Below are 115343 nucleotides of genomic sequence, written 5' to 3'. Positions count from 1 at the left end.
CTTACAGCAAAACCATCAAAATTTATAACAACCATGCTTATTGGTAATAATATAGCATTGGTTATTTATGGGTTTTTTATGGGCGATTTATTGGTGAATTGGTTTCAATCTATGTTGCCTATTTCAAATGAATTTTTAAATTATCTGCTAACAGATTTAAGCCTGTTGTCGCAAACCATTATCTCAACATTATTAATTTTAATTACTGCGGAGTTTTTACCCAAAGTGTTTTTTCAAATATATTCCAACACCTTAATTAAAGCCCTAGCAATTCCTGCATATTTGTTTTATATGCTCTTTACGTTTGTTTCAGACTTTATAATCTGGATTTCAGATTTTGTCCTTAAACATTTGTTTAAAACCGATGGTGATCAAATTCAATTAGCATTTACTAAAGTTGAACTTGGTAATTACATAAGTGAGCAAATGGAATCTGTTGAAGAACATGATAATGTAGATAGTGAAATACAAATTTTTCAAAATGCTTTAGAGTTTTCTGAAGTAAAAGCACGTGAAGTTATGGTGCCACGCACTGAAATTATTGCAGTTGAAATTAATGACTCAATAAAATCTCTTAATGCACTTTTTACAGAAACTGGTAGAACAAAAATTCTAGTTTATAAAGATACTATCGACGATATTTTAGGGTATGTCCATTCATTTGATTTGTTTAAAAAAACAAAAACAATTAAAGAGATGATGCTTCCTGTGGAGTTTATACCAGAAACAGTACTTATAAAAGATGTACTTAGTGTACTTACTAAAAAGCGAAAAAGTATTGCAGTAATATTAGATGAATACGGAGGTACTTCTGGTATTATGACAGTAGAAGATATTGTTGAAGAACTTTTTGGCGAAATTGAAGACGAACACGATTCCATAGATTTAATTGAAGATAAACTTGACGATGGTACTTATAAGTTTTCAGCAAGATTAGAAGTAGATTACATCAATGAAGCATACAAAATGAACCTTCCAGAAGGAGAGAATTATGAAACACTTGGAGGGTTGATTGTGCATCATACCGAAGAGATTCCAAGCCAAAATGATGTTGTAAAAATTGACACCTTTCAATTTACAATTTTAGAAGTCTCAACAACTAAAATTGATATGGTAGAACTTAAAGTGTTAGAAGAAGATTAAAATAACTATTTCTACTTTTATTATTGAATAGAAAATGGTATTTTCGCGCACGATATTTTTGTCAGTTTATTAAAAATTGACACCAACTTAACAAGCAATCCCAAAAACGGATTTATTAAAAATTTAATTTACAAATGGCAGTTTTAAATAAGATAAGACAACGTTCACTATTCTTAATATTAATAATCGCATTAGCATTATTCTCTTTTGTATTAGCAGATTTGTTTAAAAACAGTGATGCATTAACAGCGAAATCGCAAAATATTGTTGCTACAATAAACGGTAAGGACATTACTCGTGAAGACTTTTTGCAAAAAGTTGAAGTAGCACAAAGACAGATGGGACCAACAGCAACTAATACTCAAGTTATGAACAGAGTTTGGGAGGAAGAAGTTAGACAAGCTGTTATGGAAACTCAATATGAAGAATTGGGAATTTCTGTAGAAAAAGATCAAATGAGAGATTTGTTAAAAACATCGTTAGCAACAAGTCCAGAGTTTTTAAATGAAGCTGGAATATTTGATGAAAACAAATTAAATGAATACATAGCTAATTTAAAAGAAACATCACCAGCAGGTTATGAAAGTTGGATTAACTATGAAAAACAGGTAGCAGGAAATGCGCTTCAACAAAACTATTTTAATTTAGTTAAAGCTGGTTTAACAGGAACACTTGCAGAAGGTGAATTAGAACATAAATTAGAAGGTAATAAAGTTGATATTAAATATGTACAAGTTGCTTATTCAACTATTCCAGATAGTACAGTAACCGTTTCTAAATCTGATATTTCAACTTATATTAAAGAAAACAAAAAACAATTTGAAGTTGATGCTTCTAGAGATATTCGTTTTGTTCAGTTTAATGAAGTTGCATCTATTGAAGATGAAAACAATATTAAAGCAGAATTAAACACTTACATTAAAGGTAGAGTTGTTGATGAAACTGGAAGAAAAGATACAATAGCAGCTTTTTCAACAGTAAAAAATAATGAAGATTATATCAATTTAACAGCAGCATCAGATTTAAAATTTGATGAGCGTTTTGTATTTAAATCAGCTTTACCAGTTGCAATAGCAGATAGTATTTTTAATTTAAATGAAGGTGAAGTATACGGGCCATATAAAGATAATGGCTTTTTTAAAGTATCTAAGCTAATTGCTGTAAAACAAATTCCAGATTCAGCAAAAGTAAGACACATTTTAATTCCTTTTAGAGGAGCTCAAAGTGCTGCTCCAGAAGTTACACAAACTGAAGCTGAAGCTAAAAATACTGCTGATAGTTTATTAGCTGTAATTAAATCTAATCGTTCTAAATTTCCAGAATTAGTAACTGAGTTTTCTTCAGATCAAGGAAGTGTTGCTAAAGAAGGACGTTACGATTGGCACCCATACAACACTATGGTACCTGAGTTTAATGATTTTGAATTTAATGGTAAAGTAGGAGATTTAGATGTAGTTAAAACAATTTTCGGTTTTCATATTATAGAAATTGAAGGACAGAAAGAAAAAAGTAAAGCAGTACAAGTTGGTACTATAGCAAGAACAATAGAGCCATCTGAAGCTACAGCTGACAAAGTATTTAGAGACGCGTCAAATTTCGAAATAAATACAGGTAAAGGTGATTTTGATGCTTTAGCAAAAGAAAGTAATTATGTAGTTCGACCTGTAAACGGTATTAAAGTTTTAGACGAAACTATTCCTGGTGTTGGAAACCAAAGACCAATTGTGCGTTGGGCTTTTGAAAATGAAGTTGAAGTGGGTGATATTAAACGTTTTAATGTTCCTGGAGGTTATGTTATAGCTCAATTAGTAGCTAAGCACAAAGAAGGATTAATGTCTGTAGATGATGCTACTGCTAAAGTTTTACCAATTATTAGAAAGGAAAAGAAAGCAAAATTAATTAGAGATAGAGTTTCTGTTAGTACTTTAGAAGATTTAGCTGCTGCAGAGAAAACTACTGTAAAAACAGCAACAGGAATCAATATGAAATCACCAACAATATCTGGAGCAGGAAGAGAGCCATTAGTTGTAGGTTCTGCATTTGGATTAAATGAAGGCGAAACTTCAAAATTAATTGATGGAGCAAACGGTGTATACATGATTCAGGTAACTAAAGTTACTCCTGCATTAGCGTTAGATAACTACCAAGCTGCTGCTAATAGAGTAGAACAACAAAAAGCAAGTGTAGTTAATTCTAAGTTATACAATGCTTTAAAAGAATCTGCAAATATTGAAGATAATAGAGCTAAAACACAAGTGCAATAGTTATTAGTCTCTAAAAAAATAAATTTAAAAAAAGCCTCGTTAATCGAGGCTTTTTTTATAGCTTTTAGTTATTAATTTATAAAAACTGTTGATAACTTAACCGTAAGTTTTCTACCAAAAATCCTACTTTTGTTATGATTAAAAAGATTAAATATTATGTCTGATACAATAGAAAAAGTAAAATGTTTAATAATAGGTTCTGGACCTGCTGGTTACACAGCAGCAATATATGCTGCAAGAGCAAATATGAAACCAGTTTTATACCAAGGCACACAACCTGGAGGGCAATTAACAACAACAAATGAAGTTGAAAATTTTCCAGGTTATCCAGATGGTATCACGGGGCCAGAAATGATGATGGAATTGCAAAAACAAGCAGAGCGTTTCGAGACAGATGTACGTAATGGTTGGATAACTAAAGTTGATTTTTCAGGAGATATACATAAAGTTTGGGTTAACGATGTAAAAGAAATTCACTGTGATACAGTAATTATTTCTACAGGAGCATCAGCAAAATATTTAGGGTTAGATTCTGAACAAAAATATTTAAAATTAGGCGGAGGCGTTTCGGCTTGTGCTGTATGTGATGGCTTCTTTTATAGAAATCAAGAAGTTGTTATTGTTGGTGCTGGAGACTCAGCATGTGAAGAAGCACATTATCTATCTAAACTTTGTAAAAAAGTGACTATGCTAGTAAGACGTGATGAGTTTAGAGCATCAAAAATTATGGCAGCCAGAGTAAAAAATACAGAGAATATTGAAATTTTGTTTAATACAGAAACCGATGAAGTTTTAGGAGATGGACAAGTTGTTACTGGAGTTCGAGTTTTTAATAATAAAACTAGTGAGAAACATGAAATTCCTGCAACAGGATTTTTCGTAGCTATTGGTCATAAACCTAATACAGATATATTTAAAGGCTTTTTAGAATTAGATGAAACAGGATACATTATAAATGTACTAGGAAGCTCTAAAACGAACATAGAAGGCGTTTTTGTTTCAGGAGATGCTGCAGACCATGTTTACAGACAGGCTGTAACAGCGGCAGGAACAGGTTGTATGGCAGCTTTAGATGCAGAACGCTATTTAGCAGCTAAAGATTCAACTTTTGAAGTTTCTACATCTAATTATAATTAGTAGAAAAGTTATTATAATAAAAAAACCGAAGTGAAAGCTTCGGTTTTTTTATTTATACAGCTATTGGTATTATTAACTGTTTTTTAAATTCATTTGGAGTTACACCATATTTCTCCTTAAAGATTTTTGAAAAATAACTTCTACTTGTAAAACCAATGGTATAAACAATTTGCGATATATTTAAGTCTGTAGATGTTATTAAATTTCTTGAAGCTTCTAAACGTATATGTCTAATATATTCGGTTACTGTTCTAGTGTATAAAAATTTAAAGCCATCCTGTAGTTTGGCTTGAGATAAACCAGATTCTGCAGAAAGAGTTTCTAATGAATAATCTTTAGCAGGGTTTTTAATTATAGCTTGACTAAGTTGTCTAATTTTTATTAATTCACTTTTAATAAGCGATGTTGGCAGAGGAACACCTTGTTGTAATTTGTTATGTTGTTGAATGTGCATGGATAAAATTTCATAAACTTTAGCTTCAATTTTTAATATCCTTAACATGCCTTTGGTTTTTAAATTCCAAAGCTTTTTAACGTGGTCAGCCATTTTTAAATTTAAAACACCATAATGAACAAACCTGTTTTCATGGTCTGTATCAACAAAAATTTCATAAAGTTTTTTGTTTAAGGTAGATACATTAGTTGTTCGCTTCTTTAAAAAGTGTTTTCTAATAATTTGAATAACATTAATTTCCAATTTCACATCTTTTGGAAAATGTATATAATTAACACCAATCGATTTATTAGTAAATATTAAAGATTGAAACTGTTCTACTAATTCTTCTTGGTTATGTACACCAAATCGATGTTTGAAATTACCATTAAAAGCATAAATAAATCGGATAGGATTAAATTCAGAAGCATGAATTTTCAACCTCACTTCATCACTAAATGTTATTTTATAATCTAAAAGATTAACACCCCAATCAAACGGTATAAAACGAATACTTCCTTTAGCTATTTCGTTATCTACTACCAACATACATTCACTCCATTTTTCTTCAATAGTACCTCCAATATGTTTTTGAATTTCTTCAAGAATTTCTTTAGTATTATCAGCAGAGATTTCAATTTCTATCATATTAATATAGAATTATTAGTTAGGGTTAAAAATTTGTCTATAATTTATATACGTGCAATTAATGGCTATTAGATATTATTACAAGTATTTAATACAATAAAACTTCCTTATGGTTTAATAAAAAATTAAAGGTAATATAATTTCAATTTAAAAACCAATAGAGTTAATCTTTCTATTGAATGAACAACTTATGTTTTATGTATTTGTCTAATTTTGAGAATAAAACTTAGAAAAATGAACATATTTGAAGCAATTAGAAAAGATCATGACACACAAAGGAGTTTGCTTGAAAAATTGATTAGCACTTCTGGTGATACTAAAAAGCGAGATCAAATTTTTAAAGATATAAAGAATGAGTTGGAAGTACATGCTAATGCAGAGGAGCGTCATTTTTACAAACCGTTAATTAGTAATGATATGATGCAAGACAAAGCTAGACATGGTATTGCAGAACATCATGAAATTGATGAGTTAATTGAAAAACTAGAAGAAACAGATTATGATTCTTCAGCTTGGTTAAAAATTGCTAAAGATTTAAAAGAAAAAGTAGAGCACCACTTAGATGATGAAGAACATACTTTTTTTCAATTAGCAGGAAAAGTCTTTTCAGAAACTAAAAAGAAAAGCTTAGCTAAAGATTATACTGATTATATGAAAACTAATATTTAGTTCTTTTGAAATGAGTTAAAGTTAAACCATCTAAGTAAACAAAAGAGTAATATAAATATTGTTTTTATAGTATTTAAAAAGATGTAAAACCAGTAGACATCTTAAAATAAATTACTGCTAAAATATAAACATTAAAGATTATGAGTAATTACACAAAAGAAATTGGAAAGAAATTAAACGATTTATTAGAGAAAACTTATGATGCAGAAAGAGGTTTTAAAAAGGCAGCAGATAATGTTGATAATACTGCATTAAAATCTTATTTCAAACAAAAGGCACAAGAACGTTATGATTTTGGACATGAATTAAAGACAGAACTAATATCATACAATCAAGAAGTTGATAAAGGTGGAAGTATTATAGGCGATGCCCATAGAACTTGGATGGATATTAAGGCGATGTTTTCTTCAGAAAATGAGGAATCCATGTTAGAAGAAGCTATTAGAGGAGAAAAATCTGCTATTAATGAATATTCTGAGGTCATTAATGAAACGACTTTGCCTGTAAGCACCAAATCAATTTTAGAAAATCAAAAAAATAAAATTGAGAACGGTTTGTCAAGAATTAAAACACTTGAAGATTTAAGTTAAAATAACCTTATATAATTAAAAAAAGGATGCTATATGCATCTTTTTTTTTGTTGCTTTAAATGCAATTGGATACAGTTAAAAATAAGTTTGATAGAGTTAATTCTATACACATATATATATTAAATTTGTATTGGTTGGTTAGTGAAAAGACCTTGGCATAATTCTTAAAATGTCAGGGTCTTTTTTTTGTATGTACTTTATTGTAAATCAATTTATTAAAAGAGTTAATATCCGTTTTATTAGAGTTAATAAACCATTCCAAAAAGCATGATATTTGTAATAAGAAATTTGATAGCCAAATTTCAATTAACTATTAAAAACCATAAATTATGTTACGTTGGACAATCACATTTATAATAATAGCAATAATAGCCGCAGTCTTAGGATTTGGTGGTATTGCAGGAGCATCAGCTGGAATAGCTAAAATCTTCTTTTTTATTTTTATAGTACTTTTTGTACTATCATTATTAAAAGGTGTAGTTAAAAAGTAAAATTAATTAATAATTTAAAAACTAAAATCATGAAAAAATTAGCAATTGCAATAATATTTTTATTTACTGTTACGACAGTATTTACAGGATGTAGAGATAAAAAAAACAATGATGTTGAAGATGTAATTGACGATGTTGGAGACGCTGTTGATGATGTCGCAGATGACGTTGAAGATGCGGTAGATTAATAAAAAAAAATATAGTATAAAGAAAAAAAGCTTCATTTAATGAAGCTTTTTTTTATGATAAATTCTAAAATTATAATTTTTAATTTTCTTAAAAAGTGTTTTCTTTGGAAACCAAAAATAACTCGGGATGTGGCGCAGTCCGGTTAGCGTACACGGCTGGGGGCCGTGTGGTCGCAGGTTCAAATCCTGTCATCCCGACGAACCCTGTTTTTATAAAATCAAAATATTGTTAATTGTATGATTTTCAGTATTTTAATTTTTTTTTGGTTTCAAATGAAATCAATTAAAATCAACTAAAAGGTGTACTATTCGGTGAGTCAATTCTAATCGGAATTGTCGTAAATTTAAAGAGCTTTTAAGAGCAATTTGACTTTTGTTTTACAATTGAAATTGTTTAACTTAAAACTCGTAAAATGCAGACAAACAGTACCTTTGCAATCATTTTCTTCACAAGAAAACCTAAAGGTTTATCTAATGAATTATCAATTTATGCACGTGTAACAGTTAATGGAAAGCGTTCAGAAATTAGTTTAAAACGAAGAGTTCTGGTGAACGATTGGGATAATAATAAAGATAGATGTAGGGGAAATACAACAAAAATAAGATTTTTAAATGCTTATTTGGATGAAGTGTATAATCAATTGCTTGATTGCCACAAACAATTATTTGAAGAGGGCAAAATGGTATCTGCTAATGTAATTAAAAGACGATATTTAGGCGAGGATGATAATCATAAAACATTAAAAGAACTTATAAAGTATCATAATACTAATATGATCAGTGTATTAAAGTTTGGTACCATGAAAAATTATTATACTACAGAAAAATATTTATATAGGTTTTTGAACCAAATTTTAAAAGTAGATGACATCTATCTAAAACAGTTAAATTATCGCTTTATCTGCGATTTTGAACAATACCTTCGAAAGTATAAAAACACTAAAAAGGAACTCTCTTTAACTAACAATGGCGTTATGAAACATTTAGAGCGGTTTAAGAAAATGATTAACCTAGCCTTTAGGTTAGAATGGATTCCTAAAAATCCTTTTATTCAGTTCCAATTGAAGTTTAATAAATTTGATAGACAATATCTTTCTGAAAGGGAACTTGGACTTATCGAGAATATCCATTATAATAACGAACGTTTATAAAGGGTTAAAGATTGTTTTATATTCTCATGTTATACAGGTCTATCTTATATTGATGTAAAAGGGCTCACCTCGAATCAAATAATAAGGGGTATAGACGGTAACCATTGGATATTCACTAAACGGGAAAAAACGAATGAGATGGTTAAAATACCCATCTTACCTAAAGCTCTTGAGATTATAAATAAGTATAATACTCCTTGTAAAAGATAAAAAACAAAATATTGTTACCCCTTTATTCAAACCAGAAAGTAAATTTGTATTTAAAGGAAATAGCAAAAGATTGTAGTATTAATAAAAACATTTCTTTTCATGTCGCAAGACATACGTTTGCTACAACTGTTATGTTATCCAATGTAGTTCCTTTTGAAACGGTTTCAAAACTACTTGGTCATACTAAATTAACCACTACTCAAATATACCCTAGGGTAGTAGAAACGAAAATAAGTGAAGATGTTCAAAACCTGTTAATGCGATTTGAAAGAAAAGCTCAAATGCGAATGGAAATTACAGAGAGCTAAAAAATCGTTTTTAAAACTATGGATTTAGAGGCTGGGTATTTTTAAGTATTAGCGTATCAGTTCTAATTTGAGCGCGGAGAATCCATAGTTTTGAAAATGAACCAAACTCGCCTAAACGAGTGCGGTAGGTCAAATATCAACCTTTTTTAATTCGTTTTTTATTGAGTTGAATTCTTGAATGGATAGTTTTAAAGAATAATAATTTGAACCAAAAGTATTCTTGACTAGCTTAGTGCTATTGAGAAGACTATCAACTTTATACTTAAGTTTAGTCAATTTTTGATTATTTTTATAATAGGCTTTACGATAATAACTCAGTTCTTCATTATCATTTATCAGTGCAGGTTCAATAAGTACTTTTTTTTCTTTGAGTAATGGTTTTTTTTCTTTCATTCCATCAAATAGAGAATCCAACATTTTCTTTGTTGGTTTTAATTGTGTCTCTTCAACATTTCTGAATATAGCAATTACGGCATCTATGCGTTTATTAATTCTATTGGATACAGAAGTCATATTTTCGTTTAAAACATCATAAGGAGATAGATCATTATCTTCAAAAAAAGCAATCATAAAGTCCAAATTTTCAGAGTAGCTAGGACTTATTTTTTTTGAATATTTCTTAAATTTACCAATAGTTTTCTTCTTTAATCGAATGGTATTAAAATCATCCATAATTTATGAGATTGTTACAATGAAACGTTGGTTTTACTGAGGTAAAAGTTAAATTTACTACAAAAAAATAAAATAGCAATAATTAAAAGTGTTTTAATTAACTGAAATACAATAAGATATGAATTAGTAACATCGCGAAGCGTGTTACCCTCTTGCTATACCCCCTCTTAGTTTAGCGAACACGATTATTAGAAAGATTTTTATTATGGAAGTATTACTAATTAACAGCTTCAAATCGGGGGGAACATATCTTAATAATGAACTATGAGAATACTCTTGGAGAATGTATATGATTATTATTCACTTTGCAATCTTAGTTTTGTATTCTTAGATAAAACTTTAGATGGATGAAAAAATTAAATTTTAATTTTTGATTAATTTTAAGGTTTTAACCATTATATCAGTTTTTAATTTCATAAGGTATAAACCAGAAGGTAATTTTCTTAAATCAATCTTATTAAAGTCTTTTTTTAGCTCTCCTACACGCTGACCGTTTAAATTATAAATATCTATACTTTCTAATTTGGAAACATCACCTTTAATATATACAACCTCATTTGTAGGATTTGGATATATTGAAATACCTGTTAATAGTTTAAAGTCAACGTTTGATAATACGGCTCCGCTACTATTTAATATAGCATCTAAAAACTGAGAATTTACATTTTGAGGATCCACTGTACTTGTACAATCTAAAGTTGTTGAAGCAGTATCAAAAGGACCACAAGCTGTGTAAAACTGATCTCGGCTATTTGTAACCAAATCTTCATCACTTTCAAAAGTTAACATTGGATCTTGATTTACATCTATATATTTAAATTTTACACGCATCATTTTCTTAGGAGTTGAGGAAACTTCTTCAGACATAGCACCTGATGATACACCTTGCGAAAAAGCCCAAGACACTCTGGAACCTGTATTATCATTAATCGTACTAATATTATAAAAGTCTGTAACGCCCGATTTTTCACCTAGAAAATACCCATTACTAAAATCTGCGTTGATTTCAATTCCAGAATTAGCAAATACATTTGCGCCAAAGGCTGCCGTATTATAATTTAAGTATAATTGCCCTGAACCTAATTTGAAATCTGAAAGACCATCAACAGTTTGTATCATTATATCAGCTTCATAATAATTATCACTTCCATCGTTCGTGTTTTGCGCATTTGCAAAAGTTATTTGAATGTTTTGGGAGTAAGATATTAAATTAAATAAAAATATATTCAGAGTAATTAAAGATTTTAAACTAAGGATATAATTTTGTTTCATGGCTTAGGTTTTTTTAGAGTTGATCAGTAAGTAATTATTTATTTCGTTTTGCGTTTAATTTTTTACTCATAAATTGTACCCCTTTGCCTATGTTAGGGCTTAAAAAATTATTAATATCAGAATTTTGAACCTCTCCGTTCATATCCATATCAGCATTAGAGTACCCACTTAGTCCTCTTAATGGTTCTACAGCATTTTTATCGATATTTTGTATTTGACCGTCACCGTTAAAATCGCCTGCAAATAAAACAAAATCACCATAACCAGTTTCTTTTATTGCATTTGCTCCTCCAAGGACTAATGAGTTGTCAAGCCTTAAATCTATTGTAATTGTTGTGCCGCAACTTAAACTTACTGGGTTAGCCATAATAACCCCTAAGTGATTTCTATGGCTAACCATAATGTAATAATCGCCATCTGGAACATCTAGTAAAATAGGGCTTTCTCCATCAACATCTACCACATCTCCATTTCGTTTTAGTAAAGCTGAACGCTGCAATGGAATATTAGTGTCATTATTGGCATCCCTTATTTCTAGCCATACCCAATCAACTTGGTTACTACCATAATAATATGTTTCTAACCCATCACTATAAGGACTTGAAGTTTGGATTAAATCATTTTTATAAAGTACATTATTCATCCAACCTGTAAACTCGTTATAGGCACCTTCCAATAACAAGGAAAGTTTTAACACAGGTTTATTCGTTACGGTTATGGTTCCTCCAGAATCAGTCCATGAATTAGCGTCTTCTTCCCCGAACATTGAATAATAATACGTGTAAGAACCTGGCGGGTATTCTGTAAAAAAGCCTGGTGCTCCACTATTAATTAGTCCAAAATCACCAATAGGCGCCACGTTACTATCACCTAAAGCATTTTGTAATTGAGAGAACAAAGCCACTTCTCCTTCGCAAATACTTATTATATTATTTTCTCCACCATCCCAAAAGCCACCTATAATTATGGCGTAATTAGTTATTTTTATGATACTCCCGCAATCATCTTCTTCCAATACTTCAAAAATATTAGCTTCTTTGAAATTCCCTGCTCCTGTATTAGGGAAATCAACATTACCATTATTATCTATATCTTTATTACTTGACCTTATTCTTCTTCTCCTTTTTTTAGAAACTATTTTATTTAAGCTGTTATCAGATTCAAAGTCATCAATTAAAACCCATACATTTTGTATTCCATTAGCGGCTTCAAAAGTCTTATAAGCTATTTCTGGTTCACTATTACCATATCTAAAAACACTTATTGTTTCTGAACAACTACTGGTTGCGGGCTGAGTATAAGTGTAATCTCCATAGCCTTCAAAACTACTTGGTGACCAAACGCCATTTTGAGTTATATTTAACCCATTATTTTCAACAACATGTTTATTAAACGCCCATTGTTGAAACTCCTCATCCGTATTAAATGTTAATTCACTGCAACCTGAAGCATAATCATAGTATTGTGAATAAAGTACTATTCTTTCAATATTTAACTCAACTGTAGCTTCATCAAAACTCGAATTAAACTCCGAGAAAACGGTATATTTAAATTTATAATTACCAGATTGTAAGTCACCAATATTAAAATATTTTTCACCAGAATCATCATTATCAAGTTCTAAACCGTCTAAACTTGACCAAATGCCACCAAAAGTTTCAGATATTAAAAGTGATTGTAAATAACTAGCTGATACATTTTGTGATTTTTCACAAAACGTATCAATATTATCATTGCCAGCAAAAGTTTTTTCTGTTAGTATTTTAACTGAATCAAATGCAAAGCCATCACTTTGAATTGTTCCATTAGAACTGAATACTACCCTGAACATTACATTAGGCACACCCAACAAATTACTCAAAGAAAAATAGCTTGTTTTCCAACCACCAGAAAAAGTATTTTCGCTTATGCCAGACCAACCCTTTTCTTGCCCACCCGGAAGGCTCGCTATATTTGTATTATCATAAGTATTAACACTAGTTATTTCATCAAGATTTTGCCAAGAGATTCCTGAGTCAATTGTGGATTGAACAACAGCACCATCAATATCCAATTCGCAATTATACCAATTATCAAAATGGAAATATAGATTGTCTGAACTATTAAATTTTGAAAAATCAAAAATGGGACTTTGTACCCATCCATTTTCATTGGGATTATAATCTCCTGAATTATTTGTGCTCCAAGCCAAACTTCCTGAGGCAGCACTAGTTAAATTATTAGAATTAGGACTATCTAATCCCCAACTAGAATTAGACACGTTAACTACTGACCAACCTGCTGCACCTTCCTCAAAATCTTCTGCGTAAGGAAATTGCTGTATTTTAAATTCACAACTATTAGAATAGCTGGCGGTATTATCTTTTAACCAACTAGAAGCGGTATTTGAATATGCTACATCATCAACTTGTATACAGGTTAAATTAGGGTTACCATTTAATTCAACAGAAGTTAACATATTATTAAAACCATTTTTAAGGTTAACTTCAGTTAATTCACCATTATCGCTATTTAAACGAGTAAGTTTGGAGTTGTTAGAGAGGTCTAAAAATTTAATTTGAGATTCATACGTGTTTAACGATTCTAACTCTGTTAAATGAGTAGTATATAGAAAATCTATTGGGTTTATAGCCAAACTTAAATATCTTATCTTGGTATTTTTCTCCAAATTAACATTAGTTATGGCATTATCGGCTAAAGATAAATCTGTTAGGCTTAGGCATTCTGAAACATCTAAAGATGTAAAAAAGTCTCCTCTTGTAACAACAGATAGGTTTGTTAAATAATTTGATGAAAGCCCATTAATTGAAGATAGGAATGGTGTATTTATGATTGTTACATCTTGTAAAAATTTGTTTTCACTAAATTCAATAGAATAATTTGTAGTACTCTGGTTATTAATTAGGGTAAAGTTTATGAGTGACCTAAAATCTTGAATACCTTCAAAATTACTAATATCATAACTGTTAATATTAAGGGTAGTTTCATCTATAATATCATAAGTTAGCACTTGACCGTTAATAATACCATCTGTATCAATATTAGTGTCTAGTAAATATTGCTCAAAATTTAGGTCAGTTATTAATGTAATAGATGTAGTATCTTCATAAACCTCAAAGAGATCAAAACTAGCACCAAATGCATTATTATATATAAAATCAGACCCAAAAAAGAATCTAAAAACAGCGTTGTTTTGACCACCTAACTCTTTAATATTTTTGTTAAATGATACCCACCCTGAAGTGAAACCCCACCCAGCGGAACCAAGAGCTTCTATATATTCGTCATTAAACCAATTCTCGTCACTGTAAGACCCAACATTTTGCCATGTTATACCAGAATCAATAGAATACTGTATTACAACGCCATCAAATGGTTCAAAGGCAATTTGATCAAATTCGATATTGCAGTATAACTGAAATACTAAACTTGGATTTATTAAGTTTGAGAAATCGAATATAGGGCTTTGTACCCAACTTTGCTCGTTATAAGTAATACCATAATTTCCATCTAAATTAGTAGCCCAGGCATTATCTCCAGAGCCAGCACCAATAGAAGGCATACCAAGTTCCCATGTAGGATTGAACCCTTGAACAGTCCATCCACCATCTCCATTTTCAAAATCTTCAGCATAAGGATAAGTTGTTATTTGTGCATTTACGCCAAAAATCACAAAAAAAAGGAATACAATATTAGTTAAAATAAAGGTGTTTTTACGAGCCATAATATTATGTTTAACACCATGCGTAAGTAGGACAATTGTAAATTTTGTGGTTAAATTTGCTATTAAATAAAACTAAATATAACCTATTGGCAATGAGAGAGATTATAAATCTATATAAGGAAGTAGATATACACAAGTTTTGTGGTTTAATTCTTTATGAAAATCGATAAAACAGCAAAAAATTCTGCTGACTGAAGTTTTCTTACTCAAACATAACAAATGCTGCCCATTTTTCAGCCTCATTACTATATTTTGTTTGCATTATACGTTGCGTAATATTGAATGCTTCTTTTACTTTTTTATTTTGAATCCAGTTTTTGTAAAATAGCTCCATGAATTCAGCAGTTTCAATATCTGGTACTTCCCATAAACTCATAACAATAATATCAACACCAGCCATTTTAAATGCACGTTGTAAACCATAAACACCTTCGCTTCCATCTATATCTCCTAAACCGGTTTCGCATGCACTGAGTAAAACTATATCTGTATTTGATAAATCCATATTAGATATTTCCATAGCAGTTAAAATACCATCGTCACCATAAATTGCCTTTTCAGTATTGTTCCAAGCGTAATTTGCACCAGCAAAAATTAGACCAGAACGCAGTAAAGGGTCATCAGCTAAACGGTATTTATTTTCTGTACTTGTTATTAAGCTTTCTTGATTCTCAGATTTTATATTTTCATAAAAAAAACCGTGTGTAGCTATATGTAATATATTTGGACTTTTTCCACTTAATTTTTTAAAATTAGTCTCACTGGCTTCAGCTCCACTCCATTTATAAACTTGACTTCCGTTATGATTTAAAATTGTTTTTAAAGTTTCTACTTCTTTCAAGGCACCATCTAATTTTGTCCAACTTTCGCCTCTATTTTTATTAGATCTAATGTTTATTGCACCTTGTTGGTTAAAATAAGGTTGCTGAATTAAATTTTCATTGTCGTCAGAAGAAATGATATAATCATAATCAATACCACCTATTAATAAAGCATTACTAAAACTAGGCTCAATTGTTTTATTTGCTAAAACACTAGTACTACTTAACTGAAATAAATCATATTTATAACAAATTGGTTTTTCTTTTTCCTTACCTAATGCAGCGAATGATATTTGATTTAATAATCCGCTTGGCGCAAAATAAATTGTATTACTATTTTCAATATATTCTTCTAATGGTTTCCAAATTAAATCATAAATAGCTTTTGTGTTTACTCTACTTTTTGCTTTTGAACCACGACTAACATATAATTGATTTGGGCTTTTTCTGGATAAAATCAATTTCAATTGTTTTTCTTCAAATAGCGGAACTATTTTTGGGTACTTCCAATCTTTTTTAAAAACATAAGCAACATATAAAATACTATCTGAAAATTTAGAACCTTTAAAATTTTGGAAGTGAGAAAACTCTATAGCAACCTCATTTTTATTCAATTTAGATTGGGGTTTTTTCCAACTTTGACCAAAACTAATAGCATCATCAAAATGAGAGCTATATAATTTTACTAATTCTGATTCCTTTAAATTTATAAGATTTTCAAGACTGTCCCGTTCTTGGTTTGGCAAGCTAATATTTCCTGATAATTCATTTTTAATTGAGCGGTATCTTATAATATCATTATTAATTTCAGGGTTGTCAAGCGAGGATAATTTGTTTAGCAAGTTTTTAGAATTACTAAGCAATAAGCCTTTAAGCATTAGTTGATTATCTAAATTAATTTCAGCTAGTCGACCAATTGGTTTGTCTAGTTGAAACATTATTGACTGTAATTCATCAAAATTTTGATTGGTAATTTTTAAAAAAGATTTTTTCTCATTTTCACTCCTGAATTTGAATACCTTATCTAGTTGAGAAATAATGACATTATTCAAAGAATCTATAACAGGAATAGTCTTATCTAACTCTCCCAATCCTAAATAAGATTCACCTAAACTTTTTAACATATTTCCATACTCGGGGTGCGTATTTCCTAATATTTGCTTTGTTTTTTCAGAATACTTTACCAGAATAGCTGTGGCCTCATTATAGCTCCCAATCTTATTGTAAGCGTTTGCTAAATTTAATTGTTTCCTGTAATAGTCTATGTTATCCGTATTTGAATTAGCTTCTGAAATTTTAATATTTTTAATCATCAAATCTATAGCTTCCTCATTTTGGTTTAGTTTTAGAAGTACTCTTGTGTAATTATTTAAATAAAAACCATACTGGTTATGATTCTCATCAAAATTATTTAAAAACACAGTTAAGGTTTCTTTAAACAAATCTTTAGCACGAGCTAAATCACCTTTCCGTTCATAGAGTTGCCCTATACAATCCATAAGTTGAGCATATTGAGGATGATTTGTTCCAAATTTGGATTTACACGACTCCAAAGCGATTTCGTAATTTTCTAAGCTTTTATCCAGTTCTCCTAACTCCCCGTAGTTGTAAGCTAAATTTTGATATCTAACAGGGTGATTGGGGTCTTCTTCTGATGTATTATTTGCTACCTCTAATGCAATTTTTAATGCATTTTCATAATCTCCCATTTTTTGATAGGCAACACCTAAATTATTGTTAGCTGAAACATAAGCACTTTTACCTTTTTCAGAAATTCTTTTAACTTCATGATATAAAGGAATCTCTTTTTCATATTCAAATTTATTGTTGTATAAATATGCTTTTGTAATTATGGCTTTTATATAAGCTTCACCCTTAGAGTCGATATTTTTTAATTGTCGTAAAACGTTATCTAGAATAATAGCCGCTTTATCATATTGTCCTATAGCTATATAAATTTCACTCAAACTTGTTAAACCTATTAAATATATTTCGCTTTCTGCTCCATATAGTTTTTCAATAATTGTGTTGTATGAAATAATAGATTCGATAGCATTTTCATAGTCTGCTAATTTTTTGTAGGAGAGAGATAGTTTTGATAATATACTGGCATATTTGCTATCATAATTACCATCAATAGTTTCAATAATTTTTAAAGCTTCCAGAAAAAAATTAATTGAATTAGCATATTCGTTTACAAGCATATAAATTTCACCTAATCTAGCTAAATCATTATAATCAATATCATTACTTAAACCATTTAATTTTAAGTTATTTAATGCTTCAACATATAGAGGTATTGCTTTTTTATAATTCCCGATACTATCATGAGTTACAGCCAAATAATAAACAGCTTCACCAAATTCTTCTTCATTATTTAAGAATATTTCTTGCGCAATACTATAAGCCTTATTGAGTTCTATTAAAGCATCTTGATTATTATTATTATCTAAAAACTCTATACCTGTTTCAAGATGATTTTCCCATATTTTGAGTTGTTTTCTCGTTTGGCCAAATGAATGGAAGGTAACCAGTAATGCTAATAAAAAAAGGACTAATTTACTGTAATTCATTTTAAATTATTCTTTTATTATTTCATAAACAAAATCAAAAGTAAACCCATCAATTTGGGGGTTTGCTTTTTTACCAGTACTACCCCTAGATGGTGTATAGGTATTACCTAAAAAATCCTCTAACGGATTTGTAGTACTTCTGGAACTTTCACCTCGAGTATCAACCGTAGTCTTAAAATTAATTGGATAGGGTGTTGCAAAACCTTTCAAAATCAATTTTTCATATGGAGGCAAGAATTCATAAACCTTATGTTTAAATGTCTCTGTTTGCCCAGGCATTAACTTACGTTCATCATCCATTAATGGGTAATCATCATTAGGCATAAAAGAAGCAATCTCTCCTTTGCTATTTATTTCAATAATGCAGAAATATAATACTCTATTGCTTTTATTAGTTACTTGGAGTACTACTTCATCCTTTTCTGCAATGACTTGGAATGTTCCATTTTGATTTACAAAAGGTCTAATTTTAATATCATTAGTAGAGTTGTTATTCAATGAATCATTTACATTAGGAATTAATTTAAATTCAAACTCATAATTATAATTTTTTAAATCTAAATTTTTTAAATATTGTCCTTGAGCAAAAGCAAATAATGTTTGATTAATTTCTTCAATAGTACTACTTCCTATGTTTTCTTCATCTTTATCAACAACTTGAAGCCCATTTGGAGAATTTAAAGTGATAGAATTACCTTTTTGCATTAATACAACATCAGCAGAATCAATATACTTGGCAACTTCACCTAACTCATTTTCATTTAAAAAATTAGAAACACCAGCCTTAATTGATTTATCTTTTACAGATTCGTCAAAAAAAACATTAACAAACATATCGCCATATGATGGTTTGTCAATAAAAACCCAATACTTTTTCTCATTAGAGTTTTCAAGTGGTTCGTCAAGTTTTATAGTACATTCATTGAATTTTGAATTTAAAATAGTACCTGAAGTAATAATATTCTCTTTGGAAGCTTTTGAAGTACCAGAAGGTGTAACAAACACCGTAGTGTTTTCGAATAATCCGTGTATTTTACCAGATTGAATTCTAATAACATCATCTCTTAATACAGATTTAACTTTGTAAAATGGCTGTTGCTTTATATAGGCGTTATTGAATATTTCAGCATTAATATTTCCTTCAATTGTTGGATTTTGATAAGGTGAAATAATATTCATTTCTGTTTCAATCTTAGCAAACAATTGATTAAATGAATAGTTACTACCCAATTTATTCATTGCTTTTGTAAAAGTATAACTTAAAGATCCTACTCCTTTATATTCATAGTTTAATTCATTTGCTGACGCACCAGAAATTAATATATAGGGTGCAGCATTAACATTTAATTTTACTTTTGAATTATCTACATTTTCAATTAAACCACTTCCTGAATCTTCAATGTTCGATGTTGATTTCCAACCATCAGGAGCAAAAACAGCTTTACTTCCTCTCGCTAAACCTCCTCTTGATGAAGAACCTGAATGACAACTATCCAATAGTAAAAGTAATTGCCCGTTTTCTTGTAACGAATTTCTAAACATTGTAATATAAGTCCCTAATTCGTCATCTCGAAAATGGTTTTCACCCTTATAATTATGATTGTATTTTACCCAAGCATCATATGGAACTAATGCTTCATCTTTGCCATCAATTTCATCTCCATTATTATCAAAAATTTGTTGACCATGCATTGAAAAATGAATTACAACTATATCATTAGGGTTAATTACTTTTAACAACTCATTTAAAGCATTTTTGATTCCAGAATAAGTAGCAGCTTCATCGGTTAATAGGCTAATATTATTTTCTTTAAATTCTTGGTCTAGTAAGGTTTGTTTTATTAATGGCACATCATTCAATGAATGAATAGTACTCCAACCAGTACTTTTTGGGTAGTTCCCTACAGCAACAATTAATGCATACTTCTCAGCATAGATTGTGCTGGAATAAAAAAAAAGAATTAAAATTAAAAATATTTGCTTCATTCTAGCTATATTAGTTTAAATCAAATAGATTAAAGGATATCCCGAAAAAATAACCAAAATCGTAAACAGTTTTGGTAAGATTATCTATTGAACTTAATGATGTTGAATCCCCAATTTCAAGTCCATTTATTAAGGCTTTAACTGGACCATAAGCAAGACCACCAGAAAGAGACAATCTACTTTTACTTCCAAAATGAGCTGATGGACCTAGTAAAAAACTTATACCATTTATATTGTTATCACCAGAAATTGGTATTGATAAACCAAAGGATCCTCCAAGGTTAAAATTTTCACCCATATATGGATAAAAATTAATCATGGTACTTAAATTGGGTGTTAAATAATTATTTGAACCCCCCCCAATAGTACCATCTTCAGAAATATAAAAATCTTTAGATTTTGAACCGAAACTATTTAAAGTTAATGCAATACCAGTATTAACTTTAAAACCTCCTTTTGAATATAATTTAATATTTCTAGTTTTAAGGGTATTATTATTACCAATACTATTTTCAGAATTATCTAAAGAATTAGCAAATACACTTTTTATAAATTTTAATTCAATATTAATTTTATCTGCTTCAATCTGATAATCATAAGTTCTAGTAAAATTTGATGCTTCTAACAGTGTAAATAAAGATTTAATTTTATTAAGATCTTCAACCGTTTGAAAAGCTGATTCATTTAATGAACTCAAAAGCTTTTGTAAATCATTAGATAGATAATTCCGTTCTTTTAACTCACCCCTTGACAGTGTTTTTTCAGAATCCATTTGCGAGTCAACCTCCTTAGTAATTTCATTTATATCCATTACCAAACTAGATTTATCTTCTAAAACAATTTTTTCAAGTTGTGTTAGATAAACATAAAAATTCTGGTTTGGATCAGGCAGTCTCGCATCTTTTTCTAATGAAGCAGTTTTTATAATATTGTCTAAAATGTAAGCCTTATTAAGATTTGGGTTTAAGAGATTAGAAACTAATGTTGTTTTTAAGGCTGATATGTTCGAGGTCTTGTCATTAAGATCTGAAAAGTTATTTGAAATTGTGATACCTCTAGATTCCGATTTACTAGAAATATTATCAGTAGGTAAGTTTGCAATATTAAGATTTAATTTTCCGTTTGAAAATGAATTTACTCTTCCCATGATTGAGCTAAAATCAAATCCTCCTTCAGAACTAAAGACTTGTTCTTCTTTTACATCCGCAATTACATCTACCGCAAAAGGATTAATATTTTTTAATTCAATTTCCACTAAACTATTTCGCTTAATTTGGGGTTTTACTAATGTGTCTGTAACCTTGTTAGCCTTATCAACCTTGTAATAGGCTATTTTTTCAGAATCATAATCATAAACTACTTTATACTTCTCTTGAGAAAAAATATTTATAGTCAATAGTAAGAATAAAAACGTAAGTGTATTTTGTATATTCATAATGTGCTTTTTTGCCAATAAACTATAACATCCTGACAAAATGGATGCCAAAATTAATCTTTGCATTTTTTTGATTTAATTAAAATTAAATTTTTATTGGGATTTTCTAACCTTTTTAAGGTATCTAGCCAAGACTTTATGCTTGTTTTTCTTTGCTAATTTTTCTGGATATTTTTTGTCATAATTTTTAGTTTTAGCACTTACACCTTTATCAACAAGAGTTTTGCTTAAATTTAAATTCCCATTAATAGCTGCATAGTGTAAAAGGTTATTACCAAAATCATCTAACTTATTCACATCACCACCATTATTAATTAAATATAGAGTCAAATTGTCTTTATCTAATAAAACGGCATGTTGCAGAGGTGTTTTATTACTATTATCTTCTAAATTAATTAATAATCTTTGTTCTAATAAATATTCCACCATTTCCAAATTATCATTTTCAATAGCATAAAAAAGTAAATTACGCCCATTATTATCAAAAACTTCTTGTTCACTATTTTCCATTATAGGTCGAAGTCCCTCTAAATTATTGGCTTTAGCCGCAACAAATTGCAAAGCTCCTCTGTTAACAGTATATTCATGATCAATAATCCAAGAATATCTCAACCAAGCTTCCAATCTATCATTTAAGCCATTTTCTATGGCATATTCTAGGTTTTCATATAAAGTCATATAAATAATCTCATAAGGTATTTCTTTGATTCGATGGATATCTGAGGGGTATGCGTTTTTTGCATTGGAAAATTGTAATGTTTGAATACAATTACAGTTCTGATCAAACATATAATCAGCAGTTGATGATCCATCTTGAAGGGATTTGGCACCTGTTCTCACAACTATACCTTCAAGAAATCCAAACTGAGCAAAAGCCGGACCTCCAGAATTACCAGGAAAAACATCAATATCGGTTTGAAAGTATTTATCTTCAGAGTTATAAAGTACAGTTGCATTATCTGCAAATTTAAGAGGTAATCCAGATGGACTTCCAATTGTGTAGATTTTAGAAGACAATCCAATTTCACCACTGGTTCTAAACCTATATGGATCTCTATCGGACTTTAATTTAAGTCTTAAAATTGAGTAGTCATCCATATCGTCTTCCATGTCATCATCTAATGAAGCAATAACCTCTGACACTTCATAGACATTCTTGGGGTCAACTACAATGTATTTTTTTCCATTATAAACTTTACTTTGAATGAAATCAAGTTCATTAGTATAATCAAATACCCAAACATAGTTCTCTGCTTGATAAATATTATCAATGCAATGACCAGCGGTAACAAGAATATCAGGTGCAATTAAAAAACCAGTACAGACTGCAATTGTAGGTTGATCTAAAAATTTAACATTTTTATCAAAATTATTGCTATTATGTGCTTTGACTAATCTGTCTCTCAAGGTTGTTCCGTAAAATAAATAGTTACCATCATCATTTATAATAAGATTACTTTTATTTATCATAGATGCGGTGGCTCTAACAAAATCTCCTATACCTTCTGCATCTGTTACATCTTTTCTGTCATCATTACCGTATACACCTCTGGAGTCATCTTTACCTGGTTCTCCAAATGGATATTCAAATGGAATATCTTTTTCTTGAGAGCTAATTATAAAGTTTGAAAATAATGACAGAATAATTAAAGTTAAATGTTTCATATTAAATAAATTAGAAGAATTAATTAATAAATTTATATTTATCAAAATATTGTAGGTAAACATAAATTTAACAAAATTCTTCATAAATTTACTTTTTTTATGCTATAATCGATTTTTAGAACAATTATTAAAAAAAATAATTAATGTTAATTTTATATAATGGATAGGAATCCTCTTAGGAAATATTTTTTTTTAGTCCCCTTAATTCTTTTTGTTTTTTCATGTGCAACACATCAAAGAGCAAATATAAAAGCAGATGAAGAATTTGTAATTGAATTAAAAAAACCTACTACAAGAGGAGGTGTTATAGAAGCAGTTATTCAAGGTTTATTTTTTGGAGCAAATTATTTAGCTGAAGAATCTGCTAAGTCATTAACTAGTTCTTATTCTCAATCAATTTCTATAAATGATTATTACAATACAGATTTAGGAGTAATTGAAAAAACTTATAAATCAATACATATTAAAAAATACTCCAAACCAATAAACAAATATGAAAAAGTTAGAGTTAATAAATTATTAACTGAAGAATTCAATAAAAGTTCCACTTCAAGAGGTGAAGAAACTGTACTTAGTATTAAAGATATTATCCGTAATGAATATGATGACTTATTAAATTTTCATGCTGTAATTGAATTTATCTCTGATTCTGAAAACCCAGGAATTACAAAGTTAAGTTTTAATGAGTTAAGAGTTTTTTTTTCGAAAACTAAAATTTATAACGATGAGGATTTAAATGCAAAAGTATCTATTCTAATAGAAGGACAGTGGAGAGATTCTAATGGTGCTCCCAATAAAAAAACTTTAATTGAACAAGAATATGATTTTAGAAATCTTAAGTATGGATACAAGAATCAAATAAAAACTCCCATTCTGTCACCTTGGTATTATGACATCCCAATTTTTTCTGATATTGAAGGATTGGAGAAATATGGAGTTCTAAATATTACTATACAACTAGAAGAATATGAAGGTAATAAAAGTAAATACATAAATAAGTTACCAAGTATTTTAAGTGATAATAAAAACACCATTATTAGTAATGGTGCCTCATTGATTAAAAAATTATAAATCTTTATTAATTTTAGATCAGCCAATACAAATTTTTAATTAAAATAATCTCTTTAATTAATCTTAGGTTTAATATTATTTGTATATTTATTATAACAAAAGCAAACAAATTTTGTTTTTTAATAGTTCTTTTTGATTTTAGTGTACAATTCGGTGAATCATACTGAATTTTTAGTATTAAAATATTGATATAAAGTTACTTATGACTTGTTAGTTAGTTCTGTCATCCCGACAAAATTATATCACTTGTTATTTAACTTTCTTTTGAAGTTTTGATGTGTCTGTAAGTTTATTTATAACAATTTTCGGGTTTTCATATAAGTATATGGCGCAAGTTCCTGAAGCATCAATGGTAATGTTTTCTAAAACTTCAAGATAAGCATCACTACCTATTGAACTAACTATGCTACAGTTATTTATTGTGAAATTTTTTGCATTAAGTTGTGTGTTGTTATCAAGTTCTAAGGTTGCATTATTACAAGTACCTTCAATATCTGCATTAGCACGTTGGTATAATGTGGCAGAAATTTGAGATGTATTAATAAGGGCTTCAATTTTACTGTAGCCACTTAAGTTTAACGTGCAATTTTCACTTGTTAAATTTAATTTTACTTTAGATTTATCATCACCATTAAAACTAAAATCATCAGATTTTATAGTTAATCCAGCTTTAGAGGAACCTCTAGTTTTTAGAGTTCCATTTTTTAAATTCATTGTGGAAAGTGATAATATTTCAGCATTACCAGAGGTTATAATATGTTTTAAGAATTCATTGTAGGTCACCTTAATATCTAGTCGTTTTTTAGATGTTATTTTAGTGGTTTTTTTAAAAGTAAGTACACTGTCTATAACTTCAAATTTTATAAACTCATGAAGGTTTTCATCAGTTTCTATTTCAACTGAAGCATTTTGACTATATATTATATCTACTTTAAAATCTTCATCAAGCGCTATAGTATGAAAGGAATCGATATCAGTTAATTGTGTTGTTACATTTCTGTTTCCTTTAACTTTCTCGGGGTTTTGAGCAATAGAAAGGCCGTTTATTAATAAACAAAAAAAGAACGCAATAAGAATTTTTTTCATTGTGAAATTTGAATTAATTATTCATACAAATATAAAGCAAAAACCATCCCAAACTTTTTAGCTAAGTTTGAAATGGTTTTAAAAAAAATTTGGTTGATTATTGGTTGGTTTATTTTTGTACGATGCTTCCTGAAGGACTATCGTTTTTATTCACTTTTTCTGGATTGCCATAATATTTTACATCTCCGCCACTGCTTGCTCTTGCAGTTAATTCTTTAGAAGTGTTTACTGTGATATCTGCACCACTAGTAGCTCTAACTTCGCTAGATTCTGCTATTAAATCTGCAGCCTTTATATCACTTCCGCTAGTTGCTTCGGCAATAAGTTTTAATGTTTTTCCAGATAAATGCATATCGCTTCCACTAGTAGAATTACAATGTAAAACAGAAGTATTTACATCTAGCTTCATATCACTTCCGCTAGTTGATTTTAAATTTAAAGTTTCAACTATAATGGTGTTTGTTGAGAAAACATCACTTCCGCTTGTAGATATTATACTTGAAATATCCTTAAAGCTTACCATTACTTTTTTTGAAGTGGCATTGCCAATATTTTCTTTAGTATGAATTTTTAAAACACCATCTTCAATTTCCGTCATAATTAGCTCATGTAAATTCTCATCAGCTTCAACAGTAATGCTTTCGTTATTACTTTGTGTTAAGTATACATCTAAACCTTCAGTAGCTTTTATTGTAGAGAATGGTTCATTAACAGTTCTTTCTTGTTTTATTACGTTTCCATTTCCTCTTACTCCAGAGTTTAGGTTTAGGTCAAAATTGCATGAAAAAAGCATTAAGCTTAATACGGTTGCTACAATAAATTTGATTAGTGTTGTCATGATTGTTCGTTTTATGATTGATTTAATTTATTGTTCAAATATCTTTTAAAACAGTGTTGATTAGTAACTTAAATATCTGAACTGTTATTTTTTTATGATGAATTGTTAGTTGTCTGATTCTATGTTAATACCATTAGAATCTATATTTACTTTAACATCTTCAGATTGTACTTTAAGTCCTTTGTTATCAATTTTTATATTGCCTTCATCAGAATTAATTTCAACACCTTCCTCGTTAATTTTTAATCCTGGGGTATTTACTTTTACTTCAAAATCTTCTTCAGGGCAATCCAAGCATTCAGCATCATCAAAAAGAATTTTCACATAATGGTTTGTATCTTCTCTTGATATAATATTACCTTCAAATTGCTTATAGTGCAGGTAGTCCTTTGTGCTATTATTGAAATAAACAATGGTGTTTTCTGGTATATATAATACAACATCAACTTCTTGATCGCTAAACTTATTTTCTAGGTTAGTAGTTAGGTAAGAATCAAGTAAAAGGATATTATCTCTTAAATTAAAATTATAGTTTATGTTTTTAGCACGTTCTCTAGCTATTTCATAACTTCTACCATCTGCACTTTTTTCAATAGAAATAGTTGCAATAGAATCTGTTGTAGATTTAACTCGAATATCAACATCAGATGAATAAATTATTTTGTTGCCATCATCATCATGTGCTAATTTAAAACCATGGTTATTTCTGTAAAAATTATTACTGAAATTATCATTACTAACCATTCTAATTGTTAGAGTGTCTGTGGCTGTAATTGGTAACTCAGTTTTTACTATATAACTTTCATCGTAAGCAAACTCACTTGCTTGTCTTATACCAACTACTATTAATGATATTAGTGATATTAACCATAAACCTAGCAAAGTGAATTTTGCAATATTTCCTATAGATTTAAGATTGTTAATCAAGATTTTTAACCCTAAATAGAATAGGAAAAAGAACGGAATACCTATGGCGAAAAAGCTTAATAATGATACTAACCATATTGGAGTATTTCCAGCATTAGCAATTTCTACCATATCCAAGCCAGGGATGTGGATAATATCTGCTACACCTAAAGAAAATAATCCAATAATTAACCCAATTAAAGCAGAAGCACCTACAATTATAAGAATAATCCCAATAAACTTTGCAAACACTTTTAAGAAAAACATAAAGATTTCTCCAACGGTGTCAAAAAAAGTCTTTGAAGATGATTTTATCTTATTACTTTGTTTTTGAAAGTCTATGTTTTTTGCTGCGTTTGAGACAGAATCGGTTACATTTTTTGCTGCAGAACCAACAGAATCGGTTACGTTTTTTGCCACATCTGAAACATTATCAAAACCGTCTTTGATTTTTTTTTCAATGTTAGTAATGTTAACAGGGTCACCTGTCATCATTATTTTTTCGGCAGTTGTTTTAGCCTCGGGAACTAAAATCCATAATAAGATATAGAGTAAAATTCCTGTTCCTGCGCCAAAAATTAAAAGTATCCAAGCTAAACGAATCCAAATAGTATCAATACCAAAGTAATGTGCTAACCCAGATGATACGCCTCCTATATAAGAGTTATCCGTATCTCTAAAAAGTTTTTTAGAGGCTGAAGAAGATGTTGATTTTTTTGAATAAGACGTTTTAGGCTCATCTTCAAAAATTTCGTCATCAACTAAGTAATCTTCTGGTTGTCCCATAATAGAAATAACCTCGTCTACTTCTTTAATACGTATAACTTGCTTGTCGTTTTGAACACGCTCGCTAAAAAGTTCTGCAATTCGTGCTTCAATATCTGCTATAATTTCAGATCGACCTTGTGAGTCTGTGAATGAACGTTTTATAGCCTCTAAATAGCGCTGTAATTTTAAGTATGCATCTTCATCTATATGAAAAAATATACCTGCTAAATTTATGTTGACTGTTTTATTCATTTTTTTGTTGTTTTTTGGCTTGTTACTATGGTTACTGCATTGTGTAATTCACTCCAGGTAGTGTTTAATTCTTTTAAAAATAACTTACCTGTTTCGGTTAAACCGTAATATTTTCGTGGTGGTCCAGAGGTTGATTCTTCCCATCTGTAATTTAAAAGTCCAGCATTTTTAAGTCGTGTAAGTAGTGGGTAAATAGTACCTTCTACCACTAGCAACTTAGCGTCTTTTAAGGTGTCTAAAATTTCTGCTACATAAGCGTCTTCGTCTTTTAAGACCGAAAGTATGCAGAATTCTAGTACGCCTTTGCGCATTTGTGCCTTTGTGTTTTCTATCTTCATAGTATCATTCGTTTAATTTTGTGAAACTGTTCATTTTTTGATTGATTTGATTGATGATTATTTGATGAAATTTATTTTAAAAAATTGATTGTTAAAGGATAATGATATATTTCGCCATCTCTGGCTTTTAAGCTTGCTATTATAATAAATATGAGTTCAAAAATAAATCCTATTACTGCTAAAACACCTAATGCACCACCAATGTAAAGTAGCGGGGAAGGTTCTCCTATATTAATATGAAAATCATGAAATCCATTAAAATCTATAAAGTCTAAACCATTAAAAATTTTAAAAATGAAAAATGGAATGGTTAACGTTCCTAAAATAATAGCGTATAGCAAAATGCTAATTTGAAAGTTTATGGCTTGTTTTCCATTGGCGTCTATAAATTCCGATTTATCTTTATTTGCTACCCATAATATGATTGGACCAATAAAATTTCCAAAAGGAATAAAAAACCTACTAAAGGTTGATAAATGAATAAAGGTTGCGATGTTTTTTTGATGATTGTCTAGCATGATTTTAAAACATATAATAGTTTCTTATACAAATATATGTCTAAAAGAAGGTACTTTGTTACGCATAGTACTAAAAATTAACATAAATTTAACATTTAGTATTGCGAAGAAATTAGATGGATTTATTGTAATTGATATTGAATAATGCCTTTCTTAAAAGTGCAGAGCATCAATTGTAATTAAATGTTTTTATTAATGTTTAACTGTTTTCTTTAACTATAATAAGTCCTCTAAAAACAACAATTAATTGGTTAAAGCATTAATTTTTATCCATAATTCATTATCAAAAGAACTTGGACCAAAAGTAGTGTCTCCAGAGTCATCACCCATTCTTACTACAACTAATTTTTTACTAGTAACAACGTAAACCTTTTGGTCACTTTTTCCTAATCCAGCAATTAAATCATCAGGTGCATCTGGAATTAATTTCCCAGAAAAATCATCTTCATATTGTGGTAACTTAAAACTATCTTTTCCATTCAACCACCATAAATAACCATATGCTTTGTTTAAATTTTGTGATGTGTTTGTCATGGCATTTAAATATTCAGTATCACTCAAAATAGTAGTATTGTCCCAAATACCATTATTTAAATTTAATAAACCAAAACGAGCCATACTTCTTGCTGTACTATAAAATAAATTAAAACAACCCAAAGGTATCCAAACACCTTGCATCCCTATTTTGTTTTTTAATTTTTCATTAAAATAATCTGTAAAAGGTATTCCAGTCGCACCTGTTATAATATCAAGATTTAATCTATAACTTGCATTATGGTAATACCAGTAAGTACTAGGTTCATTTTTATAAAGTAAATCGCTGGGTTCTGTACAAGAATTGTTTTCTACATTATAATCCATTCCAGTTGTCATTGTTAAATGATTCCAAATAGTTATGTTTTTTTCTTGTTGATCTGTCATACTAGACCAATTTGCCCCTAAATAATCTTGCGAACTATCATATATATTTAAGTAGCCTTCTTTTTGGGCAATACCCATAGTATATGCTGTTAGTGTTTTTGCAGCAGAATTCCAGGTATGATTTTCTGTAGCAGAAAAATCTTCACTATACCACTCCACAACAATTTTTCCGTTTTTTAAAATGATAAATGCCTTGGAGCCTTTTTCTTCAACTAAATTTAAGAGAGGTTGTAAAGCGGCTTCGTTCCAATTTAATTCTGTTAAAGAATAGGTTTCCCAATCATCTGACCCAATAGGAGGAAAATAAAGAGTTTCTGGTGTTGGATTTTCTTCTTCTGGTTTTTCAATAGGATCGTTACTACTAGAACAATTATAAAGTGTAAATGCTATAAATAATGCAATTAACGAAAGATGAATTTTGGGTTTCATAACGTAGGTTTTTAATTTTAAGACAGTTAAAGATATAAAAAGTTTAATTATAATTTAATTAGTATTTTTATGAGAAAATAATTTAAATGAAATCATTTCTTCTCATCCCTATATTTATTCTCTTGTTTTCTTGTAAAAACACTGAAGAAAAAACCGAAGTTAAAAAAGAATATTCAACTGATATTAGAGACGTTTCTACAAAAGATTTTAGGGAGTTTAAAGTTTTGGATTCCAAATACATATCAAAAGATTCGTTATGGCAACCTTTTAATGAAGCTTTAATGAATTTTTCTGAAGCAAGTTATAATGCATTAAAACCTTTAATATTAGAACAAGACATACTTACACTTCAAAAAAGCATCAATAATGGCGATTTATCATATGAAAAGCTAGTCAAATTCTATTTATACAGAATAAAAAAGTTCGATAGAGAGAATGAATGGTCATTAAATTCTGTTATTTCTTTAAATCCAAATATAATTGAAGAAGCAAAGCAAAAAGACAGAGAACTTTTAAACAGAAAACTTAAGCATCCTATTTTTGGAATGCCAATATTATTAAAAGATAATATTAATACTTCAGAAATGCCAACAACCGCAGGTGCTGTAGCATTAAAAAAAAACAAGACTAAAGACGCTTTTATTGTACAAAGACTAAAAGAAAATGGTGCCATTATTTTAGGAAAATCAAACCTAAGTGAGTGGGCTTATTTTTTCTGTGGCGATTGCCCAAGTGGTTACAGTGCCATTGGCGGACAAACCTTAAATCCTTATGGAAGACGTGTTATGGATACTGGCGGTTCAAGTTCTGGAAGTGGCGTAGCTGTTGCAGCAAATTTTTGTGTGGCAGCTGTTGGTAGCGAAACATCAGGTTCTATTTTGTCTCCTTCAAGTCAGAATTCTATTGTAGGATTAAAACCCACTATTGGTTTGCTAAGTAGAGGTGGAATTGTACCAATTTCTTCAACACTAGACACACCAGGACCTATGACAAAATCCGTTATTGATAACGCTATTATGCTAGATGCGATGTCGGGTTTTGATAATAAAGATCCAAAAGCAATTGACACTAAAAAAGGAAATGGTTTTTATTACAATGATATGGATTCATCTAAATATGAAGGAAAACGTTTTGGAGCATTTAAAAAATTAATGGAAGATGATACATTGTATGTTAATGCACTTAATGTATTAAAGCAACAAGGTGCTGAAATTATTGAAATAGATGAAGAAAAAATAGATTTACCGGGTTTTATTAGATTGTTAAATTTAGATATGAAAAAAGATTTACCTAAGTATTTAAAGAATTATGCAGATAAAAATGCTGAGGTTTCTTCGGTAAATGATGTTATTAATTTCAATAAAAAAGATTCATTAAACAGCATGCCTTACGGACAACGTTTGTTTGAAGGTATCGCTTCTGATTCAGCAACTAATGAAGAATTTGACAGTATAAAAATGATCTTGAAAAACAACGGAAAACAATTTTTTAATGTTCCTATTAAAGCACATAAACTTGATGGTTTTCTTTCTATAAATAATTATCATGCTGGTTTTGCTGCAGTTGCCGAATATCCTGCGCTAACTGTACCAATGGGATATACAAATAAAGGCGTACCAAAAGGACTCACTTTTATAACAGAACCACTTTGCGAAAAAGAATTACTTAAATGGGCATATATTTATGAGGAAGCTTCTGGAATGCGCAAAGCACCAATGCATTACAATTAGTTTTGTTATTAGAGTAAAATAACTGTAATCCTAAAGTATTCCGTATCTTTGCGCCCTGATTTATAGAAAGTATGCGCACAAAAACTCTTAAAAAGAACAAAATTAACGTGGTAACCCTTGGTTGTAGTAAAAATGTTTACGACAGCGAAGTGCTTATGGGTCAATTAAAAGCTAGCGGTAAAGATGTAGTACATGAAGAAGAAGGTAATATTGTTGTGATTAATACCTGCGGATTTATCAATAATGCCAAAGAAGAAAGTGTTAACACTATTCTGGAATATGTACAGAAAAAGCAAGATGGTGAAGTTGATAAGGTTTTTGTAACAGGATGTTTGAGTGAGCGTTATAAACCAGATTTAATTAAAGAAATTCCTAATGTAGATGAGTATTTTGGAACTACAGAGTTACCAGGATTATTAAAAGCTTTAGGAGCCGATTATAGACATGAGTTAATAGGAGAGCGTTTAACAACCACACCAAAAAACTATGCGTATTTAAAAATAGCCGAAGGTTGCGATAGACCATGTTCGTTTTGTGCTATTCCAATAATGCGAGGTAAACACAGAAGTACGTCTATAGAGCAAATTGTTATTGAAGCTGAAAAACTTGCAGCAAAAGGCGTTAAAGAATTGATTTTAATTGCCCAAGATTTAACATATTACGGACTTGATTTATATAAAAAACGAAACCTAGCAGAACTTCTTGAAGCTTTAGTAAAAGTTGATGGAGTAGAATGGATTCGTTTGCATTATGCATTTCCAACGGGTTTCCCTATGGATGTTTTAGATGTTATGAATCGCGAACCTAAAGTTTGTAATTATTTAGATATTCCGTTACAACATATTTCAGATGACATATTGAAAAGTATGCGTCGTGGAACTACTAAAGAAAAAACAACAAAGTTACTTAAAGAGTTTAGAGCAGAAGTGCCTAATATGACTATTAGAACAACGCTTATTGTTGGATATCCTGGTGAAACTGAAGAGAATTTTCAAGAGTTAAAACAATGGGTTAAAGATATGCGTTTTGAACGTTTAGGTTGTTTTACTTATAGCCATGAAGAAAATACTCATGCTTATAATTTAGAAGATGATGTTCCTGAAGAAGTGAAAATAGAGCGTGCTAATGAAATTATGGAAATTCAATCGCAAATTTCTTGGGAATTGAATCAACAAAAAATAGGAGAGACCTTTAAAGTAGTTATAGATAGAAAAGAGGGTAATTATTTTGTTGGACGTACAGAATTTGATTCACCAGATGTAGATAATGAAGTATTAATAGATGCAACTAAAACGTATTTAAAAACAGGTGAGTTTACTACAATTAAAATTACTGAAGCAGAAGATTTTGATCTTTATGGTGAAGTTGTGAACTAGTTTTATACTTTGGCAACTATGTCAATATATGATTTTAATGGATTCTTAAAAAACATAAATTCCGGACCATTGCGTGTTCTATATACTGCTATTCCTAATAATAAATATGTGCCTTTAGATTTATCTGAATCTAATAAGCTTTTAAATGCCATTGATGTATCGTCGTCCGAAAAGTTAGGAGCTTATGTGAATAATCATATAAAAACCAACGGAGCACAAGTTGCTTTTGGTGGTTATTTAGAAGTACGAAACATATACAAACGAAGTAATCATTTTAATAAGCAAGCACAAGAAGAACGTAATATCCATTTAGGTATCGATTTGTGGTGCACTGCAGAAACTCCAATTTATGCTCCTTTAGATGCAACTGTGCATAGTTTTAGAAATAATACCAATTATGGTGATTATGGGCCAACTATTATTTTAAAGCACCATATTTCTGGTATTGAATTTTACACACTTTATGGGCATTTAAGTTTAGCTTCCATTCAACATTTAGAAGTCGGGCAAACCTTTAAACAAGGGAATAAAATAGCTACTTTGGGGAAAGCTTCAGTAAATGGCGATTACCCTCCGCATTTACATTTTCAGGTTATAAAAGATATTCAAGATTATCAAGGCGATTACCCAGGCGTTTGTAGTAAAACAGATTTTGAGTTTTATAAAAGCAACTGCCCAAATCCTAATTTGTTATTGAAATTATAATTTTGATGATTTTTGTCAATGTGTTTTATCTAGAAAATAGTGATTTTCGTACGAAAGAAATCAGAAGAAATAAAATCAGAAACTAAGCTTAGTTCACACTAAAACATCCAATTTTATAGACTTCCATGTAAATAGTTTTTATGCTATTCTAACTTGTTTTCCATAATTTAAGAATAGTTCATTTATAATGTTTACTGCATCTAAAACTGCTTTTTCTGGGGTGTACGCAGTGTCTGAAATACCAGAAACTACTTTAGATATGTTATGATCTACGCTTCTCTTTAAATTCCAAGTTGATGATTGGGCAACAGTTAAATAAGCAGAAAAATTATGATGTCCAGATCCAGGTCTCTCACCAATGATATGAATTATGCCATGACTTTTTGGAGGTGATGACTTTTGTCCAAATAGAACTTCTCCACAAGCATAACCAGCTCGTACGCGTCCGTTCTTTATTACAATGTGTTTTTTACTCAGTGTGTATCCGTAATCTTTTAGTGAATTGATAAGTCCATCTAAAAAAGGGAATAAATGTCCTTCATCCATTAAAGCCCTGGCATTTAATCCATCAGAGATAATAATTTGAATGTCTGGCGTATTTTCATTCCATGAATTTCTTAATAATTTTACTTTTTCAACAGCATTTGGGGTTAATACTTCGCCAGATTCGGGATGGTAAACGTAGTCTTTTCTGTTTTCTGATTTTGTGATAATTGGAACAGAAGCTGGAAGACTTTGAATAAATGTAGAATTCATTTCTGTCCATAAACTCACTTTAGCATCTTCATATAAATAATGAACTTTTTTATCTAGTGAAGGCTTTAAATCCCAATAATTATTTCCATATCCTTGTGCAATTGGAACACCCCGACTTTCAATACGAGCAATACACTGCTTGCCTTCTTCATAAATTTCTTCCAAGGATCTTTTGTCTTTTTTTGTTTTTTTGAATTTGTAATAAACCCAAATTGGATCACCAAAATGCTTCGTAGGATTTCCCTTTTCATCAATTATTTCTAATTTTTTAAAGAAATCCCACATGGCATCATTCACTTTGTATTTAAACTGCTCTCTTATTTTAACATGATTGCTGAATGCAGTAGTTAAATAACTGAGCATAGGATCATTTTTGGTAGGTAAAGCCATTAAATAAGCAGGATTTGCAGGCATCACATTTTCTATGCACCAATCTAAATCTTCTAAGTTTACATCCATATGTAATGTGGAGCAAATATCTAAACCAATAGTTAATCCGTGAAGTTTACCCATAACAGTATCTTCCAAACAACAACGAACAAGTTGTTCTTTACTTCTAAACACTTCAGGTCCAATAAACCCTGCAACATCGTTAACATGTACCCACGAGTTGTTATCTCCTTTAAGTGCATCAATCTTTTGTTTTAAAACTCTTAAAAAGCCATATTTTCTAGATTCATGCATGACCATGTCAAAACCTTCAGCATGACCATTTGTTAAATCTGCTCCTTGACCAGTTTCTGCATAGAATCCAAAATGGCCATTCCGCTCAGAAGCGTATTGCAGCATTTTATCTATAGTCACATCAAAGGTTTTATTAGCATTTACGGTGCCTGCAATACTCTGAAACCAAATGCCAGTACTTCCTGGGTTTTCTTTTTCTACTTCTGCTTGAATATCTATATGCGAAAGCACACAATTGGGAATAGTTTCTTCTAAATCGAAACTTGTAATAATATCGAAAAGAGCATTTTCAATTTTAGCAACAGATTCTGGTTGACTTGAAACTGGATTTGTACCTAAAACTACATCTCCAACCGCGTAAGACCAAGCATTAAAAACTTGCCAGCTAATATCTTCTATGTTATCTGTTGGAGAATTAGGCTGTACTCTAGCTCCCATATAACCTTGACTTCCAATTTTACTATTTGGCAAAGGATTAAAAACTTTTTTACCAATTTCAATGAGTTCTTCATTAGTCATTAATTTCACCAAACAAGCAATAATATCACTACTCAGGCTTGGCATAATCTCTTTTATCTTCTCTTCAGGTTGAGATAATGTAAAGTCTTTTAGTTCTTGTAAAGTCAAGTTTTCTATAAAAGGGTTTACCTGAGTTGATTGTTGAATTAACTCTAGGATACCATCATTATATACTACATGTTTATTAAGACTTTCAATTTTAGTATTACCAAGTAATTTTCTGGCATAAGTTCTTGATTGATCATCGGCAGCTGCAATGTTTAAGGTTTTGTCTCCTTCTTTAAATTCGTTTGCAGCCCCTAATATCTGTCTATAAAGAGTCATATTAAATTCTCCTTTAACTTTTTTAATGTAACTAAAAATGTCTTCGTTGATATCGGGTTTTGGTATGACAACACCTTGTAAAGAAGTATCAAGAGTTTCTTCCTTCGAAACGAAAAAATTACAGCCATTTAAAATTAAAATAGAAGCTCCCGTTAACCCTGCCTGTTTTAAAAATTCATCTCTCGACATAATAAAATTTGAGTTTATGATTTTTTAATGAATAGTTTTCAACTTTAATGATATGACGTCGTTTTAATACTGAAACAAGTTTAGTACAGGTGACTTAATATCAGTTGTTAACGAAGTTAGTTGAATTTTTTTATAAAGTCAAGTTTCAATATCCCTTTTAATTACTTTTGGTTAAAAGTGTTTTCAAAGCTGAAAATAAAAAGACTTTCAATTCGGATGACATATTGTTTTTTGTAGAATATTTCTGGTTGATTTCAATTTCAACTCCAATATAATTTGATTCAAACTGCTTGCGTAGATAAGTAGTAAAACCATCTGCTTTTCCTAAATAAGGATAATTATAACGCACATTTAAGCCCGGTTTTAAATTTTTGAGTTCTTTTTTAAAATCAGAACAAAAGGTTTTTTCTGTATTTTTTTTGGAATCGTATAACAATCCAATATCACAGTTTCTTTCAACATTATTTAAAATAGGTGTGAATGAGTGAACAGAAATATGTAAAACAGATTCTCCTTTTTCAATCCAATTTTGAATGGTGTTTTCAACCTTTTTTCTATAAACTAAATAATGCGAATTAATTAAATGCTGCTTTTCTTTTTTAGAAATGTTTTTAGTGAATTCTGAAAATAAACTTTTATGATGTAACGACCTATTGAGTTCAATAAGCAATCGGCTAGTTTCAGAATATAAGGACTCATTTGCAAGTGGTTTTAATGCGTTAAACACATCCAATGTGCCCAAATCGTAACCGCGATGAGAGTTTAAAACCAATTCAGAGCCTTTAAAATACTTTTCAAAAGCTTTAGGAATCGTATTTCCACCATGTTCGCAGGTTACTATAAGTTTCACGACGTAAAGACTTTATTTTCTTGCAAGCAATTGGCTAATTGCTTGTACACTTTTTTAATATTGCTTTCTGAAAAATCATTACCAATAGCATGAAGTATTCTAGTTGCTAAAGTACCTTTCGATATAATGGTTTCTATAGCTTGATGATGTGTTTCATGTATATTAATTTTAACCAATTTGTAAAGCTGTTTCCAAATATCTTGCACTGTACATGCTTGCTCTATTTCAAATAAATTTAGATATTCTAAATTATATACAATATGCTTTTCGCCTTCTTTAATAGATGGATTTAATATACTAAAAAGAGCTTCTACTGTCCATGATTTTTGAGCTTGTAATGAAGCCGTTTGGTTATTAACTAGTAGTTTGACTACTTCAATAATGAATACACAAATAGCAATATCGGCTTGTGGGCATTCTTGTATATCTACCAATCTAATTTCAATAGCGTTTCTGTCAAAACGGGCAATAGCGCCACGAGAGTTTAAGAAATGATGATCTAAAATATTATCTATATCGTGAGGTTTTATGGCTTTATTTATAGGTTCAAAAATGGTAGTATAATAGTCCTTTTTTGTGAAAACTTGCTCAGGAATTACTAAACCTGTCATTTCTGAAATTTCTTTTTGATTGGTTTTATAATATTCCAATCTGGTATCTTTATATCCTGTGTTTTTGCCTTCCAAAATAGGAGAACTGGCACATAAACCTGGAATTAAAGGCAAAATGATACGAATAGCAGCATGTAGTTTTTCAAACTCGCTATCGTCAAAAAAAGGTAAATTAATATGGGTGCTTTGTACATTGCTCCAACCATGTCCTTTACAATTAAAGATTCGATTATAAAGCGCATAAACTTCACTATAACTATGTTTCCAAAGTTGTGTATCAGTTAATGGATTCATTAATGGGTGTGCTGCTGTTGGTAATAATGAAGCGTTTAAAGTGCTTAAAAGCGCATTAATTTCTAGTACATTTTTATGAAAAGCATTTGCAAGCGTATCCAAATCTCTAGTTGGCCCGTTTGTTTTTAACTCTACAACATGTGCCACTAATTCGTTACTCCATGCAATGTTACCATTTTCAATATCATCGGTCAATGAGCCATTTTTTAAAGTGAGAAGCTCATCAACGATAGGTTTTACTTTAAAATCCAGATTACCAACCAGCATATATTCTAGTTCAATACCAAAAACTTCAAATAAATGATACTTTTTAGCCATGTTAATCTAATCTGTTTTTTAACGCGGTTAATATTTTTGTATAGACTAAATCTCCATAAAAACGATCTTCAACACCAAAATCAATATTAGGGTTGTCGTTAATTTCAATAACCATAGGTTTCTCGTTAATGACTTTAATATCGATGCCTAATAAACCATTACCAATAAGTTTAGCAGATTTAATAGCCATTTTTAATACTTTTTTAGGTACATCCTCAATAGGTAAACAATCGGCATCACCATCTTGATCATGTTTATTTTTAGCTTTCCAGTTATAAATTTGCCAATGCCCTTTTGCCATGTAGTATTTACAAGCAAAAAAAGGTTCACCATCAATAATTCCAATACGCCAATCGTAATCTGATGGGCAAAATTCTTGTGCAATTATTAAATCAGATTCTTTGAGCATGGTGTTAGCTAGATTATGAAACTCTTCTATTGTTTTAGCTTTTTTCACACCAAATGAAAACGTTGAATCTGGAGCTTTTAGCACGCAAGGCAATCCTGTAAATTCTAAAATTTGATTCAGATTATCCTTGTGAACAATAATAGTTTTTGGGGTGTCAATGTTCGCGTTTTGCAACGCTTCTGCCATATATACTTTATTGCAACATTTTAAGATGGCATCTGGGTAATCAACCAAGGCAATACCTTCTTGTTGCGCTTTTCTAGCAAAGGCATAGGCTTCATTATTAACTTCTGTACTTTGTCTAATTAATAATGCATCAAAAGATGATAATCGCGATAAATCTTTAGGCTCAATAATTTCAGCATAAATATTCATTTTTTCAGCAACTTCAATAAATTTTTTCAAAGCTTTTGAATTGCTTGGTGGCGCAGGATCGTTTGGGTTGAATAAAATAGCTAAGTCAAAATCGTTTTGTGTTAATTTAGGGGTATCATATCTTTTCTTAGAAAAATACTGATTAGCAAATTGCTGAACACTTTCAAGATGGTCATTTGGAATTTCAGTTTCTGAAATCACTTTTACACTTTGTATGTTCCATTTCGTGTTATAATTAAATTTCACTCTAAGAAATGGTACTTGAAAATGTTTGTAAAACAACGTGCTTAACTCTTTATATTTTTGAGCTACGTTTTGTCCGAAATAAATACTTAAAGTAAATTCTCTAGATTTAATATTTTTAAGACTTTGTTGAATAATATCATCAAACTCATCAGATACAATTCTAACTAATTTTAAAGTTTTTAAATCTACTATATTCATTACTGTTGGAATTGCCAAATGTCCTCTGGCTTCTGCCAATAGCGATACGTAATAGCCTTTAGATTGGTAATTATAATCTTTACAAAGATTAAAAATACGTGCCTTTTTTAGTAGTGAAAATTTTGGGTTTGTTAGGTAATCTTGTGGTGAAATCACGGTAATATTCTCAATCGAAAAATTCCATTTTTCTGGTTGATTGACAACAATATATTTTTGCATTAAAGTAGCATAGTGCTTATTAAATTTTAAACAAAATTAGTGTTTTTTAGAATTCAAATATTTTTTTAGATACTTATTTAATAAAATCAAAAAACTAAAATATAGCCGATAAAATACATACAGAACCGAAGCCGACTAAAGCTAAAATTGTAGTCATCATGGTCCAACTTTTAAAAGTGTCTTTTTCACTTAATCCTAAATATTGATTAACGAGCCAGAAGCCACTATCATTAACATGAGAGAAAATTGAAGAACCAGCAGCTATTGAAATTACTATACAGGCTAAATCAAAATCCCCAAAATTCATTTGAGCCAATAAAGGTGAAACCAAACCAGCAGACGTTATCATAGCGACAGTTGCAGACCCTTGTGTAACTCTTACTAAAGCAGCAATAATAAACGAAAATACGAGCACAGGAAACCCAACGCCTGCAAGACTTTCTGCTAACATTTGTCCAACACCAGTATTCACTAAAAACTGTTTAAATACACCACCTGCACCAGTTACCAATATAATCATACCAGCAGGTTCCATAGATTTCATGGTGATTTTTAATAATTGTGCTTTAGTGAAACCTTGCCTAATTCCTAAAATATACCAAGCTAAAATATTTGCAATAATTAAAGCTGAAAACGGATGACCTATTAATTGAATAAATTTTATAATTTTTGCTGAAGACACCGGAATTATCTCACTACTTATAAACGTATTTAATAAGATTAAAAAAATAGGAACAGAAATAATAGTTATAACGGTTGAGAAATTTGGAGTTAAAGCTGTTTTCTCTTCAGTATCAAATTCAAAAGGTACAGGAACAAATATTTTTTTACTTATATATTTTCCAAAAAACAAACCACATATAATCGCTGTTGGCAAACCAACAATAGCTCCAATAAGAATAACCCAACCTAAATCTACACCAATAATATCGGCAACAGCAATTGGGCCAGGAGTAGGAGGAATAAAAGCATGAGTAACTGCTAAACCTGCTAAAAGTGGTATAGCAAAGGTTAAAAGTGACTTACCTGTTTGCTTTTGTAAAGCATAAATCATAGGAACTAATAAAATAAATGCTACCTCAAAAAATACAGGAATCGCGACTATAAATCCTGTAATTACCATGGCAATGGGTGCTTTTTTTACACCAAAGCGTTTTAGCATCATTTTAGAAATAATATTTGCGCCTCCAGAATGTTCTAATATGGCTCCAAACATGGCGCCTAAACCAACTACTGTGGCAACAAAACCTAATGTATTTGCCATTCCGGTTTGAATGGTTTTCATCATTTCCTCTGGTTGCATGCCAGCAACAATGCCTACAACAATACTTGCAATTAATAAACTTATAAAAGCGTGTAATTTTAATTTGATGATTAAAAAAAGGAGTACGCTTATCCCGATTATTAAGGCTAATATTAAATTATAGTCCACTATTTATGTTTTTAGTCCAGTTAGTATGATAAAATTGACTAGAATTATCGTCAATTTTTTGGTAGGTATGCGCTCCAAAATAATCACGTTGCGCTTGAATAATATTTGCAGGTAGTCTTCTAGTAGTCATGGAAACCCAATAGTTATATGCAGACCAAAAGGTGTCTAAAGACACACGATTTGATATAGCAGATTTAAGGAGTTCAGCTATTGAAGTTTCTGAAGATTTTAAAGTGTTAAGGATGAAATCATCATCAAATAAATCATTTTTTGATTTAAATAATCCTGAGATTTGTTGCATAAGTTCAGATCTAATAATGCAACCGTTAGTCCAAATTCTAGATAATTCGGATAGGTTAATATTCCAATCATTTTCTTTAGCAACTTCAGTAATAATTTCAAAACCTTGTTGATGGTTTATAATTCTTGCAAAACGATAAGCATGTTGTAGAATGGTTATGTTTGGTATGTTTTGGTCTGAGTTTTCTGAGGAAATTCTCCTTGATAGGAATTCTCTTTTTTCTTTAAAAGATGATAAATAACGAGCAAAAACAGCCGAAGTCATCATTGTAGTTGGAATGCCAATTTCTAAAGCTAATTTACTTGACCAACTTCCTGTGCCTTTATTTCCTGCTTTGTCTAAAATAGTATCAATAATATAATTATCGTCTTCTTTTGCAACTAAGATTTCTGCGGTAATTTCTAATAAATAGCTTGATAAACTGGTTTTATTCCAATTTAAAAATACTTCTGAAATAGCTTCATTTGTCATTGTAAGTGACATCATACCATAAAGCTCTGCAAGTAATTGCATTTCGGAATATTCAATACCATTATGAATCATTTTCACAAAATGACCAGCACCATCATTTGCAATGAAGCAACAACAGGGTTTATTGTTTTTGTCTTTTGCTGATATAGTTTCAAGGATAGGAGCAACTAATTTATAACTATCTATATTGCCGCCAGGCATCATGGAAGGCCCTTTTCTAGCACCTTCTTCACCTCCCGAAATCCCACAGCCTATATAATGAATATCTTTTTTTTGTAGCGTTTCGTGTCTTCTTTTTGTGTCTAAAAAATAAGAGTTTCCACCATCAATAAGAATATCATTTGTGTCAAGAAAAGGCGTTAATTGATTGATTACAGCATCAACAACAGCTCCAGCTTTTATCATCATTAAAATTTTTCTAGGTTTTTCAATGGAAGTAATAAAGGCTTCAATATTGGTATATCCAGAAATATTTTGAAAGCTTTCATTTTTACTTAAAAAATCACTTACTACATTCGCTTCATCTCCCTCACTTCTGTTGTAAACGGAAAGGTTAAAACCGTTTTCGGCAATATTTAGGCTTAAACTTTTTCCCATGACTCCAAGGCCAATAACTCCAAATTCTGATTTATTCATTTAAATTTAATTTAGAAGTTATAGTTGTTATAATGTCTTTTACAGGTTTTTCAATTGGAATGTGCAATCCATACTGTGGTATTTCAAGTGTATCAAATTGAGACGTTAATAAAGTTGATTTCATGTAATGTTGATTTCTTTGTTCCAAACGAGTTTTTATAACATCAAATGAACCAGATAAATATACCCAATTTATAGTTTTAATTTTAGAACTTAAAATAGCACGATATTTTTCTTTTAATGCAGAGCAAGCTAAAATAGCACCTCCATTTAATTCCCATTTTTCAATATGGTTGGATAATGATTCGAGCCAAGGTTTTCTATCGTCATCTGTTAATGCGTGACCGTTTTTCATTTTTTCAATATTGGCTTCAGTATGAAAATCATCAGCATCATAAAATGGTAAATTTATTTTTTCTGATAATGATTTTCCAACAGTAGTTTTTCCACAACCGCTAACACCCATAATTATAATCATCATCATTATTCTGCTTTAAAAAAATCGCTTTTTATACCTTTTACACCAGGAACAACTTTAAATAAACCGCCAGCATGTGGATATTTTTCTTGATTTTCTTCAGACATATATAAAGCTGCTGAAGTTATAAAAAGTGTATCTAAATTTTTGCCGCCAAAAGCACAAGACGTTACATTTGCAGCAGGAACTTTAATTTGTGAAATCATTTTTCCGGTATTTGGATTAAAGCGTGTTACCGAACTGCCACTCCACATACCAACCCAAAGCATGCCTTCTTCGTCAATGGTCATTCCATCTGGATTTCCTAGCGAATCGGCAATCTTAACAGCAATTCTTTGGTTTGTAATATTTCCTGTGGAATCCTCATAATCGTAAGCCTTAATTTCTTGAGTTGGAGTATCAATGTAATACATGGTTTTTTTATCATTAGACCATACAATACCGTTTGAAATTGAGATACTATCTAGTTTTAAAGTAGTATCACCTTTTGCATTAATCATATATAGATTTGCTGCATAAGGTTTGGTGTTTAGTTCCATAGAACCTACCCAAAATCTGCCTGATGGATCGCATTTTCCATCATTAAATCTGTTTGATGTTATTTCAGATTCTACATCAGAAAGTAAGGTGAATTCTCCTGTATTTATGTTTAAAGTATAAATACCATCTTGCAAGGCTACTAGGGATTTCTCTGAATCTATAGGTACAATAGTGCCAATTCTTGATGGAGTATTTATGGAACGATTGGTTTTAGTTTTAGGATTGTAAATATGTACCTTCATCCCTTCAATATCTATAAAATATAATTCTTGAGATTCATGATTCCAAATGGCACCTTCTCCAAGTTGAGCTTTTATATCAAATTCTAAAATCGCTTTGTTTTTAAGTTCGTTTACGACAGTTTTATTTTCACCAATAGTCTTGTCTATTTTCTTATTGGAATTACACTGAGTTAAAATTAATGTAAGCAAAAAAACAAGGAGAATGTTGGTGGTCTTATTGTATTTAGTGGTCATTGGTATTGTTTTTATAAAATTAGTTAAAAAAAACAATATCCATTTTCTTAAATTTTCTATTTGTAGTATTATTTTATCAAAAATGATTATTCTTGGTTTTAAGACATAAAAAAATCCTAATAGTTTTAACTATCAGGATTTTTAATATTAAGATTCTGCCTTCGCAGTAATTTGTTAATCTTCAACCAAAACCCAGTCACCTTTTGCTAATAAAGGTTCAGCTTGTTTATATTTAACGGTTTTGTTTTCACCATTAATAACATGCTTAATCGTAACACGATCGTTACGACCAATTTTTGGTTTATCACGTACAATAGTCTCAACCACTTCTTGTTGGCGTTGTGTGTTTCCTGCAGCTCTATTCTGTGCAGAACGCTCGTCTAAATTAGGGATTTCGTCTTTTTGCGTTTTTAAATTTTCTTTTTGACGCACTTGTCTAGCCTCTTGAATTGTGTTTTGAGTCTCTTGAGGTAATTCACCTTTAAATAAGAATGAAATAACCTCTTTATTAACTTGATCAATCATCGACTTGAATAATTCAAAAGCTTCAAACTTATAAATTAATAAAGGGTCTTTTTGCTCATGAACCGCTAATTGAACAGATTGTTTTAATTCATCCATTTTACGTAAATGAGTTTTCCAAGCATCGTCAATTATAGCTAGTGCAATGTTCTTTTCAAAATCTGTAATTAGTTGTTTACCATTAGTTTCATAGGCTTTTTCAAGGTCTGTAACTACATTTAAACTTTTAACACCATCTGTAAAAGGCACCACAATACGTTTGAATTTATCGCGTTGCGTTTCATAAACATTTTTAATTACAGGAAAAGCAATATCAGCATTGCGCGTCATTTTTTCTTTGTAATGGTCAAATGCTGCTTTGTATATTTTTGATGTGATTTCTTGAGCAGATAATTTTCCGAATTCTGCTTCAGATATTGGTGAACTCATTGAGAAATAGCGAATCAATTCAAATTCGAAATTCTTAAAGTCGCTAGCACCTTTATTAGTTTCAGCAATACCTTCTGAGGTATCAAAAATCATGTTAGCTAAATCTACACGTAAACGTTCACCATGTAAAGCGTGTTTTCTACGTTTGTAAACAACCTCACGTTGCGCATTCATAACATCATCATACTCTAATAGTCGTTTACGAACACCAAAGTTATTTTCCTCAACTTTTTTCTGAGCACGTTCAATAGATTTTGAAATCATAGAATGCTGAATTACTTCGCCTTCTTTTAATCCCATTCTATCCATCATTTTTGCAATACGCTCACTACCAAACAAACGCATTAAATTATCTTCTAAAGACACATAGAATTGAGAGCTTCCTGGATCTCCTTGACGACCAGCACGACCACGTAACTGTCTGTCTACACGACGTGAATCATGACGTTCTGTACCAACAATTGCTAAACCGCCTGCTTTTTTAACTTCATCAGATAATTTAATATCGGTACCACGACCAGCCATATTAGTAGCAATAGTTACTTGTCCTTTTCTACCTGCTTCATCAACAATTTCTGCTTCTTTTTTATGTTGTTTCGCGTTTAATACATTATGTGGTATTTTGCGAATGCTTAACATTTTACCAAGTAACTCACTAATTTCAACCGAAGTTGTACCAATAAGTACTGGTCTACCTGCTTCAGCTAATTTTGTAACATCATCAATAACAGCATTATATTTTTCGCGTTTTGTTTTATAAACTAAATCTTCTTTATCATCACGAGCAATAGGTCTGTTAGTTGGAATTTCAACGACATCTAATTTATAGATTTCCCAAAATTCTCCAGCTTCAGTAACCGCTGTACCCGTCATACCAGAAAGTTTGCGGTACATTCTAAAGTAATTTTGAAGTGTTACAGTTGCAAAAGTTTGAGTAGCATCTTCAATTTTTACATTTTCTTTAGCTTCAATGGCTTGGTGTAAACCGTCAGAATAACGACGACCATCCATAATACGACCAGTTTGCTCATCAACAATCATTACTTTATTTTCCATCACCACATATTGTGTGTCTTTCTCAAATAAAGCATAAGCTTTTAAAAGTTGATTTAAAGTGTGAATGCGTTCAGATTTTACTCCAAAGTCTTTAAATAAGTCTTCTTTAAGATCTGCTTCTTCTTCTTTAGGAAGTCCTTTGTCCTCAATTTTTGCAATCTCAATACCGATTTCTGGTAAGATGAAAAAGTCTGGATTATCTTTTCCAGATATATATTCAATACCCTTATCGGTTAATTCAATTTGATTATTTTTTTCTTCAATTACATAGTACAATTCGGCATCAACCTTAGGCATTTCGCGGTTATTGTCTTGCATGTAAAAGTTCTCAGTTTTTTGAAGTAGCTGCTTAACACCTTCTTCAGATAAAAACTTAATAAGTGCTTTGTTTTTAGGAATACCACGATAAACACGAAGTAGTTGGAAACCACCTTCTTTAGTGTCTCCTTCTTTGATTAGTTTTTTTGCATCAGCTAATACGCCTGTTAAATATTTACGTTGTACAGAAACAATATCGTCAACTTTTGGTTTAAGATCATTAAATTCATGATGGTCTCCTTTTGGAATAGGACCAGAGATAATTAATGGTGTACGAGCATCATCAACTAACACAGAATCGACCTCATCTACAATACCATAATGATGTGGGCGTTGAACCAAATCGTCTGGATTATGCGCCATATTATCACGTAAATAATCGAAGCCAAATTCGTTATTTGTTCCGTAAGTAATATCTGCATTATATGCTTTTTTACGCGCCGCAGAGTTTGGTTGGTGGTAATCTATGCAATCTACACTTAACCCGTGGAACTCAAAAATTGGAGCCATCCACGCGCTATCACGTTTTGCTAAATAATCGTTTACTGTTACTAAATGCACACCTTTTCCGGCTAATGCATTTAGATAAACAGGTAAGGTTGCTACTAATGTTTTACCTTCACCTGTTTGCATTTCGGCAATTTTACCTTGATGCATCGCGATACCACCTATAAGTTGAACATCATAATGTACCATGTCCCAAGTGATTGGTTTCCCAGCAGCATCCCAAGAATTTGCCCAAAGGGCTTTGTCGTCTTCTAAAACAACATAATCTTTTTCTCCAGATAAAGTTCTATCAAACTCATTTGCAGTAACTTTAATGGAAGTATTGTTTACAAAACGTTTTGCAGTTTCTTTTACCACAGCAAAAGCTTCAGGTAGAATATCGTTTAAAACATCTTCGGTAATTTTATAAGCATCATCTTTAAGTTTATCAATGTCTTGATAAATATCTTCACGCCTATCAATATCTTCAGTGTTTTCTGCTTCTTCTAAAAGATTAGCTATTTCTTCATCAATAGCTTTATTTGCTTCGGCGATTTTTGCTTTAAACTCAGCAGTTTTAGCTCTTAATTCGTCGTGCGATAAGGCTTCTAAAGCAGCTTCAAAGGTTTTAATTTTATCAACTAAAGGTGAAATGGCTTTAACATCTTGTTTCGATTTGTCGCCAACAAATACCTTTAGTACAGAATTTAAAAAATTCATGGGTGTGTATTTTATGTTATTCTAGGAAAGTCCTAGGGTTTTTGTTTGATTTTTGTTGCTTTAAAAAAGCACTCAAAGATACATTTTGTTATGTGTTTTATAAAGATTAGACCAAAAAAAAAGCCTCAATACGAGACTTTTTAACTTTTCTTTATGCTTTATTAATATTCATCCTCATTCCAGAGGTAATCTTCGTCTGTTGGGTAATCTGACCAAATTTCTTCAATTGAATCGTATGAGTCACCCTCATCTTCAATTGACTGTAAGTTTTCAACAACCTCCAAAGGAGCTCCCGTTCTAATAGCGTAATCTATTAACTCGTCTTTTGTTGCTGGCCAAGGCGCATCACTTAAATAAGATGCTAATTCTAATGTCCAATACATTTCTTTGTGTTTAATTTTTTGCAAAAATAAATTTTTAGTTTAAACAGACAAGAAAAAAATGAATTATTTAATCATTAATTTTAAGAACGTATTCTTTTGTGCTCTAAACAGTTGAAATTTATTGGTGCTTTGTTAATAATAATAGCAGTTTTTTATTTGGATTTAATTGAAGCTATTGCTTCTCAGGAATCCATTTAATTTCATTTGCTTGTAAGTCGTAAGACAACTTTCGTGCCAATACAAAAAGATAGTCAGAAAGACGGTTTAAATACGTTAAGGCATTTGCTTCAAAAGGTTCTAAATCGTTAAGCGCAGAAGCTAAACGTTCTGCTCTACGGCAAACACAGCGGGCTATATGACAGAATGACACGGTTTGGTGTCCGCCAGGCAACACAAAATGCGTCATAGGAGGTAATGCATCGTTCATGGTGTCCATTTTTTTTTCTAAAAGTTCAATATCTTCAGTAGAAATTTTTTCAATATTTAAACGTTCTTTCCCGTTTTTTAGAATTGCTTTTTCAGGGTCTGTTGCTAAAATAGCACCAACAATAAATAGTTTTTCTTGAATTTGAATAAGTGAATTTTTATAATCTTGATGTATGTCTTGATCGCGAATTAAACCTAAATGAGAGTTTAGCTCATCAACAGTTCCATAGCTTTCAATACGTATATGATGTTTAGGCACGCGTGTACCACCAAATAATGTAGTGGTGCCTTTGTCTCCTGTTTTAGTGTAGATTTTCATAATTACGAAGTTAGAAGTTAAAAAGTGAAAAGGCAAAAGTTTTAAACTCTAATAATAAAATGCTCTTTTACTTGCTCATTTCTAAAAAAAACAAGCCCCCAAAAAAAAGTGTCAATTGTAACAGTAACTTTTGGATGTTGTTTTATGGTTTCCCAAGTTTCAGTCATGTCTTTAGACCAGTAAATATCATCAAAAATAAAAACAGAATCGTTGCGTGTTGTTTCTAATAAAGTTTCAAAGTAATTTAAAGTAGGGGCTTTTTGGTGATTGCCATCAAAGAAAATAAGATTGTATTTGTTTGAGGTTAGTTTATTAATTTCATCATTAAAATCTCCATTAATCAGTTTAGTATTATTTACATTAAATTTTTTAAAAAAATCTTTTGTGAAATTTGTGGTATTCGGGCAACCTTCAATAGTGGTGATATTAGCTTTTGGGTTTCCTAAACTCATAGCGTGTGTGGCAATACCTAAAGATGTACCGAGTTCTAAAATACTCTCAGGTTTAAAATAATTTGTAAGCCTATATAGGAGTTTCGCTCTTTTCTTTGTAGTGCCAGCATTTTTTGCAATACTTAAAACTTTACGTACCTGTTGTTTCATTGCTTGAGAGCCTGCGCCTAAATCGGTTACTTTTATTATACTTTTGTTTTTTAAAAGCGCTTTTCTGTAATTTAAAAGAAGTTTGTAGGAATCATAATTTTTTCTATCGTAAAAGCATTTAGTTATTAAGTTGTAAACAAAAGGAGAGTGTACACCATGGTGGTTGGTAGACTTTAAAAGAAATTTTATGTATTGAGCAATTTGATAAAACATTTTAATAATTAATCTTCCAATTTAGACGACAATTCAAACCAGCGTTCTTCTTTAGCTTCAATGGTATCTATTATTTTTTGTAAATCTTCGGATAACTTATTGATTTTGTCTTGAGATAAATCCGGATTATGAAACTTGCTTTCTAATTCCTTTTTGTCAAAAGCTAATGATTTGAGTTTGCTTTCAATATTTTTTAGCTCTTTTTCTTCATTGTAAGATAGTTTTTTAGCTTCATTTTGTTTCCAAGATTGTTTCTCTTTTTTGTCTTCAGAAACATTTGAAATTACAGGTTGGCTATCTTCGTAAACTCTATAATCGGTGTAATTTCCAGGAAAATCTTCAACCACACCTTCGCCTCTAAAAACAAAAAGATGATCTACTACTTTATCCATAAAATAGCGGTCGTGTGATACCACAATAATACATCCTGGGAAATCTAAAAGGAAACTTTCAAGTACATTAAGGGTAACAATATCTAAGTCGTTTGTAGGCTCATCTAGAATTAAAAAATTAGGATTTTGTATTAAAATGGTACATAAATACAAACGTTTACGCTCTCCGCCACTTAGTTTTTCAACAAAATCATATTGTTTTTTTCTACTGAATAAAAAACGTTCTAAAAGCTGCTGCGCACTAATTTGGCGTCCTTTTTTAAGCGGAATATAATCACCAAATTCTCGAATAACATCAATAACTTTTTGCTCTGGTTTTATATCGATACCACTTTGTGTATAATAGCCAAATTTTATGGTATCACCTTTTATAACTTTACCAGAATCTGGTTTTGAAGTTTCGGTTAAAATATTAAGAAAAGTGGTTTTACCTGTACCGTTTTTTCCAATAATTCCAATACGTTCCCCTTTTTGAAACATATAATTAAATCCATCAAGTATAGTTTTATCTTTAAAGGATTTGGATACTTTATGGAACTCTAGAATTTTACTTCCCAAACGTTCCATGTTTAACTCTAGCTGAACTTCATGATCGTTTCTGCGTTGGTGAGCACGATGCTTTATATCGGCAAAATCATCAATTCTAGATTTAGATTTGGTAGTTCGCGCTTTGGGTTGACGACGCATCCAATCTAGCTCCTTTTTAAAAAGTTGTTTTGCTTTGCCAGTTTCGACAGCTTCTTGCTCAATCCTGGCTTCTCTTTTTTCTAAATAATAAGAATAATTTCCTTTGTAACTGTAAAGTTGGCCTTCGTCTAATTCTATAATCTCATTACAAACACGCTCTAAAAAGAAACGGTCGTGTGTTACCATAAAAAGGGTAATGTTTTCCTTAGTAAAGAAACTTTCTAGCCACTCAATCATTTCTAAATCTAAATGGTTTGTTGGTTCATCTAAAACCAATAAATCTGGTTTGTTAATTAGCGCATTAGCTAATGCTAAACGTTTTTTTTGCCCACCAGAAAGTATACTTACTTTTTGACTTAAATCTTCAAGTTTTAATTTGAAAAGAATTTGTTTGTAAAGTGTTTCAAAATCCCAAGCTTGGTGACGTTCCATCGCCTCAAAAGCTTTTTGATATACTTCTGAGTCATTTGGATTTAAAAGTGCTTTTTCATAGTCTGAAATCACTTTTAAAATAGGATTGTCGCTTGCAAAAATAGTTTCTTCAATGGTTAAATTTTCATCAAACTTTGGGTCTTGAGATAAGAAAGAAACTTTTATGTCTTTTCTATATATGACATTTCCAGAGTCTGCTTGGTCATCTCCAGATAGAATATTTAATATGGAAGTTTTACCTGTACCATTTTTGGCGACAAAGGCTATTTTTTGGTCTTTATGAACACTAAAAGAAATATCTTCAAAAAGAATTAGCTCTCCGTAAGATTTTGATATGTTTTCAACTGTTAAATAATTCAAAGTATATTTTTTTGCAAATAACGTATAAAAAACCAAAAATACTGTTATATGTTTTATTGTTCAACGTGAAAACTTATATTTGTGAGAAATGAATCTAGGTATATGAAGAGATGGTTTCTTGTTGTTTTAGTAATTTTAAATATGGTGTTTGTATCATGTATTACAAATAAGGACCTTGTTTATTTGCAAGATAAAGGAGTAAATGGTAGTGATACTCTTTCTATTAAAGAGTTGTCTAAACCCTATCGGGTACAAGTTAATGATATACTAAGTATAAACGTAAAAGCTTTAGATCCAGAGCTTGTTAGTATATTTAATCCAGTTGAAAGTGGAAATGGATCTTCCCAAGGCGGGCTTTATTTTAGTGGTTTCACTGTAGATTTACATGGGAATATTGAGTTTCCTATTTTAGGAAAAATTAATGTGTTAGGTTTTACAATTGATGAAATTAAAGATAAAGTAGAAAGTGAACTTTTAAAGCAATATTTTAAGGAATCTGCTGAAATTTTTGTTACAGTTAAATTATCAGGATTAAAATACACTACAGTAGGTGAAATAGGGGCAGGTGTGCATATTTTGTATCAAGACCGTGTAAATATAATTGAAGCATTGGCAAATGCTGGTGATATTTCACAAACAGGAGATAGAAAAGATATTTTGGTGATAAGACAATATCCTAATGGTCAAAAAATTCACCATATAGATTTAACCGATATTAAAGCTATGCAATCTCCGTTTTATTATATCCAACCTAATGATATTATTTTGGTTAAGCCATTAAAGCGTAAAGCCATTGGAGCAGGACAAACAGCAATACAAAATTTAACTACAATTGCTTCTATTTTATCGGTACTAGTCTCTACTTATTTTTTAACAAAAAATCTTTAAGCTTATAATATGGAAGAAGAATTTGATGTTTCAGAATCAAAGTCAACATTTGATATTAAGGCTTTTGTAATTAGGGTTTTAAGTTATTGGAAGTTGTTTGTGTTATTTATAGGGTTAAGCGTTTTTATTGTGTACCAACAAAATATACGTAAGCAACAATCCTATAGATTAGGGACTCAGATTTCTATCGAAGAGGAGTCTAACCCGTTATTTACATCAACAACAAGCTTAACATTTAATTGGGGTGGAGTTTCTGGGAAGGTTCAAACTATCATGAATTCTTTAAAATCCCGATCTATACATGAGAATGTTGTTGATAATCTTGAGTTTTATATTACTTATTTAAAACAGTCAAGATTTAGAAAGGACGATATTTATACTTATGCCCCTTTTAAGATTGATTTAATACCTAATACAAATCAATTATTAAACAGACCTATAAGAATCACTTTTCTTGAAAATAATAAATATCAGATTTCTATTAATTTTGAATCAAAGATAGTTACAACTCAAAATTTTACTAGTAAAAACAAATCTAATTTAGATGTTAATGTCGGAGAATTCAAAAGAGAATTTAACATAGGGGATACAATACAACTTCCTTTTATGAATAGTGTTTTATCTGTTAAAAAGGATAGGAAAGTATTGTCAAAAGAAGAATATTATATTCAGTTTAATGATTTTGATGCGGTTGTTTCTAAATATAGAGCGAGTTTAAATATTGATAATCCAAGAAATTCAGCCATATTAAATTTAAGTATGGTTGATGTAAACAAGGCTAAGATTGTAGACTATTTAAATGAAACTATTGAAGTCTTAAGTGAAGATCAGCTTAACAGAAAAAATCAATTTGTTACGAACACTATAAAATTTATTGATGAGCAATTAGATCGTGTGAAATCTCAATTAACTTTAAATGCAGATTCACTAAATAATTATAAGCAAAAAAACAAAATATTTAACTTGAATAATGAGAGTTTAGCAATAAATAATAAACTAACATCATTAGAATTAGAAAAAGATAATATTAATAGAAAACTAGCTTATTATGCGAGTTTGAAAACTTATTTAGAAACAAGTGATACATTCACAGATGTGCCTGCACCGGCTGTAGCAGGTATAGACGATTCCAATATACTTTCTAATATAGGTAAGATTAATGACTTGTCTGTACAAAAATCAAAATATGGATCTACCGTAAGAAAAGACGCTACCATTTTTACAGATCTTAATAGACAAATAGATGGCTTGAAAAAAGTACTCGCAGAGAATATTAGTTCAGTAACCAATCAATTAAGAAGGGATCTACAATCTACAAATTCTAAAATAGGAATTGAAGAGGCTAAAATAAAAAAGCTGCCAAAGGCTCAACAACAATTATTTGATATACAAAGGCAATACTCACTAAGTGAACAAACATATAATATGTTTTTAGCAAAGCGAGGTGAAGCCGATATTATTAAATCTGCAAGTGTATCTGATATTTTGATTATTGATAAAGCTAAAGATACAGGCGCTATACCGATAGATTTAAAGTTAAGCTCTAGGTATTTATTTGCTGTAATTGGTGGTATATTGCCCCCGTTATTACTGGCGTTTTTGATAACTTTTTTAGATAATAAAATACATAATCCACAAGTTTTAGAAAATTTGTCTAGTATTCCTCTATTAGGTGTTGTTGGAAAGAATAATTTGGAAAATAACTTAATTGTACACTTGAAGCCTAAATCAACTATAGCTGAAGCATTTAGATCCATACGTTCTAGTTTACAGTATTTTTATAAAAAACATAGTTTAGATGGTACCAAAACAGTTATGGTGACATCATCTGTCAGTGGTGAAGGAAAAACGTTTTGCTCAATAAATATTGCTACTGTTTTTGCTATGAGCGGAAAAAAAACAATACTAGTAGGTCTAGATTTAAGGAAACCAAAGATATTTGGGGATTTTGAGATTCAAAATGACATAGGTGTTGTTAATTATTTAATTGGGCAGAAATCATTTGATGAAGTGATTCAAAAAACAAAAGTGCCTAATTTAGATGTTATTACATCTGGGCCAATACCCCCAAATCCATCTGAGTTATTAATGAGTGAACATATGGATAGTTTAATGGAGAACTTAAAAAAATGTTATGATTTTATTGTTTTAGATACTCCACCAGTAGGATTAGTGGCAGATGCATTAGAGCTCACAGAATATGTAGATGCCTCTATTTATGTTGTAAGACAAGATTACACTAAAAAAGGCATGATAAGTCTCGTAAATGATAAATACAATAAAGGAGAAATTAAAAATATAAGTTTTGTGTACAATGGTTATAATCAAAAAGGAAAATACGGTTATGGCTATGGTTACGGTTATGGTTATGGCTACGGTTACGGAAGTTATGCAAATGGATACAATGATGATGGTAAACAAAAAGTTGATTTTTTAAGTAGATTGAGGAGGAGCTTTAAAATAAATTAACAAAAAATACAGGAAAGGCTTTTATCAAGATAAATATTGTTAATTAACAATCAGAATTAGTCTCTAAATAGCAATTTTGGGATTAACTTTTTATCGTAAAAAAAAGATGAGTAGTTTATTTTATACTATAAGAAGGTAATTAATATGGAGCAGAAGTAATAAAAATTCACTCTGAAAGTTTTGCCGTTATCTTGAAATAAAGAGTTTCATCAATTAAAATTTTAAAATATAAATAAAAGTAGTTTAGATATAAAGAATGCAACTTGAAACCAAAATATACCAAAAGGAAAATAGTCTAAAACTAACTAAGCAATTAAAAGAAAGCATAAAAGATTTGTTTGGCTCTCATTTTTTAGCTAAACAATTGGCTATTAGGGATGTTAGGTCACAATACAGGCAATCATATTTGGGTATTATTTGGGCATTTATTACGCCAGTTACTTCGGCTCTAGTTTGGATTATTTTAAATTTAACAGGAACCATAAGGATTTCAGATACAGGTGTACCTTATCCTATTTATGCCTTTTCAGGAACTTTAATTTGGTCTATAATAACAGAATCAATCAATTCCCCTTCTAGTAGCACTAACGCAGCAAGAGGTATTATAACAAAAATAAATTTTCCGAAAGAAGCCTTAGTTTTATCTGGTATTTATAAACTATTTTTTAACAGTACTATAAAAATAGTACTATTAGTAATCTTCATTTTTATTTTTGGTATTGGGTTTCATTGGTCGTTGTTATTGTTTCCTCTAGCAATAGCCATTTGTGTTTTGTTTGGTACAACAATAGGGCTATTCATGACTCCAATAGGGTTGATTTATAATGATATTGCTAAAATAATAAGAATGGGTTTAAGTTTTTTAATGTATGTAACACCAGTAGTATATATTATACCTAAAGAAGGAATTATGAAAGCCATTATGGAAATAAATCCTTTTACTGCATTAATTCTTACTTGTAGAGATCTTGCTTTTGGAACTGCAACTGAATATTTGGGCTATTTTTTTTGGATTTTTTTAATTAGTGTTGCTTTGTTTTTTATAGCCTTGATGTTTTATAGAATATCAATTCCTATCATTGTTGAACGTTTAAGTGCTTAATATGAATGAAAGTGAAGTCCTTGTAAAGGTGGAAGGTTTAAGTAAAAAATTCTGTAAAGATTTAAAAACAAGCTTATGGTATGGGGTACAAGATTTGGTTTCCAATATTCGTGGAAATAAAAATGAAAGGCAGTTGCGTGATAAAGAATTTTGGGCGGTTAAAAATATTAATTTTGAGTTGAGACGAGGCGAATGTTTAGGTTTAATAGGACATAATGGGGCAGGGAAATCTACCTTGCTTAAAATACTAAATGGGTTAATTAATCCAGATTCTGGAAAAATCACTATTAAAGGAAATGTTGGTGCTCTTATTGAGCTTGGTGCAGGGTTTAACCCAATACTAAGCGGTAGAGAAAACATATACAACAACGGAGCTGTGTTGGGTTTTAATAAAGAAGAGATTGATAGTAAAATTGAGAATATTATAGATTTTTCTGAAATACGTGAATTTATAGATATGCCCGTTCAAAACTATAGTTCAGGCATGAAGGTAAGGTTAGGTTTTGCTGTGGCTGCTCAAATGGAGCCTGATGTGCTAATTATTGATGAGGTGCTTGCAGTTGGTGACTTAGGGTTTGTTACTAAATGCTTTAAAAAAATAGATAGTTTATTGCCCAAAACCGCAGTTGTTTTTGTATCTCATAGTATGCCAATGGTTTCTAGAATTTCAACTCAAATTTTATTAATGGAAAAAGGAAGGATGGAATATTACGGAAAAGATGTTGCAGTTGGGATTAATTCCTATTATAAAAAATTTACTAATAATACAACAAGTGTTTTACTTGATGATGGTTCAATTGAAGATTTTGCTTTTGAAATTCTAACAGATAATAATATTGTTAATTGGGGGGAGGATTTAAATTTTACTGCTTCTTTTAAGAATAATAAATTAAAACAAATCCCTTATATTTCAATTGGAATATATGATAAAGAGAATAGACCTGTTGTTCTAATGAGATATGATGAAAAAAAAGTATCTATTTCTAAAGGGAAAATTAGGTTGAATTTTATACATAAAAAAATACAACTCTCTAGAGGAGTTTATACATTCAATGTGATAGTTAATGAGAAGTTTAACAGAAATGCCGTTTTTAGAGTAAACAATATACAGCAACTATTTGTAGAATGTGATACAGAATCCTTTCCTCCATTTTTATTAGATACAACCTTATTAGATGTACTTTATGAAAAGTGATTTAGATTATGTAGAATGTTCAGTTTGTGGAAGTAAAAACTTCAAACTTATTATTAAACAAAAGAACATTGGTTATAATTTAAACTTAGTTATATGTAAGAATTGCAGTTTGGGACTTTTAAATCCAAGATGGACGAAAGAAAAGTATGCAAATTATTATAAAGAAGAATACGATAAACAATATAGACCAAATATCCAAAGTGAAAAAGAAAAGGACATATGTCCAAACCCAATCTTAGAAAGGTTTAAAAATAACAATATAGATATACTTAGGTTTAAAAATATTTTGGATATTGGTGGTGGTTCGGGGGATAATTTAATGGCTTTTAAACGTAATAATTCTGAAATTAAATGTTTTGCCATAGAGCCTTCTATCAAGGCGCAAAAAAACTTGACGCAAAAAGGGGTTCAAATTATTTCTGATGATGTTGATACTCATTGGGAAGCTAATTTCGCTGAAAAATTTGATGTTGTAATAATGAGGCATGTTTTAGAACATTTTTTAAGACCACTCGAAGTTTTAAAAAAAGTGCAGCAAGTATTGAGTGAAAATGGAATTTTATATATAGCAGTTCCAAACAATCTATTAGAAAAGAGAAGTGCAGGTTGGCTAAGAATAGCACATACTTACTATTTTAACAAATACACACTGTCTAAAATTCTAAACAAATCATCATTAAGTATTCAGGCACTTTATTTAGAGGACAAGTATAATAGATTTGAGATTTTTGCTTTTGCAAAAAAAGGTTTAGTTAACTTGGATATCCAAGTTAACAAAAAAGTTATAAAATCTCAGGAAAAAGCTTTCAAAAGTGCATTAAAAATTAAAAGTTATTTTACAGTATTTAAAAACACCTTTAATAGTATATTCCGTTAACTTAAAAAAAATCATCAAGAAATTAAGGTATGAAAAAAAAAATATGTTTTTTGGGTATTGAATTACAAATAAGTATAAAAAGAAAAAAAAAGAATTTAAGCATTAATAAATTATTAAATGTTGTAGAAAATGCTAAATTAAATTTTGGGCCAGGACCAAATTGGATAAAACCAAGTTCTGAATGGATTAATATAGATGTAGATCCTGATAGAGCTGATATTGTTATTAACTTCAGGGATTTTAAACACCTTCCTTTAAGAGATGATTCTATTGAATGTGTTTATGGTTCACATGTATTTGAGCATATAAGTATTTTTAAAACTCCAATAGTTTTTAAAGAAGTGTTTAGAGTTTTAAAAAAAAATGGAGTTTTTAGGTTGGTTCTTCCTGATGTTGAGAAAAGTATTAACGAATATATTAATAGCAATGAGGATTTTTTGCTTTTCAAAAGAAGGAAAGATAGAGCACTATTAAATTATAAAAAAAAATACACTTTATTTGAATGTTTAAAAGAAGATTTTTTGTCACCAAACGGACAAATAGATCTTTTAGGTAAAGACTCTCTAGCTCATCAAAATGCTTGGGATTTTCAATCAATAAAGTTAGATTTAGTAAGAGCAGGATTTGACATTGATAAAATAAAAAGAATGGGTTTTAAAGCTACTCAAACAAATCATTTTTCATTTGAAGGAGCCTATGAATCTGAAGCAAATGAAGATTATAGGTCACTATATATTGAAGCAATAAAATAAGGTTAGAACGTAATTTAAAATGACTAAGCTAATAAAGAAAGCCAAAAATGTTGTTAAGTCATTAATTGGATTTAATAGGGTCAAAAATATTTTACCACAAATTAAAGGTGAAAATCTAAATAAATCAAAAAAAAAATTATTTCATATCTCAGCCTTTAATTATGGAAATGCAGGAGATATATTGCTGCCATTGGCTTTACAGGATACTTGGAATATGGAAAATAAATTTTTTGGTTGGGAAAATCAATTAATTTACCCAACTGTCGATTCAAAATTGGTAAAAAAAATAAATAAATCAAAAGGTCTTATTATCGGAGGAGGAGGTTTGTTTTTAAAAGACACCAATGCTAATAATATGAGTGGTTGGCAATGGCCATGTTCAGTAGAAATGTTGTCTAAAATAAAAGTTCCAATATTTTTCTATGCAGTAGGATACAATAGATTTAGGGGACAAGAAGAATTTGAACCAATTTTTAAAGAAAATATAAAAGCTTTTGCAGAAAAGGCTGTATATATTGGTTTAAGAAATAATGGTAGTATAGATGCTTTAAAAAACTATTTACCAAATTATTTACATAAAAAGCTAAAATTTCAACCTTGTATGACTACTTTTTTGTCAGAGCTTTATTCAAATGAAATTGACTTTAATTGTGACAAACAAAATTTCATAGCTTTTAATGCTGCGTTTGATCGCTCACATTTAAGATTTGGTATAAACATTGGGGAAATTTTGACAGATATATCTATAGTCTTAAGGGAACTATCAGAAATAATTCCTTTAAAGTTTTATAGTCACATGAATTCAGATGAAACTATAATTCCATTTTTACAAAGTCATGGTGTAAAATATGAATTGGTTAGGTTAAATAATACACATCCAAAGCATATTTTAGAAGCTTACACCAAGCCAAAATTAGTTATAGGAATGAGGGGGCATGCGCAAATGATACCTTTTGGTTGTAAAACACCAATTATATCTATAGTATCCCATAATAAATTACAATGGTTTTTAGATGATATAGGTATGCCTGAATGGGGAGTAGATGTGAAAAGTTCTAATTTTAAGGAAGATTTAAAATTAAAAGTATTAAAAGCTTTAGAAAATACTGAAAATAATATTAAATATATAGAAAAGAAACAAAAAGAACTTTTTGAAATTTCTATGAAAAACGTAAGAGAAGGATTTTCTGCCTTGAATACAAAATAAATGTGTGTAAATTAGAGTTAATTAAGTGGAAAAATACATGTTGTATTTGTGAATAACGAAATTAAATAAAAATAGTTCTCACAGCTATTTAAAAATATTAGAGATTAAGATGAAATGCGGGATTTAGTAGCTATAAACGGACCTTGGCAAGTTGTTACTTTTTTAAATTTTTATATGACGGAGTATGGTGAAAAATCACCACCTCCTTGTACCGTTATTTTTTATGAAATAAATGACGAATTAAAACGTGTATGTCAATTAATATTATCTAGTTATGACTATGTTGATCAAATATACGACGCAAAAGATCTTAATAATATAATAGAAAGATCTTTTAATAATATTTGGATTTGTAAATTGTTTTCTTTTGAATCCAAAAAACTTGTTGATAGTTTCCCTTTATTACCTATTATTTTATTCGAGGAAGGCATGCACTCTTACGTACATAAGCAATATTTTACATTAATGAATGTAATCAGAAGTACAGATACTATTAATAAAAAACTAAAAGTATCACTTAAATATTTTTTTAAGAAGGAAGATCTTATAAGATTTTTTCCAGAATTAATATTACCAACCCACCAAAAAAAATGTATAAGAAATTATTATTTATTCTCTCTTTTAGCAAGTGGAAACCCAAAGAATAAAATAAGTAGTCAATATGTATTTAATGTGCTTGAGCAAGCTAATCGTGTTTTAGAACCAGAATCTATTTTAAGTTCAGGTAGACCTTGTGTTTTGGTTGTAGGACAGTATTTTTCAAATTTAGATTTACTGACATTTGAATATGAACTTAATGTGTATTTTAGGATATTAAATTATTATATAGATAAAGGATTTGATGTATATTGGAAAGGACATCCTAGAAATAAAATGTTTGATCAGAAAATAAAGGAATCTTTTGGGGATAATGTAAAAATATTAAAAAATAATTCTATTCCATTGGAGATTTTTTTAATTTCTAACCCAGATATTGAAGTTTGTGGTCTATCATCATCAGTCTTGCTATACAAAGCGCTTTTATTTAATGATAAAACAAAGCAATGTTTGTACTTAGTTAAGAATCAATTAAATAAAAATTGTATTTGGTATAATGATTTTTTAAAGATATTTTCTTTAATCGAAAGTAACGTTCAGAGAATCAATATCCATATGCTATAGATTATAGATATGGATAGAAACGAATTTTTAAATTGAAGTAATAAATGAAAATAGCATTTACTATTTGTTCCAATAATTATTTGGCTCATGCTAAAACATTGGGTGATTCTTTTTTAGAACATCATCCTGATACAAAATTCTTTATTGGTTTAGTAGATAAATTTGATGAATCTTTTAATTATGAAGTTTTTTCTTCTTTTACAATAATACCTGTTGAGACATTGCAAATTAAATGTTTTAATGAATTAAATAAGAAATACAATATTGTAGAATTGAATACAGCTGTTAAGCCATTCTATTTTCATTATCTATTTACTGTTTTTAAGCCAGAGAAGCTGTTGTATATAGATCCAGATATTTTAGTGACAAGCAATTTTGAAGAAGTTTTTAATGAATTAGATGAGAAGAATATTGTGATTACACCTCATATATGTAAACCTATTGATGATGAATATACACCTACGGATTACCATACTTTAAGAGGTGGAGTATTTAATTTAGGTTTTATTGCTTTGAGTCACTATAGTAAAGTTCAAGAATTTTTAGATTGGTGGGGGGCAAGACTGGTTAAATATGGATTTGCAGATTTTTCGAAAAGTATGTTTTATGATCAAATATGGATTAATTACGTTCCAGCGTTTTATGATAATTATTTTATTTTAAAACATCCAGGGTACAATATGGCAAATTGGAATTTACATGAGAGATCCCTTTTTATTAAAAACAAAACATATTATGTTAATGAGATATATCCGCTTCGTTTTTTTCATTTTAGTAGTTACAAGTTCAATAAACCAAATCAAATATGTTCCTATTTAACGCGATTTGATTTTAACAATAGGCCAGATTTATTAGTTTTATTTAATGATTATAATAAACGGCTTTTAGATAATAATGTTGAAACAATATCTAACTTAAATATTTTTTATTATCCTAAAATAATAGCTGCCAAACCAGTAAAAAAGAGAAGTAATAAAACTATTTTGTTCAAAATATTTAATAGAACAAAAAGAGCAATTAAAATTCTTATTTATGGGTAAGTACAATAAAAAAGTTGTTATAGTTATCCCAATATATAATGATTGCCCTTCTGAATTTGAGTTGATTTCATTTCGGCAGTGTTTTAAAATATTAGACAAACATCCTATTAAAATAATTGCGCCGCATGGATTAAGTATGGGTAAATACCAAGAGGTTGTTTCAAGTTTTGAAGTTGTGTATATTGATTCAAAATGGCAATCATCAATTGAAAAATACAATAAGCTTAAAATGAGTCAGTTTTTTTATAAATTTTTTGATGATTATCAATATTTGTTAACCTATGAATTAGATGCATTTGTGTTTAAAGACGAACTTTTGCATTGGTGCAATAAAGGTTATGATTATATTGGTTCACCTTGGTTTTTAGGTTATGAAAATCCCACAAATGAGTTTTTAGGTGTGGGGAATTCTGGCTTTTCTTTAAGAAATGTAAGAGCAATGAAACGAGCCATACGGAAAGTATACATTAATGAAGCGGCTCATTTTTATTTTGGTAAAAGAAATAGGGTTACGTTTAAATTATCTACACTACTTAATTATTTGCTTATATATTTTGGCGAGAATGATACGATACAGAGAGCAGCTCATACTAACGAAGATGCGTTTATTGCTCAAATAATAGCTAAAAGGATTAAAGATTTTAAAATAGCTCCAATAAGAGAAGCCATACAATTTGGTTTTGAGGTTAAACCGAAATACCTTTATCAACTGAATGAAAATAGATTGCCAATGGGGTGTCATGCCTGGTGGAAATATGATCTTAAATTTTGGAAGCCATTTATTGAAAATTTTGGATACAAAATAAATTTTACATAAAATTTAATAGGTAAGCCTAATAAATTAATATAAAAATGCAAAAACTGTCCATAATAACAGTTAATTACAATAATAAGTTTGGCTTGCAAAGAACGCTAGATAGTGTATTGAGTCAAGCTTGGCAAGGCTTTGAATATATAGTCATTGATGGTGGTTCTACCGATGGAAGCAAGGAGTTAATAGAATCAAATAAAAAACATCTTAGTTTTTGGGTTAGCGAACCAGATAATGGTATTTATAATGCCATGAACAAAGGTATAAATGTAGCCAAAGGAGATTATTTGTTCTTTCTAAATAGTGGTGATGATTTTATAGATTCTACCTCTTTAGAAAAAATAGCTTCATGTTTAACTGGAGAGGATATTGTGTATTTTAATATAAATCAAATAAAAGAAGAGGTAGTAAAAGTAAAACAGACACCTGCTCTATTATCATTCGCTTATTTACACCATGATTTACCTCCGCATCAATCAACATTTATAAAAAAACAGTTATTTGATAAATTTGGATATTATGATGAAGATTTAAAAATTGTTTCGGATTGGAAGTTTATTATTATCGCTTTTATAAAGCATAATGCGACTTACAAATATGTAGATGATGTGTTTACAAATTTTTATTATGGAGGGATAAGTACTAATGAAGATAGTATGATTTTAATGAAAAAAGAGAGGGAAATAATTTTAAACAAAGAGTTTCCAATTCTTATGAATGATCTCAAATATAAATTTAAGTTAGAAAGAATTATTAGAGTTTTAAGAAAATCAAAAAAGATTCAATTATTAATAAAGCTTGGTTTAATTAATAAGTTTTAAACTAAAAATTATATTTCGTCTATGAAATTTTCGGTTTCTGTTATTATTCCTGCCTATAATTGTGACCTCTTCATTGAAAAAGCAATAAATTCAGTACTGTTGCAGCCTGAAGTGGTTGAAATAATTGTGGTAAATGATGGAAGTCGTGATAAAACACAAAATATTCTTGAAAATTTACAAAAGCAAAACCCAATAATTAAAATATATTATCATCAAAATAATAAAAACAGAGGACGCGCTGCGAGTAGAAATTTAGGTATAAAAAAGTCTAAAGGCAATTATGTAGCTTTTTTAGATGCTGATGATTTTTATTTAGAAAATAGGTTTGTTCTTGATAAGAAAATCTTTGAGACAAATAAAGATGCAGATGGTGTTTATAATGCTGTTGGGTTTTGCTTTTATAGGGAATTGACATCTGTAGAAGAACAAGAGCTAACATTAAACACAGTAAATCAAATAATAAATCCTGAAGCCCTTTTTGAAGCATTAATTTCAGGAAAACATGGACATTTTCAAATAGACGGTTTAACTGTAAAAAAAGCAATTTTTGATTTTACGGGATTTTTTAACGAAACCTTGGTAGTAGCTGAGGATACAGATATTTTTTGGAAAATGGCAATAAAGGCTAAACTTTACACAGGAGTTATAGACTATCCTTTAGCTTTAAGAGGTGTTCATAATTCAAATGTTTTTAATAGAGACGATTTGTATAAAGAGTATACAATTAAAATGTATGAGTCTTTAATTTTTTGGAGCAGTAAAAATAAAGTATCAATTGCAATAGCTGATACTTTATTTAAATGGATATGGCTTATAACTTATAAACAAAAAAATACTTTAATTAATTATATAAAGTATTGGAGCTATTTATTTATTAATACTCCTAGATTTTTGTTTTCTGTATTGAGTATCAAATACTTCCCTATAATTAGGCTTAGACAAAAACTTTTCCCATTTTTGTTTAAGTAATTTTGTGCTATTTGTATCAAAGGCTTTGATAAATAGACAAAATAGTTAATGTTAGAATTTAATTTTTTTTAAATGAAAGTGAACAGCAATGTTACTGTTGTAATTCCCTGTTTTAATGACGGAGACTTTATTATTGAGGCTTTAAACTCTATTTTAAACCAAACACTAAAAGCAGAAAAGATTATTATTGTTGATGATGGATCTGATATTAAAACAAAAAAAAATCTAGAAACTATTCAGTATGAAAATGTTGAAGTTGTTTTTCAAGATAATAAAGGGGTTTGTAAAGCACGGAATGTAGGTATAGGTTTAGCGAAAACAGAGTATATTTTAAATCTGGATGCCGATGATTATTTTGAACTTAATTTTATTGAAAAAGCTGTAGAGATATTAAATGATAATTTGAATATTGGTGTTGTTGGTTGTTTTTACAAAATGTTAAAAAACAAAAAAATAGGTAATAAAATTATAAAGCCTTTAGGTGGTTCCACAACAAATTTTCTGGCTAAAAACAATGCAATGAATTGCTCTATGTTCAGAAAAAAATGCTGGGAACAAGCTTCTGGTTATGACGAGAATATGTATAATGGTTATGAAGATTGGGATTTTTGGCTTTCCATTTTAAAAAATGGTTGGCTCATGTACATCATTAAAGAACCACTGTTTATTTATAGAGTGAAAACTATATCTAGAGATAGCAACGCTTTAGAAAATCATGACACAGAATTAAGAAACTATATATTCCAGAAGCATAAACAAATATATCTAGATAATTTTGAGTCTTTTACAAATCAATTGCTTTATGTAAATCACCAATTAAAAAGAAGTAAACTAAAAGCGATAAACTCATTAAATTACAGATTAGGAAGTGCTATTTTAGCACCGCTAAGGTTTTTAAAAAAACATATTGGTATTTTGAAAAAAGTAAAATAGTATTATCAAGATTTTTTTTGAATGAATAAACGCGTTTCCATAATAGTTCCCTGTTATAAACAAGCTCATTTTTTAGATGAAACGCTGCAATCTGTATTAAATCAAACTTATGCTAACTGGGAATGTATCATTGTTAATGATGGAAGCCCAGATAATACTGAGATTGTTGCAAAACAATGGTGCTCAAATGATAAAAGATTCAAATATCTGTATAAAGAAAATGGAGGTTTATCTAGCGCCAGAAATGCAGGTATAAAAATTTGTGATGGAGATTATATACTTCCTTTAGATGCTGATGATATTATTGATGCCAGTTTTTTAACCACATTGGTTCCAGAATTAAATAAAGACCAATCCTTAGCAATAGTATCATGTTACAGCTTGTTTTTTGATAAGAATTTAGATAATATTATTTATGAATTGAAGCCAAAGGGAAATACGCACCTCAATCTACTTTATGCAAACCAATTAATTGCAACCTCATTATATAGAAAAAAATGTTGGGAAGCGGTTAGTGGTTATGATGAAAGTATGAAGAGTGGTTTTGAAGATTGGGAGTTCTGGCTTGCCATTACCAAGCGAGGTTGGAAATATAAAATAGTTGATGAGTTTTTGTTTTATTATAGAAAATCAAAAAAATCGATGCTTGTTGATACAATTAAAAACCATTCAGAAAAGAACAGAGAATACATTTACACAAAGCATAAAGAACTTTATATTGATGATTTTGATAATTGCATGCGGGTACTTTTTTATCAATTAGGCACGCACCGTAAAAGTGAAATGAAAATTAAAAACTCAATAGAATATAAAATAGCAAAACTAATTTGTATACCTTTTAAGATTTTTAAAAAATAAAAGTTGTTACAATTACTAGATATGATTTCAGTTATTATTAGAAATAAAAACCAAGATAAAGCATTAAGTTTTTTGCTTAAAAACTTAACCGAAAGGTACTCTAATGATATAGGTGAAATTATAGTAATAGATAATTTATCTACAGACAAAAGCGAAGAAGTATCAAATCAATACGGAGCTAAATTTGTAACCATTAAAAACTTTAGTTATGGTGGGAGCGCTAATTTTGCAGTAAAACAAACCAAGTTCCACATTGTTGTTATCTTCAGCGCACACTCTTACCCAGTGAGTCATGATTTTTTTAAACTAATCCAAAATAAATTTGATAAAAATTCAAATTTAGCTGGGTTAAGGTGTTTGCATCAACCAAATGATTATAAAAATTTCATTAACAATATTTCTGCTAAAGAAGATCCTAACAAATCAGGGTTGATATTTTCAGGTTCAGCATTTAGTAAAAAGGTTTGGGAAAAACATCCTTTTAAGGAAGATGTTCCTACTTTTGAAGATAAAGAATGGTCTACTAGAGTTTTAAAAGCAGGATATGATATAGATTTTGTGCCTTCTATTTTTGCTTATGAAATTGAGCGAAATAGAAAGCAATTGTTTTTTAGGTTTAAAAATGACGTTGTCGGCAATTACCAATTGTGGCACCAAGATATTAGTTTTGGGAATGCCTCAAAAGGATTTGTATTTTCAATTTTTAGACTAACTAAATACTTCTTCATTGATTTGTACTATGGGGTAAAGCGCTATTTTTTTCTATTAAAGTTTATTTTCAACAAACCAAATAAGTTTTAATTACGAATCTTAAGAATGCATAAAGATAATAATTTCGATTTTTTAAGATTTTTATTTGCGGTGTTTGTAGTTATATCGCATGCGTATGCTTTATCAGGCGTTAATGAAAGTTCTGAATGGTTTCATCAAATTTCAAATGGCCAAATTGTATTGTCACAATTAGGGTTGAGCGGTTTTTTTATTATTAGTGGTTATTTTATTTTTCAAAGTTTACAACGAAGCAAAAGTTTTTTTAGTTATTATAAAAAGCGTTTTTTAAGGCTTTTTCCAGCACTTTTTTTTGTTTTATTACTTACACTTATATTAGCGCCGTTTGTATATAAAAGCGAAATTTCTTTTTTTCAAAATAAAGAAGTGTATAGTTACCTTCCATATAACCTGTTGCTATATTTTTTTCAGTCAGGTATTAAAGGAATATTTGATACAAATGCTTACCACGCCATTAATGGGTCTTTATGGACTATAAGGTATGAGTTTTCATTATATGTTGCCATTGGATTGTTATATTTTTTTAGGAATGATTTTAAAGGGGTTCGAATTTTAATTGCAGCAGTTTTTGCAATTTTAATTATAACTTATAATTTTTTTATAGAAAGATTTGCAGGTTCTTCAATTTTAGGGATGCAAGGATATCATATTTTAAATTTAGGTACATTTTTTGTTTGTGGTAGTTTATTGGCGTCATTTAATTTTGAAGAAATAAAAAGCAGCATTTTACTAATAATCACCATTATAGTATTTGCATTAGCCATTTATTTTAATTTTTACAATTATATAAAACATATTGTTTTCCCTATTATGGTTTTATTAATTGGGTTTGCTCCACTTCCTTTTTTTAGTACTTTTGGTAAAATTGGCGATCTGTCTTATGGGATTTATATTTATAGTTTTCCTGTTCAACAAACCATGATTTATTTCTTTGATTTGAATGTATATCAGTTAATAATTTATTCTCTGATGGTTTCGATAATGTTTGGTTATTTATCGTGGCATTTTGTAGAGAAAAAAGCGTTAGCGTATAAAAAGAATTTTTTAAAGTTTAATTAAAAACAGGTAATAATGTATGTTTAACAAAATAAAAGCAATAATTAGAGAAATAATTAATGAAAATAAAAGGTTGCACCATTTAAATTATTGCCAATTAAAAGAACTTGAGTGGGCACATATATTTCATGATAGTATAAGAGGAAAGAAATGGCTTGAAGACCAGCCAATAAACATAGGTAGGTGGGCCGGAAATTATGCTTTTTACTATGTGTTAAATCGAATTTTATCAGATTACAAACCTACCAATATTATTGAATTTGGTTTAGGAGAGTCAAGTAAATTTATATCTATTTATTTAGATAATTATTTAAAAGAAAGCAAACATCTAATTATAGAACAAAATCAAGAATGGTATGATAATTTCACTAATAACTTTAAGTTATCATCAAATACTCAAGTTAAGATTTGTAATGTAGTTACTAAGCAAGTAAATGGGCACGAAACAAATAGCTATGAAAATATAAATCAATTGGTTGATACCAAGTTTGATTTATATATTATAGATGGACCAATTGGCAGTAAACATTATTCTAGACACGATATTGTGGATTTAGCAACCCGTTTAACAAAGCATGATGATTTTATTATAATAATAGACGATGTTAATAGAAAAGGGGAGCAAGAAACAACCAAAGATTTAGTTGAAACATTAGAGAAAAAAGGTGTAATTATATATAAAAAAAAGTATTTTGGTAATAAAAGTTTGATGTTGTTAGTAACAGAGAAGTTTAAATATGCAACTTCATTTTAAATATGGAACCATTAGTATCTATAATTATTCCAACCTTTAACAGAGCTCATTTAATTGTAAAAACATTAAATTCTGTAATACAGCAAACGTACCATAATTGGGAGTGCATCATTGTTGACGATTTTTCTAAAGATAAGACAGTCGATGTATTAAGGGCTTTTTGTAACCAAGATAAGCGTTTTAAGTTTTATGTAAGACCAGAAGAGCAGGTTAAAGGAGCTCCTACTTGTAGGAATATAGGTTTATTCAAATCAAATGGGGATTATGTTATCTTTTTAGATTCAGATGATACCTTAATGCCTGAATGTTTAAATAATAGGATTTTAGAATTTCAAAAAAACCACGAACAAGATTTCTTGATATTTCCTATGGGAATTAAAAAGGATGATGCAGTTTTAAAAAGAGACATTCAAGAAAGTTCTATTCATTTAATAGATTTTCTAAACTATAAGTTACCATGGTCTATTATGTGCCCTATTTGGAAGCGTGGATTTATAATAAATCTTAAAGGGTTTAAGGAAGGGTATCCAAGATTAAATGATCCTGAATTGATGATTAGAGCTTTGCTAGTTCCAAATGTAAAATACAAAGTATTTAATAATGTAGAATACGACACCGTTTATTATCCAAACATTACTGATTGGACATTGCTTAAAGAAAAATATTTTAATAGTTTGCTGCTTTTTATACCAGATATTTGCAATGAACTAGAATTAAGAAAAAATTCAAAATTAAAAAAGAACTTAAATAATTACTTAAAAGTTTGGTTTAGAGATTTTTATTTTCCGAGCAATCAAAACCTATTACATGAGAATAGAATATTAATTAAGATGTTTTATAAAAGAGGGATTACCTCATTAACTAAAACAATTGGATTAACCATTATGTATTACAGTTACATTGTTTTATCCTATTTGCGTAGGGTGTTAATTAAAAATATTATTAAGATAACGGACAATAAGAATTGAATAAAATCAAAAAGCATATCAAGCAATTTGTGCGATTTATACAATCTCTTTTCGGGTTTTTTAAATTTCAAATCTTTGAATCTAAGAAAATCAATAACGCCGAAGTCGTGTTTATTCTTCCATATTTCCAAACAGGAGGAGCGGAACGTGTTCATCTTAATATTGTTAAGAGTGTAAAGGATAAAAAATCATGTATATTGTTTACGCATAACTCTGCAACAGATAATTTTAAAGAAGATTTTTCTCAATATTCTGAAATTATAGAGATTAATAAAATACTTAGTAAAAACAATAATTTCATAAATAGTTTATTAAAAAAACATATTGCCAAAACTATAAACAACAACCAGGCACTGATAAGTGTTTTTTCAAGTAATACTAATTTCTTCTATGAACTATTACCACTAGTTAAAGAACATATAATTACAGTAGATTTAATTCATGCCATATCAGGAGAAAATCCAATATTAGTAAATCATTATATAGCAAGTAGCCATGATATTACCAACAGAGTTGTTATAAATAATAAGGCTTACAGCGATATTTTATTAAATTATAAGAAATACAAAGTTGATAATGAATGTTATAACAAAGTTATAATTATTGAAAATGCAATAGGTATTGATAATAATGAAAAACTTAATAATAGAGATGGTATAAAAATTGGATTTGTAGGACGATGGTCCAAAGAAAAAAGACCAGAAATGTTTTTGAAGATTTCTGCTGAAATAACAAAAGTAGACACTTCTATTAAGTTTGTAATGGCAGGTATAGGTATGAAAAGTAATATCAAAATGATTAATGAATCTGGAGTTTCTTTTTTAGGAGAAATAACTGACGATATTACTTTGAATCAATTCTATAAATCATTAACTTTTGTCTTGATTACATCTTTTAGGGAAGGATTCCCAATGATTATTCCAGAAGCTATGGCACAAGGAGTTATACCAATTTCTACCAATGTTGGAGGAATTAGCGAACATATAATGAGCTTCGAAAATGGTATCTTAATTGATGATGATGATGATGAAATAGTAAATCAATTTGTAGATGTAATTATTAAATTGATAAACGATAAGGAGTTAGTATCAAAACTATCTTTAAACGCATTCAATTATTCAAGAAAGCATTTTGATATTGAAGCCTTTAACAAAAAATATAGAAAGGCGTTACTTAAAGAACTATACTCTTAAAATGATAACCATCGTATTAACATATAGAAATAGAGATTTAAACATTGTTGAAACGTGTTTAAAATCTTTAAAAACACAAACTAATAGCAGGTTTGAGGTGGTTTTGGTAGATTATGGTAGTCAAGACAAATTTAAAGATCAGCTTTATGCAGTAGTACAATCGTATAAGTTTGTTAAGTTGTTAAGATGTGACACCGAACAGCAACTTTGGTGTAAATCGAAAGCTATAAATATGGTTTTAAAAAAAACAGTAACACCTAAGTTTTTTGTGGGTGATGTAGATATGATTTATCATCCCGATTTTATTGAAACCCTTCATAATTTAAAACAGAATAACAAAGTAGTGTATTTTCAAGTAGGGTTTTTAAATGAAGCAGAATCAAAAATTAGTAAAGTATTTGATGCTTATAAAATTAACTTTGAGTCGAATGAGGAAGCAACGGGTATGACTTTGTTTAACTCTGAAGTTTTAAGGGCTATAAATGGATATGATGAATTTTACCATGGTTGGGGCGGGGAAGATACCGATGTGCATGTAAGGCTTAAAAATGCTGGATATAAAGTTTCTTTTTACAGAGAATCTATATTAATGTTGCATCAATGGCATCCCAAACATTATAGGGAAGTTAACGATTTAACACCATTTCACTCATCATTAGAGCAAATAAATCATCAATATTTAGAATTTTCTAAGCATACCAATAAAGTAAAAGCTAACGAAAGTTTTAATTGGGGAATCTATAATGAATTAGATTATACAACTTTAAAAACGGTCGATTTAAATTTTCAGCTAACAAATAAGGAGGGAGAAATAAAAGCGTTTATTAGTAATGTTTTATTGTCTGAAACGGATAAAGTAGTAAAAGTTGTAATAACTCATAATGCAGACTATACTTCCATCAAGCAAAAAACAAAAAAAATATTAGGTAAAAAAACGGTATTGTTTTTAGATATGCAAACTATAAACAATATGCTTTTAGAGTGTGTTGTAAATAATTTGAGAACTAAAGTGTATCAATTTCAGTATAACTTCAATATGCAAACCATTCATTTCACTATTAAGTTATGAGGATATTAATGGTTTCGATGAATTCTATCCATTTTGTACGGTGGACACAGCAACTTAAAGATTCTGGACACGAAGTATTTTGGTTCGATATTTTAGATGGTGGTAGGGCAGAAGGGCTGCCTTGGGTATATCAAATTACAGGATGGAAACAAAAGTTTCCAAATTTTAAAGGCAGGTATTTTTTAAAAAAAAGAGTGCCTTTTTTGTATAAAAAATTAAGCTTTTTGTTTGAAAATAATACAGAGAAAGTGTTTGAAAAGGTGCTGCATGACGTAAAACCAGATATGGTGCACAGTGTGGTTATGTATATTTCTTGTGTACCTATTTTAAACGTAATGCAAAAGCACGATACTTTGACATGGATATATTCTTCATGGGGAAGCGATTTGTATTATTTTAAAAATATTCACACTTACAAACAAGATATTTTAAGAGTTTTACCAAGAGTAAACCATTTAATTACAGATTGCAAACGCGATATTTCGATTGCCAAAAAATTAGGCTTTAAAGGGCAGGTTTTGGGAACGTTTCCTGGAGGGGGCGGATTTGATTATAAGGAAACCAATAAGTATATAAAACCAGTTTCTAAACGAAGTACTATTCTTGTAAAAGGTTCTCAAGGGCGTTCTGGACGTGCCATTGAGGTCATTAAGGCATTGGAGTTAATAAAAGAAGAATTGAAAGGGTATCAAATTATAGTATTTGGAGCAGATAAAGAGGTTGAAAACTATATCACTAGAAAGGGTATTTCAACAAAAATATTGTTAAAGGTTCTGTCTAGAAGTAATTTTTTGCCACATGATGCTATTTTAAAACTTATGGGAGAAGCAATGATTTATATAGGAAACAGTAATTCTGATGGTATGCCCAATACTCTTTTAGAGGCCATTGCACAAGGAGTATTCCCAATCCAGTCTAACCCTGGAGGAGCTTCATCAGAAGTGATAATACACGGTGAAAATGGATTTTTAATTGAAAACTGTAATGATTTAGAGGAAATAAAGAAATTAATTATTAAAGCTATTTCCAATTCAGAATTAATGGAAAAGGCTTTTGAAATAAATCAAAATAATATAAAACCAAAATTTGAAAGAACACTCATTAAAAAACAAGTTTTGAATGCTTATAGTAAAGTTTTAAAAAATTGATGTACTATATTATTTCAATAGTAAAAACTGTATTTTAGCAATTGTACAATTATTAAGTAATAATGAAAAAAATAGGATTCATTCCACTAAGAAAAGGCTCAAAAGGTATTCCCAATAAAAACAAACGTAAAATGGTTGGAAGGCCTTTATTTACTTGGGTTTTAGGTGAAGCTATTTTTTCTAATCTGGATGAAGTTGTTGTTTATACCGATGATGAAAGTATCATAGAATTTATAAATAAAGAATACCATTGGACAAATAAGGTAAAAGCTTTATTGCGAAGCAAAGAAAGTGCAAGCGATACAGCCTCTACAGAATTTGCTATGTTAGAATTTTGTGACACTATAAATTATGATTTTGATGTTTTTTGTTTATTACAAGCTACATCACCTTTCACTAAAAAAGAAGATATTAATATCTGTTTAGATAAGTTGAATGAGGGTTATGATTCTGCCTTAACCGTTGTAAATACGCATCGATTTTTATGGGATAAAGAAGGGGGGGCTATTAATTATAATACCCAAGCAAGACCACGTCGACAAGATTTTGAGGGTTTATTAATCGAAAACGGAGCGGTTTACACTTCAACTAAAGAAAGTTTAATAAGTACTAAAAATAGATTAGGAAATAATGTAGCTGTAGTACAAATGACTGAAGAATCTTTATATGAAATAGATTCTGAATCAGATTGGATAGTTGTTGAGCAGTCGCTTATAGAACGTCAAAAACGAGAAAAAAAATCAAAAAAAATAACACATGTGGTTTTAGATGTAGATGGCGTTTTTACTGATGGCACAATTACATATACCAAAGAAGGGGAACATACCAAAAGTTTTGATATGCGAGATGGCATGGGTCTTGAAATTTTAAGACAGTTTGATGTAGAGGTTATGGTAATGACTTCTGAAAATTCAGAACTTGTTTCTAAGCGTATGGAAAAACTAAAAATCGAACACGTATTTTTAGGTGTAAAGGATAAATATACTTTGTTAAAACAAGTTATACAAAATAAAAAAATCAATTTAAGTAATGTGGCTTATATTGGTGATGATGTTAATGATCTAACTAATATTTGTAGTGTTGGATGGTCTCTAACTCCAAATAACGCTACAGATGTAGTAAAACTAAATGCAGATATTGTATTATCTAAAAACTCTGGTTCTGGTGCTATTAGAGAAGCTTGTGAATTTATAATGAATTATAATAAAAGGTTTTAAAAGCCAAAAATTTAATGAATACATACAAGAAACCTTATATAATAGCAGAAATTGGTTGCAATCATAAAGGCGATATGGAGATTGCAAAAGAACTGATTAAGGTTGCCAAAATATTTTGCAATGTTGATGCAGTAAAATTTCAAAAACGAAATAATAAAGAATTATTAACCGATGAGCAATACAACCAACCACATCCAAATCCTGTAAACTCTTATGGTAATACATATGGAGCTCATCGTGAATATTTAGAGTTTGATGTTAAACAACACAAAAAATTAAAATCATATTGTGAAGAAATTGGTATTACGTATTCAACGTCTGTTTGGGATTTAACATCAGCTAAAGAGATAACATCTTTAAATCCAGAATTTATTAAAATTCCATCGGCATGTAATAATAATGTAGTTATGTTAGAATGGTTATGCAATAATTACAAAGGCGAATTACATATATCAACTGGTATGACTACTAAAGATGAAATAGAAGATTTAGTGAATCTTTTTAAAAAGCATAACAGAAATAAAGATTTAGTACTTTATAACTGTACATCAGGTTATCCTGTGCCTTTTGAAGACGTATGCCTTTTAGATATCAATCTATTATTAGATAAATATGATAATGATGTAAAACATATTGGATTTTCAGGTCATCACCTAGGAATTGCAGTTGACGTAGCAGCTTATACTTTGGGGGCAAATATTATAGAAAGACATTATACTATTGATAGAACTTGGAAAGGAACAGATCATGCAGCTTCTTTAGAACCTATGGGTTTGCGTAAACTATCAAGAGATGTAAATGCAGTTTACAAAGCTTTAAAGTACAAAAACCAAGATATTTTGCCCATCGAGCAAGTACAACGCGATAAGTTGAAAAATCAAAAAGGATAAAAATGGCTTCATCAGATAAGATTAGGTTATTTTGGTGGAATGAAGTTAAGCTACAAGGAAAATCTAAAGAGAATTATGGTGATTTACTTGGTAAATACCTAGTTGAAAAAATTTCACATAAGAAAGTGGTTTGGAGTAAACCAGATGCGTTTTCTTTTCACGATTTTTTTAGTCCAATATATGTTACAATTGGTAGTGTTTTAACTCATGTAAATAGCAAATGTGTTATTTGGGGTAGTGGCATTATTTCAAAAAAACACCCAATTAAAAAAGCTGAGTTTTTAGCAGTACGTGGACCGCAAACTAGAGCTTTTTTATTAAATCAAGGATATGATGTTCCTGCCATTTATGGTGATCCTGCATTGTTATTACCAAAATATTATAATCCTAAAATAAAACAAGAGTATAAAATAGGAGTGATTCCACATTATAATGATTTTAAAAAAATAAAGGATTTCTACAAAGAAGAGAGTTCTGTATTGATTATTGATTTAATGACAAATAATGTTGAGAAAACTACTAATGAATTTTTAAAATGTGAAAAAATTGTATCATCATCATTACATGGTGTCATTGTAGCTCACGCGTATGGCATACCGGGAATATGGCAAAAATTTTCAGATGATGTTTTTGGGGATGATATAAAATATCAAGATTATTTTGAATCCGTTTTAATACCTGCTTATAAATCAGATGTAAAGGATTTAAAAATGAATTTGAATGAATTGCAAAGCCTTTTTGATAATAAAGAATCCCTTCCTAAAAGTGAAGTAATTGATAAATTATGTGCAAGTTTAATGGTAGTTTGCCCTTTTAAAAGTTAATTATAGATGAAGAAAAAAGTATTTGTTTTTTTTCCTGATGGTGTGGGTCTAAGAAATTTCGCTTTTACAGATTTTAAGACAATAGGCGAAAAAATAGGTTTTGATATTACATATTGGAACAATACTGTATTCTCACTAAAAGATAATCTAGGTTTTAAAGAAATTAAGATAGAAGATCATACTGCTCATCCTTTATTACCAATTTATTCCAGAGCAAGAAAACATGCAGAGTTAAATGTGTCGAGAGATAAATTCAATGACAATGTGTACCCAACATATAAATTCCCATTTAATTATAACAGATTAAAAAGCATATTTAAGAGTCTGTATGCAAAATGGTTAATAGGTTTATATTCTTCAGAAAAAGGTGTTTTTAAATTAAGACAAAAGATAAATAAGTTAGAACGTTCTACTTCAAAATATAAATACTGTAAATCGCAATTAGAAATACACAAACCAGATTTAGTATTTTGTACAACGCAACGTGCAACGCAGTCTATAAGTGCTTTGTTAGCAGCTAAAGATTTAGGAATTCCGACTATTGCATTTGTATATTCCTGGGATAATGTGCCCAAAGCAATGCAAGTGGTTGATACCGATTATTATTTTGTTTGGAGCGATTTAATGAAGCAACAAGTTTTACAATATTATCCATTTGTGAAAGAAGAGCAAGTAATTGTTACAGGAACGCCACAATTTGAACCACATTATAACACATCTTTATTACAAACAAAAGAGGCTTTTTTTAAAGAATTCGATTTAGATATTAATAAAAAATACATTTGTTATTCTGGTGATGATGAAACTACATCTCCCTTAGATCAATACTATTTAGAAGACTTAGCAAATGCCGTTAGAAGTTTAAATGAAAAGGGAGAAAATTTAGGAATTATTTATAGAAAATGTCCAGTAGATTTCACATCAAGATATGATGCTGTTATTGAAATTAATAAAGATATTATTAAAGTTTTAAACCCTATTTGGAAACAAGTAGGAGCCCAATGGAATCAAGTATTGCCAACTCCTAAAGATTTTAAAATGCTTTATAATGTTTGTGAACATAGTGAGTTTGTAACCAACGTATGTTCTTCAACTGTTTTTGATTTTGTTGCACATAATAAACCTTGTATCTATTATAATTATGAACAACCTCAACTAAAAAAAGGTATTCGGGATATTGGTCAGAATTATAAGTATGTCCATTTCAGAAGTATGCCAAGTAAAGAAGCTGCTATTTTTTGTACAGATAAAAAAGATTTGGAAGGTTTGATACAACAAATTTTAGAGAATAAATTATCGAATGTAGAAGAAGGATTAAAATGGTTTGAAACGGTAGTAGGTAAAGCACCAACAAAAGCTTCAGAGAATATTTGGAAGGCTATTGAAAATTGTTTAAAAGATTAATTGTGATTTTTTCACCTAAATCAATTCCTGTTTTTCAAATAGTATAAGGCGCAATACAATTATGAGTATAACCAAATTAGAAAAACTAAATTACATTGATGCTATTAGAGGGCTTGCTATTATCATGGTAATAATGCACCATACGGCTCAACAGGGGTTTGTGAAAATACCGCATGCCGTTGCAGTTTTTTTAAGTTTAGGTTCCAGAGGCGTACAACTTTTTTTTATTGCTAGTGCTTTTACTTTATTCAGGTCTTATAAGAATAGAAGTTCGGTAGAAAACAAGCCTACTAGGAATTTCTTTATTAGAAGGTTTTTTAGAATAGCTCCAGTATATTATTTAGCCATATTATATTATATGTTTCATGAAAGTTTAGGAGCCAAGTACTGGTTAGGTAGTCAGCCTTTTATTTCTATGTACAACAAAATTTCAAATATGCTATTTTTACATGGCTTTAGTCCGTATTGGACAAACACCTTAGTGCCTGGTGGTTGGTCAATTGCTGTAGAAATGATGTTTTATTTGATTTTTCCTTTTTTATTTTTTCGCATAAAGACTATTAATGATGCTTTTGTGTTTTTAAATATATCATTAATTTTTAAGTTAATTTTTCAAGAAATATTAAGCTATTATCAACTAATGACTTCGGATTTTTTGTGGAACGAGTATTTATTTTATTATTTTCCGTGTCAACTACCTATTTTTGCTTTAGGAATTATAATGTTTTTCTTAATCCAAGATTCTAAAAGTATTAATCAAGTATCAAATAAAACCCTATTATCGTCATTGGCTTTATTACCATTGCAAATAGGATCGGCTCTGGATTTTTTATACTTAAATCATATTATTTTTGGAATTATTTTCGTTGTTTTTGGTGTGCTTTTAAGCAAGGGTAAATTCAGTTTTTTTAACATTACTTTAATTAGATACATTGGAAAAATCAGTTATAGTATGTATATTTTCCATTTTATAGTTATTTCTTGGTTAGCAAAATATCATCTAATGGATTTTTTTGATAATTATTTAATCAATTACGTTACTAGGTTGTTGTTAATTTTATTCATTTCAATCATTATTTCAAAAATAAGTTATAATTTAATTGAAGTGCCATTTCAAAAATTAGCAAAAAAAATAATCTCTAAAATGGAAACTGGCACAAAAGTTTTAGCATCAGAAAGTTAGTTTCATTTATAAACCAATTCCATATGCACATTGCTTTTCTAACTTCTGAATATCCACATAAACGAGTTACACATGCTGCGGGTATTGCAACGAGTATTAAAAACTTAGTAGTTGCATTATCAGAGAAGGGAGTAAAAGCATCGGTTTTTGTTTATGCTCAAAAAGAAGATGCAGTTTTTAATGAAGACAAAGTAAAAATTCATCTTATAAAAAAAAGAAGCTATAAGTTTATGGGTTGGTTTTGGCATCGTAAATACATTGAAAAATACCTAAACTCATATATTGTTTCAGAAAGTATTGATGCTGTTGAAGCACCAGATTGGACAGGTATTACTGCGTTTATGCGTTTTAAAGTACCATTAATTATTAGGTTTCATGGGAGCGATGCTTACTTTTGCAAACTAGATAAGCGCAAACAAAAATTTAAAAATTTTTTGTTTGAAAAATGGGCATTAAAAAACGCATCGGCTTATATCGCACCAACCGCCTTTGCTGGTATAGAAACGCAAAAAATTTTCGGTTTAAATAAGAAGAAAATAAAAACCATTCATTATGGACTACAATTAAAGGATTTTAAAAACGAAACACCTTTAATTTACAATAGAACAACCATAATTTATATAGGAACCATCATAAGAAAAAAAGGCGTTTTAGAACTGGCAGAAATATTCAATAAAGTAATAGAATCAAACCCTGAAGCACAATTAATTTTAATAGGAAATGATTCACCCGATTTAAAAACGGGAATATCTTCAACCTACACATTGGTTAAAAGTTTGTTTTCAAACGAAGCTAAAAAGAATGTCAATTATTTAGGAAAAATACCTTATTCCGAAGTGAAAAATCATATTAAAAATGCTCATTTATGTGTATTTCCTAGTTTTGCTGAAACTTTGGGGATGGTAACTATTGAAAGTATGGCATTGCAAAAACCTGTTGTTAACACAAGTATAGGTTGGGCTCAAGAATTAATTGATAATGGCGTTAATGGTTTTTTGGTACATCCAACGGATATAGATTTTTATGCACAACGTATTCTGGAACTTTTAAATGATGAATCAATGTCTGGAAAAGTAGGCATTGCAGCAAGAGAAAAAGTAGAAGCATTGTTTGACATAGATAAAATTGCCGACATCAATATTGGATATTATAAATCTATAATTGAATGATTTATTTAATACATAAAAATAATGTAGCATTAAAAATTCTCGATGATAAGCTTAATGAGATTGCTTTTACAATACAACCCTCTATTACAGTTACCTTATTCGATTTAGCTAAAAAATTTCCGGAAGAACTCATACTTTGGTGTCATGAAGTGTATGTAGCGTTTATTAACAAATCTGAAATAAGCACTATTTTTCATCATGAGCGGATATTAGCTTCCTATTCGGTTAGCGGGAAATACTATATTTCAGAAGATATTGGCTATATAAGCCAATCGGTATTTGTAAATGTTAATAGAGAAGTGACTTATCCTACTTGGTTAATGAGTGACAATATTGGTGGGGTTTCAGCACAATTTTTAAATTCAGTTTCCAAAGAAATTAAAAAGCATGATAATTTTGATTATTTTATAAATTCTATGGCGAAATTAGCAATGCCACAAGGTTTGTATTGCTATTCCGAGCCTAAATTACTTAAAGAAAAACCTGCTGTTTTAGTTGAAGACCAACAGGCTTCAAAATGTGAACTTTTCAAATTTGTAAAGCAGCATTATAAATGGGTTTGGGTTTGGATACTTGCAGTATGTTATGGTATCTATGCAAGAAAAATTGTTTTGTTTCAAGTGTTTAAGACCATTTTTTATAAGAGGCTTCATTTAGATATAAAGGAAATCAATCTTCAATCAACGAAAAAGGTGGTGGCTAAAATGGAGATAGATGTTATTATCCCTACCATTGGAAGAAAAAAATATTTGTATGATGTTCTAAAATATTTGTCAAATCAAACCTTGCTTCCAAAAAACGTGATTATTGTTGAACAAAATCCGTTACCTGAAAGTGTTTCAGAATTAGATTTTTTAAATACTGAAATCTGGCCTTTTAATATTAAGCATACATTTACTCATAAAACGGGTGTTTGTAATGCTAGAAACTTAGCCCTTAGTCAGATAGAAAGTGAATGGGTATTTCTAAATGATGACGATAATATGTTTGATGAAAATTTAATGGAGACGGTATTTAATAAAGCTAAACAATATGGCATTGTAGCTATTACAACAGCGTATCTTCAACAGGGAGAAACGTTACTTTTTAATCAACTTCACCAAACAGGTATTTTTGGTTCGGGAAACAGTTTTGTGAAAACCGATTATTTAAATAAAGTATGTTTTAATATGGCATTAGAGTTTGGATATGGTGAAGATTTCGATTTTGGTATGCAGTTACGAAATCAAGGAGTTGATATTGTATATTGTCCTGATATTAAAATCACACATCTTAAGGCACCTTTTGGGGGTTTTAGAACCAAAGTAAAGCAGTTGTGGGATGATGAAGTGATACAGCCTAAACCCTCACCCACAATTATGTACACCTTTTTAAAACATTATACTCTAAAGCAAATTTTAAACTATAAATTAGTTTTGTTTTTAAGATTGATAAAAAAGGAATCGATTTTTAATTATTCGAACTTTTTTAAGGAGTTTCAAAATAAATGGAATGCCAGCCTTTATTGGGCTAAAAAGTTATGATATATGAAAGAAGTGCCGCTTATAAGTATCCTAATTACACATTACAACAGACCAACAGATTTGGTAAAGTGTATCAAGGCAATTCGTGATGCCAATATTGCTAATTGTGAAATAGTAGTAAGTGATGATGGAAGTGCACTGGAAACTATAAAGTTAATTCAATCTTATGGGATTGATACATTAATTTTATCAGATATAAATAAAGGTTTGGCAGCAAATATTAATAAAGGACTTAAAGCTTGTAAGGGCGAATATGTTATTTATTGTCAGGAAGATTTTATGTTAAATCCACAAATTAATAATGTTTTATTTGAATGTATCGAATTGCTTAAAAGTAAAAAGTTTCATATAGTAAGGTTTACCTCAAATTTCAAGTTTAATAAGCTAATTAAGTTAACTGATGCTATTTCTTTAATTCCGAGGTTTTCATTTAAGAATTTCACACAAAATTATTATAGGTATAGCGACCATCCTTTTATAACTAAAAGACAATTTTATAACGAATATGGTTATTATCTTGAAAATACTTCAGGGCGCTATGGCGAAACCGAATATGGTATTAGAATTTGTAATTCTAAAGCTAAAATAGCCATAACTAACAATTCTTTTGCTTCTATAATTGTAGGCAGTCAATCTGTTTTAATAAATGAGTTTGATACCAACGAACCAAAAATAAAGGTTAATAAATCTTTTATTAAGTTAGCTAGAGCTTTTAGATTGTATTTTGAATGGGTTTTTTATAGAAAAAATAAAAGAGGATTGATTTCATATACAAACGCTAGAAAAATTAAGATACAGTAAATGCTAAAGCTCTACACCGATACTAAATTTTTAACTGAAGCATATCGCAAAAAGGTGTTCCCTTTGCTTTTCGATTTACACTTTTTAAAAAACACAGAGTTATTAAGTTATTATAAGTTAGTTGATGAGGTAGAAAAAAGTGATATTGTGGTGTTTCCTATAGATTATTCACAGTTTATAAAATTTAGAGAAGCCTTTAAAAGTCTACTTCAATTAGCAAAAAAACATGACAAACCTATTTGGATTTACACTGGGAGCGATTACGGTTTTACAACCTATATAAAAAATAGTTATACTTTTAGATTAGGCGGGTTTGATAGTAAATTAAACGATACTACTTTTATAATGCCTTCTTTTGTAAACGACCCTTATATAAGTTATTTGTCTAATGGTTTTTCAGTTTTAGAGCAAGAAAATCAACTAAGTATAGGTTTTGTTGGGCATGCGAAATCTGGAGTTTTAAAATATTTAAAAGAGTTTTTAAGTCATTTGAAGTACAAATTAAAAAGGTGGTTGGGTTTAATTTTGGCAGATGCACAACCATTCTATCCATCTAGCATTAAACGAGCAGGTTATTTACATAAATTACAACTATCAAAAGCTTTAAAAACCAATTTTATTTTAAGAAATAATTATAGAGCAGGTGTGCAAACCGAAGCGTACAAACAAAAATCAACCCAAGAGTTCTACAATAATATATTTAATAATGCCTATATATTTTGTAGTAGGGGCGTTGGTAATTTTTCGGTACGATTTTACGAAACTTTAGCGGTAGGTCGTATTCCTGTTTTATTGAATACCGATTGTAGATTGCCATTAAATGATAGTATAGACTGGTCAAAACATATTATTCTTTTAGATGATAGAAAAAAGGAATCTTTAGAACAGCAAATAGTAGCGTTTCATAATTCTAAGTCTAATGAAGCGTTTAAAGAACTTCAAAAAAGTAATAGGAAGCTTTGGGAAACACATTTAATGCGTCCGTCTTATTTCATTAAAATACATGATGCATTTTTAAATAGTTAATATGGAAAGAATATTTACACTTATAATCTGTACTTATATGAGGTCCAAACCACTCATTAAGTTGTTGCAGTCTGTGAAAAAACAAACAATTTATCCCAACGAAATTTTAATTATTGATGGTTCTAACAATAACGAAACTGAAGCTATTTTAAATGAAAGTTTTTTTAAAAATTTAAAGTATTTCAAAGTTGATGAAATAAACACAGGCCTAACAAAGCAGCGTAATTATGGGATAAGCTTGGTTCAGAACACAACCGATATTATTTGTTTTTTAGATGATGATACCGTATTAAATACAGATTATTTTGAGCAATTATTAAATACATATAATATTTACCCCAAAGCTTTAGGCGTTGGTGGGTATATTGAAAATGAAACTGGTTTTGAGTTTGTTGGTGATGCGTATCAACCAAAAACAGATGAATTTTATTTTGATGGTTGGAAACGCAAAGATAGTAAACGTTTTATATTAAGAAAAAAGTTTGGTTTAGATAGTAGGTGTCCACCAGGTTTTTTGCCGCTATTTTCTCACGCAAGGAGTGTTAGTTTTTTACCTCCAAGTAATAAGGTTTATGAAGTGGAATTATTAATGGGAGGTGTTTCTTCTTTTAGAAAAGAAGTTTTTAAAAACCATAAATTTTCAACTTTTTTTGAAGGTTATGGATTATATGAAGATGCAGATTTTTCACTACGTGTTGCAAAAACTGGTAAATTGTATTTAAATACAAAAGCAAAGGTATCTCATTATCATGAAGAGTCTGGAAGACCCAATAAATACAAATATGGTAAAATGGTAGTTAAGAATGGCCATTATATATGGAGAACCAAAAATCCAGAACCAACCTTTAAAGTAAAAATTAAATGGCATGCTATTACGGTTTTGTTAATTATAATTAGATTCAGTAATACATTTACAGCATCAAAAAAAAAGGAAACCTTTAGTGAAGCATTGGGAAGAACTGTAGGTTGGTTTAAAGTACTAAAAACTAAAAAATAATAATGTTTAATTATATAATTCATCCAGATTCTCATTCAAAATTAATTGAAATCACAGATAGTCATTACATCTTTGAAGATCAATCAAAGTTAGCTATCGTTAAAGGTATACCTGTTTTATTTAGTAAGGAATCTATTTTTGATGAAACAGATATCATTGATTCTAAATCGACTACTCAAAATAGAGCTCATCTTGATAAATCTAATTTAAAAAATTATATAAGACGTCAATTACTTCCTTCTCTTAATAAGGATTTTAATATAAATGAGAGGTATGGTTATATATCTAAATTACTTCCATTAAAAGCAAAAATGTTGGTTATTGGTGTAGGTGAAAAAAGTGATTATTATAAAAAAATGTTTCCTAACTGTGAAGTTATTACTTCCGATGTTCACAATCAATTTAAGCCAGATTATATTTTTGATGGACATTTTATACCATTTACTAATAATTGTTTCGATCTTGTTTTAGCGGCACAGGTAATAGAACATACTATAAATCCATGGGAATTTTGTAAAGAATTACAAAGAGTAACTAAAGTAGGAGGGTTATTGCAAATTGAGGCACCTCAAAACTTTCCTTATCATGCAGAACCTTATGATTTTTTTAGATTTACTTTTACAGGAATGAGAAGTTTGTTTCCGCAATGCGAGGTGTTAAAAATAGAAATAACAGAAGGAAACGCTTCAATGGTTGCTGTGGTTCTTTCAAATTATTTAGTTAATATCAGCTCTAAAAAAATTATTAGAAGTTCTTTGCTATTTGTAGCAAGATTATTATTTGGATGGTTAAAATATTTGGATAAGCTGCAAACAAAACTTAATAGGAGAACTGCCTCAATGCCAATTGGTTATGCATTTACCTTTAAAAAGGACAATTTAAAAAGAAAAACTAAAGAACTATTAAAGGAGTTTTATTTATTGAAAAAATGAAATTTTTAATTATCACTCATGTTAAGCATAAATTAAGCGGTAATAGTATTTCTGCTTATGCGCCTTATGTTGGCGAAATGAATATTTGGTTAAAGCATGTTGATGAGGTTAGTATTATTGCTCCAAAAACTTCAGAAAAGAAAGGAATTATTGATTTAGATTATAAACACGATAACATTCATTTTGATGAAATTCCATCAATTGAATTTACAAGTTTCAAAAAAGCATTTTTGTCTTTTATTAAAATACCTTTAATTTTAATAGCCATTTTTAAAGCTTGTAAAAAAGTAGATCATATACATTTACGTTGCCCAGGAAATATTGGTTTACTAGGTTGTTTGGTGCAAATATTTTTCCCAAGAAAATTAAAAACTGCTAAATACGCAGGTAATTGGGATCCAAAGGCAAAACAACCAGTAAGTTATGAGTTTCAAAAACGTATACTATCCAATACTTACTTAACTAAAAACATGACAGTTTTAGTTTATGGTAATTGGAAAAATCAAACACAAAATATTAAATCTTTTTTTACTGCAACTTTTAGTGATAAAGAAAAGGAAAAGCCAAACATTAGAAATTATACTGAAATTTTAAAATTTGTGTTTGTTGGTAGTTTGGTTGCTGGTAAAAGACCATTATTAGCAATTAAAATTGTTGAAGCACTTCATAAAAAAGAAAAAAATGTGAAATTTGATGTTTATGGTGAAGGCCTCTTAACAGAAGAATTAAAACAATATATAATAAAAAATAAATTAGAAAGTGTAGTTAGATTATTAGGGAATAAAGATAAGCATGTTATAAAATCCGCTTTAAAAGAAGCACATTTTTTAATATTACCATCAAAATCTGAAGGTTGGCCTAAAGCCATAGCAGAGTCTATGTTTTTTGGAGCCATACCTATTTCTACTTCAATTTCATGCGTTCCCTTTATGTTAGATTATGGTAACAGAGGTATTTTGATTGAACCTAAACTTCATGAAGCCACAAATAAAATATCTGCATATTTTAGTAATGAAGGGAAGCTTAAAGAGATGTCTAAATTAGCATCTAACTGGTCTCAAAATTATACTTTAAATATTTTTGAAAACGAAATCTATAAATTATTAAATTACTAATGAGAGTTCTACAATTAATAGATTCTTTACATGCAGGTGGTTCAGAGCGTGTTTCGGTAAATATAGCGAATGCTTTATCCAATGAAATTGAATTTTCGGCTTTGTGTGCTACCAGAGAAGAAGGGCTTTTAAAAGAAAGTATTCTAAAAGATGTTAGTTATTTATTTTTAGATAAAAAGAGAACTTTAGATGTGAAATCAATAAAAAAATTAAGTGTCTTCGTAAAGAAAAATAAAGTACAAATTATACATGCACATTCTACCTCATTTTTTTTAGCCACTTTAATAAAGTTATTAAATAAAAATACCATTGTTATTTGGCACGATCATTATGGTAATAGTGAGTTTTTAAACAAAAGGAAACATACTATTTTGAAAATATGTTCTAAATACTTTTCTCATATTTTTAGTGTGAACAAATCTTTAGAGGTTTGGGCAAAGCAAAAGCTTAAGTCTAAGAGTGTTTCATTTTTGCCAAATTTTGCAGCATCATATAAACAGTTGAAAGTGACAAATTTAAAAGGAGTTGCTCATAAACGCATAGTTTGTTTAGCAAATTTAAGATCTCAAAAAGATCATATTACACTTGTTAAAGCTTTTAAAGAAGTGCATACCGAATATTCAGATTGGACGCTACATTGCGTTGGTAAAAATTTTAATGACGAATATTCTAAATTGATTGAAAATGAAATTGATATACTAGATTTAAAAAAATCAGTTTTTTTATATGAAAGCAAGCTAGATATTTATAATATTTTGTCTCAATGTGAAATAGGAATACTATCTTCAAAATCTGAGGGGCTACCACTAGCATTATTGGAATATGGATTATCCAATTTAGCAGTTATAGCAACTAAAGTTGGAGAGTGTGAAAACTTAATAGAGAATCAATTCAATGGATTAATAGTAAATTCATCATCTGCAAAAGAATTAGCAGAAGCAATCATTTTATACATTGAAAGTAAGGAGTTAAGGTATACTTTTGCAAAACGTTATAATCAACACATAAAAGAAAATTATTCTGTCAAAGTACAGATAGAAAACATTATAAAAATTTATAAAACTTACGTTAAATACTATTGAAGAACTCTAAATATATAGAAGTTATTGTCTTGCATGTGTTAATTGGGTTGCTCATTTATCTTTTTCCCATATTATCAAAAATATACTTAATATTAATTTGTATTTATTTTACTTATAAAATATTTAAGGCTAAATCATCAGAAAAGACCATACAAGTTTTAATAGCATGTAGCTATGTTGTGGGTTCGGAAGTTTTTTTAAGAATGACTGGAGGGAATTTTTTATATGAAACATCAAAATATTTAGTTATTTTATTTAGTTTAATGGGTGTTTTTACTATTAGAAAAAAAAACCAACCTATACCTTATATCTTTTATGTTTTTCTGCTCATTCCAGGTGTTTTAGTAGCAGGATTTAATGCCACAGAACAAACAACATTACGAACAGATATTGCATTTAATTTAAGTGGACCTATATGTTTAGGAATGGTATCCATTTTTTGTTATAATAGAAAAATAAGTTATCAAAATATACATAGAATGCTGCTAGTAATGGCTTTGCCACTAGTAGCCATGACAGCATACTTATTTTTATATACTCCTGATATTAGAGAAACCATAACAGGAACGGGATCTAATTATGCAGCTTCAGGAGGATTTGGTCCAAATCAAGTATCTACAGTTTTGGGTTTGGGTGTATTTATATTTTCATTGCGCTTTTTTATGCTCTCACCTAATTTATTTCTTAAAATAATAAATGGATTACTATTAGCTGCAATGAGTTTTAGAGGTATTGTAACGTTCAGTAGAGGAGGCGTTATAACGGCATTATTTATGATAATAGCTTTTATTTATTTCTATTTTAAAAAAGTTAATATTAAATCTAAGTTTAGAATAAGTAGATTGTTTTTTGTTTTTATAAGTTTAGGATTGGTAGTATGGTTATTTTCATCTATTCAAACTAGCGGTTTGATTGAAAACAGGTATGCAAATAAGGATGCATTAGGAAGAGAAAAAGAAGATATATCTACAGGAAGAGGTAATTTGATTTCTTTTGAAATCGATGAGTTTTTAAATAATCCGATATTGGGCGTTGGAGTTGGGAAAATTAAAGAATTAAGAGAACAGAAAGAAGGGATATTATCTGCCTCTCATAATGAAATGAGTCGTATTTTATCTGAGCATGGTTTGTTTGGTGTAACAGCTTTGTTAATTTTATTATTAACACCATTGTTTTTTAGGTTTAAAAATAAATCTAATATCTTTTTTTATTCATTTTATTTTTTCTGGTTTTTAACTATAAATCACTCTGCTATGCGTATCGCAGCACCCGCATTTGTTTATGGATTATGCTTGTTAGATATTCAATATAAATCTAAAAACTTAAGGAAAATTAATTCAACTAAAACTAGATCAATTTAGCATTTGAAGCATATAGTATACATAGGTAATAAATCAAAAAATGATAAAAAAGGTAATTTATCATCAATAGATATATTAGCGCCTTTACTTATTGAAACTGGACATGAAGTATACACTGCATCAGATAAAAAAAACATTCTTTTTAGATTAATACACATGATGCAAATGTGCTTTAAACATAGAAAAAATGCAGATTATGTTTTGATTGACACCTATAGTACACTAAATTTTTATTACGCTTATTTTGTTAGCCAATTATGTAGAATTTTAAGACTAAAATATATTCCAATACTTCATGGGGGAAATTTACCTGAACGGTTGAAGAATTCTCCAAAATTATCAAATGCTATATTTAAATATGCATATAAAAACATAGCACCTTCATTATATATAAAAACTGAATTTGAATATTTAGGCTATAATAACCTTATTAGCATTCCTAACATAATTAAACTCAAAAATTATACTTACAAAGAAAGAACTTTTGATAAAGTCAAATTATTATGGGTGCGTTCTTTTTCAAAAATATACAACCCAATATTAGCCGTTAAAGTTTTAAAAATATTACAAGATGAAAATATTGAAGCAGAACTTTGTATGGTTGGTCCGGATGGTGATGGCAGTTTAATTGAAGTAAAAGCTTATGCCAAACAGCTTAATTTAGATGTTACTTTTACAGAAAAATTATCAAAAAAAGAATGGATAGACCTATCTAATAAATATAATATTTTTATAAACACAACTAATTTTGATAATATGCCAGTAAGTGTTATTGAGGCTATGGCATTAGGTTTACCCATTATTTCAACAAATGTGGGTGGCTTACCTTATTTAATTAAAAATGGTGATAATGGGGTTTTAGTTGAGCCAAATTCTTCAAGAGGTTTTGTTGACGTCGTTAAAGAGATTATTAGCTCACCGGAAAACACAAATAAAATCGCTTTACAAGCAAGAAAAGATGTCGAAAAGTTTGATTGGGAAATTGTTAAAATCCAATGGATTAAACTCTTTCAATAATTTCTAGCTAAATTAAATTTACTAGTTATCTTTATACACTCTCAAATTCAGTTCTAAATAATGTCAGATAGATCTATTCATTTTAATATATCCGAACGTAAAATTTTATTACGCATTTTTGATATATTATCAATCCTTATTGCATTATACTTTGTTAGTAATATTTCTGATTTTGATTATTTCACAATAACTAAGGAGAATTGGAGATGGGTTTTTATGTTAATTTTATATGTTTCAATTTTTGGAACCGTCTTTGAACTTTATGATTTACAAAAATCGAGTAAAATTGAGAAAATAACATCAAGTATAGTTTTTACAGTATCTATAACGGTGTTATTTTACTTATTAACTCCTTTTTACACACCAGTATTGCCAGATAATCGTTTGCAAATTCTTTTCTTTTATTTTGCCATGATTATAGCATTATTTCTTTGGCGAATTGTTTATATGACTTTTATAGTATCACCTAGGTTTTACAAAAAGGTTTTAATTATTGGTGAAACTTCAAATATTGAAACCATAGTTGAAGCTTTTAGGAATTCGGATCCTAATTATAAAATTATTGGATTTGTTAATTGTGAAATTAATAAATTTGAAACTGTTAAGTTTAATGGAATTACAGAATATACACCTAGCCAAATAGATGAGGTTATTGAGAAGGAAAATATATCTGAAATTGTTATAGCAAGTTATAATTCAGAATCTATTACTTCAGAGATTTATTACACGCTTATAAGATTACTTGAAGCTGGTTTTCCAATAAAGGAATATACTCAAGTTTATGAGGATATGACACAGCGTATTCCAGTTCAGTTTGTTGGTAAAGATTTTTATAAATACTTTCCTTTTAGTCGTAGTAATCAAAATAAATTATATCTTTTTTTTCTTCGTATTTTTGATATAATTATTTCTGTTTTAGGAGTTTTGATAGGCGCTTTATTATTGCCTTTTGTTTTATTAGGAAATGTTATCGGTAACCGTGGTAATCTTCTTTATATACAAGATAGAGTAGGTAAAAATGGAAAAGTATTTAGTATAATTAAATACCGAACTATGATTAAAAATGCCGAAAAATCAGGTGCAGTTTGGGCTGAAAAAGGTGATGTTAGAATAACACCTTTTGGTAAGTTTTTAAGATACTCTAGATTAGATGAAATACCACAATTCATAAATATTTTAAAAGGAGAAATGAGTTTAATTGGTCCTAGGCCAGAACGTCCATTTTTTGTTAACGAATTATCGAAAATGCTTCCTTTTTATGAAACGAGGCATATTATCAAACCAGGTTTAACAGGTTGGGCACAGGTTAAAACCAGATATGGTTCATCTGTTGATGATAGTTTGCTTAAACTACAATATGATTTATACTATATTAAGCATCGAAGCTTTTTTTTAGATACTAATATTTTGGTAAAAACACTCAGTACTGTAATTTTCTTTAGAGGTCAGTAGTTGTTTTCTTGTAATAAGAAATTAAATAAATATACCTTATAAATAAAGCAATTAAAAAAGGAATTAGTCCAATTGCAAATACTTGAACACCAATTATCCAATGCATTGTTAATAAGCAAAGTAAAATAATTAAAAACTTTAAGTATTTAATAAACCAAACACTTGCTTTTTTCTTGAATAACTGACCAATTACTAAAACATTCAAAGCACATGCCCATAATAAATTATAATTTTGATGTGTGCCTTTATGGTCTGTTGCAAACCAAAGGAATAAAATAAGAATGCCTATAAGTCCTGTAATGGTGAATAAAGCAATATCTAACCATTTGCTTTGTTTGTTGCGTTTAAAGTCTTTAAAGGTTATAAAAAGAACAAACGACCCAATAATTCCAAAAATAAATAATGGACTTGTTAAAAACGAGTTAGAATTAGAGATCACCTTTTGTTGGTACAAAACATGACTTTTTATAACCAAAGGTTTTCTGCTTTCTTTAATAGTAGCCGTTTCAAAGAATTTATAAATATTTTTAGGTAAAAACATATGGTCTTCGGCTGATGCTTTTCTGTCAATTACCGAGCCTAAGGCTACATCAATACCCAAACTTCCCCAAGAATTTTTATTTAAATTATTTTGAATTAATGTTCTAAAGGAGGCTTCTTTATAGTTATTAGGATTATTAAAAATGATTGAATTATTTACAGCTAAGTTGGCGACATCTTTAATTTTAGTAGCGCAATTGTCAAAAAAGAAGTCATATAAATATCTTCTATTTTCTGGTTTGTAATTGTTTATTAAATAATCGTATAGTTTTTGTTTTTCAGTTTGAGAAAGATTTAAAACCTGCTCTTTTATCGTTCTATTATAATAAACATATGCCTGATAGAATTTATAGAAATCAGTTTTACTTATTAAATAATTAAGTTTCCCTTGGGCAAATTTTAAATAGAAATTTGGTGCATCAAAATCGTATTCACCATAACCGTAAGTTATGTCAATACCAAGAGAAGGATCTTTAATTCTAAAAGCACTGTGCCCAAAAGAATCGTTTAAAGACTCTCCAGGGCCAATAGTTAATACGCTAATTTCTGCCTGGTTAGATAAAATATTGTTTTGAGCAATTACAACTTCAACAGATAAAATAAGAAATAAAAAAAGTAGCGTTTTTTTCATATATAAAATATTACCTAAAAATACTAAAATCAAGTTTTAATGAAAACACATTGGAATATAACGCAACACTTTGGTCTCCAATATCGGTAAAGGCATAATCAATTTGGATACCGTTGTACTTGAAACCAACTCCAAAACTGGGTTGGAAACTTAATTGCTCACTATTATCAATTTGTAATTCATTTTGAAAATTACCCATACCGGCACGTAAATACACCATGTCTATATATCCAAATTCAAAACCTAAAGCGGGGTTAATACTTGCAAAAGATGTTGATATAATATCGTTATTTTCTTCAAAACGAACGTTTAAATTAACAGCTGTTAGTAGCGTATAATCAACATTAAAATCTACTAATTTTGAAATACCTATTTGAAGTTTTGGTATAGTGATTTCGGTGCTTTCTGGTAATTCTTGGTTTTGCCCTTCAACAGCATCACTTATTGTTGCAAACTCTTCTTCATCAATTGCCCAGGCATTAAATGTGGTTGTAATATCTCGTGCCATAACACCAAATTTCCAATTATTTTCGGTTTCAAACTGAATTCCTAAATCTAAACCGAAACCCCAAGAGGATGCAAAATCTCCAATAATTCTACGTATAACTTTAGCATTTACACCGTAATTGAGTCCTTGTACGGGTAAAGCTCTCGCATAGGAAAATGTCAATCCATAATCGGCGGTTGAAAATAAACTAATTCTATCGTAATTGATGTTTCCTTGTTCGTCAATAAGTTGCGTAGTGTTTAAAATGTCATCAACAGCAAAGCGAATTAATGATATCCCAACAGCACTTCTATCATCTAAAGGCATAGCAAAAGCAGCGTAATCATAATTAGCAATATTAGCAAAATAGCTAGAGTGCATTAAGGCCATTTGGTTGTCTTCAAGTTTTAAAAGACCAGCAGGATTCCAATAACCAGAATTTACATCAGCTGTATGCGATGTTACTGCGCTACTCATACCCAATGCAGCTGCGTCAACACCTATATTCATAAACTCATTAGAATATTTTCTAACAGTTTGACTAAATAAAGATACCGATAAAACAAAGAAGCATGCAGTTATGTAAGGTCTCAATCGCAATTTTTTTACAAAGATGCACATAATATTTAAACCTATAAACTTGAAATTATAAGAGATATTGCTTCAGACTAAAATTGTTTGCTATTTTTACAACATCAAAATAATAACTATGAAAAAATTTATACCGAATGCGTTAACACTTTTAAATTTACTTTGTGGAAGTATTGCGGTGATTTTTGTGGTAAACAACAACTTTGTTACGGCTTCATTTTTTGTGTTTCTGGGCATATTTTTTGATTTTTTTGATGGGTTTGCAGCTAGAAAACTTAATGTTCAAAGTGCATTGGGTGTTCAGTTAGATTCACTTGCAGATATGGTGACAAGTGGTTTAGTTCCTGGAATGGTAATGTATAAACTTCTTAATTTAGCTCACTCTAGTTGGGGTGATATAGAAATGAATTCCAATTCAATTTTAAGTTTTGATAACATTGCTTTGCTGCCTATCTTGGGTTTAGCAATAACATTAGCATCAGCTTATAGATTGGCGAAATTTAATATAGATGAAGATCAACAAACGTATTTTAAAGGTTTGCCAACACCAGCAAATACTTTATTAATTGTATCGTTACCATTAATTTTAGAGTTTCAAAATAGTGATGCTATAAACGCTATAATTCTTAATAAATGGTTTTTAATAGCATTAACAATTTTAAGTTGCTATTTATTAAATTCAAATATTAAGCTCTTTGCTTTGAAGTTTAAAGATTGGAGTTTTAAAAGCAATGCTACCCGATATATTTTTATAATACTTTGTATAATATTTCTTATTGTTTTACAATTTGCAGCTATACCTGTAATTATATTACTTTATATAATTATGTCCGTTTTAGATAATTTAACCTCCAAATAATTCTTACTCATGCTAGAAAATGTTTTTACGCTTTTAATGCTTATTTTATTACAAGCTGTTTTAGGGTTTGATAACCTGTTATATATTTCATTAGAAAGTAAAAAAGCTCCTGTTTCAGATCAAAAAAGAGTTAGAAAAGTAGGGATTTTAATAGCTATAGGATTAAGAATTGCTTTACTTTTTGTTTTGGTTTCTATAATTGATTTTTTTCAAGAACCTTTTTCTTTTTTAACAGGTGGAATAAACGAAATTGTGCATTTCGCTTTTAATGGACACAGTTTAATTGTTTTAGCAGGTGGTGGATTTATTATTTACACGGCAATTAAAGAAATTTGGCATATGATTTCTATTAAAGATTTAACTCATGATGTTGAAGCGGAAGATGGGAAAAGAAACAAATCGTCTAACGCAGTTATTATAAGTATTGTATTAATGAATTTGGTATTTTCTTTTGATTCTATTTTAGCTGCCATTGGATTAACTAGTGATATAGAAAGTTCTGTTACAGCATTTGTTATTATGGCAATAGCCATTGTAATTAGTGGATTGTTAATGTTAGTACTAGCTGATAAAATTTCTACTTTCTTAGCAAAAAACAGAATGTACGAAGTACTTGGGTTATTTATTTTGTTTATAGTTGGTATTATGTTGGTAACCGAAGGCGGTCACTTAGCGCATTTAAAACTATTTGGAAACGAGATTGTACCAATGAGTAAAACAACGTTCTATTTTGTGCTTGCTGTTTTAGTTATTGTTGATGTTGTGCAAGGGCGATACCAGAAAAAGTTGTTGAAAGAACAGGAAAAATAGTTTAAAAAATAATTTTAACAAGCATTTTTAAAAAATGAAATGTATAAAAACGTTAAAATTATAATTGGAAAAAGAAAAATTGCAATTGAATAGAAACTGTAATAAAAGTTATGCTGTTCAAAATTTCCTTTATTTTTTACCCAAATCCCATCTGATAGCTCATTTTTATAAACTTGAAATGGGTCTTTTTTAAAGAAATATTTGAAAATTGAAGTTATTCCTTTCGTTATGATTATTAATACAAAAGGTATTGATGTGAAAAATATACACTCAAAAGGACATAAATAATTCCAGTGAAATAGTTCCATTAAAAAACCTATTGAAATCATGAAAATTGAAATCTTCAGGTAAATTAAAACGTGTTTTTTCGATTTTAAATCTTCGGAGCAGGTTAAAACTATTAAACTGAAAATTTGAAATAAAATTAAAATCATATAAAAATATACTTCATTTAATTTCATGATGTAAAAGCGTTAAATGAAACTAATCACGAATCTTCTTCTTACGTAACTCAAAGTTTTGTCCTAAATACACTTTTCGTACCATTTCGTCATTAGCAAGTTCTTCAGGTTCACCAGCTTTTAAGATGCTACCTTCAAACATTAAATATGTTCTATCGGTAATAGCAAGTGTTTCTTGTACGTTATGGTCGGTAATTAAAATACCAATATTCTTTTTGGTAAGTTGTGCTACAATGCGTTGTATGTCTTCAACAGCAACAGGGTCTACACCAGCAAAAGGTTCATCTAAAAGAATAAAATTAGGGTCGGTTGCTAAAGCTCGAGCAATTTCTGTACGACGACGTTCACCACCAGATAACAAATCGCCACGACTTTTACGAATATGACCTAAACCAAACTCTTCAATAAGCGATTCCATTTTATAGTTTTGCTCTTTTTTGCTCAGTTTAGTGAGTTGTAGTACGCTTAAAATATTGTCTTCTATACTTAATTTTCTAAATACGGAAGCTTCTTGAGCTAAATATCCAATACCTGTTTGTGCACGTTTGTACATTGGGTATTTAGTTATTTCGGTATTATCTAAATAAATATGACCACCATTTGGTTTTATTAAGCCAACAATCATATAAAAAGAGGTTGTTTTTCCAGCACCATTTGGTCCTAAAAGACCAACAATTTCTCCTTGGTTTACTTCAAGAGAAACATCTTTTACCACTTTTCGTCCACTGTAGGACTTCATTAAATTTTCAGCTCTTAAAATCATAATTGCAATAACGTAAATTTTATTTATTTATTGGCTTCTAAAGCATCCCAAAATTCGTAAGCACGACGTAAATGTGGAATAACAATAGTACCACCAACCAAAGTTGCAATACTTAAAGCTTCAACAACTTCTTCTTTTTTTAAACCTATTTTATGGCTTGTTTCTAAATGGTATTTTACACAATCGTCGCAGCGTAAAACAGCAGAGGCTACCAAACCTAAAAGTTCTTTGGTTTTAACATCTAAAGCGCCTTCTGCGTAAGCGTTAGTATCTAAATTAAAAATACGCTTAATCACTTTATTATTATCAGCTAAAATATTATCGTTCATTTTAGCACGATAGTCATTAAATTCTTTAACTATATCAGACATGTTGTTTTTCTTTTCGTTTTTGATTTTTTACCACAATTTTTGAAATATAAATACTTACTTGGTATAATATTAAAATAGGGATAGCTACTATAACTTGACTCGCAATATCTGGAGGTGTAATAATTGCTGAAAGAATTAATACAATAACCAACGCATACTTTCTATATTTTCTTAATATCTCTGGAGTAACCAATCCTATTTTAGTTAAAAAGTAAATGATAATTGGTAACTCGAAAATTAATCCAGATGCCAAAGCAGAAGAACGTACTAGTGCTATATAAGAACTTATATCTATTTGATTATCTACTAAATCTGAAATGCTGTAATTGGCTAAAAAATTAAGCGATAAAGGTGTTACAATATAATAGCCAAACAATACGCCTAAAAAGAATAAGAGTGATGAAATAATTATAAAACCACGAGAATGTTTACGTTCGCTACTATGCAATCCAGGACTAATAAACTTCCATAATTGATAAATAATATAAGGAAATGAAATAACAAAACCAGCAAGAATCGCGGTCCAAATATCGGCTGAGAATTGCCCTGCCATAGTACGATTTTGTATAATCATTGGCATTTCATCAGCACAAAAGGTGGTGTCAAGACCTATAAAATTTGCCGTTTCACATAGAAAATGATAAGTTGGAAAACTCATGTGCAATGGCGCAAAAATAATACTGTCAAAAATAAAACGACTAAAAATAAAGGCTAGAGTAGCAACTATAACAACTGCTATACAAATTCTGATTAAGTGCCATCGTAGATCTTCAAGATGATCTAAAAAAGACATCTCATTAATATCTTTTTTTGCCATTATATTATGCCTTCTTTAATTAAATCGTGTAAATGAACTACTCCCGCATATTTGCCATCTTCTTCAACTAGAAGCTGTGAGATGTCATTTTTTTCCATAACATCTAAAGCGTCAACGGCCATAGCATCTGCATTAATACTTTTTGGATTTGCTCCCATAATATCTTTAGCTGTTAATTTAGAAAAGTCATCAACTTTGGTTAACATTCTACGTAAATCACCATCGGTAATAATACCAATAATTTTATCATTTTCAACTACAGCAGTTACACCAAGCATTTTTTCGGTAATTTCCACAATAACCTTTTTTATACTAGTGTCTGGGTTTACTTTAGGTTTTTCGTTAACTGAAGAAATATCTTGAACACGTAAATAAAGTTTTTTACCTAACGCACCACCTGGATGATATTTTGCAAAGTCATTACTTGAAAAACCTCTTAATTCTAATAAACATATAGCAAGCGCATCACCAATAACTAATTGAGCAGTTGTACTAGTAGTAGGTGCTAAATTATGTGGACAAGCTTCTTTTTCGACAAAAGCATTTAAAATATAATTAGCCTGTTGTCCTAAAAAAGAATCTTTATTTCCAGTAATAGCAATCATTTTGTTTTTGGCACTCTTTATTAAAGGAACAAGTACTTTAATTTCTGGGGTGTTACCACTTTTAGAAATACAAATTACGATGTCATCTTTAAGTATTAGTCCTAAATCGCCATGAATAGCATCTGCCGCATGCATAAAAATAGAAGGTGTACCTGTAGAATTAAGTGTTGCTACAATTTTATTTGCAATAATGGCACTTTTACCAATTCCTGTTATAATTACACGTCCTTTAGAGTTGTAAATAAGCTGTACAGCTTCTGCGAAATCATCATTTATAAGGTTAGACAAATTTAAAATAGCTTCGCTTTCCATTTTAATAGTTTGCTTAGCTATATTAATAATAGAATTTTTGTCTTTCAAAATTTATTATTTTTTAGTTGATTTTTTAAAGTTTTTGTTATCTTTAGTGATAGCCAAATTGAATTTTGTTGTAATTTGGATTTTCGTTACAAAACTAACGAAAAAAAATATGAGGGTTCTTCAAATGCATTACTAAATTAAACGATATGTTTTTTTTGATGTATGTTGGAGTTTTAATTAAGAAAATAAATTTTTATATAATTCATGTTGATAGCAAAAAGTGACTTACATGCTGCACTAAAAAAATACTTTGGGTTTAATAAATTCAAAGGTCTTCAAGAAAATGTTGTAGAAAGCATTTTATCCGGAAATCATACATTTGTAATCATGCCAACAGGAGGCGGCAAATCGCTCTGTTACCAATTACCAGCGTTAATGCAAGAGGGAACAGCCATTGTTGTTTCTCCTTTAATTGCATTAATGAAAAATCAAGTAGATGCCATTAGAGGTATTTCTAAAGAAGATGGTGTAGCGCATGTACTTAACTCATCCTTAAATAAAACCGAAGTAAAGCAAGTAAAGGAAGACATTGTAAATGGTGTTACTAAGTTGCTTTACGTAGCGCCAGAATCCTTGACTAAGGAGGAAAATGTAGAGTTTTTAAGATCTGTAAAAGTTTCTTTTATGGCTATTGATGAGGCGCATTGTATTAGTGAATGGGGACATGATTTTAGACCAGAATACAGGAATTTACGCCATATTATAGGGCGCATAGGAGATAATATACCTATTATTGGTCTAACAGCTACTGCTACACCAAAAGTTCAAGAGGATATTATTAAAAATCTTGGTATTGCAGGTGCAAATACTTTTAAAGCATCGTTTAACAGGCCTAATTTATATTACGAAGTTCGTCCAAAAACAAAAAATGTAGATGCAGATATTATTCGGTTTGTAAAGCAAAATGATGGAAAATCTGGAATAATTTATTGTTTAAGTAGAAAACGTGTTGAGGAATTAGCGCAAGTGCTTCAAGTAAATGGTGTTAAGGCCGTGCCATATCATGCTGGTTTAGATGCTAAAACAAGATCAAGTCATCAAGATAAATTCCTTATGGAAGATGTGGATGTTGTGGTTGCAACTATAGCATTTGGTATGGGAATAGATAAACCTGATGTGCGTTTTGTAATTCACCATGATATTCCTAAAAGTATTGAAAGCTACTATCAAGAAACAGGTAGAGCAGGACGAGATGGAGGCGAAGGACACTGTTTAGCATATTATGCTTATAAGGATATTGAGAAATTAGAAAAATTCATGTCTGGAAAACCCGTTGCAGAACAAGAAATTGGACAGGCTTTATTGCAAGAAGTTGTAGGTTTTGCTGAAACTTCTATATCTAGAAGAAAGTTTATCTTACATTATTTTGGTGAAGAATTTGATAATGAAACAGGAGATGGTGGAGATATGGATGATAATGTACGTCATCCTAAAAAGAAACACGAAGCCCAAGATGATGTTGAATTACTTTTAGAAACCATACAGAATACTAACGAAAAATATAAATCTAAAGATTTAGTAAGTGTTATTACTGGAAAAGAAAATGCTTTAATAAATTCTCATAAAACGAACGAACAGCCATTTTTTGGTAAAGGAAAAGATAAAGACAAAAAATATTGGATGGCTCTATTAAGGCAAGTTTTAGTTGCTGGCTATCTTAAAAAAGATATTGAGACTTATGGTATTATTAAGTTAACCAAAACAGGTGAAAACTTTATAAAAAAACCAGAATCTTTCATGATGACTGAGGATCATATTTTTGAAGGAGAACAAGAAGATGGAACTATAATCACTGCTGCAAAAGGAGGAGGTGCTGTTGCAGATGAGGTTTTAATGGGGATGTTAAAGGATTTACGTAAAAAGAATGCTAAAAAGTTAGATATTCCACCATTTGTTATTTTTCAAGATCCATCACTGGAAGACATGTCTTTAAAATACCCAATTAACTTAACAGAATTGGCCAATGTTCATGGTGTTGGAGATGGTAAGGCCAAAAAGTATGGAAAAGATTTTGTTAATTTAATAGCGAAATATGTTGAAGAAAATGACATTATTCGTCCAGACGATTTAGTTGTTAAATCCACAGGAATAAACTCAGCAAACAAACTTTATATTATTCAAAATATTGATAGAAAATTACCTTTAGATGATATTGCATCTTCAAAAGGTATGTCTATGGGAGATTTCATAAAAGAAATGGAAGCCATAGTTTACTCAGGTACAAAATTGAATATAAATTATTGGATTGATGATATTTTAGACGAAGATCAGCAAGAAGAAATTCACGATTATTTTATGGAATCTGAAACAGATAATATAGATAAAGCAATTGAAGAATTTGATGGGGACTATGATGATGAAGAACTTCGTTTATATCGTATAAAATTTATTAGTGAAGTGGCTAATTAGTAATGTGCTTTTTTTAGTTTATAATAATTAGTAATAAAAACCAGAAATCATTTTACCTTAATCCTTTTTCAATTCCTTATCTTTGCACTTTCTTAAAAATTAGAACAATGCAAGACGGATTATACGCAAAATTTAACACAACAAAAGGAGAAATTCTTGTTGCTTTAGAGTACAAAAAAGCACCTGGAACAGTAGGTCACTTTGTAGCTTTAGCTGAAGGGAACTTAGAAAACAAGGTAAAACCACAAGGAACTCCTTATTATGATGGTTTAAAATTTCATAGAGTAATACCAGATTTTATGATTCAAGGTGGTTGCCCACAAGGATCAGGATCTGGAAACCCAGGTTATCAATTTGATGATGAATTTCATCCAGATTTAAAACACGATGGTCCAGGAGTATTATCTATGGCAAACGCAGGTCCTGGAACTAACGGAAGTCAATTTTTTATAACACACATTGAAACAGCTTGGTTAGATAATAAACATACTGTTTTTGGTAAAGTGGAACATGGACAAGAAGTTGTTGACACTATTGCACAAGGTGATAAAATTGAAACTTTAGAAATTGTTCGTGTTGGTCTAGATGCTGAAAAGTTCAATGCTGTTGAATCTTTTAGAACTTTTGAAGGTTCAAGAGAAAAAAGATTAGCTGAAGCTAAAGCTACTGGAGAAGCAGAATTAGATAAGCTTGCAGCTGGTTTTAAAAAAACAGAAAGTGGTTTACGTTATCAAATTATACAAGAAGGTAATGGTGCCAAAGCAGAAAAAGGTAAAACGGTTTCTGTTCATTATAAAGGGCAATTATCAGATGGAACTGTTTTTGATTCTTCTTACAAACGTAATGAGCCTATAGATTTTCCATTAGGAATGGGACAAGTGATTTCTGGTTGGGATGAAGGTATTCAACTTTTAAAAATAGGAGATAAAGCACGTTTTGTTATACCTAGCCATTTAGGTTATGGTAGTAGAGGTGCAGGTGGTGTTATACCACCAGATGCTACTTTAGTTTTCGATGTAGAGTTGATGGATGTGAAATAAAAATAATCTATTACTAATAATATTAAAAAAGCACCTATTTTAAATAGGTGCTTTTTATTTGAAATTCCATATAACTAAATATTCAATTGGTTGGTCGACTATATTTCATACTTTTCTTACGTTATATTATTTTTGTAATATGATAAGTGTTAAAGATTCAGATTTTTTTAAGGAGGTTATTAAGGAGTTTAATTACTCTTTTGGTAACGTATATGTGTTTGAAGAATTTGTTATTTCCGAATTAAATCATGGAGAAACTATTGGTTGGGAGCAAACTAAATTAATAGTTGATGATGTAACATTGTTCTTTAATTCCAATGGCGAAAACGTTATTTACATAGCTAATAGGATTAATTCTTATTCTGTAGTAGCTACAGATTGGCTCAAGTTTTTAAAACAAAGATATTCTCTCAAAGCGTATTGCATAGTTTCGGGAAACAATGTTGGGAGCATAAATTCTACAATAGAAAAATTATTCTTCAATAAAAAAATAAAGCACTTTAAAACGCTTTATGAGGCAGTGAATTTTGTGAAAATCGGTTTATTAGAAATTGCATAACAATTCTTTATATTTGCTCTTATGACAGAGCAAGAATTACAAAAACTTAAATATCCTATTGGAGAATTTAATAGCACGAGTAATATTTCAAAACAAAATATTGAAAGCTGGATATCTATTTTAGAATACTTTCCTAACAGACTTGAAAAATTAGTTTCAGGTTTAACAGACGAGCAATTAAATACGGTTTATAGGTCAAATGGTTGGACCATAAGGCAAGTAGTTCATCATCTTTCAGATAGTCATCATCACAGTTATAATCGTTTTAAATGGGCTTTAACAGAAGATAAGCCTGTTATAAAAGCTTATCATGAAGAGCGTTGGGCAGAACTTCTTGATGCTAAAACCGCTCCAATAGAAATGTCGTTACTTCATTTAAAAGCTATTCATGCTAAATTAGTTTACTTACTTAAAACTTTAAATGATGATGATTTAAATAAGTGTTTTATACATCCAGAGACAAATAGTGAAGTTCTGTTAAAAAAAAATATTGGTATTTATGCATGGCATAGTAACCACCATTATGCGCATATTGAAAATTTATTAAAACGTAATAATTGGCTTTAATATTTATCCATGATTAGAAATGTACATATCGAAGATGCTCAACAATTGGTTGATATTTATAATTATTATGTGTTAAATACTATTGTTACTTTTGATGATGTCCCATTTACAAATGAAGACTTTAATGAAAAAATAAACACCATATCAAAGTCATTTCCATTTATTGTATTTGAAGAAGATGATAAAATTTTAGGTTATGCCTACGCAAATAAATGGCGAGAAAAACCTGCATATAAGCAAACTGTTGAAAGCACAGTGTATTTGCATCATGAAGCCCAAGGCAAGCAAATAGGAACAAAATTGTACACCGAACTTTTGGCAGAATTAAAAAATCAAAATTATCATGTTATTGTTGGTGGCTTAACCTTACCAAATGATGCTAGCGTAAAGCTACATGAGAAATTTGGGTTTAAGCAAGTTGCTCATTTTAAAGAGGTTGGGTTTAAGTTTAATAAGTGGCTTGATGTTGGCTTTTGGCAATTAAATTTATAATTATTTTTTCCATTTAATATTGCAGCCAATACTTGGTTTTTGAGTTGCCGTATTTTCTCTGTTTTCAAGTAAACAATCTAAAGCATGTTTTAAGTCTTTTCCTGTTACAGGAATACCATTTCCCGGTCTAGAATCATCTAATTGTCCTCTATAAGTTAGTTTTAAACCCTTATCAAAAATGTAAAAATCTGGTGTACAAGCAGCATCATAGTTTTTTGCGACTTTTTGTGTTTCATCATATAAATAAGGAAATGGGTAGTTTTCCTTTTTGGCGTGAAGTTTCATTTTATCAGGAGAGTCTTGAGGGTAATTAACAACATCATTACTAGAAATAGCAATAAAACCAATACCCTTTTTATAGTAAGTGTTAGCTAAAGCTACAACTTTAGAATTAACGTGAATAACAAAAGGACAATGATTACAAATAAACATGACTACAGTTCCTTTATCTCCTTTTATTTCTTGAAGTGATAACATTTTTTGAGATACGGTATCAAATAAATTAAAATTTGGAGCTTTAGTTTCTAATGGGAGCATATTTGATGGAGTATTTGCCATAATAATAAGTTTTTATTCAAAGTTCGGGATAATTTGTATTTTTAAAAAATGAACAATACAATAACTTTTGAAGATTTTGCTAAAGTAGATTTAAGAGTCGGGACTATTATTGAGGTTAACGATTTTCCTGAAGCTAGAAATCCAGCTTATCAATTAACTATAGATTTTGGAGATTTAGGCATAAAAAAATCTTCAGCTCAAATAACAACACTTTATAAAAAAGAAGATTTGTTGCAAAGACAAATTGTTGCAGTTATAAATTTTCCTAAAAAACAAATTGCTAAATTCATGAGTGAATGTTTGGTTTTAGGAGCTGTTAATGGTAAAGATGTAATTTTGTTAAATCCAGAGAACAAGGTTAAAAACGGAAGCCTAGTCGCTTAAAATATGCTAGAGTTAGATCAAGTAAAAATTAATTTTGATAGCGCTGGATTATGGATTTTAAATATAGCACTTGCAGTTGTTATGTTTGGGGTTGCATTGGGAATAAAAATTGATGATTTTAAACAACTAATTAAAACCCCTAAAATACTTTTTGTTGGAATATTATCTCAGTTTGTATTATTACCATTATTAACGTTTGTCTTAATTATACTTATTAAACCACAACCAAGTATTGCCTTAGGTATGATTATGGTTGCGGCTTGCCCTGGTGGAAATATCTCTAATTTTATGACACATTTAGCAAAAGGCAATACAGCTTTATCAGTAAGTTTAACTGCTTTTGCAACACTTATTGCAATTTTTATGACGCCTCTTAATTTTCAATTTTATGGAAGTTTGTATGAGCCAACCGCTAGTATATTGAAAGATGTAGAATTAAATCCTATAGAATTAATAAAACTTGTGCTTTTAATTTTGGGTATTCCTTTGGTTTTAGGGATGTTTTTAAGGTACAAGAATGAGGCATTTGCTAATAAGATGGTGAAAATTTTAAAACCATTTTCAATAACAATATTTGCGCTAATTGTAGTTATAGCCTTTTCAAAAAATATTCATGTTTTTAATAATTTTATACATTATGTTTTACTTATAGGTGTTTTACACAATTTATTGGCAATTCTTTTAGGTTTTATGGTTGCAAAATTATTTAGGTTATCATTTGTAAATCAAAAAACGCTAGCTATTGAAACAGGAATCCAAAACTCTGGATTAGGTTTGTTATTGATATTTACATTTTTTAATGGACTAGGAGGAATGGCAATTTTAGCAGCTTTCTGGGGTGTTTGGCATATTTTATCTGGGTTAACTTTGGCTTTTTATTGGTCTAGAAAATCCTTAAAGCAAAAAGTAGCTTGAAAAAGATTTGGTTATATAGTGTTAGAAGTTATATAAAACTTGGGTTGTTTTTCTACTTCAGAAGGATAACCATTCATAATGTAAAGTCGATTCCTAAAAACAAACCTGTTTTGTATTTAGCAAATCATCAAAATGCCTTATTAGATGCTCTTTTAATAGCTGTATATAGCCAACGGTTTTCATATTTTTTAACAAGAGCAGGTGTATTTAAAAGTGGTTTTGTTAGTAAATTGCTTAATAGTTTACAAATGCTACCTGTATATCGTATTAGAGATGGATGGAATAATTTATCAAATAATACCGCAATTTTTAATACCTGTGCAGATTTATTTAATAAAAAGGAAGCTGTTGTAATTTTTCCAGAGGGAAATCACAATCTAAAACGAAATGTAAGGTCTTTAAGTAAGGGGTTTACACGAATAATTTTTGAAACTTTTGAGAAATATCCTAATATAGATTTACAGTTAATTCCTGTAGGCTTAAATTTTATTAATGCAGAAAAATTTCCTGATAGCGCATCTTTATACTTTGGAAAACCATTGAATGCTAAAGATTTTGTGTTAGAAAACAAAAATGAAGCGGCAATAGTTTTAAGGGAGAGAATTCAATTAGAAATTTCTAAACTCACAACACATATTCCATCTGAAGGTTATGATGAAACTCTCCATAAACTTAATAGTTTAAATGTTGATTTTTTAAACCCTACAAGTGTAAATAAAACTATTGCTGGAAATTTTAAAAATTACCCATCAGTAAAATCTAATACATTTAGTGCTTTCAAGCCATTTTTTAAATCTTTATTAATTATATTATTAATTGCACCTTATTTAGTTTGGAAATTTATGGTGCAACCAAAAATTAAAGAAATAGAATTTGTATCTACATTTAGGTTTGTTATGGCTATTACTTTAGTTCCTATTTGGATCTTAATTATAGCATTAGCACTAGGTTTTAACTTAGATTGGCCAATGAGTTTAGCGTATGTATTTTTAGTTTTATGTTTAGCTTTAATTACAGTTAAAGCATAAAAAAATCCGTTACACTTTAATGCAACGGATTTATATAAGTATTATTGAAATGAATTATATATCATCAAAATCTATGTCAGTAAAGCTTTCTGGTGTTTTTAGTTCTGGTTCAGTAACTTTAGATGTATCATCATCATATTCCTTTTTAAAGTCTTTTTGATGGCGCTCACTAATAACTTCATCCCCTTTCTCATTAATAATGTAATCTGTCATTTCAGATAGAATATCTTTAAATTCAGAAAAATCTTCTTTATAAATATAAATTTTGTGCTTTTTGTAATGGAATGAACCATCATCGTTTGTGAATTTTTTACTTTCTGTAATAGTAAGATAATAATCGTCTGCCTTTGTTGCTCTAACATCAAAAAAGTATGTACGTCTTCCTGCTCTTAATACTTTTGAAAAAATTTCCTCTTTCTCCATCATATCATTATTCATATTTGAATTGAAATTTGTTTGGTTATCATTTATGTTGTAGAATCAAAAATCTAAAAAAAAACCGATACAAACCAATAAATCATGAAGTTTCTTTTTAAAATATTGATTTTTATTGCATTAAATTGAGTAAAATGCGTTCTATCAGGCTATAATTTAATGATTTAAATTTTATTTAGATTCGGTTTCACTAAGCTGTTTTAAATATAGATGTTTGTAGTAGCCATCTATATTTATAAGGCTACTATGAGTACCTTCTTGAACAATTTTACCGTTATCTAAAACAATTATTTTATCTGCATTTTTAGCTGATGAAACTCTATGACTAACAATAATTGATGTTTTTCCTTTTGATATTTTTTTGAGATTTCTTAATATTTTTTCTTCAGTTTCAGTATCTACTGCAGATAGGCAATCATCAAACAACAAAATTTTAGGTAATTTAATAATGGCTCTAGCAATAGAAACGCGTTGTTTTTGGCCTCCAGAAAGTGTAATACCTCTTTCTCCTAAAATAGTGTCATAACCATTTTTGAATTTTGCTATATTTTTATGTACTTGAGCATTTTTTGCAGCTTCAATAACATCTTCATCGGTAGCATCTTGTTTTCCAAATCTAATATTGGTTTTAATTGTATCAGAAAACAAAAAGGCATCTTGCGGCACATAGCCAATACTATCTCTTAATTCATTCAAATTAAGTTTATTAATCTCAGTATTATTAATAGTAATTGAGCCTTCATCAATATCATATAATCTTCCAATTAAATCAAGAATAGTAGACTTTCCAGAACCTGTTTTTCCTAAAATCGCTAATGTTTCACCTTCTTTAATCTTAAAACTAATCCCTTTAAGGGCTTGAATATTAGTGTCATCGTAAGTGAAATGAACATTATTAAAATCTATGTTTCCAGTTATTTTAGTATGTGTGTTAACAGCGTTTTTTATTTCTGGTTCAATTTTTAAAAACTCATTTATTCGTTTTTGTGAAGCTTCTGCTTGCTGCACAATAGAGGTAACCCAACCTACTGTTGCAACTGGCCATGTTAGCATATTTACATACATAAGAAATTCTGCAATGGTTCCTATACTATCTATTTCACCATTAATATATTGCATGCCGCCAATGTAAATAACAAATAAATTACTCGTACCAATAAGTAAAACCATCATTGGAAAAAACCAAGCTTGTATTTTTGCTAAATCTATTTGTTTCTCTTTACTTTCTGACGCAAGTGTTTTAAAATTTATTGATGTTTGTGGCTCAATACCATAGGCTTTTATGACCGAAATACCACTAAAGGATTCTTGTGTAAACGTAGAAAGCTTAGATAAATATTGTTGTACAATAGTACTCCTGTTATGAATTTCCTTACTTAATTTATATATAATAACCGATAAAATTGGTAATGGTATAATAGTATATAGTGTTAGCTTTGGCGAAGCATTATACATATATATTATAACCATAATTATAAGTGTAATTGTATTAATGCTATACATAATTGCGGGACCTGCATACATACGTACTCTAGATACATCTTCAGTAATGCGGTTCATTAAATCGCCGGTTCTATTTTTCTTATAAAAATTTAAAGAAAGTTTTTGGTATTGGTCGTAAACTTCATTTTTTAAATCAAATTCTATGTAACGAGAAACGTTTATAATAGTTTGTCTCATAAAAAAAGTAAGAATAGCACCAACAAGCGCTGCTCCAACAATGTATAGAATAGCTTCAAATAATTCGGTTTTAAAAACATCTTTGGATATAGTTCCTTCAAAATAGTTTTCAATAACTAAAAATATTTTCTTTACGTATCGAGGCGTAAAAAGTAAAAACAACCTAGCAATAATAGTAATTATTATGCCTAATAAAATGTGTGTTTTGTATTTTAAAAAGTACTTATTTAAGTGTTGTAATTCTTTCATTTATTATTCTAAAGATAGAAGAGCAAATATAAGTTATTAATGATAATTAATTTGGTTAGAGTAGAGGTGCAATTGTTAAAGATAGCTTAAAATACATGATGATAATTATTTGAAAAATTAAGTGCGTTTTTTTAAATATAGTGTTATTTTTGCACCGAGAAAACCAAAATAAATCTCATTCTTTAATTAAAGTTCTTTGTAATTATGCTAAACAGAAGACATATACGCGTAAAAGTAATGCAAACCATGTATGCTTTTAAAGGTAGTGAAAGTGATGATTTTAGTAAAGACCAAAAGTTTTTACTGTTTAGTATAGATAATATGTACAACTTGTACCTTTTATTAGTCTCGTTATTAATTGAAGTTCAAAAAAGAGCTGAAGACGATTTACAAAAAAAGCAAAAAAAACATCTTGCAACAAAGGAAGATAAAGATCCAAACAGAAAGTTTGTTAATAATCAACTATTAAAGCTTTTAGCTGAGAATATTGGGCTTAAGGACCACTTAGAAATGCATAAAGTTAATAATTGGAAGTTAGATCAAGAATATGTAGACGTTGTTTTTAAAGCAGTAGTTGCTAGTGATTTATATGAAGAATATATGAAAACTAGAACTTCAGATTTTAAAGAAGACAAAGATTTTATTGTTGATGTTTATAAAGATATTATAGCGCCAAATGATAAGCTTTACGAATATATTGAAGATAAAAATCTAACTTGGCTTGATGATCTTCCAACAGTAAATACTACAATTTTAAAACTTTTAAGAAAAGTAAAAATAACTTCAGCAGAAAATCATTTTACCCCAAAATTATATAAAGATATTGAGGACAAAGAGTTTGCTATTAATTTGTTTAGAAAAACACTTTTAAATAGAACTTCAATAAATAAAGAAATTGAGCTTAAAACTCAAAATTGGGATACAGACAGAATTGCCAATGTTGATTATGTTTTATTGCAAATGGCTATTTGTGAGGTAAGAAATTTTCCGTCAATTCCTGTAAAAGTAACTATTAATGAGTATTTAGAAATATCAAAAGAATATTCAACACCAAAAAGTAGCATATTTATTAATGGTATTTTAGATAAATTGGTAAAAGAATATGAAGCTTCAGGGGAATTGAAAAAAATAGGACGTGGTTTGCTTTAATTTCTGTTAAGAAGGACTTAAAAATTTTAATACGTTTAAATAATTACTATTTTTACAAATCAAATAAAAATTAAAATAACAATCATGAAAAAAGTAATATTAGGATTAAGCACATTATGCTTAATAGCCTTTACATCATGTAAAGAAAATGCCGCTAATAAAATTGAAGAGAGTAATGTAGCTGCTGCAGCTGTTAGAGATGCAAGTGCATCAAAATTCCCTGTTATTGAGTTTGATAAAAAAGAACACGATTTTGGAGAAATTGAAGCTAAGACTCCAGTTGAAACTAGTTTTAAATACAAAAACACAGGAGATGCTCCATTAGTAATTACAGATATTAAAAGTTCTTGCGGTTGTACTGTGCCTCAAGATTGGAGCAGAGAGCCATTAGCACCTGGTGCAGAAGGACAATTTACTGTTAAGTTTAATGGAAGTGGTACTAACAAAGTATCGAAAACAATAACAGTTACAGCTAATACTGAAAAAGGATCAGAAATGGTTAAAATTACAGCGTTTGTTAAACCAGACCCTAATGCAGTTAAACCAACAATACAAGCTAAGAGCTAAATATAAAAATAATGGGAGAAGGAGGAATAGGTAGTTTATTACCGTTTGTTTTAATGTTTGTAGTTGTGTATTTTTTTATGATTGCACCACAAATGAAAAAGGCAAAAAAAGAAAAGAAATTTGCCGCAGAATTAAAACGAGGTGATAAAGTAGTTACTAAAAGTGGTTTGCATGGTAAAATAGCAGATTTAAATGACAAGGATAATAGTTGTATAATAGAAACTATGTCTGGGAAATTAAAGTTTGAACGTTCTGCAATATCTATGGAAATAAGCTCAAAACTTAACGCACCTGTAAAATAAATAATCAATTTATATTGATTTTAAAAAGCTCCCGTTTGGGAGCTTTTTTTGTTTAGGATTCCATTTTGTATTTATCTTAACAAAGCTTACTTGATATTGGCATTCCATTTTTGTAAGTTTGCACCATGGGAAAAGGAATACATGAAAAGCAGAATAACAGAATCTTCAATTTTAATTTTCTAGTTTTTAGAAATCAGTCTGCTAAATTCATTCCTCCTACCTTTTAATAAAGGTTTTTTACAATCCTATCTTTCAAACACGTTTTAACTAACTATTTGCTTTTTTAGCATTTAGTTAATACTCTATTTTATTTTTTAACACATTGTATCACATTTACTTTTATTAGATGTGATTTGTAATAACTTAATTTAATGAGCATAAGAACTTTCGATGCTTTTTCAAGATTATCAATTAATGATATAAATCGTATAACTAATTTTTTATTTGAATACTCAGGTAAATTTAGAGATAGTAAAAGCGCTATAAAAAAATCAATTTTATATGCGGCAAAAGAGATTTCTGGCTTAGGAGGTTATGTGTTTGTTAAAGAAGAAAAAAGTGAAATATTAGGTGCTATAGTTGTGAATAGAACGGGAATGAATGAATATATACCCGAAAACATATTGGTTTATATAGCGGTTAAAGAAGCAGAAAGAGGTAAGGGTATTGGTAACGAATTAATAAAACACACCAAAAAATATTGTAGAGGAGATATTGCAATACATATAAATACAGATAATCCTGCAATCAAGTTATTTGAAAAAGAGGGTTTCAAAGCGAGAAATATAGAAATGAGATTGACTAGATAAGCAATCTTGAAAATTAAATTAGAAAAACAAATAAATGAAAATTATACACGTAAGAAGAAAAACAATATACGAAAAACGTCATTCTGTAAAAATGGGAGAATTAACCACAAAAGTAACTTATATAAAAAAATACTTATTAGGGTTACCCATTAAAACCATGCATAAATATCGTGAAACATATTATGGAGAGGTGAAAGACACTAAGGATTGTATGTTATTTATCTAGTAGATTATTAAAATAAAAAAACCAACAAACAAAACACATGAAAGTACTAGTAATTGGAGCAGGTAATATGGGACTTACATATGCCGAAGGTATGTCTAAATCAAGACTTCTTAAAAAGAAGAATATTATGGTTTTAGATAAATCTGAAGTTAAACTTGAAGAACTTAATCAAATGGATCATTTTGATGCCTTTGAAAAGTTAGACGATTGTGTTCCTGAGGCAGATATTATTTTTATTGCAGTGAAACCTTATCATGCAGAAGCTTTATTTAAAGCCATAAAACCATTAGTAAAACCGCAGCAAATAATTATTTCGATTATGGCTGGTGTTACTATAGCATCAATAAAAGAAATTACAGGATTAGAAAAAATAGTTAGAGCAATGCCAAATTTACCAGCTCAAATAGGTAAAGGTTTAACCTCATATGTTATTTCACCCGAGGTATCTAGAATTGAAACATTAACTGTTGAAAGCTTATTAGATACAACAGGTAAATCCATACAAGTTAGTAATGAACAATTAATTGATGCATCAACTGGAATATCAGGAAGTGGACCAGCTTATGTATTCTATTTTATGCAAAGTATGATGGAAGCGGCATTGCAAATGGGGTTTTCTAAAAATGAATCTACTGTTTTGGTAAGTCAGACTTTTTCAGGAGCTGTTGAGCTTTTTAATCAATCTAATTTATCACCAAATTCTTGGATGGAAAAAGTAGCTTCAAAAGGTGGTACTACTCGTGCAGCATTAGATTCAATGGATGATAATAATATAAGTGAATTAATAAAAGAAGCGGCTTTTGCGGCTTTTAATCGCGCAGTCGAACTCGGTAAAGAACATTAAAATGTATAAAGAAAGAATAGTTATTAAAGTTGGTACCAACGTAATGACTAATAAAGATAATAGAATTGTAAGGCCTGTTTTAAGACGTTTAGTCAAGCAAATAGCCGAACTTTATGAAAGAGATATTATTACAATATTGGTGTCTTCGGGTTCTGTAATAGCAGGAAAAGAAGTTTTAGGAAAGTCAAAAATTAAGAATAAAACACAAAGGCGTCAAGTATATTCTGCTATAGGTCAACCAAGAATGATGCGATTATATTACAATATTTTTCATGATTTTGGAATGAAATGCGCCCAGGTATTACCTACAAAAAGAGATTTTAGTCCTGGTGTACATAGAGAAAATATGGTTAATTGTTGTGAAGGTTTATTGGCAGAAGGAGTTATTCCTATTGCAAATGAAGATGATGCTGTGTCTGTAACCATGTCTATGTTTTCAGATAATGATGAACTTGCAAGTTTAATTGCTCAATTAATGAATGCAGATAAGCTTATAATTTTAACAGATATTGATGGACTTTATTCAGGACATCCAGATGCTGAAAACAGTAATCTTATAAAAAATGTAAAACCAGAGGAAAACTTAAATAAATACATAAAAGATAATAATAAAGCTGAAGAAGAAGGTAGAGGTGGTATGGGATCTAAGTTAGATTATGCGCAACAAGCTGCTGCAAATAATATTCCAACATATATTGCAAATGGTAAAAAAGACAATACTATTATTGATATTATTGATGGAAAGGCAACGGGTACCAAAGTATCACTTTAGCTAAAAATTACAATTAGCAATTCTTGTATTTATCGTTTAAACCAATGTTTTTTAAAATCATTGGTTTAATTTTTTCCAGTCTAGTTTGTTTTGTGGCATCTCGTTTAGCTGTATCAATATACTCGCAGTATTCGCGTTGTTTGCTAAGGGTTAAAAGTTTAAAGGCATCTAATAAAACAGAATTAGAATTCAATTCGTTTTGTAGTTCTACCGGAATTATAATATCCTTTTTTGTGGTTTTGGATGGCTTAATTTCCTTCCCTAATTTTTGATTTTCTATGACTTCTTTTATATAAGCTAAAACAATATTTTTATCAATTTGGTCAAAAGATTCAAAACGCATTTGCCTTAAAGCCTTGGTCTTATTTTCTTGAGCATTAAGAAGTAAATTATGTTTGTCTTTTAAAAATACGCCATTAAAAAACCAAATGCCAAAATGGTTTTTAAAAGCGCCTAAGCCTATTACATTTTTGCCATCAACACTATAAACAGGAGCATTCCATTTTATGTTTTCTTCTACTTCAGTGGAGTTTAAAATGTTACGTAAAAGAGTTAATTCTTTAGCAAAATGTTCATTATCTTCAATATATTCTTCAACTGAATTTGGTTTTTTCATGAGTTTATTTTAAAGTTGGTTTGAATAGTCTCTTATAAAATAGTTTTTGTTTTACATGCCGATATTTCCCGAATGAAAATTGTAAGTCAACAAAACTAGAGTTAACATTGTTTAAACTAAAATAACAAATGTTTTATTACTGGGTTTCTATTGGCTTTGTAGATATTCCTGCTTTTTACTTGAAGTTCATTTATAAAACATACTTTTTAAAAATATCTTCTAGTGTTTTTTCTGGATCATGGCTTAATCCAGGATGCGTTTTAGAGCTTTGAATAATAGTGCTTCTGCAAGCTGTAAGCCATCGAAATCTATCGGATAATTCTAATTTTCCTATTCTTCCTCCAGAAGCTTCTCCATCGCAAATTAATTTCCAAGCATTTAAATAATCATTAAGAACATCTAACT

The 115343-nt window shown here is 29.6% G+C and carries 105 protein-coding genes and 1 tRNA gene (2 of these 106 running past the window's edge); 68 read left to right on the top strand and 38 right to left on the bottom strand.

From position 1 onward, the window contains the following. The 3 genes from BT151_RS12175 to trxB form a co-directional block, all read left to right on the top strand. On the top strand, window positions 1–1143 hold the 3' portion of the coding sequence (locus tag BT151_RS12175; protein ID WP_072402529.1) for a hemolysin family protein. 147 nt of this gene lie to the left of the window's left edge; 1143 of the gene's 1290 nt are visible here — the last part of the coding sequence; its start codon lies beyond the left edge, outside the window; its stop codon occupies window positions 1141–1143. A 134-nt stretch (window positions 1144–1277) separates the two neighbouring features. Then, window positions 1278–3407 (top strand): peptidylprolyl isomerase, encoded by a 2130-nt coding sequence (locus BT151_RS12170; protein WP_072402527.1) that lies wholly within the window; start codon window positions 1278–1280, stop codon window positions 3405–3407. Between the two features lie 156 nt (window positions 3408–3563). Next, the gene (gene trxB / locus BT151_RS12165; RefSeq protein WP_072402525.1) at window positions 3564–4544 is read left to right on the top strand and encodes a thioredoxin-disulfide reductase; all 981 of its coding nucleotides are present in this window, start codon (window positions 3564–3566) and stop codon (window positions 4542–4544) included. Window positions 4545–4596: 52 nt separating this feature from the next. Here the strand turns inward: trxB and BT151_RS12160 are convergent, their stop codons facing one another. Next, on the bottom strand, window positions 4597–5625 hold the full coding sequence (locus tag BT151_RS12160) for a helix-turn-helix domain-containing protein (protein ID WP_072402523.1): 1029 nt from the start codon (window positions 5623–5625) through the stop codon (window positions 4597–4599). A 234-nt stretch (window positions 5626–5859) separates the two neighbouring features. Here BT151_RS12160 and BT151_RS12155 point away from each other — a divergent pair, with 234 nt between their 5' ends. The 7 genes from BT151_RS12155 (at window position 5860) to BT151_RS18940 (ending at window position 9232) form a co-directional block, all read left to right on the top strand. Next, window positions 5860–6294, top strand: coding sequence for a hemerythrin domain-containing protein (locus BT151_RS12155; RefSeq protein WP_072402520.1), 435 nt, complete (start codon window positions 5860–5862; stop codon window positions 6292–6294). A gap of 140 nt (window positions 6295–6434) precedes the next feature. Next, window positions 6435–6884 carry a ferritin-like domain-containing protein gene (locus BT151_RS12150; protein WP_072402518.1) on the top strand — a complete coding sequence of 150 codons (450 nt, stop codon included), beginning with the start codon at window positions 6435–6437 and terminating at the stop codon, window positions 6882–6884. A 329-nt stretch (window positions 6885–7213) separates the two neighbouring features. Continuing rightward, the gene (locus BT151_RS12145) at window positions 7214–7375 is read left to right on the top strand and encodes a DUF1328 domain-containing protein (protein ID WP_072402516.1); all 162 of its coding nucleotides are present in this window, start codon (window positions 7214–7216) and stop codon (window positions 7373–7375) included. A 29-nt stretch (window positions 7376–7404) separates the two neighbouring features. Continuing rightward, window positions 7405–7563, top strand: coding sequence for a hypothetical protein (locus BT151_RS18610; RefSeq protein ID WP_171946631.1), 159 nt, complete (start codon window positions 7405–7407; stop codon window positions 7561–7563). A gap of 123 nt (window positions 7564–7686) precedes the next feature. Next, window positions 7687–7761 (top strand) — tRNA-Pro (locus BT151_RS12140). Between the two features lie 215 nt (window positions 7762–7976). Next, window positions 7977–8714: a phage integrase SAM-like domain and Arm DNA-binding domain-containing protein gene (locus BT151_RS18945; RefSeq protein ID WP_317041233.1), complete on the top strand. Its 738-nt coding sequence runs from the start codon at window positions 7977–7979 to the stop codon at window positions 8712–8714. A gap of 221 nt (window positions 8715–8935) precedes the next feature. After that, window positions 8936–9232: a tyrosine-type recombinase/integrase gene (locus tag BT151_RS18940; protein ID WP_317041232.1), complete on the top strand. Its 297-nt coding sequence runs from the start codon at window positions 8936–8938 to the stop codon at window positions 9230–9232. A gap of 129 nt (window positions 9233–9361) precedes the next feature. On the opposite strand, the gene BT151_RS12130 is transcribed toward BT151_RS18940, so the two are convergent. The 7 genes from BT151_RS12130 to BT151_RS12100 form a co-directional block, all read right to left on the bottom strand. Then, on the bottom strand, window positions 9362–9904 hold the full coding sequence (locus tag BT151_RS12130) for a BfmA/BtgA family mobilization protein (RefSeq protein WP_072402514.1): 543 nt from the start codon (window positions 9902–9904) through the stop codon (window positions 9362–9364). Between the two features lie 363 nt (window positions 9905–10267). Beyond that, on the bottom strand, window positions 10268–11176 hold the full coding sequence (locus tag BT151_RS12125) for a T9SS type A sorting domain-containing protein (RefSeq protein WP_072402512.1): 909 nt from the start codon (window positions 11174–11176) through the stop codon (window positions 10268–10270). 34 nt (window positions 11177–11210) lie between these two features. Next, window positions 11211–14900: a leucine-rich repeat domain-containing protein gene (locus BT151_RS12120; RefSeq protein WP_072402510.1), complete on the bottom strand. Its 3690-nt coding sequence runs from the start codon at window positions 14898–14900 to the stop codon at window positions 11211–11213. 202 nt (window positions 14901–15102) lie between these two features. Then, a complete protein-coding gene (locus BT151_RS12115; protein ID WP_072402508.1) occupies window positions 15103–18294 on the bottom strand; it encodes a CHAT domain-containing protein in 3192 nt (1063 codons plus the stop codon). A gap of 6 nt (window positions 18295–18300) precedes the next feature. Continuing rightward, window positions 18301–20280, bottom strand: coding sequence for a caspase family protein (locus BT151_RS12110; protein WP_072402506.1), 1980 nt, complete (start codon window positions 20278–20280; stop codon window positions 18301–18303). Between the two features lie 10 nt (window positions 20281–20290). After that, window positions 20291–21715, bottom strand: coding sequence for a hypothetical protein (locus BT151_RS12105; RefSeq protein WP_143144290.1), 1425 nt, complete (start codon window positions 21713–21715; stop codon window positions 20291–20293). 93 nt (window positions 21716–21808) lie between these two features. Further along, entirely contained in the window at window positions 21809–23380 is a 1572-nt protein-coding gene (locus tag BT151_RS12100; RefSeq protein WP_171946630.1) for an ankyrin repeat domain-containing protein, read from the bottom strand. Window positions 23381–23539: 159 nt separating this feature from the next. On the opposite strand from BT151_RS12100, the gene BT151_RS12095 reads away from it, so the two are divergent. Further along, the gene (locus BT151_RS12095) at window positions 23540–24451 is read left to right on the top strand and encodes a hypothetical protein (protein WP_072402500.1); all 912 of its coding nucleotides are present in this window, start codon (window positions 23540–23542) and stop codon (window positions 24449–24451) included. A gap of 249 nt (window positions 24452–24700) precedes the next feature. Here BT151_RS12095 and BT151_RS12090 read toward each other — a convergent pair whose 3' ends face one another. The 6 genes from BT151_RS12090 to BT151_RS12065 all read right to left on the bottom strand — a co-directional run bounded on the left by BT151_RS12090 (window position 24701) and on the right by BT151_RS12065 (window position 30507). Further along, window positions 24701–25537, bottom strand: coding sequence for a GIN domain-containing protein (locus tag BT151_RS12090; RefSeq protein WP_245794816.1), 837 nt, complete (start codon window positions 25535–25537; stop codon window positions 24701–24703). Window positions 25538–25646: 109 nt separating this feature from the next. Further along, complete coding sequence (locus tag BT151_RS12085) at window positions 25647–26375, bottom strand: head GIN domain-containing protein (protein ID WP_072402498.1); 729 nt, start codon at window positions 26373–26375, stop codon at window positions 25647–25649. A gap of 105 nt (window positions 26376–26480) precedes the next feature. Then, window positions 26481–28301, bottom strand: a complete 1821-nt coding sequence (locus BT151_RS12080) for a PspC domain-containing protein (RefSeq protein WP_072402496.1) — start codon at window positions 28299–28301, stop codon at window positions 26481–26483. Next, window positions 28298–28639 carry a PadR family transcriptional regulator gene (locus tag BT151_RS12075; RefSeq protein ID WP_072402494.1) on the bottom strand — a complete coding sequence of 114 codons (342 nt, stop codon included), beginning with the start codon at window positions 28637–28639 and terminating at the stop codon, window positions 28298–28300. Before BT151_RS12075 ends, BT151_RS12080 begins: the two co-directional genes overlap by 4 nt. 71 nt (window positions 28640–28710) lie before the next feature. Further along, on the bottom strand, window positions 28711–29157 hold the full coding sequence (locus tag BT151_RS12070) for a DUF4870 domain-containing protein (protein ID WP_072402492.1): 447 nt from the start codon (window positions 29155–29157) through the stop codon (window positions 28711–28713). 243 nt (window positions 29158–29400) lie between these two features. Further along, window positions 29401–30507 carry a serine hydrolase domain-containing protein gene (locus BT151_RS12065; RefSeq protein ID WP_072402490.1) on the bottom strand — a complete coding sequence of 369 codons (1107 nt, stop codon included), beginning with the start codon at window positions 30505–30507 and terminating at the stop codon, window positions 29401–29403. Window positions 30508–30593: 86 nt separating this feature from the next. On the opposite strand from BT151_RS12065, the gene BT151_RS12060 reads away from it, so the two are divergent. The 3 genes from BT151_RS12060 to BT151_RS12050 all read left to right on the top strand — a co-directional run bounded on the left by BT151_RS12060 (window position 30594) and on the right by BT151_RS12050 (window position 34318). Further along, window positions 30594–32237 (top strand): amidase family protein, encoded by a 1644-nt coding sequence (locus BT151_RS12060; protein ID WP_072402488.1) that lies wholly within the window; start codon window positions 30594–30596, stop codon window positions 32235–32237. Between the two features lie 71 nt (window positions 32238–32308). Next, the gene (gene rimO / locus BT151_RS12055; RefSeq protein ID WP_072402486.1) at window positions 32309–33613 is read left to right on the top strand and encodes a 30S ribosomal protein S12 methylthiotransferase RimO; all 1305 of its coding nucleotides are present in this window, start codon (window positions 32309–32311) and stop codon (window positions 33611–33613) included. A gap of 18 nt (window positions 33614–33631) precedes the next feature. Beyond that, window positions 33632–34318, top strand: a complete 687-nt coding sequence (locus BT151_RS12050; RefSeq protein WP_072402484.1) for a peptidoglycan DD-metalloendopeptidase family protein — start codon at window positions 33632–33634, stop codon at window positions 34316–34318. A 138-nt stretch (window positions 34319–34456) separates the two neighbouring features. Here BT151_RS12050 and eutB read toward each other — a convergent pair whose 3' ends face one another. From eutB to BT151_RS11985, 13 genes are all read right to left on the bottom strand, one after another. Then, on the bottom strand, window positions 34457–36790 hold the full coding sequence (eutB, locus tag BT151_RS12045; RefSeq protein ID WP_072402482.1) for an ethanolamine ammonia-lyase subunit EutB: 2334 nt from the start codon (window positions 36788–36790) through the stop codon (window positions 34457–34459). 157 nt (window positions 36791–36947) lie between these two features. Then, window positions 36948–37640: an N-formylglutamate amidohydrolase gene (locus BT151_RS12040; RefSeq protein WP_072402480.1), complete on the bottom strand. Its 693-nt coding sequence runs from the start codon at window positions 37638–37640 to the stop codon at window positions 36948–36950. Continuing rightward, window positions 37637–38863, bottom strand: a complete 1227-nt coding sequence (locus BT151_RS12035; protein ID WP_072402478.1) for a glutamate-cysteine ligase family protein — start codon at window positions 38861–38863, stop codon at window positions 37637–37639. Before BT151_RS12035 ends, BT151_RS12040 begins: the two co-directional genes overlap by 4 nt. A 1-nt stretch (window position 38864) precedes the next feature. Continuing rightward, complete coding sequence (locus BT151_RS12030; RefSeq protein ID WP_072402476.1) at window positions 38865–40310, bottom strand: RimK family protein; 1446 nt, start codon at window positions 40308–40310, stop codon at window positions 38865–38867. 94 nt (window positions 40311–40404) lie between these two features. Beyond that, window positions 40405–41742 carry a GntP family permease gene (locus tag BT151_RS12025; RefSeq protein ID WP_072402474.1) on the bottom strand — a complete coding sequence of 446 codons (1338 nt, stop codon included), beginning with the start codon at window positions 41740–41742 and terminating at the stop codon, window positions 40405–40407. After that, window positions 41732–43150: an NADP-dependent phosphogluconate dehydrogenase gene (gene gndA / locus BT151_RS12020; protein ID WP_072402472.1), complete on the bottom strand. Its 1419-nt coding sequence runs from the start codon at window positions 43148–43150 to the stop codon at window positions 41732–41734. Before gndA ends, BT151_RS12025 begins: the two co-directional genes overlap by 11 nt. Continuing rightward, window positions 43143–43634: a gluconokinase gene (locus BT151_RS12015; RefSeq protein WP_245794814.1), complete on the bottom strand. Its 492-nt coding sequence runs from the start codon at window positions 43632–43634 to the stop codon at window positions 43143–43145. The genes gndA and BT151_RS12015 overlap by 8 nt, the downstream gene beginning before the upstream one ends. Then, window positions 43634–44644, bottom strand: coding sequence for an SMP-30/gluconolactonase/LRE family protein (locus BT151_RS12010; protein WP_084647937.1), 1011 nt, complete (start codon window positions 44642–44644; stop codon window positions 43634–43636). The genes BT151_RS12015 and BT151_RS12010 overlap by 1 nt, the downstream gene beginning before the upstream one ends. 174 nt (window positions 44645–44818) lie before the next feature. Beyond that, a complete protein-coding gene (secA, locus tag BT151_RS12005) occupies window positions 44819–48175 on the bottom strand; it encodes a preprotein translocase subunit SecA (protein ID WP_072402468.1) in 3357 nt (1118 codons plus the stop codon). Between the two features lie 161 nt (window positions 48176–48336). After that, a complete protein-coding gene (locus BT151_RS12000; protein ID WP_019387375.1) occupies window positions 48337–48558 on the bottom strand; it encodes a DUF2795 domain-containing protein in 222 nt (73 codons plus the stop codon). Between the two features lie 172 nt (window positions 48559–48730). Then, window positions 48731–49303 (bottom strand): cob(I)yrinic acid a,c-diamide adenosyltransferase, encoded by a 573-nt coding sequence (locus BT151_RS11995; protein WP_072402466.1) that lies wholly within the window; start codon window positions 49301–49303, stop codon window positions 48731–48733. Window positions 49304–49344: 41 nt separating this feature from the next. Next, window positions 49345–50118 carry an O-methyltransferase gene (locus BT151_RS11990; protein ID WP_072402464.1) on the bottom strand — a complete coding sequence of 258 codons (774 nt, stop codon included), beginning with the start codon at window positions 50116–50118 and terminating at the stop codon, window positions 49345–49347. Window positions 50119–50126: 8 nt separating this feature from the next. Further along, on the bottom strand, window positions 50127–51989 hold the full coding sequence (locus tag BT151_RS11985) for an ABC-F family ATP-binding cassette domain-containing protein (RefSeq protein WP_072402462.1): 1863 nt from the start codon (window positions 51987–51989) through the stop codon (window positions 50127–50129). A 102-nt stretch (window positions 51990–52091) separates the two neighbouring features. On the opposite strand from BT151_RS11985, the gene BT151_RS11980 reads away from it, so the two are divergent. From BT151_RS11980 to BT151_RS11800, 37 genes are all read left to right on the top strand, one after another. Continuing rightward, on the top strand, window positions 52092–52877 hold the full coding sequence (locus tag BT151_RS11980) for a polysaccharide biosynthesis/export family protein (protein WP_072402461.1): 786 nt from the start codon (window positions 52092–52094) through the stop codon (window positions 52875–52877). 9 nt (window positions 52878–52886) lie between these two features. Beyond that, complete coding sequence (locus BT151_RS11975; protein ID WP_072402459.1) at window positions 52887–55346, top strand: exopolysaccharide transport family protein; 2460 nt, start codon at window positions 52887–52889, stop codon at window positions 55344–55346. 256 nt (window positions 55347–55602) lie between these two features. After that, window positions 55603–56448: an ABC transporter permease gene (locus tag BT151_RS11970; RefSeq protein ID WP_072402456.1), complete on the top strand. Its 846-nt coding sequence runs from the start codon at window positions 55603–55605 to the stop codon at window positions 56446–56448. A 1-nt stretch (window position 56449) separates the two neighbouring features. Then, complete coding sequence (locus tag BT151_RS11965; RefSeq protein ID WP_072402454.1) at window positions 56450–57643, top strand: ABC transporter ATP-binding protein; 1194 nt, start codon at window positions 56450–56452, stop codon at window positions 57641–57643. Beyond that, a complete protein-coding gene (locus BT151_RS11960) occupies window positions 57633–58520 on the top strand; it encodes a class I SAM-dependent methyltransferase (RefSeq protein ID WP_072402452.1) in 888 nt (295 codons plus the stop codon). Before BT151_RS11965 ends, BT151_RS11960 begins: the two co-directional genes overlap by 11 nt. A 29-nt stretch (window positions 58521–58549) precedes the next feature. Then, a complete protein-coding gene (locus BT151_RS11955) occupies window positions 58550–59272 on the top strand; it encodes a class I SAM-dependent methyltransferase (protein ID WP_072402450.1) in 723 nt (240 codons plus the stop codon). Window positions 59273–59291: 19 nt separating this feature from the next. After that, complete coding sequence (locus BT151_RS11950) at window positions 59292–60479, top strand: polysaccharide pyruvyl transferase family protein (protein ID WP_072402449.1); 1188 nt, start codon at window positions 59292–59294, stop codon at window positions 60477–60479. Between the two features lie 114 nt (window positions 60480–60593). Then, window positions 60594–61640, top strand: coding sequence for an alpha-2,8-polysialyltransferase family protein (locus BT151_RS11945; RefSeq protein WP_072402447.1), 1047 nt, complete (start codon window positions 60594–60596; stop codon window positions 61638–61640). Window positions 61641–61684: 44 nt separating this feature from the next. Then, window positions 61685–62680 carry a glycosyltransferase family protein gene (locus tag BT151_RS11940; protein WP_072402445.1) on the top strand — a complete coding sequence of 332 codons (996 nt, stop codon included), beginning with the start codon at window positions 61685–61687 and terminating at the stop codon, window positions 62678–62680. Beyond that, window positions 62673–63497 (top strand): DUF5672 family protein, encoded by an 825-nt coding sequence (locus BT151_RS11935; protein ID WP_072402442.1) that lies wholly within the window; start codon window positions 62673–62675, stop codon window positions 63495–63497. Before BT151_RS11940 ends, BT151_RS11935 begins: the two co-directional genes overlap by 8 nt. Window positions 63498–63532: 35 nt before the next feature. Further along, on the top strand, window positions 63533–64312 hold the full coding sequence (locus tag BT151_RS11930) for a glycosyltransferase family 2 protein (RefSeq protein ID WP_072402440.1): 780 nt from the start codon (window positions 63533–63535) through the stop codon (window positions 64310–64312). A gap of 21 nt (window positions 64313–64333) precedes the next feature. Further along, window positions 64334–65281, top strand: coding sequence for a glycosyltransferase family 2 protein (locus tag BT151_RS11925; RefSeq protein ID WP_072402438.1), 948 nt, complete (start codon window positions 64334–64336; stop codon window positions 65279–65281). A gap of 72 nt (window positions 65282–65353) precedes the next feature. After that, on the top strand, window positions 65354–66214 hold the full coding sequence (locus tag BT151_RS11920) for a glycosyltransferase family 2 protein (protein ID WP_072402436.1): 861 nt from the start codon (window positions 65354–65356) through the stop codon (window positions 66212–66214). A 21-nt stretch (window positions 66215–66235) separates the two neighbouring features. Next, on the top strand, window positions 66236–67072 hold the full coding sequence (locus tag BT151_RS11915) for a glycosyltransferase family 2 protein (RefSeq protein ID WP_072402434.1): 837 nt from the start codon (window positions 66236–66238) through the stop codon (window positions 67070–67072). A 3-nt stretch (window positions 67073–67075) separates the two neighbouring features. Next, window positions 67076–67873: a glycosyltransferase family 2 protein gene (locus BT151_RS11910; RefSeq protein WP_245794812.1), complete on the top strand. Its 798-nt coding sequence runs from the start codon at window positions 67076–67078 to the stop codon at window positions 67871–67873. A 15-nt stretch (window positions 67874–67888) separates the two neighbouring features. Beyond that, complete coding sequence (locus BT151_RS11905) at window positions 67889–68920, top strand: acyltransferase family protein (protein ID WP_072402430.1); 1032 nt, start codon at window positions 67889–67891, stop codon at window positions 68918–68920. Window positions 68921–68936: 16 nt separating this feature from the next. After that, window positions 68937–69671 (top strand): hypothetical protein, encoded by a 735-nt coding sequence (locus tag BT151_RS11900; RefSeq protein WP_072402428.1) that lies wholly within the window; start codon window positions 68937–68939, stop codon window positions 69669–69671. Window positions 69672–69673: 2 nt separating this feature from the next. Then, window positions 69674–70639, top strand: a complete 966-nt coding sequence (locus tag BT151_RS11895) for a glycosyltransferase family 2 protein (protein ID WP_072402426.1) — start codon at window positions 69674–69676, stop codon at window positions 70637–70639. Beyond that, complete coding sequence (locus BT151_RS11890) at window positions 70636–71832, top strand: glycosyltransferase family 4 protein (RefSeq protein WP_084647935.1); 1197 nt, start codon at window positions 70636–70638, stop codon at window positions 71830–71832. Before BT151_RS11895 ends, BT151_RS11890 begins: the two co-directional genes overlap by 4 nt. 1 nt (window position 71833) lies before the next feature. Then, window positions 71834–72901, top strand: a complete 1068-nt coding sequence (locus tag BT151_RS11885; protein WP_072402422.1) for a glycosyltransferase family 2 protein — start codon at window positions 71834–71836, stop codon at window positions 72899–72901. Beyond that, window positions 72898–74049 carry a glycosyltransferase gene (locus BT151_RS11880; protein WP_072402420.1) on the top strand — a complete coding sequence of 384 codons (1152 nt, stop codon included), beginning with the start codon at window positions 72898–72900 and terminating at the stop codon, window positions 74047–74049. Before BT151_RS11885 ends, BT151_RS11880 begins: the two co-directional genes overlap by 4 nt. 62 nt (window positions 74050–74111) lie before the next feature. Next, window positions 74112–75266 (top strand): acylneuraminate cytidylyltransferase, encoded by a 1155-nt coding sequence (locus BT151_RS11875; protein WP_072402418.1) that lies wholly within the window; start codon window positions 74112–74114, stop codon window positions 75264–75266. Between the two features lie 14 nt (window positions 75267–75280). Further along, window positions 75281–76156, top strand: a complete 876-nt coding sequence (locus tag BT151_RS11870; protein WP_072402416.1) for an N-acetylneuraminate synthase family protein — start codon at window positions 75281–75283, stop codon at window positions 76154–76156. Between the two features lie 2 nt (window positions 76157–76158). Next, window positions 76159–76980, top strand: a complete 822-nt coding sequence (locus BT151_RS11865) for a polysaccharide pyruvyl transferase family protein (RefSeq protein ID WP_072402414.1) — start codon at window positions 76159–76161, stop codon at window positions 76978–76980. Window positions 76981–76986: 6 nt separating this feature from the next. Next, window positions 76987–78384 carry a glycosyltransferase family 28 protein gene (locus tag BT151_RS11860; RefSeq protein ID WP_072402412.1) on the top strand — a complete coding sequence of 466 codons (1398 nt, stop codon included), beginning with the start codon at window positions 76987–76989 and terminating at the stop codon, window positions 78382–78384. Window positions 78385–78445: 61 nt separating this feature from the next. Continuing rightward, the gene (locus BT151_RS11855; RefSeq protein ID WP_072402410.1) at window positions 78446–79567 is read left to right on the top strand and encodes an acyltransferase family protein; all 1122 of its coding nucleotides are present in this window, start codon (window positions 78446–78448) and stop codon (window positions 79565–79567) included. A gap of 23 nt (window positions 79568–79590) precedes the next feature. Beyond that, the gene (locus tag BT151_RS11850; RefSeq protein WP_072402408.1) at window positions 79591–80736 is read left to right on the top strand and encodes a glycosyltransferase family 4 protein; all 1146 of its coding nucleotides are present in this window, start codon (window positions 79591–79593) and stop codon (window positions 80734–80736) included. Beyond that, on the top strand, window positions 80733–82259 hold the full coding sequence (locus BT151_RS11845; protein ID WP_072402406.1) for a glycosyltransferase family 2 protein: 1527 nt from the start codon (window positions 80733–80735) through the stop codon (window positions 82257–82259). Before BT151_RS11850 ends, BT151_RS11845 begins: the two co-directional genes overlap by 4 nt. A 3-nt stretch (window positions 82260–82262) precedes the next feature. After that, on the top strand, window positions 82263–83060 hold the full coding sequence (locus BT151_RS11840) for a glycosyltransferase family 2 protein (protein ID WP_072402404.1): 798 nt from the start codon (window positions 82263–82265) through the stop codon (window positions 83058–83060). Further along, window positions 83061–84086: a hypothetical protein gene (locus BT151_RS11835; RefSeq protein WP_072402402.1), complete on the top strand. Its 1026-nt coding sequence runs from the start codon at window positions 83061–83063 to the stop codon at window positions 84084–84086. It abuts the gene before it with no gap. Between the two features lies 1 nt (window position 84087). Then, the gene (locus BT151_RS11830; RefSeq protein WP_072402400.1) at window positions 84088–85083 is read left to right on the top strand and encodes a glycosyltransferase family 2 protein; all 996 of its coding nucleotides are present in this window, start codon (window positions 84088–84090) and stop codon (window positions 85081–85083) included. Window positions 85084–85085: 2 nt separating this feature from the next. Continuing rightward, entirely contained in the window at window positions 85086–86015 is a 930-nt protein-coding gene (locus tag BT151_RS11825; protein ID WP_072402398.1) for a methyltransferase domain-containing protein, read from the top strand. Then, window positions 86012–87130 (top strand): glycosyltransferase family 4 protein, encoded by a 1119-nt coding sequence (locus BT151_RS11820; RefSeq protein WP_072402396.1) that lies wholly within the window; start codon window positions 86012–86014, stop codon window positions 87128–87130. The genes BT151_RS11825 and BT151_RS11820 overlap by 4 nt, the downstream gene beginning before the upstream one ends. Continuing rightward, the gene (locus BT151_RS11815) at window positions 87130–88212 is read left to right on the top strand and encodes a glycosyltransferase (RefSeq protein WP_072402394.1); all 1083 of its coding nucleotides are present in this window, start codon (window positions 87130–87132) and stop codon (window positions 88210–88212) included. Before BT151_RS11820 ends, BT151_RS11815 begins: the two co-directional genes overlap by 1 nt. Beyond that, window positions 88209–89573, top strand: coding sequence for an O-antigen ligase family protein (locus BT151_RS11810; RefSeq protein ID WP_072402392.1), 1365 nt, complete (start codon window positions 88209–88211; stop codon window positions 89571–89573). Before BT151_RS11815 ends, BT151_RS11810 begins: the two co-directional genes overlap by 4 nt. Before the next feature lie 3 nt (window positions 89574–89576). Next, window positions 89577–90590 (top strand): glycosyltransferase family 4 protein, encoded by a 1014-nt coding sequence (locus BT151_RS11805; RefSeq protein WP_072402390.1) that lies wholly within the window; start codon window positions 89577–89579, stop codon window positions 90588–90590. A 60-nt stretch (window positions 90591–90650) separates the two neighbouring features. Then, window positions 90651–92042, top strand: coding sequence for an exopolysaccharide biosynthesis polyprenyl glycosylphosphotransferase (locus BT151_RS11800; protein ID WP_072402388.1), 1392 nt, complete (start codon window positions 90651–90653; stop codon window positions 92040–92042). On the opposite strand, the gene BT151_RS11795 is transcribed toward BT151_RS11800, so the two are convergent. Then, window positions 92029–93213 (bottom strand): lipoprotein N-acyltransferase Lnb domain-containing protein, encoded by a 1185-nt coding sequence (locus tag BT151_RS11795; protein WP_072402654.1) that lies wholly within the window; start codon window positions 93211–93213, stop codon window positions 92029–92031. The genes BT151_RS11800 and BT151_RS11795 overlap by 14 nt on opposite strands. 10 nt (window positions 93214–93223) lie before the next feature. Further along, window positions 93224–94294 carry a putative type IX sorting system protein PorV2 gene (locus BT151_RS11790; RefSeq protein ID WP_449401674.1) on the bottom strand — a complete coding sequence of 357 codons (1071 nt, stop codon included), beginning with the start codon at window positions 94292–94294 and terminating at the stop codon, window positions 93224–93226. Between the two features lie 115 nt (window positions 94295–94409). Between BT151_RS11790 and BT151_RS11785 the strand changes: the two genes are divergently transcribed. Both BT151_RS11785 and BT151_RS11780 read left to right on the top strand, forming a co-directional pair. Continuing rightward, window positions 94410–95150, top strand: coding sequence for a CDP-alcohol phosphatidyltransferase family protein (locus BT151_RS11785; protein ID WP_072402384.1), 741 nt, complete (start codon window positions 94410–94412; stop codon window positions 95148–95150). A 9-nt stretch (window positions 95151–95159) separates the two neighbouring features. Further along, entirely contained in the window at window positions 95160–95960 is an 801-nt protein-coding gene (locus tag BT151_RS11780) for a TerC family protein (RefSeq protein ID WP_072402382.1), read from the top strand. A 483-nt stretch (window positions 95961–96443) separates the two neighbouring features. Here BT151_RS11780 and lptB read toward each other — a convergent pair whose 3' ends face one another. The 4 genes from lptB to BT151_RS11755 are packed head-to-tail and all read right to left on the bottom strand — an operon-like array spanning window position 96444 to window position 99289. Then, on the bottom strand, window positions 96444–97184 hold the full coding sequence (lptB, locus tag BT151_RS11770; protein ID WP_072402378.1) for an LPS export ABC transporter ATP-binding protein: 741 nt from the start codon (window positions 97182–97184) through the stop codon (window positions 96444–96446). Window positions 97185–97207: 23 nt separating this feature from the next. Next, window positions 97208–97555, bottom strand: coding sequence for a carboxymuconolactone decarboxylase family protein (locus tag BT151_RS11765; protein WP_072402376.1), 348 nt, complete (start codon window positions 97553–97555; stop codon window positions 97208–97210). Next, a complete protein-coding gene (gene tatC, locus BT151_RS11760) occupies window positions 97548–98372 on the bottom strand; it encodes a twin-arginine translocase subunit TatC (protein ID WP_072402374.1) in 825 nt (274 codons plus the stop codon). Before tatC ends, BT151_RS11765 begins: the two co-directional genes overlap by 8 nt. Beyond that, window positions 98372–99289 carry a KpsF/GutQ family sugar-phosphate isomerase gene (locus BT151_RS11755; RefSeq protein WP_394333407.1) on the bottom strand — a complete coding sequence of 306 codons (918 nt, stop codon included), beginning with the start codon at window positions 99287–99289 and terminating at the stop codon, window positions 98372–98374. Before BT151_RS11755 ends, tatC begins: the two co-directional genes overlap by 1 nt. Before the next feature lie 252 nt (window positions 99290–99541). Here BT151_RS11755 and BT151_RS11750 point away from each other — a divergent pair, with 252 nt between their 5' ends. From BT151_RS11750 to BT151_RS11730, 5 genes are all read left to right on the top strand, one after another. Then, the gene (locus BT151_RS11750) at window positions 99542–101746 is read left to right on the top strand and encodes a RecQ family ATP-dependent DNA helicase (protein ID WP_072402370.1); all 2205 of its coding nucleotides are present in this window, start codon (window positions 99542–99544) and stop codon (window positions 101744–101746) included. Between the two features lie 107 nt (window positions 101747–101853). Beyond that, window positions 101854–102786, top strand: a complete 933-nt coding sequence (locus tag BT151_RS11745; RefSeq protein WP_072402367.1) for a peptidylprolyl isomerase — start codon at window positions 101854–101856, stop codon at window positions 102784–102786. A gap of 139 nt (window positions 102787–102925) precedes the next feature. Next, window positions 102926–103345, top strand: coding sequence for a hypothetical protein (locus tag BT151_RS11740; RefSeq protein WP_072402365.1), 420 nt, complete (start codon window positions 102926–102928; stop codon window positions 103343–103345). Between the two features lie 21 nt (window positions 103346–103366). Further along, window positions 103367–103912, top strand: coding sequence for a YfiT family bacillithiol transferase (locus BT151_RS11735; protein WP_072402363.1), 546 nt, complete (start codon window positions 103367–103369; stop codon window positions 103910–103912). Window positions 103913–103921: 9 nt separating this feature from the next. After that, complete coding sequence (locus BT151_RS11730) at window positions 103922–104404, top strand: GNAT family N-acetyltransferase (protein ID WP_072402362.1); 483 nt, start codon at window positions 103922–103924, stop codon at window positions 104402–104404. On the opposite strand, the gene BT151_RS11725 is transcribed toward BT151_RS11730, so the two are convergent. Next, entirely contained in the window at window positions 104405–104962 is a 558-nt protein-coding gene (locus BT151_RS11725) for a thioredoxin family protein (RefSeq protein ID WP_072402360.1), read from the bottom strand. A 48-nt stretch (window positions 104963–105010) separates the two neighbouring features. On the opposite strand from BT151_RS11725, the gene BT151_RS11720 reads away from it, so the two are divergent. Genes BT151_RS11720 through BT151_RS11710 form a run of 3 tightly spaced genes read left to right on the top strand, consistent with a single transcriptional unit; the run spans window position 105011 to window position 107289 of the window. Next, the gene (locus BT151_RS11720; RefSeq protein ID WP_072402358.1) at window positions 105011–105346 is read left to right on the top strand and encodes a tRNA-binding protein; all 336 of its coding nucleotides are present in this window, start codon (window positions 105011–105013) and stop codon (window positions 105344–105346) included. Between the two features lie 3 nt (window positions 105347–105349). After that, complete coding sequence (locus BT151_RS11715; protein WP_072402356.1) at window positions 105350–106261, top strand: bile acid:sodium symporter family protein; 912 nt, start codon at window positions 105350–105352, stop codon at window positions 106259–106261. Then, window positions 106258–107289: a 1-acyl-sn-glycerol-3-phosphate acyltransferase gene (locus BT151_RS11710; RefSeq protein WP_245794809.1), complete on the top strand. Its 1032-nt coding sequence runs from the start codon at window positions 106258–106260 to the stop codon at window positions 107287–107289. The genes BT151_RS11715 and BT151_RS11710 overlap by 4 nt, the downstream gene beginning before the upstream one ends. Before the next feature lie 54 nt (window positions 107290–107343). Here BT151_RS11710 and BT151_RS11705 read toward each other — a convergent pair whose 3' ends face one another. Both BT151_RS11705 and BT151_RS11700 read right to left on the bottom strand, forming a co-directional pair. Beyond that, on the bottom strand, window positions 107344–107727 hold the full coding sequence (locus BT151_RS11705; RefSeq protein WP_072402355.1) for a PUR family DNA/RNA-binding protein: 384 nt from the start codon (window positions 107725–107727) through the stop codon (window positions 107344–107346). Window positions 107728–107895: 168 nt separating this feature from the next. After that, entirely contained in the window at window positions 107896–109653 is a 1758-nt protein-coding gene (locus BT151_RS11700) for an ABC transporter ATP-binding protein (protein ID WP_072402353.1), read from the bottom strand. A 204-nt stretch (window positions 109654–109857) separates the two neighbouring features. Here BT151_RS11700 and nusB point away from each other — a divergent pair, with 204 nt between their 5' ends. From nusB to proB, 7 genes are all read left to right on the top strand, one after another. Then, window positions 109858–110802: a transcription antitermination factor NusB gene (gene nusB / locus BT151_RS11695; RefSeq protein ID WP_245794807.1), complete on the top strand. Its 945-nt coding sequence runs from the start codon at window positions 109858–109860 to the stop codon at window positions 110800–110802. Between the two features lie 84 nt (window positions 110803–110886). Beyond that, window positions 110887–111369: a DUF1573 domain-containing protein gene (locus BT151_RS11690; RefSeq protein ID WP_072402351.1), complete on the top strand. Its 483-nt coding sequence runs from the start codon at window positions 110887–110889 to the stop codon at window positions 111367–111369. A gap of 11 nt (window positions 111370–111380) precedes the next feature. Next, window positions 111381–111671 carry a preprotein translocase subunit YajC gene (yajC, locus tag BT151_RS11685; RefSeq protein WP_072402349.1) on the top strand — a complete coding sequence of 97 codons (291 nt, stop codon included), beginning with the start codon at window positions 111381–111383 and terminating at the stop codon, window positions 111669–111671. A gap of 371 nt (window positions 111672–112042) precedes the next feature. Beyond that, window positions 112043–112480, top strand: a complete 438-nt coding sequence (locus BT151_RS11680; RefSeq protein WP_072402347.1) for a GNAT family N-acetyltransferase — start codon at window positions 112043–112045, stop codon at window positions 112478–112480. Window positions 112481–112514: 34 nt separating this feature from the next. Beyond that, on the top strand, window positions 112515–112706 hold the full coding sequence (locus BT151_RS11675; RefSeq protein WP_072402345.1) for a hypothetical protein: 192 nt from the start codon (window positions 112515–112517) through the stop codon (window positions 112704–112706). 37 nt (window positions 112707–112743) lie between these two features. Further along, window positions 112744–113550, top strand: a complete 807-nt coding sequence (proC, locus tag BT151_RS11670) for a pyrroline-5-carboxylate reductase (RefSeq protein ID WP_072402342.1) — start codon at window positions 112744–112746, stop codon at window positions 113548–113550. Between the two features lies 1 nt (window position 113551). Next, on the top strand, window positions 113552–114322 hold the full coding sequence (gene proB / locus BT151_RS11665) for a glutamate 5-kinase (RefSeq protein ID WP_072402338.1): 771 nt from the start codon (window positions 113552–113554) through the stop codon (window positions 114320–114322). Between the two features lie 13 nt (window positions 114323–114335). Here proB and BT151_RS11660 read toward each other — a convergent pair whose 3' ends face one another. Both BT151_RS11660 and BT151_RS11655 read right to left on the bottom strand, forming a co-directional pair. Beyond that, window positions 114336–114938, bottom strand: a complete 603-nt coding sequence (locus BT151_RS11660; RefSeq protein WP_072402336.1) for a YdeI/OmpD-associated family protein — start codon at window positions 114936–114938, stop codon at window positions 114336–114338. 190 nt (window positions 114939–115128) lie between these two features. Then, window positions 115129–115343, bottom strand: the 3' portion of a protein-coding gene (locus BT151_RS11655) for a DUF3037 domain-containing protein (protein WP_072402334.1). Its footprint extends 169 nt past the window's final position; 215 of the gene's 384 nt are visible here — the last part of the coding sequence; the start codon falls outside the window, past its right edge; it ends in the stop codon at window positions 115129–115131.

The organism is Flaviramulus basaltis, assembly GCF_900114265.1.
Classification (GTDB): Bacteria; Bacteroidota; Bacteroidia; order Flavobacteriales; family Flavobacteriaceae; genus Flaviramulus; species Flaviramulus basaltis.
Note: the sequence above shows the minus strand (reverse complement) of the source record. Positions and strands in the feature narration are given on the sequence as shown.

What these genes read in the sequence shown, in the direction of transcription:
- BT151_RS12170 (WP_072402527.1), top strand. Translation starts at nt 1,278, where the DNA reads ATGGCAGTTTTAAATAAGATAAGACAACGTTCACTATTCTTAATATTA.
- trxB (WP_072402525.1), top strand. Translation starts at nt 3,564, where the DNA reads ATGTCTGATACAATAGAAAAAGTAAAATGTTTAATAATAGGTTCTGGA.
- BT151_RS12160 (WP_072402523.1), bottom strand. Translation starts at nt 5,625, where the DNA reads ATGATAGAAATTGAAATCTCTGCTGATAATACTAAAGAAATTCTTGAA.
- BT151_RS12155 (WP_072402520.1), top strand. Translation starts at nt 5,860, where the DNA reads ATGAACATATTTGAAGCAATTAGAAAAGATCATGACACACAAAGGAGT.
- BT151_RS12150 (WP_072402518.1), top strand. Translation starts at nt 6,435, where the DNA reads ATGAGTAATTACACAAAAGAAATTGGAAAGAAATTAAACGATTTATTA.
- BT151_RS12145 (WP_072402516.1), top strand. Translation starts at nt 7,214, where the DNA reads ATGTTACGTTGGACAATCACATTTATAATAATAGCAATAATAGCCGCA.
- BT151_RS18610 (WP_171946631.1), top strand. Translation starts at nt 7,405, where the DNA reads ATGAAAAAATTAGCAATTGCAATAATATTTTTATTTACTGTTACGACA.
- BT151_RS18945 (WP_317041233.1), top strand. Translation starts at nt 7,977, where the DNA reads ATGCAGACAAACAGTACCTTTGCAATCATTTTCTTCACAAGAAAACCT.
- BT151_RS12130 (WP_072402514.1), bottom strand. Translation starts at nt 9,904, where the DNA reads ATGGATGATTTTAATACCATTCGATTAAAGAAGAAAACTATTGGTAAA.
- BT151_RS12125 (WP_072402512.1), bottom strand. Translation starts at nt 11,176, where the DNA reads ATGAAACAAAATTATATCCTTAGTTTAAAATCTTTAATTACTCTGAAT.
- BT151_RS12120 (WP_072402510.1), bottom strand. Translation starts at nt 14,900, where the DNA reads ATGGCTCGTAAAAACACCTTTATTTTAACTAATATTGTATTCCTTTTT.
- BT151_RS12115 (WP_072402508.1), bottom strand. Translation starts at nt 18,294, where the DNA reads ATGAATTACAGTAAATTAGTCCTTTTTTTATTAGCATTACTGGTTACC.
- BT151_RS12110 (WP_072402506.1), bottom strand. Translation starts at nt 20,280, where the DNA reads ATGAAGCAAATATTTTTAATTTTAATTCTTTTTTTTTATTCCAGCACA.
- BT151_RS12105 (WP_143144290.1), bottom strand. Translation starts at nt 21,715, where the DNA reads ATGAATATACAAAATACACTTACGTTTTTATTCTTACTATTGACTATA.
- BT151_RS12100 (WP_171946630.1), bottom strand. Translation starts at nt 23,380, where the DNA reads ATGAAACATTTAACTTTAATTATTCTGTCATTATTTTCAAACTTTATA.
- BT151_RS12095 (WP_072402500.1), top strand. Translation starts at nt 23,540, where the DNA reads ATGGATAGGAATCCTCTTAGGAAATATTTTTTTTTAGTCCCCTTAATT.
- BT151_RS12090 (WP_245794816.1), bottom strand. Translation starts at nt 25,537, where the DNA reads ATGAAAAAAATTCTTATTGCGTTCTTTTTTTGTTTATTAATAAACGGC.
- BT151_RS12085 (WP_072402498.1), bottom strand. Translation starts at nt 26,375, where the DNA reads ATGACAACACTAATCAAATTTATTGTAGCAACCGTATTAAGCTTAATG.
- BT151_RS12080 (WP_072402496.1), bottom strand. Translation starts at nt 28,301, where the DNA reads ATGAATAAAACAGTCAACATAAATTTAGCAGGTATATTTTTTCATATA.
- BT151_RS12075 (WP_072402494.1), bottom strand. Translation starts at nt 28,639, where the DNA reads ATGAAGATAGAAAACACAAAGGCACAAATGCGCAAAGGCGTACTAGAA.
- BT151_RS12070 (WP_072402492.1), bottom strand. Translation starts at nt 29,157, where the DNA reads ATGCTAGACAATCATCAAAAAAACATCGCAACCTTTATTCATTTATCA.
- BT151_RS12065 (WP_072402490.1), bottom strand. Translation starts at nt 30,507, where the DNA reads ATGAAACCCAAAATTCATCTTTCGTTAATTGCATTATTTATAGCATTT.
- BT151_RS12060 (WP_072402488.1), top strand. Translation starts at nt 30,594, where the DNA reads ATGAAATCATTTCTTCTCATCCCTATATTTATTCTCTTGTTTTCTTGT.
- rimO (WP_072402486.1), top strand. Translation starts at nt 32,309, where the DNA reads ATGCGCACAAAAACTCTTAAAAAGAACAAAATTAACGTGGTAACCCTT.
- BT151_RS12050 (WP_072402484.1), top strand. Translation starts at nt 33,632, where the DNA reads ATGTCAATATATGATTTTAATGGATTCTTAAAAAACATAAATTCCGGA.
- eutB (WP_072402482.1), bottom strand. Translation starts at nt 36,790, where the DNA reads ATGTCGAGAGATGAATTTTTAAAACAGGCAGGGTTAACGGGAGCTTCT.
- BT151_RS12035 (WP_072402478.1), bottom strand. Translation starts at nt 38,863, where the DNA reads ATGGCTAAAAAGTATCATTTATTTGAAGTTTTTGGTATTGAACTAGAA.
- BT151_RS12030 (WP_072402476.1), bottom strand. Translation starts at nt 40,310, where the DNA reads ATGCAAAAATATATTGTTGTCAATCAACCAGAAAAATGGAATTTTTCG.
- gndA (WP_072402472.1), bottom strand. Translation starts at nt 43,150, where the DNA reads ATGAATAAATCAGAATTTGGAGTTATTGGCCTTGGAGTCATGGGAAAA.
- BT151_RS12015 (WP_245794814.1), bottom strand. Translation starts at nt 43,634, where the DNA reads ATGATGATGATTATAATTATGGGTGTTAGCGGTTGTGGAAAAACTACT.
- BT151_RS12010 (WP_084647937.1), bottom strand. Translation starts at nt 44,644, where the DNA reads ATGACCACTAAATACAATAAGACCACCAACATTCTCCTTGTTTTTTTG.
- secA (WP_072402468.1), bottom strand. Translation starts at nt 48,175, where the DNA reads ATGAATTTTTTAAATTCTGTACTAAAGGTATTTGTTGGCGACAAATCG.
- BT151_RS12000 (WP_019387375.1), bottom strand. Translation starts at nt 48,558, where the DNA reads ATGTATTGGACATTAGAATTAGCATCTTATTTAAGTGATGCGCCTTGG.
- BT151_RS11995 (WP_072402466.1), bottom strand. Translation starts at nt 49,303, where the DNA reads ATGAAAATCTACACTAAAACAGGAGACAAAGGCACCACTACATTATTT.
- BT151_RS11990 (WP_072402464.1), bottom strand. Translation starts at nt 50,118, where the DNA reads ATGTTTTATCAAATTGCTCAATACATAAAATTTCTTTTAAAGTCTACC.
- BT151_RS11980 (WP_072402461.1), top strand. Translation starts at nt 52,092, where the DNA reads ATGAAGAGATGGTTTCTTGTTGTTTTAGTAATTTTAAATATGGTGTTT.
- BT151_RS11975 (WP_072402459.1), top strand. Translation starts at nt 52,887, where the DNA reads ATGGAAGAAGAATTTGATGTTTCAGAATCAAAGTCAACATTTGATATT.
- BT151_RS11970 (WP_072402456.1), top strand. Translation starts at nt 55,603, where the DNA reads ATGCAACTTGAAACCAAAATATACCAAAAGGAAAATAGTCTAAAACTA.
- BT151_RS11965 (WP_072402454.1), top strand. Translation starts at nt 56,450, where the DNA reads ATGAATGAAAGTGAAGTCCTTGTAAAGGTGGAAGGTTTAAGTAAAAAA.
- BT151_RS11960 (WP_072402452.1), top strand. Translation starts at nt 57,633, where the DNA reads ATGAAAAGTGATTTAGATTATGTAGAATGTTCAGTTTGTGGAAGTAAA.
- BT151_RS11955 (WP_072402450.1), top strand. Translation starts at nt 58,550, where the DNA reads ATGAAAAAAAAAATATGTTTTTTGGGTATTGAATTACAAATAAGTATA.
- BT151_RS11950 (WP_072402449.1), top strand. Translation starts at nt 59,292, where the DNA reads ATGACTAAGCTAATAAAGAAAGCCAAAAATGTTGTTAAGTCATTAATT.
- BT151_RS11945 (WP_072402447.1), top strand. Translation starts at nt 60,594, where the DNA reads ATGCGGGATTTAGTAGCTATAAACGGACCTTGGCAAGTTGTTACTTTT.
- BT151_RS11940 (WP_072402445.1), top strand. Translation starts at nt 61,685, where the DNA reads ATGAAAATAGCATTTACTATTTGTTCCAATAATTATTTGGCTCATGCT.
- BT151_RS11935 (WP_072402442.1), top strand. Translation starts at nt 62,673, where the DNA reads ATGGGTAAGTACAATAAAAAAGTTGTTATAGTTATCCCAATATATAAT.
- BT151_RS11930 (WP_072402440.1), top strand. Translation starts at nt 63,533, where the DNA reads ATGCAAAAACTGTCCATAATAACAGTTAATTACAATAATAAGTTTGGC.
- BT151_RS11925 (WP_072402438.1), top strand. Translation starts at nt 64,334, where the DNA reads ATGAAATTTTCGGTTTCTGTTATTATTCCTGCCTATAATTGTGACCTC.
- BT151_RS11920 (WP_072402436.1), top strand. Translation starts at nt 65,354, where the DNA reads ATGAAAGTGAACAGCAATGTTACTGTTGTAATTCCCTGTTTTAATGAC.
- BT151_RS11915 (WP_072402434.1), top strand. Translation starts at nt 66,236, where the DNA reads ATGAATAAACGCGTTTCCATAATAGTTCCCTGTTATAAACAAGCTCAT.
- BT151_RS11905 (WP_072402430.1), top strand. Translation starts at nt 67,889, where the DNA reads ATGCATAAAGATAATAATTTCGATTTTTTAAGATTTTTATTTGCGGTG.
- BT151_RS11900 (WP_072402428.1), top strand. Translation starts at nt 68,937, where the DNA reads ATGTTTAACAAAATAAAAGCAATAATTAGAGAAATAATTAATGAAAAT.
- BT151_RS11895 (WP_072402426.1), top strand. Translation starts at nt 69,674, where the DNA reads ATGGAACCATTAGTATCTATAATTATTCCAACCTTTAACAGAGCTCAT.
- BT151_RS11885 (WP_072402422.1), top strand. Translation starts at nt 71,834, where the DNA reads ATGATAACCATCGTATTAACATATAGAAATAGAGATTTAAACATTGTT.
- BT151_RS11880 (WP_072402420.1), top strand. Translation starts at nt 72,898, where the DNA reads ATGAGGATATTAATGGTTTCGATGAATTCTATCCATTTTGTACGGTGG.
- BT151_RS11875 (WP_072402418.1), top strand. Translation starts at nt 74,112, where the DNA reads ATGAAAAAAATAGGATTCATTCCACTAAGAAAAGGCTCAAAAGGTATT.
- BT151_RS11870 (WP_072402416.1), top strand. Translation starts at nt 75,281, where the DNA reads ATGAATACATACAAGAAACCTTATATAATAGCAGAAATTGGTTGCAAT.
- BT151_RS11865 (WP_072402414.1), top strand. Translation starts at nt 76,159, where the DNA reads ATGGCTTCATCAGATAAGATTAGGTTATTTTGGTGGAATGAAGTTAAG.
- BT151_RS11860 (WP_072402412.1), top strand. Translation starts at nt 76,987, where the DNA reads ATGAAGAAAAAAGTATTTGTTTTTTTTCCTGATGGTGTGGGTCTAAGA.
- BT151_RS11855 (WP_072402410.1), top strand. Translation starts at nt 78,446, where the DNA reads ATGAGTATAACCAAATTAGAAAAACTAAATTACATTGATGCTATTAGA.
- BT151_RS11850 (WP_072402408.1), top strand. Translation starts at nt 79,591, where the DNA reads ATGCACATTGCTTTTCTAACTTCTGAATATCCACATAAACGAGTTACA.
- BT151_RS11845 (WP_072402406.1), top strand. Translation starts at nt 80,733, where the DNA reads ATGATTTATTTAATACATAAAAATAATGTAGCATTAAAAATTCTCGAT.
- BT151_RS11840 (WP_072402404.1), top strand. Translation starts at nt 82,263, where the DNA reads ATGAAAGAAGTGCCGCTTATAAGTATCCTAATTACACATTACAACAGA.
- BT151_RS11835 (WP_072402402.1), top strand. Translation starts at nt 83,061, where the DNA reads ATGCTAAAGCTCTACACCGATACTAAATTTTTAACTGAAGCATATCGC.
- BT151_RS11830 (WP_072402400.1), top strand. Translation starts at nt 84,088, where the DNA reads ATGGAAAGAATATTTACACTTATAATCTGTACTTATATGAGGTCCAAA.
- BT151_RS11825 (WP_072402398.1), top strand. Translation starts at nt 85,086, where the DNA reads ATGTTTAATTATATAATTCATCCAGATTCTCATTCAAAATTAATTGAA.
- BT151_RS11820 (WP_072402396.1), top strand. Translation starts at nt 86,012, where the DNA reads ATGAAATTTTTAATTATCACTCATGTTAAGCATAAATTAAGCGGTAAT.
- BT151_RS11815 (WP_072402394.1), top strand. Translation starts at nt 87,130, where the DNA reads ATGAGAGTTCTACAATTAATAGATTCTTTACATGCAGGTGGTTCAGAG.
- BT151_RS11800 (WP_072402388.1), top strand. Translation starts at nt 90,651, where the DNA reads ATGTCAGATAGATCTATTCATTTTAATATATCCGAACGTAAAATTTTA.
- BT151_RS11795 (WP_072402654.1), bottom strand. Translation starts at nt 93,213, where the DNA reads ATGAAAAAAACGCTACTTTTTTTATTTCTTATTTTATCTGTTGAAGTT.
- BT151_RS11785 (WP_072402384.1), top strand. Translation starts at nt 94,410, where the DNA reads ATGAAAAAATTTATACCGAATGCGTTAACACTTTTAAATTTACTTTGT.
- BT151_RS11780 (WP_072402382.1), top strand. Translation starts at nt 95,160, where the DNA reads ATGCTAGAAAATGTTTTTACGCTTTTAATGCTTATTTTATTACAAGCT.
- lptB (WP_072402378.1), bottom strand. Translation starts at nt 97,184, where the DNA reads ATGATTTTAAGAGCTGAAAATTTAATGAAGTCCTACAGTGGACGAAAA.
- BT151_RS11765 (WP_072402376.1), bottom strand. Translation starts at nt 97,555, where the DNA reads ATGTCTGATATAGTTAAAGAATTTAATGACTATCGTGCTAAAATGAAC.
- tatC (WP_072402374.1), bottom strand. Translation starts at nt 98,372, where the DNA reads ATGGCAAAAAAAGATATTAATGAGATGTCTTTTTTAGATCATCTTGAA.
- BT151_RS11755 (WP_394333407.1), bottom strand. Translation starts at nt 99,289, where the DNA reads ATGGAAAGCGAAGCTATTTTAAATTTGTCTAACCTTATAAATGATGAT.
- BT151_RS11750 (WP_072402370.1), top strand. Translation starts at nt 99,542, where the DNA reads ATGTTGATAGCAAAAAGTGACTTACATGCTGCACTAAAAAAATACTTT.
- BT151_RS11745 (WP_072402367.1), top strand. Translation starts at nt 101,854, where the DNA reads ATGCAAGACGGATTATACGCAAAATTTAACACAACAAAAGGAGAAATT.
- BT151_RS11740 (WP_072402365.1), top strand. Translation starts at nt 102,926, where the DNA reads ATGATAAGTGTTAAAGATTCAGATTTTTTTAAGGAGGTTATTAAGGAG.
- BT151_RS11735 (WP_072402363.1), top strand. Translation starts at nt 103,367, where the DNA reads ATGACAGAGCAAGAATTACAAAAACTTAAATATCCTATTGGAGAATTT.
- BT151_RS11730 (WP_072402362.1), top strand. Translation starts at nt 103,922, where the DNA reads ATGATTAGAAATGTACATATCGAAGATGCTCAACAATTGGTTGATATT.
- BT151_RS11725 (WP_072402360.1), bottom strand. Translation starts at nt 104,962, where the DNA reads ATGGCAAATACTCCATCAAATATGCTCCCATTAGAAACTAAAGCTCCA.
- BT151_RS11720 (WP_072402358.1), top strand. Translation starts at nt 105,011, where the DNA reads ATGAACAATACAATAACTTTTGAAGATTTTGCTAAAGTAGATTTAAGA.
- BT151_RS11715 (WP_072402356.1), top strand. Translation starts at nt 105,350, where the DNA reads ATGCTAGAGTTAGATCAAGTAAAAATTAATTTTGATAGCGCTGGATTA.
- BT151_RS11705 (WP_072402355.1), bottom strand. Translation starts at nt 107,727, where the DNA reads ATGAATAATGATATGATGGAGAAAGAGGAAATTTTTTCAAAAGTATTA.
- BT151_RS11700 (WP_072402353.1), bottom strand. Translation starts at nt 109,653, where the DNA reads ATGAAAGAATTACAACACTTAAATAAGTACTTTTTAAAATACAAAACA.
- nusB (WP_245794807.1), top strand. Translation starts at nt 109,858, where the DNA reads ATGCTAAACAGAAGACATATACGCGTAAAAGTAATGCAAACCATGTAT.
- BT151_RS11690 (WP_072402351.1), top strand. Translation starts at nt 110,887, where the DNA reads ATGAAAAAAGTAATATTAGGATTAAGCACATTATGCTTAATAGCCTTT.
- yajC (WP_072402349.1), top strand. Translation starts at nt 111,381, where the DNA reads ATGGGAGAAGGAGGAATAGGTAGTTTATTACCGTTTGTTTTAATGTTT.
- BT151_RS11680 (WP_072402347.1), top strand. Translation starts at nt 112,043, where the DNA reads ATGAGCATAAGAACTTTCGATGCTTTTTCAAGATTATCAATTAATGAT.
- BT151_RS11675 (WP_072402345.1), top strand. Translation starts at nt 112,515, where the DNA reads ATGAAAATTATACACGTAAGAAGAAAAACAATATACGAAAAACGTCAT.
- proC (WP_072402342.1), top strand. Translation starts at nt 112,744, where the DNA reads ATGAAAGTACTAGTAATTGGAGCAGGTAATATGGGACTTACATATGCC.
- proB (WP_072402338.1), top strand. Translation starts at nt 113,552, where the DNA reads ATGTATAAAGAAAGAATAGTTATTAAAGTTGGTACCAACGTAATGACT.
- BT151_RS11660 (WP_072402336.1), bottom strand. Translation starts at nt 114,938, where the DNA reads ATGAAAAAACCAAATTCAGTTGAAGAATATATTGAAGATAATGAACAT.